Origin of the sequence: Martinezella rhizogenes, assembly GCF_007002745.1 — a bacterium.
Taxonomy (GTDB): Bacteria; Pseudomonadota; Alphaproteobacteria; order Rhizobiales; family Rhizobiaceae; genus Agrobacterium; species Agrobacterium cucumeris.
In genome coordinates this window covers 173,014-287,775 of the sequence record NZ_SGNY01000008.1, presented here as the reverse complement: position 1 = coordinate 287,775, position 114,762 = coordinate 173,014, and the positions used below count along the sequence as shown (strand labels likewise).

Below are 114,762 nucleotides of genomic sequence, written 5' to 3'. Positions count from 1 at the left end.
GAACCTCATCACCGGCGACTTTGCCCGCAGCAAGGGCGCCACCACCGCCGGCGTGCGGCCGGAGCATCTGCTGCTGTCGAAGGAAAGCGGGCTGTGGCAGGGCAAGGTCACGGTTGCCGAACATCTCGGATCGGATACCTTCCTGCATCTCGAGGTGTCAGGCATCGGCCCGATCACCGCAAGGACCGATGGTGAGTTCGAATGCAAACATGGCGATACCGTCTTCATCACCCCCGACGAGACCAAGATACACAGGTTTGATGAGAAGGGTGTGGCGATCTAGGTGCTGGCTTTCACAAGGCTTTTCATTCACAGCGGACCCGCAGGCGCGTGGAGCTTACCCCCTCTGCCCTGCCGGGCATCTCCCCCTCAAGGGGGAGATCGGCAAGAGGCTCTTTCATCGCTTCACTCGCAAGCTTAGAGATGTGCGAGACTTTGCCGCAGATCGATCTCCCCCCCTTGAGGGGGAGATGCCCGGCAGGGCAGAGGGGGGTAAGCCTCACGCCTCCCCGATCCTCACACCATTCCGATCAAAGACATGCAGCCTTTCCTGCGGGAAACCGACCCGCAGGGACTTGCCCGGCTGCAACAATGCCCGGTCTGATGAAAACAGCTTGAAGGGCAATCCATGCACGGTGAGGTGCAGGATGACGCCGAGGCCGGTTGGCTCGACCAGATCGACGGTTGCCTCCACACCGCCTTCAGCCGGCGCTACGGTGACATGTTCCGGGCGGATGCCGAGCGTGACCGGCTCGCCATCGGCGAGGTCCACTTCCCGGCCAAGTGCAAGGCGCGTGCCGTCACCCAGCACGACGAAACCGCCGCCATTCTCCTGCACGAGCCGTCCTTCGAGGAAATTCATGCCGGGCGAACCGATGAAACCAGCGACGAAGAGATTGGCGGGACGATCGTAAAGATCGAGCGGCGCGCCGATCTGCTGCACATGGCCGGCATTCATGGCGACGATACGTGAGGCAAGCGTCATCGCCTCGATCTGGTCATGGGTGACGTAAACCGAGGTTGCGCCAAGATCGGCATGCATGCGTTTGATCTCGGCCCGCATCTGCTCGCGCAGCCGGGCATCGAGGTTGGACAGCGGCTCGTCAAACAGGAAGGCCTTTGGCTGGCGCACGATGGCGCGGCCCATGGCGACGCGCTGACGCTGGCCACCGGAGAGCGCCTTCGGGCGGCGGGCGAGATAGGGATCGAGGCCAAGTTTCGCGGAAGCACCGGCCACCGCCGCCGCGATGGTTTCCTTCGGGCTGCGGCGCAGGCGCAGGCTATAGCTCATATTGTCGGCAACGCTCATATGCGGATAGAGCGCATAGGACTGGAACACCATGGCGATATCGCGATCCTTCGGCCGGCGATCATTGACGCGTTCGCCATCGATGGACAGGTCGCCGGATGTTATCTCTTCAAGGCCGGCGATCATGCGCAGCAGCGTCGATTTTCCGCAGCCGGAGGGACCGACGAGGACGATGAACTCGCCATCCCTGATATCAAGATCGACGCCATGCAGCACGGCGAGGTCGCCATAGGTCTTGCCGACATTCTTCAGCTCGATGGAAGCCATGGGATTATCCTTTCACCGCGCCGGCCGTCAGGCCCTGCACGAGATAACGTTGAATGAGCAGGAAGAAGAGGCAGGCCGGAATGAGCGCCAGAACGCCCGCCGCCATCATCTGCCCGAAATCGACAGAGAATTTCGAAACGAAGGTCAGAAGGCCAACCGGAAAAGTGGCGCTCTGGTTGCCGGAAATCAGCATCAGCGCAAACAGAAGCTCGCTCCACGCGGCGGTGAAGACGAAACCGAGCGTCGCGGCAATACCCGGCAGCGTCAGCGGCAGAATGATCTGGCGGAAGGCCGTAAACCGGCTCGCCCCGTCGATCATCGCCGCCTCTTCCAGATCCTTCGGAATGCCATCGAAGAACGACTGCATCAGGAAGGTGGCGAAAGGCACGTTGAAGGCGGTATAGACGATGACCAGACCCGTCAGGCTGTTGGTGAGGCCGAGGGGCGACAGCATCTTGAAGATCGGCGCGACCAGCATGACCAGCGGGAACATCTGGGTGATCAGCATCAGGGCGACGATCCAGTATTTGCCCTTGAAACGGAAGCGTGACAGCGCGTAACCCGAGAGCGAAGAAAGTATCGTTACGGCAATTGCCGTGGAGCCCGCGACGATGACGCTGTTCTTAAAAAACGTCGGGAAGGCACTGTTTTCTATGACGAAACGATAATGATCCCAGGTCGCCCGCGATGGCCACATCCTCACACCTTCGCTATAGAGCAGATCATTCGGCGTCACGGACACCTTGAGCAGCCAGAACAGTGGGAACAGTGCAAAGGCGATATAGGCAAGGATCGCCAGGCGATGGGCAAGGGTGAGAAATATCCTTGAGGTCATCGGTCAGTCCTTCTCGATCAGGCGCTGGCGCAGCAGCACGATCAGCATGGAATAGGCAAGCAGCAGCACCAGCAACACCAGCGCGATGGCCGAGGCATAACCGAAATCGAGACGCCGGAAGGCCTGCGTGAAGATGTAGCTGGCGACGATCTGCGTGCGGTCGGCCGGTCCGCCATTGGTCATGACGATGATGAGATCGGCGAAATTGGCGATCCAGACGGTGCGCAGCAGGATGGTGATGGCGATGGTGGGCGCCAGAAACGGCAGGGTGATGGAGATGAAACGCTGCAGCGGGTTGGCCCCGTCAATTTCCGCCGCCTCATAAAGATCGCGCGGGATGGCCTGAAGTGCGGCAAGCAAGGTGATGGCGAAGAAGGGAATGCCCCACCAGACATTGGCGATGATCGGCCCCCACATGGCAAGCTGCGGATCGGCGAGGATATTGTTGGGTGCGGATAACAGCCCGAGCGAGACCATCCAGTGCGGCAGCGGCCCGATGACCGGGTTGAACAGCCATGCCCAGTTGAGACCGGCAAGGAAGGTCGGCACGGCCCATGGCAGGAACACCAGCGCCTGCGCCAGCCCCCTGCCCGCAAAGGGTTTATCGAGCAGCAGCGCCAGAATGAGGCCGAAGAAGAATTGCAGGAAAACCGAAGCGCCCGTCCACCACAGCGTGTTTTTCAGCGCCCTGTAAAAGGCCGCATCCTGCGACAGCGCCTCCAGATGTTTGAGGCCAACAAAACCGCCGGAAAACGGATTGAGCAGCTGCACATCGCGAAAGGCATAAGACAGGCCAAGCACCAGCGGCACCAGCATGACGGCGACGATGAGCACCAGCACGGGCGCGCTGTAGAGCCAGGGTTCGACCCAATCGGCAAACCGCCGCATCGCGGGCTTGCCAGCTGGTTTGCGCGCGGCCATGGGCCCGGCGCCATGGGCATAGGACATGATTGATCGCTCCTGATCGGACGGCGGGGCAGACAGGTTTTTTTTAAGGCCTCTGGCCAGCCGGTCCGCACGTTTTTCAAATCGGCCTGTCCTTTTCGGCAGCCCGGAAGAACGGCCACGCGGGTTTCGCCCGCGCGGCCAGCCCGTGTCGTTACTTCGAGGCCAGGAACTTCTGCTGCGCCTTGGTCATGTAATCAGCCCATTGCTTGGCAAGGTCTTCCGGCGTGATGTCGCCGAGCAGCGCTTCCTGCGATGTCTTGATCACAAGCGAATCCTTGAAGAAGGCGAATTCCTCAAGATAGGTCGGCATCGTCGTCGGCACGGCGTTCTTGTCGGCCAGTTCGTCGAACCAGCCCTTGAACTGCTCGCTGGCATAGAAGGGGTCCTTCTCCGCCGACTTGTGCACCGGCAGCGCACCGGTCTTCTTGTTCCACTCGATATTGCCTTCCGGCCCTTCAAGCGTCTCGATCAGCTTCCAGGAAAGGTCCTTGTTTTCGGATTTCGACATCATCGACCAGCCGGCGAAACCAATCGTCGGGAAGGTCTTGCCGTCGGGGCCCTTGGGCATGGTCATGACGCCGAAATCTTCCGGCTTCATGCGCTGGGCAATGGCGATCAGCGCATCCGGGTCCTGATCGAGGAAAGCGCAGGTGCCGGAATAAAAGCCGGCGACGATCTCGTTGAAGCCCCAGTTGACGCTGTCCTTCGGCGCATAACCGTTCTTGTAGAGATCGATCACATAGGTCAGGCCCTTCACCCAGCCGGGGCTGTCGAAGGTGGAGGTGCCGTCCTTGGTGAAGAACTCGTTCGAACCGGCCATGGATGCGCCGAACATGACCCAGCCGTTGAGGCCGCCCGGGCCGCCGCGCAGGCAGTAGCCGGATTTGCCGGGAAGGGCTGCGACCTTCTTGGAGGCATCGGCAAATTCCTCGAGGGTCTTCGGCGGCTCCTTCACGCCGGCTTCGGCCAGCAGTTTCTTGTTGTAGAACATGGCGCGCAGGTAGAAACCATAGGGCAGCATATAGGCCGTGTCCTTGACATCGCGGCCGAGTTCGAGCGTGCGCTCGCTCAGGCCCGCGGTGTGCTCCCACTTGGCAAGATAGGGCTCAAGGCTCTCCAGCATGCCGTTATTGGCATAAAGCGACAGCCATGTGTCGGGCATTTCCATCACGTCAGGCACATCGCCGGCCGAGACCATGGTGGCGAATTTCTGGAAGGCTTCGCTCCACGGCAGGGAGATGATTTCCACCTTGGTGCCGGGATTGGCGGCCTCGAATTTCGAGACGATGCCTTTCAGCGTTTCCGTCCGCTCGGGACTTGTGATGACCTCGACCAGTTTCAAGGTCGTGTCCGCCAGCGCCGTTCCGGTCATCAGGGCGGTGAAGATTGCTGCTGTTACCAGTTTTTTCATGTCGTTCTCCCCTTTTTTGTCGTCAGTTTAAAAACGCGTCAGGCGGCGGAGGCCGCTTTGATCGCCGGTTCGAGATCGTTCCAGAGGGCTTCCGTGCCCTCCAGCCCGACATGCAGGCGCACCGAACGCGCGCTGATGCCGAAGGTGTGGGCAGAGTTTGGCTGCGCCTTCTGTTCGAGCACCACTTCGCCGGGGACGATCAGGCTTTCATGCCCGCCCCAGGAAACACCCAGTTTGAAAAGCGTGAGGCGGTCGGCAAAAGCGCGCACATCCACGCCTTCCCTAAAGATGAAGGAAAACAGGCCTGACGTGCCGTGAAGGCCGGGCGGCAGGCGGTTCGCCAGCCCCGGATGGCAGACCTTCTCCACCACATCCAACGCCTGCAGGCGGGTTGCGATATCAAGCGCCGAGGCCTGATGCGCCTTCATGCGCAACGGCAGCGTGCGAAGCCCGCGAATGAGCAGCCAGGCATCGAAGGGCGACATCTTGCCGCCGAGATAGGGATAGGTTTCCGCCCGGATGCGGTCGATCATCGCCTTCGAACCGGCCACCACGCCGGAGACCACATCGCTATGGCCGCCGAGATATTTCGAGGCCGAATGCACGACGAGATCAACGCCGAGCGAGATCGGCTGCTGGAAGACCGGGCTTGCCCAGGAATTGTCGATGACGGTGACGGCGCCATGCCGCTTGCCGATGGCGGCAAGCGCGCCGACATCATGGGCTTCCATCACCCAGCTCGTCGGGCTTTCCATGTAAAACAGCTTTGCACCCGGCATCGCCTTTTCAACCGCCGCCTCATCGCGACCATCCACATAGACGACCTCGATATTCATGCGCTGCATGAAGGTGCCGAACAGGCGGAATGCATCGGGATAGACATGGCGCACGGCGACGATCCGGTCGCCCGGCGAAACGAAGGACAGCACGGTGGAGGAAATGGCCGACATGCCGCTTGCAAAACCGAGCGCATCTTCGGCCCCTTCCAGCTTCGCCAGCATCTCTTCAAACAGCCGCACGGTGGGGTTCAGCCCGCGCGTATAGACCGGCCGCACCTTTTCGCCGCGATAGGTGGAAACCATTTCGTCATAGCTGGAAAAGGTGAAAAGCGAGGTCTGCACGATGGGCGGCACCACGGCTTCGAAGGCGTGGGCCTCGTCATGCGCAACGATAAATGAGGCGGGATCGAAGAGATCGTTGCCATGGTTCATTTCGACATGTCCTTGATATCCTCCTCGACGACGGCGAGGATTTTCAGTGTTTCTTCACGGGCGGTCTCGGCATCACCGGCGGCGATGGCGTTGAACAGCGTGCGGTGAAAGGGAAAGGAGCGACCGGCGAAATCCGGGCGGTCGAACGGCTTCGACCAGAAGCGTTCGAAGCCTTCGCGCATCTGCTCCAGAAGCTGCTTGAACAGCGTATTATGGGTGGCATCGTAGATTGACAGATGGAAGGCAAGGTCGGCCTTGCCGGAGGTTCCCTCGGCCAGATGCACCCGCTCCATCTCGTCAAGCCGCGCTTCCATCGTGGCGATATCGTCTGCCGTGCGGCGGCGCGCAGCGGCCATGGAGGCTTCCACCTCGATGCCGCGCCGCACTTCCAGCGTCATCAGCAGCGCATCGCGCAGGCTTTCGGCATCGATGGAAATCGGCATATGCACGGTGGCGGCGGAAATTGGCTTCAGCAGGTAATTGCCGCTGCCCTTGCGGCTGTCGATGACACCGAGCGCCTGAAATTTACGGATGACTTCGCGGATGGTGGAGCGCCCGACACCCAGCGCCACCATCAGTTCGCGTTCAGCGGGAAGCCGGTCTCCGGCCTTCAGCCCTGCCCTCTCGACATAATCGGAAAGCGCTGCCTCGACCTGGCGCACGCGGTCGCTCGGCGGAATCGGCTGCATGAGTTCCCGGCTGGACCTGTCCAAGACGCACCCTCTAAATTGGTCTGACATCTTACCATTTCAAAGGGCGGATCGATTGTCAACGGGCAAGCGCGGAACACACACAAGACAAGATTCGCGGCGACAGACAAAAAAATAGGGAGGGTGACACAGGCCACCCTCCCCAGGCTCATAGCGAAATGACGGAGCTTACTGGCTGAGCACCGCCGCCTTGATGGTCTGGATATTGTGGTTGATCATGTCGATATAGGTCGCGGCCGGGCCATCGGCGGTGGAAAGCGCGTCGGAATAGAGCGTGCCGCCAACCTTCAGGCCGGTTTCGCTGGCGATCTGGTCGATCAGCCGCTTGTCGGTGATGTTTTCGACGAAGATCGCCGAAGCCTTGTCGTGTTTGACCTGATCCACGAGCTTGGCGACATCAGCGGCCGAAGCTTCGGATTCCGTCGAGATGCCCTCGGGCGCCAGGAAGTTCAGTCCATAAGCGTGCTCGAAATAACCGAAGGCGTCATGCGAGGTGATGATGACGCGCTTTTCCGGCGGGATGGCGGCGATTTCGGTCTTCACCTTCTCGTTCAGAGCGGCAAGCTTGGCGATATAGGCATCGGAATTGGCGGTGTATGTGGCGCAACCGGCCTTGTCGACCTCGCAAAATGCGCCGGCAATGTTCTTCACATAGATTTCCGCGTTCTTGATCGACTGCCAGGCATGCGGGTCGAATTCACCGTGATGGTGGTGTCCCTCATGACCGTGGTCGTGGCCGGCTTCTTCAGCCTTGTGGTCGTGGCCTTCCTCTTCTTCCGCTTCCGGATGGGCATGGCCGGCCGGCTCTTCGGAAAGTTTCAGCGGCTCGACACCCTTGGTCAGTTCAACGACCGGCGCCTTGGTGCCGCTGGTATCAATCAGCCGCTTCAGGAATCCTTCAAATTCCAGGCCATTGACCAGCACGACGCCAGCCTTGCTGACGGCAACCGCATCGGCCGGACGCGGCTCATAGACATGCGCATCGCCATCCGGACCCACGAGCGTGGTGATCTCGACGCGGTCGCCGCCGACATTTTTGGCGAAATCGGCGATGATCGAGAAGCTGGCCACGACTTTGATTTCGGCAGCCGAAGCCTGCGCAATCAGGACCGGGGAAAGGGTAAGAAGGCTTGCGCAGGTGGCAAGACGGAGGGTTCTGAACATGAAGGTTCTCCTTTTTTCGAACGCTGTTTTCAGGCCGTTCTGTGGCGGCCGGAACCGAGAAGATCGCCGAGCAAGCCGCGCGTGCCGACGAGAATGGAGAGCGCGTAGATAACGCCCGCCGAAAGGATGATCGCCGGGCCCGAGGGCAGCGACGCGTGATAGGACAGGATGAGGCCGGCAAAGCAGGAAACCATGCCGATGCCGATCGAGATGAAGCACATGGGTGCCACGCGGTTGGACCAGAACCGGCTGGCGGCGGCGGGCAACATCATCAGGCCGACCGAAAGCAGCGTTCCGAGCGCCTGAAAACCACCAACCAGATTGAGCACGACGATGGCGAGGAAGAGGAAATGCACCGGGCTGCCCCAGTTGCTGACCGAGCGTAGAAACAGGGGATCGAGGCATTCCGCCAAAAGCGCCCGCCAGAAGGTGATCATCACCACCAGCGTCACGATGCAGATGCCGCTGATGAGGCTGAGCGCCTCGTTGTTCAGCGCCAGCACGGTGCCGAACAGCACATGCATGAGATCGACGCTGGAGCCGCGCCACGAAACGAGCAAAACGCCGAGCGCCAGTGAAATCAGATAAAAGGCGGCAAGCGAGGCGTCCTCCTTCTGGACAGTGAAACGCGACACCGCACCGGCCCCCAGCGCCACCACGAGGCCGACCACCAGCCCGCCAATCGTCATCGGCAGGATTTCCAGCCCGTAAAACAGAAAGCCGACGGCCGCCCCCGGCAGGATGGCGTGCGACATGGCATCGCCCGTAAGGCTCATGCGCCGCAGCATCAGGAACACCCCGACCGGCCCGCAGCTGATGGCAAGGATCAAGGCGCCGGCAAGCGCCCGCTGCATGAAGACATATTGAACAAAGGGTTCGATGAAGAAATCAGCCATGGGCATTCGAATTTGCGTGGGAGTGGATGTGGGAATGGGATGATGCCGCTCGCGGCCCGGCATCGAGCGCATCGATCGCCGGTGCATTGGTCACTGGCGCATTGTTCCTTGGCGCATCACCCGGCGCGCACCACGGTGCATTTTCCTCCCATGCCTCGTGGAAATGCCGCGCCTGGCGCATGTTTTCCGGCTTAAGGACATCGGCTGTCGGGCCAAGGCCGACGAGACGCCGCGCGAGAAACAGGGTCTGGGGGAAATGCTGCCGCACCAGCTGATGGTCATGCAGGACGGCGAGCACCGTGCGGCCTTCCGCAACCCATGCCTTGATCAGCACCAGAAGATCGGTGACGGTGCGCTCATCAACGGCATTGAAGGGCTCATCCAGCAGGATCAACTGCGCGTCCTGCAACATGGCGCGGGCAAACAGGGCACGCTGCATCTGGCCACCGGAGAGCGAATCTATATTGCGCTTTTCAAAGCCGGAAAGCCCGACCGCTTCCATCACCCGGCCCATCGCCGCTTTGTCCTCAGAACGGTGGCGGCCAAGCAGGCCGCGCCTGGGCCAGAGACCCAGCGCAACGAGATCGCGCACCTGAGCCGGGAACGACCTGTCGAGTTCCGATTGCTGCGGCAGATAGGCGACGGAAATGCCTGCGCTGATCCGGCACTCACCGCCGAGCGGTTTCAAGATGCCGGCGATACCCTTCATCAGCGTCGATTTGCCCGAGCCATTGGCGCCGACAACCGCGGTGAGCGATCCCTTGGTGATATCGCCATCCAGATGATGCACGGCCGCACGGCCGGCATATCCAAGCGTCAGATTTGTGAAGGTGAGGCACGGATCGCTCATCGATCCCTCCTGGGCGGGGTTTCATTCGGACCCTTGATATGTAATGTTATTACATTCGTCAAACGAATACGTAATGAAATAACATTAACTATTGGAAAGTCAGAGCGGCACGCTGGTGGGCAGAGACCTCACGCTTCCGCAGATGCTTTTTTTCCAAAGCCCGTTGACATGTCGCGTATATGTAATGTTATTACGTTACACAACTGGAACCGGCACTCCAAAAATCCTCCGTTTCCAGATCGCCTGCCGTGGTCGTCATAACGCCCACGCGACTGTTGCCACAGAACGAGGTCCCCATGAAAAAACTCCCCGTCACCGTCCTCTCCGGCTTTTTAGGCGCTGGCAAAACCACCCTCCTCAACCACATCCTCGCCAATCGTGATGGCCTGCGCGTGGCGTTGATCGTCAACGATATGAGTGAAATCAATATCGATGCGGCGCTGGTGCGGGATGGCGGCGCCAATCTCTCGCGCACCGAGGAACAGTTGGTGGAAATGACCAATGGCTGCATCTGTTGCACGCTGCGCGACGACCTCTTGACCGAGGTGCGTGCGCTCGCCGAACAGGGCCGCTTCGATTATCTGCTGATTGAATCCACCGGCATCGCCGAGCCGCTTCCCGTGGCCGCCACCTTCGATTTCCGTGACGAGAACGGCCGCAGCCTGTCTGATGTCGCGCAGCTGGATACGATGGTAACGGTGGTGGATGCCGCCAATCTTCTCAATGATTATGGTTCATCCGATTTTCTGGCCGACCGGGGCGAAACGGCGGGTGATGGCGACAACCGCACCATCGTCGACCTTCTGGTCGAGCAGATTGAATTTGCCGATGTGGTCGTCCTCAACAAGATCGGCACCGCCACGCCCGAGGAGCGGGATGCGGCCCGCAAGATCATCGTCGGGCTGAACCCGGATGCGAAACTCATCGAGGCGGATTTCGGCAGGGTGGAACTGAAGGAGGTACTCGGCACCGGTCGCTTCGATTTCGCCAGGGCCGAAGAACATCCCCTGTGGTTCAAGGAACTGCACGGCTTCAAGGACCACATTCCCGAAACCGAGGAATATGGCATCCGCTCCTTCGTTTACCGCGCCAAAAAACCGTTCGACCCCGTACTGTTCCAGCGCTTTATCGATCGTGCCTGGCCGGGGGTGGTGCGCGCCAAGGGCTTTTTCTGGCTGGCGACACGGCCACGTTATGTCGGCGAGATCAGCCAGGCGGGCGCATTGGTGCGCACCGGCAAGATGGGCCTGTGGTGGTCCGCCGTGCCCAAGGAGCAATGGCCGCGTGAAAAACAGTTTATCGACATGATGAAGCCCTATCTAGATCCGGTCTTCGGCGACCGGCGACAGGAGATCGTCTTCATCGGCTCCGACCCGATGAGCGAGGCCCGCATCCGCGCCCAGCTCGATGCCTGCCTGATCGACACCGAAGCCTTCACGCCCGACGCATGGCGACACCTGCCGGACCCCTTCGCCAACTGGGACAGACAAGCCGCCTGACAGGACCGGGGCGGTGTGCTGTACATCCAGCGTTCCCCTGCCCGTCACCTACAAAAAAGAGCCGCGTTACGCGGCTCCTATCCGGAGGCCCGCTCGAAAGCGGGCCTTTTATTTTAGCCGGGTTCTTATCCCTGCGATGCCTCTACCTGCGGCACCACACCCCGGCGCGACGCCATGAGCGATGCGCCGAGAAGGGCAGAAATTGCCACGAAGACGAAGACCATCGTTGCCCCCTGCAGATCGATCAGCAGGCCGCCGAGAACCGCGCCGCTGGAAATGGCGATCTGGAAGGTGGTGAGCAGCAGCGCGCCGGCACTTTCCGCCTCATCCGAAGCTACGCGGGTGATGAAGCTCTGCACACTGACCGGAAGCGCGCCGAAGGCAAAACCCCAGGAAGCGATGGCGACACCCGCAACGACGGGAGATGCGCCGGCAATCACCAGAATGGAGGCCGAAGCGGCAATCAGCGTCGCGGCGAAGGTCACGGCCCATGCCGTGTTCTTCTCGGCAAGGAAACCGCCGAAGAGATTGCCGAAGAAACCACCGATGCCATAAACCAGAAGAACGAGGGAAATCGCTTCGACGCCGAGCTGCGGCACGTCCTCCAGGAACGGGCGAACATAGGTGAAGCCGGCGAAGTGACCCGCAACGATGAACAGCGTTGTCAGAAGGCCGATCCGGACCTGCGGCCGCTGCAGCAGCCGGAACATGGTGGAAAGACCGGGTGCGCCGGCCGGCGGCAGAGACGGAATGGTGAGCAGCTGCACGGCAAGTGCGATAACACCGAGCACACCCGCAACCACGAAGGCCGCGCGCCAGCCGAGCGTCGCGCCGATCCATGCGCCCACCGGTGCGGCACAGACGGTGGCGACTGAAACCCCTGTCAGGATGATGGCCATGGCACGCGGCATCTTGTCGAGCGGCACGAGCCGCAGCGCCAGCGCCGCCGACATGGCCCAGAAACCACCAAGGCCGATGCCGAGCAGGACGCGCGATGCAAACAGCATGAAAAGCCCGTTGGCAAAGGCGGCAAGCGTGCTGGAAATGATCAGCAGCGTGGTGAGCCCGAGAAGTGTCCAGCGGCGGTCAATGCCGCGTGTGCCGATGACGACGCCGGGGCCGGCAACCGCCGCAACCAGTGCGGTGACGGTGATGGATTGCCCGGCAATGCCGGAGCTGATGGCAAGATCTTCCGATAGCGGCGTCAGAAGGCTGACCGGCAGAAATTCCGCCGTCACCAGCCCGAAGACACCGAGCGAAAGCGAAACCACGGCGGCCCACTTCGCATCCGGCTCTTTTCTCCGCGGCACATATTCGAGTTCGTTTATGGTCCGGTTATTCATGAAAATCTCCTGATGCGCATTGCCAGAATGCGCCCTGAAATGGAAGGGCAAGACGATGAAACCGCTGGGAGGCCGGTTCAGCGCCCGCAAATCGATGGTCATAAGCTATGCGTGACACCCCGGCGTTTCCATGCTAGAAAATCCGTATTCCTTAACCAATCGTCCGAATTTGCGAGATGTCATGAATGATGCCCTGACGGAAATGCTGCGAGGTCTGAGGCTTGACGGCGTGGAATATGGCCGCTGCCGCATGGCCACCCCCTGGGCCACCGCCTTTCCCGAACAGGAAGCGGCGCGGTTTCATTTTATCGGCGTCGGCCAGGCGAAGCTGCGAAAGCCTTCCGGCGAATGGCTGATGCTTAAATGCGGCGATGCCGTGCTTCTGCCGCGCGGGCACGCCCATGTGCTTGCCAGCGGCGAGAATGTGACGCCCTCGCCCTTTGACCGTTTCGGCAAAAAGGAAGTCTGCCAGGGCATTTTCGACATGCAATGCGCCAGCGCCGGCGGCGATACCGTGGCCTTTACCGCTTCCATGCGTTTCAACATGGATAATCTGCACCCGCTGCTGCAGCTGATGCCGGATGTGATGCTGACCAGCGACCTGGCCAAAAGCGACCCGGCCATTCCCCACCTGCTGGAAGCCATGGCGCGCGAAGTGGAGCTGAACCGCGTCGGCGCCGGTGGCATTCTGGCAAGGCTTGCCGATGTGCTGACCGCGACCCTGATCCGCACCTGGGTGGAACATGGCTGCGGCGATTCCAGCGGCTGGCTGGCCGCCGTGCGCAATCCCGAACTCGGGCGGGTGCTGGCCGCCATCCACCTCACCCCGGAAAAGGACTGGAGTGTGGAAGAGCTTGCCTCGCTGATGGGCGCATCCCGCTCCAGTTTCGCGGAACGTTTCACCCGCGTGGTGGGTGAAAGCCCGGCGCGGTATGTGGTGCGCGTGCGCATGCATCAGGCACGGTTATGGCTGCGCGAAGGCATGCGCGTGACGCTCGCTGCGGAAAAGCTCGGTTACGATTCCGAAGCCTCCTTCAGCCGCGCCTTCAAACGGGTGCTCGGCGCGCCACCCAGCCAGTTCCGCCGCAAGGATACGGCCGGGCTGGAGGATGCGGCTTAAAAGCTTCGGACAAACCGGGTAAGGATAGTGTGTGAGAACAGATCCGCCTGAAGCGGAAGGGCACCATCCGGGGAGCATCCACCATGAGCATGGCCGACGACGCCCGTTTCTGGAACCGGTCAGCACGGAAATATGCGAAAGGCAGAATTTCAGACGAGGCCGGATATGCGCGCACGCTGGAGCGGACCCGCGCCCTGCTGAAACCCGACGACAACATACTGGAACTGGGCTGCGGCACCGGGACGACGGCGATCCGGCTGGCGGCTAGTGTCAAAGACTACCTCGCGACGGATATTTCCGCCGACATGATCGCAATTGCCAAAGAGAGACAACAAGCCGCCGGTTCTCTCCACAACCTCACCTTCAGCACAACGACTGCGGAAGCGCTTGTGCCGGGCGACAGGCAGTTCAACGCGGTACTGGGTTTCAACTATCTTCATCTGGTCCGCGACCTGCCCGGCACGCTGCGGCACATTCATGCCCTGCTTGCCCCGCACGGCCTGCTCATTACCAAGACCCCCTGTGTCGGCGATATGAACCCGCTTATCCGCCTTGTCCTGCCCGCGATGCGGGCAATCGGCAAGGCGCCCTATGCCGGCGTGTTCAACGCGGCCGAACTTGGCCGGCATATAAACGCCGGTGGTTTCGACATTCTGGCGACGGAAATTCATGCAACGAAGGGCAATGACAACCGCCCTTACATCGTGGCGCGCAAGAGGTGAGCTGAGCCGCCTTCTCAGTGAAAATTGCGGGAAATGACCTTTATCCGCTCGACCGCATCGTCATCATGGTCGGCGGGCGGCGGGCGTTTCCTGATAACGCGGTGATCATCCGGCGGCATGCCGTGATGAAACTCGTCACCACGCCCATGCGGCAGGGGAAAGGCGTGGTTGCGCTCGCCCACGCTTGCCAGGGCCTGCGACAGATCGGTCAGCCGGTGGGCGACCAGATGCACCACCTCACCTTCCCGCTGGATCTTGCCGTAAATGCCGACCATGCCGGCGGACAACACCACGCGGCGGTATTTTTCGAAGGTTTTGACCCACAGCACCGCATTGGCAATGCCCGTCTCGTCCTCCAGCGTCATGAAGATCACGCCCTTTGCCGAACCGGGGCGCTGGCGCACCAGCACCAGACCGGCCGTTTCCAGCCATGTGCCATCCCGAACGCGCACCGCCTCCGCACAGGTGACAATGCGGCGGCGGGAAAGATCATGCCGCAGGAAGGTCATGGGGTGTTCGCGCAGCGTCAGCCCCACATGGCCATAATCCTGCACCACCTCGCCACCATCAGTCATGGGCCGGAGCGCAACGGAGGGTTCCTGAAGCTCTTCGATAACGGCATTTTCCCTGATGGCAGCGGCGGCGAAAAGCGGCAGCGGCTCATCCCGCAGGGCCTTGATGGCCCAGAGCGCCTCGCGCCTGGCAAGCGAAAGCGCCGGCAAAAAGGCATCGGCCTCCGCCAGACAGACAAGGGCGGCGGCCGGAACACCCGCCCTTCGCCACAGATCATCGACGGAGGCAAAGGGCCGATCCTGCCGGGCGGCGACGATTTTTGCAGCATGGTCATTGGAAAGCCCCTTCACCATGCGCAGGCCAAGCCGCACGGCAAAGCGCTCCTCACCCTTGCCATTCTTCTTGCCCGTAGGCTCAAGCGTACAATCAAAGCGGCTGTTATTAACGCAGACCGGACGCACCTCGACACCATGATCACGCGCATCGCGCACGATCTGCGCCGGGGCGTAAAAACCCATGGGCTGCGAGTTGAGAAGCGCCGTACAGAAAATATCGGGATGATGGCATTTCAGCCATGAGGAGGCGTAAGCAATCAGCGCGAAGGAAGCCGCGTGGCTTTCGGGGAAACCATAGCTGCCGAAACCTTCCAGCTGCTTGAAGATGCGTTCGGCGAATTCCTGCTCATAACCGCGCTCTACCATGCCCGTGACCAGTTTCTCCCTGAATTTGGAAATGGTGCCGACATTCTTGAAAGTCGCCATGGCCCGGCGCAGCTGGTCCGCTTCATCCGCGGTGAAACCGGCGCAATCCATGGCGATCCGCATCGCCTGCTCCTGAAACAGCGGAACACCCATCGTCTTTCCCAGGACGCTTTCAAGTTCTTTTTTCGGAAAAAGGACCGGCTCCTTTCCCTGCCGGCGGCGTAGATAGGGATGCACCATATCCCCCTGAATGGGGCCGGGGCGAACGATGGCAACCTGAATGACGAGGTCGTAAAACTCCTTCGGCCTCAGGCGCGGCAGCATCGACATCTGCGCCCGGCTTTCAATCTGGAACGTGCCGAGCGTATCGGCCTTCTGGATCATGGCATAGGTAGGCCCGTCATCCGGCGGCATGGCGGCGAGATCATATTTCTCGCCCGTGCGTGCCTCCAGCATGTCGAAGCCGCGCTTCATGCAGGAGAGCATGCCAAGCGCCAGGCAATCCATCTTCATGAACTTCACGACATCGATATCGTCCTTGTCCCATTCGATGATCTGGCGATCATCCATGGCGGCGGGTTCGATCGGCACCAGTTCGTCCAGCCGGTCATGGGTCAGAACAAAGCCGCCCGGATGCTGGCTGTGATGGCGCGGTGTGCCCACAAGCTGGTTGGCCAGTTCGAAGGCAAGCTTCAGGCGGCGATCCTCCATATTGAGGTTCAGTTCCTTTACCTGCTTTTCACCCACCCCTTCGCTCCAGCGCCAGACCTGCGAAGACAGAAGCTTGGTCAGGTCTTCCGGCAGGCCCAGAACCTTGCCGACATCGCGCAGCGCCCCACGCCCGCGATAACGGGTAACGACGGAGCAGAGTGCGGCCTTGTCACGGCCATAGGTGTCATAGACCCACTGAATGACCTCTTCACGCCGCTGGTGTTCAAAATCTACGTCGATATCCGGCGGTTCTCCCCGGTTCTCGGAAACGAACCGTTCAAAGACGAGATTGCTGAAAAGAGCGGGATCGATGGCGGTGATGCCAAGCACAAAACAGATAACCGAATTGGCCGCCGAACCACGCCCCTGACATAGAATATCTTTTGAACGCGCATAACGGACAATGGCATTCACCGTCAGGAAATAGGAGGCATATTGCAGCCTGCCGACAACCGCCAGCTCATGATGCAACGCCTTTTCCACCTTCTCAGGCAAACCCTTCGGATACCGCCCCGGCACCGCTTCCCATACCATCTTCTCCAGCGCCTGCTGCGCCGTCAGCCCCGGCAGGCTGCGCTCCTCGGGATATTGATAGACCAGTTCCTTCAGCGAAAATTTGCAGCGTTTCGCAATTTCAAGGCTGCGAGAGAGCGCTTCAGGGTAACGGGCAAACAGCCGGTGCATCTCTTCCGGCGGCTTCATATAGCGGTCGGCGTGGCGTTCGCGGCGGAAACCGGCCTCATCGATGGTGCAATTATGACGGATGCAGGTGACGACATCCTGCAGCATGCGCCGTTCCGGCACATGAAAGAGCACGTCATTAGTCACCACGGTCGGCACACCTGCGACCTGCGCCATCTCCGATAGCTCGAAAAGCCGCATCTGGTCGTTGGGGCGTCTTCTGAGGCTGAGTGCCATATAGGCCCGGTCGGCAAAGGCGGCTTTGAGCCGCCGCAGGCGAAGCGCGCAGAGATCATCCGCGAGGTCAGCGAGCAACACGACGATCAGGCCTTCGCCATAGGCAACAAGATCGTCCCAAGCCAGCCGGCATTTGCCCTTGCCGCCTCTTTTCTTGCCGGTGGAAAGCAGCCGGCAAAGCCGCCCGTAAGCCGCACGATCCATGGGATAGGCGAGCACGGAAAGATCATCGTCCAGATCGAGCCGGCAGCCGATGATGAGGCGGATGCCATGATTATTGGCGGCTTCATAAGCGCGGGGAATGCCGGCAAGACTGTTGCGGTCGACAATACCCAGCGCCTCGATGCCGAGGCTTTTGGCCTGTTCGAAAAGCTCTTCGCAGGAGCTTGCCCCGCGCAGGAAGGAAAAATGCGTGGTCACCTGCAGTTCGGCATAACGGGGCGCATTCATGCGAAGACCCCATGGATGAACCAGCCCTGCGAACCCGTTTCGGCATGTTCGCCATCACCGGAGCGGAAAATCCAGAAGCGCTCGCCACCTTCGTTTTCCACCATGAAATAATCGCGTACGGCGGCCTTTTCCCGGTCGCGTTTCCACCATTCGCCGAACACCCGTTCCGGCCCGTCGGCGCGCCTGACATTATGGCGCACGCCTTTCCAGAGGAAATAACGCGGCGGATGGTCGGGCAGCAGCGCCAGCGTCTCGATGGGTTCAGGCCTTGCAAAAAGCCTGACCGGACGCGGCCAGTGGCCGGGCCAACCGAGCGTATCCTCCGCCGCCAGCGCCGCAACTGAAGTAAGGGAACGTTCCGGCACATCGCTTGCCACCGCCGCATAACGATAGACCCGGTGGCCGCGATTGAGGATGACATCGACCGTATCGGCGATTTCCGCACGGACTTCCTCCAGAAGCGAAGAACGGGCCTGCGCGGCGATAAGCGGCTCGGCATGGGTGGCGGTCAGCACCATCATCTCGATGCCGAAGCCGGGATCGATAGTGTCGATGCGGTCAGTCAAAAGCCGGACAAGCTGTTTGACATCGCGCACCGGTCTGGACGTGCCGGCCCGTATGGCCTGCAGGCCGCTATCCACCCGGTGCAGCACCAGATCGACCCGGCGCGCGCCGAGGCCGCGTTTTTCCAGCGCGACGCAAAGTTCGGCAACCAGCTTTTGGCTATAACGGGCAATCGTTTCCGCCGCTGCGATGGGTTCGGGAAAGGCGCGCCGCACCTCCACCAGTTCGGCCACGCGCACCGGTTCGATGGGTTCGCCGATCTCGCCGAGCGCCTGGGAAAGACGGCGAACGATCTCGGGGCCGAAACGCAGGGTCAGCGGCGCGCGCGGGGCTTCGGCAAGCTCGCCGATGCTGCGGAAACCGAGCACCTTCAGCCCGGAAACGATACGCTCCTCCAGCCTGAGCGCAGCAAGCGGCAAGCCGCTGATCGCCGCCCGCTGCCCGCCCGACGGCACGATGCTGATCGCGTCACGGCTAAAACGCGCCAGCGCATGGGCCGCACCCCAGCTATCGGCAATGGCGGCACGGGCAGAGAAACCGGCGGCATGCAGGCGGTTGACCATGCCGCTCAGCATCAGCGTCTCATTGCCGTGCAGATGATCCGCACCCGCCGTGTCCAGCACCAGCCCGTCGGGTGGGTCGGCGGCGACGATCGGGGCATAGATGCGCAGGAAATGAAAGGCCAGCTGCTGCAGGGCGCGGGCATCACCAGCCGCATCCAGATCTTCAACGAGAAGACCCGGCACCAGCGCCTGCGCCTTGCTGACCGGTGTGCCGGGGCGGATGCCCGCCGCCTTTGCCGCCTTGTCGAGCGCCAGCACCAGCCGGCGGCTGCCCTGACGACCAATCATGACCAGCGGCTTTTCAGCCGGCGGCGCGTTCTTGCCCGAAAGACGCCGGAAACGATCCGTCGGCCATGTCGGCAGGTAGAGCGAGACGACCCTTTGCATCACAGGCTTCCACTTCAAATTCGGCACTTTCGCCGCCGCGACATCGCAAAAGTTCGAGAAACCAGCGCGGCCTGCCCACCCCCGGCACCGGCAGGGGGGATGAAGGCCGCACGGAAATGCGCCAGCGGGTCACCGCCGACGTCGGCTCCCCGAACAGCGCCGCATCGGCTTGACGCCGGAAGCGGCGGATGGCGATGCCGGTAACCCCAGAGGTTTCCGCCGCCAGCTGCAGCCGCCGAGAGGCGGTCATCGGCAGTTTCGCCACTTCACCCATCACCGCGCCGAAACCATTGCAGCGCAAGCCCTCCTCGAAACAGTCGAGCACGCCTTTCTCATCGCGGCATTCAACGATGATGAGCCGGTTCTGCGACAGGCCGGCCTGCGTCAGGCCCGGCATGAACAGATCCCGCCGGGTGACACACCATAAAACCTTGCCGGAAAGCCGTGCCGCCACACCGGCAGCAAACAGCGCTGCCGCTGCCCCATCGGCAGCGCCATTGCCGCCGCCACTCAGCTCATGCAGGCAACCGAGCTTCAGCCCGCCTCCCGGCAGGTGATGGTCGATGGCATCCACGCCGAAAGGCAGGGTCTCGTGCAGCCGTTCAGGGCCGTTACCGATCCTTTCCAGCCTTTCACGCAGCTCTTCGACAACGAGCAACTGGTCCGCGCGCTTTTGCATGGCATGACGGTTTTCAATTCCGGATTTTCAATCTTGCTGTTCTTGTTTTGTTCCTATTTCAGCAAAGAGTCAAGCAACAGGCTGTCGCTCATCAACAGTTTGCACGGGAAGAGAGGATTAAGCCCTTGCAGCGCTTCGTCCCGCCGTTAAAACGGAATTGTCCGTTCGCTGCCGTTCTTCTCAAGAGAACCGATGCACCACGGACATCAGGGTTTTGGAGGAAACCGCCGATGATCGCCAGCATTCTGATTGCCGTGGTTGCGGCCATCCACATTTACATCGTCATTCTGGAAATGCTGCTGTGGGAAAAGCCGGCCGGCCGCAAGGCCTTTGGTCTCTCGGCGGATTTCGCCCGGCAGACGAAGGTGCTGGCCGCCAATCAGGGGCTTTATAACGGGTTTCTGGCAGCCGGGCTGATCTATGGGCTCATGCAGGGCGATACCGGGCTGAGCTTCAAGGTCTTCTTCCTTACCTGCGTTCTGGTGGCCGGTATTTTCGGTGCCGTTACCGCCAATACCATGAAGATCCTGTTCATTCAGGCGCTGCCCGCCCTTTTGGCGCTTGGCGCGCTCTGGATTGGAGTGTGAACCGATGACCGCATGGAATGACAGCCGCGCCAAAGACGCCCTCAACCGGATTTTCATGGCGGCAGTCGCAAGCGCCGATCCGGCGAAGGTGCTGCAACACCACCTTCCCTCCCCGCCCAAAGGCCGCTGCGTGGTGGTGGGGGCGGGCAAGGCCTCGGCCGCCATGGCCGCAGCACTCGACAAGGCCTGGGCGGATGTCGATCTCTCCGGTGTGGTGGTGACCCGTTATGGCCATGCCGTCCCAACCTCCCGTATCGAGATTATCGAGGCTTCCCATCCCGTACCTGATGACAAAAGTGCTGAGGCGGCCAAACGCATTCTCGCCGCCGTTGAAGGCCTGACCGCCGAGGACATGGTGATCGCGCTGATTTCCGGCGGCGGTTCGGCGCTGATGGTCGCCCCCGCCGAAGGCATGACGCTTGCCGACAAGATGGCCGTCAATCGTGCCCTCTTGGCCAGCGGCGCGACGATTTCGGAAATGAACGCCGTGCGCAAGCACCTCTCCCGCATCAAGGGCGGACGGCTGGCGCTGGCCGCCAAGCCGGCCAAGGTTGTTTCACTGCTGATTTCCGACGTGCCCGGAGACGACCCCTCCGAAATCGCCTCCGGCCCGACGGTTGCCGATCCAAGCGATATTGAAACCGTGCGGGAAATCGTCTCGCGTTATGAGCTCGATCTTCCCGAAACCGTGCGCAGGGTGCTGGAAAAGGGCGAAGAAACACCGAAGGCCGGCGATATCGACGAGGATGTCAGGATGATCGCGGCCCCCTCGCTTGCCCTGCAGGCGGCGGCGGATGAGGCGGTGAAGCTTGGCCTTACGCCGCTTATCCTCGGCGATTCCCTCGAAGGTGAATCCAGGGATGTCGGCGCGGTCATGGCCGGCATTGCTCTCTCCGCCAGCCGCAAGGGCCTGCCGGTCAAAGGCCCGGCCGTTTTGCTTTCGGGCGGCGAAACCACGGTCACGCTGAACAGGGGAGTTGGCGGCAAGGGACCGGCCGGCAAAGGCGGCCGCAACACGGAGTTTCTGCTGAGCCTTGCACTGACGCTGAAGGGTGCTGACGGCATCTGGGCGATTGCCGGCGACAGCGACGGCATAGACGGCGTGGAGGATGCGGCAGGGGCGGTGGTGACACCGGATACGCTTGCCCGCATGCGCGCTGCCGGTGTCGATCCGCGCCAGTCGCTCGTAAACCACGACAGCTATACCGCTTTCAAAGGGGTCGGTGATCTCGTGGTGACGGGGCCGACGCTGACCAATGTGAATGATATCAGGGCGATCTTGATCGGCTGAAATCGGGAGGGGTGGAGCGGGCCACGGCCATCAGCTGCGCCCACCCGCAGGCACGGCCATTTTGACTATATTCTCGGAGAGGTATAATCTGGGGCATGTCCTTTGGAGCCTCAGCCATGCGTTCTGGAGTGCTCATAGCCGGGCTGATCATGGCCCTCATACCCACCTTGGCGGATGCTCACAATTGCAAATGCCGAAATCGCGGCACCATGTTCGAACTCGGCCAGACATCCTGCCTGAAGGTGGATGGCGGCTCCTATCTGGCGCGTTGCGAGATGAAGCTCAACGTCTCGTCCTGGACCAAGGTTCAGGACGGTTGCCCCGTGACACAACGGCTGCCGCAACAGTCAACACGCATCAATTGATGTCGTTTACGCCCCTGCCCGAAGTGCAAAGAGCGGCGCGTTCTGCGCTTCCACCATGATGGTGATGTCTTCGGCGGCCACCGGTTTCGAAAACAGGTAACCCTGCAACTCGTCGCAGCCGCACAGATGCAGGATGGCGGCCTGTTCTTCGGTCTCGATGCCTTCCGCCGTCACCGGAATATCGAGCGATTTCGCCAGCGCCACGGTGGCCTGCAGCATTTCCAGAGAGCGCCCGCCATGTTCCAGCGCCACGACCAGTGACCGGTCGATCTTCATCCGGTCGAAACCGAAGCGGCGCAGATATCCGACGCTTGCAAATCCGGCACCGAAATCATCAAGCGCAATATGCAGGCCAAGCTGTTTCAGCTTGTCGATCGCAGCACCAGCCCGCTCCGGATGCTGGATGAAATAGCCTTCCGTCATTTCCAGCCGCAACCGTTCGGATGGCGTCTGCGTCGCCGCGAGAATATCCGCCACATGACCGGAAAAGGCGGGATTTCGGAACTGCACGGGTGAAATGTTGACGGATAGCTTGATGGACGGCCATTGCCGCGCCGTCTCGCAGGCCTTGTGCAGAACCATAAGGCCAAGCCGGTCGATGAGGCCACTGGTTTCGGCAGCCGCGATGAAGATATCCGGTGGCACGAAGCCATGCCCCGGCCTTTGCCAGCGCGCCAGCGCTTCCACCCCGGTAATGCAGCGCGTCGCAGCGTTGACGACCGGCTGATAGACCACGGTAATCTCGTCGTTGAGGATGGCGCAGCGAAGATCAGCCTCGAGCTGCAGCTTTTCCTCACGCAGCGCATCCATCTTCAGCTCATAGGAAACGTAACGCCCGCGCCCGTTCTCCTTGGCCTGATACATGGCCATATCGGCCCGGCGCAGCAGTTCCTCGCCATTGATATCACCGGCACGGGAAACCGAGGTGCCTATACTGCAGCCGATGCTCGCCACCCTTTCACCGATGCTGAAGGGTTCGGTGAAAAGTTCGAGCAGCGCCAGACACAGCTTGCGGCCTTCCGACCAGACATCGTTGCCCTGAATGGCGATGGCGAATTCATCGCCGCCGAGCCGCGCCAGCACCGCGCCTTCCGGCACCAGCACCCGAAGTGCTGCCGCCACGCCCTTGATCAGCCGGTCACCGGCGGCATGGCCGTAGGAATCGTTGATTTCCTTGAAACCGTCGAGATCGAGGTAGAGCAGCTTGATATCGGTTCTGTCGTGACGGGCCTTGCCCACCATGCGGTTCAGCTTGGCAAACAGACCGGCGCGGTTGCTGAGCCCGCTCAGGCGGTCGCGCAGCGCCTCTTCCCTTGCTGCCGCCTCATCCGCCTTCAGCCGGTCAAGCGTGGCCGAGCCGATGATGAGCAGTACCAGAAAGAACGTGCCGGCAATACCGAGCGCGGTGAAGACCACCGGCCGCGCCTCGTGGAAACTGACATCGCCCGGCAAATGCGAACGCCAGACGAGCCGCGCCAGCACATCGCCGAGCGGATTGACGATATCCACATGGTTGGCCGAAGGCGCGTCGCCATATTGCAGTTCCAAACCATCGATGACGTAGTTGCGGGCAAGCTTGTCCACCATCGCCTGTTTGAGATGGCGGGCGAAAATCAGATAACGCCGCTCCGCACCAACGGGCGGCAGAGCACCAGACTTCAGCCGCACCAGCGCAACGCCCGTGGCAGCAACGCCATCGTCGGTTTTGACAAAACCGGTGACCTGGGAAGTGATGCCCGGACGCATGGCCTGCACGCGTTCGATCATCTCCTCCAGACCTGCAGCGAAATAGGCGTCAGGCGCCCATGTGACGGGCTTGCCGTTCTGGTAGGCCATGCGAACCCCACCAGCCTCGTCGAGAACGACAGCGGTATCGAAGAGATCGTTGTTGACCGTCATGTCGCCGTAATTGCTGGCTATCCAGTCGAACCTGTCTGGCGCATAGACATATTCGGCGGCATCGTCCCAGGCGGCGTAGTCGTTAAGCGTGGCGCCAAGCTGCTCGCGGAAGGTGACCAGAGCACCCGCCGTGGTCTCGCGGGAGCGGGCATTGTCAAGCAGGTTCGCCTTTTCCCGGACCTGGCTGAGGGCGGACAGCACCAGCGCGGTGACGATGAGAAGCACCAGCGCAAAAGTGGACAATACGATGCCGACGGCGGTTCTGCGCCCGACCGGCAAATATTCCCCAATGTTTCGCGGCGCAATCCGCATAAATTCCCCTTCGAAAGCATCATCTTGCGAAGGAAACATTCAAAAGCCGTTAAACGGCATTGTGACGACGCCCCAAAAAGATACGGGTATAAAACGACAGTCTGGCTGCGAACCTGAAAAATCCTTCCATGAAATGCCGGGGGTTTTTCATAAAAAATGGATTTAAACGCGCGCCACAAAGAAAAAACCTCCCCCGCGAACGGGAGAGGCCGAAACGTCCGCCAGGGCGAACAGGGATTACCAGGACGGGATGACCGTGCCGTTATACTTTTCCAGAATGAAGGCCTTCACTTCCGGGCTGTGGTAGGATTCCACCAGCGTCTTCACCCAGGGCTTGTCCTTGTCCTGCGCACGGACGGCGATGATGTTGGCGTAAGGGGACTTTTCGCTTTCGATCGCGATGGCGTCCTTCTTCGGGTTCAGGCCCGCTGCCGTGGCATAGTTGGTGTTGATGACCGAAGCGTCGGTGTCGTCAAGCGAACGGGGCAGCTGGGCAGCATCAAGTTCGACGATCTGGATGTTCTTCGGGTTTTCGGTGATGTCGGCAGGCGTTACCTTCAGGCCGGCTTCTTCCTTGACCTTGAGAACGCCCTTGGAAGCGAGAACCAGAAGCGCACGGCCGCCATTGGTCGGGTCGTTCGGAATGCCGATGGTCGCGCCGTCCTTCAGCTCGTCAAGGTTCTTCACCTTCTTGGAATAAACGCCCATCGGGGTGGTGATGGTGGTGCCGACGCTGACGAGATCGAACTTGCGGTCAGCGATCTGGTTGTCGAGGTAAGGCTGGTGCTGGAAGGAATTGGCCTGCAGCTCGCCATCGTTCAGCGCCTGGTTCGGCACGACATAATCGGAGAATTCGATGATATCGATATCGAGGCCCTTGGCGGCCGCAATCTTCTTCACCTGCTCCATGATCTGCGCGTGCTCGGCGGGGGTAACGCCGATCTTGATGGTCTCGGCCAGCGCCTGACCGGCGGTGAAGAGAGCGGCGAGCGAAGCCGCGAGGATGAGTTTTTTCATGGGTGTCTCCTTGGGTTGTTATTATAAACGCAGTTAATTCTTGCGGGTCCGCTTGTCGAAGCTGCGCGCCAGCCGGTCGCCGGCGCTCTGCACCAGTTGCACCAGCACGATGAGCACCAGAACCACGGCCAGCATCACGTCAGGCATGAAGCGCTGGTAGCCATAGCGGATGCCGAGATCGCCCAGCCCGCCGCCGCCAACAGCACCGACCATGGCCGAATAACCGATGAGGCTGACCAGCGTAAGCGTGAGCGCCAGCGTGATGCCGGGCTTTGCTTCGGCAAGCAGCACCTTGGTGACGATCTGCAGCGGTGTCGCACCCATGGCGCGGGCGGCTTCGATCAGACCCTTGTCCACCTCGCGGATTGCCGCCTCCACCAGCCTTGCAATGAAGGGAACGGTCGCGACCGTCAGCGGCACGATGGCCGCACTGGTGCCGATCGATGTGCCCGCCACCAGCCGGGTGAAGGGAATGATGGCCACGACAAGAATGATGAAGGGTGTTGAGCGCGCCGCGTTGACGATGAGGCCGAGAATACGGTTGGTCATCGGTGCTGGAAACAGTTCGCCCTTGCCGCTGGTGGCGAGGAAAACGCCCATCGGCACGCCGATGATGGAGCCGACGATGCCGGCGACCGCGACCATATGCAGGGTTTGCAGCAGGCCCTTCAAGAGAAGGTTGAAGATCATATCAGGCGACATAACCGAGCACCTCCGTGTGAAGACCGGTTTCCGCATAAAAGCGGCCGGCGCGGGCCGTGACTTCCGCCGAGGCCGGATAGGAGACCACCAGCGAGCCGAAGGGTTCGCCGGAAATTTCCTCGATGGTGCCGGCAAGAATGTTCACGTCAGGGCCGATTTCAGCGACCAGGCGGGCCGTCAGCGGCTGAAACGCCGTTTCGCCGAAGAAGACCAGACGTACCAGAACGCGGTCGCCTTCCGCCGCCTGAGGCTTCAGACCCGAAGTGACCCAGTGCGGCAGCTTCACGCCGACCGAGGACGACAGCAGGCTGCGGGTCGTCTCGTGTTTCGGCGCGGTGAAAATGTCGAAGGTCGTACCTTCCTCGACGATCAGGCCCCTGTCGATGACAGCCACCTGCGAGGCGATGGTCTTCACCACCTCCATCTCGTGGGTGATGAGCAGCACGGTGAGACCAAGCTCGGCATTGATGCGCTTCAGAAGCTCGAGAATGGATTGCGTCGTTTCCGGATCGAGCGCCGAGGTCGCTTCGTCGGACAGGAGCAGCTTCGGCTGGGTGGCAAGCGCGCGGGCAATGCCGACACGCTGCTTCTGGCCACCGGAGAGTTCCGCCGGATAACGCTTCGCCTTGTCGGAGAGCCCGACGAGATCAAGCAGCGGTCCAACGCGGGTCTCGATTTCCCTTTTGCCCATGCCCGATATTTCGAGCGGCAAAGCCACATTGTCGAAAGCGGTGCGCGAGGAGAGAAGATTGAAGTGCTGGAAGATCATGCCGACGGAACGGCGTAGCGTGCGCAGGTTCTTTTCATCCAGCGCCGCGACATCGACACCATCGACGACCACACGGCCGGACGAGGGTTTTTCAAGGCCGTTGGCGAGGCGGATAAGCGTCGACTTGCCAGCGCCGGAGCGGCCGATGATGCCGGTGATGGAGCCTTTCGGCACGACGTAATCGATACCGGCCAGAGCAGCAAAGCCGGGCTTGCCGCTCGTACCGCCGAATGTCTTGGTCACGCCTTCAAACGTGACCATCGGGTCGTTGACCGCCCGCTCCGGGGCCGCCTGTGGCCGGGTCGCGGGCGGTGCCGCGGATGATGGAAAATTCATTGTAAACTCTGGGAAAACGCGTGACGGATCGGGTCTCAAAAAATCCTGCTGCGGCACGAAACCGCTCTCTTCATGCAGCCTAGGGGCACATTCGATGACAGCTGATTTTCCGGGTCATTTCGTCAGGCTTTCACTCAGAAATGCCGGGGATCGGCAATTCGATGGCGCATACTTGCCCGCAGGCGCCACCTTTTAACAGGGATGTTTTTTCAATTATCTGAAAAGAGAGAAAAAATCTACCGCAAAGCCGCCTTGGCGACCCTGCGGTAGTCAAGATTTCGCGACGATATGAAAATCACACGCGGCTGGTGAATTCCTCGAGCGGGCGGCGCACCTTTTTCAGGTTCACCAGCCAGTCGCCATCGGGCTGGCGATAACCCAGCGGCAGGATGGTAACGGAGCGCAGACCCTTTTCACGAAGGCCCAAAATTTCATCGAGCTTGGCCGGATCAAAACCTTCCATCGGGGTGGAATCAACGCCCTCGAAAGCGGCCTGCGCCACCGCCATGCCGAAACCGATATAGGCCTGACGGGCGGCATGTTCGAAATTCACCTGCTGGTCGCGCTGCGGATAGGAGGTGAGCAGCATCTGACGATAGGCTTCCCAGCCTTCATTCTTGATGCCGCGTTCTTCATTGACCAGATCGAACATATGGTTGATCCGCTCTTCGGTGTAGTTGTCCCACGCCGCAAATACCAGCAGATGCGAGCCATCGGTGACCTGCGCCTGGTTCCAGGCGATCTCGCGGATCTTGGCGCGCACGTCAGGATCGGTGACAACGATCACCTCGAAAGGCTGAAGACCGCTGGAGGTGGGCGCGAGCCGCGCCGCCTCGACGATGCGCTCGACCTTGTCTTCGGACACCGGCTTGGAAGGGTCCATTTTCTTGGTGGCATAACGCCAGTTGAGTTTTTCGATAAGCATGTTCGTTTTCCCTTGGGAGGACCAGCCCGCCCTACCCCTTGGGTGACAGAACGGGCGCTACGCTTCGTAGCCTGTCTGACATAGGCGACGGGCTGGCGGGCACAAGCAGGCACCGCCAGGTAACCGATAAAAAAGTTTGGGAAACTGATAATAAGGGGACGGAACTTTCGAAGTTGCTCTCCGTCATCCTCGGGCTTGACCCCGGGGATCCATCAAGACGACCCGAGCGTGGATCCTCGGGTCAAGCCCGAGGATGACGAACGAGAGGTCGGTGCTTTGACGCAATCACGCCATGGGTGGGCTTACCCCTTCACCACACCATGGTTGCCCTTCGGAAACCCCGAAGCCAGCGCGCTGTACCATTTGCCGCTGTTCTTCAGCGTGCGTACCTGCGTGTCATAATCCACATGCACGAGGCCGAAGCGCATGCGATAGCCTTCGGCCCATTCGAAATTATCCATCAGGCTCCAGGCGAAATAACCGCGCATCGGGTAACCATCGCGGATGAGATCGGCGACGATGCCGAGGTGTTCGGCATAATAATCGAGCCGCGGCTGGTCATCCACCTCACCGTTTTCGATGCCCATATTATAGCAGGCGCCGTTTTCGGTGATGTAGCATTCCGGCAGGTCGTAACGCTTGTAGAGCGTCTCGACCAGCGACTGCAGCGCCGGCGCATAAACCTCCCAGCCGATATCGGTCTTCACATCGCTGACGGCGGGAGCCGGTTTGGTGGCGGGGAACTCCGCACCCGGCGTCGCATCGTCGGCAACCCGCATCGGTGTGTAATAATTCAGGCCCCACCAGTCGAGCTTCTGGCTGATGATGGCGAGGTCTTCCGCCTCCACGACGGGCATGCGGCTGCCCAGCGCTTCCATCATCTGCGCCGGATATTCACCCTTGAAGACCGGATCGAAAAACGCGCCATTGTGGAACTGGAAGGCCCGTTCGGCCGCTTGCAGATCAGCTTCGCTGTCGGAAGCGGGAATGACGGAATGGGCGTTCAGCACCAGTCCCACTGGCACCTTCGGCGCGACATGGCGCGATGCCTCGACGCCAAAACCATGGGCAAGATTAATGTGGTGCATGGCGGCAAGGGCCGCCTCCATATTGCGCTCGCCCGGCGCGTGAATACCGTAGAGATGGCTGAGCCACACCGCGCACCACGGCTCGTTGAAGGTCGCCACCGCATCCAGTCGGTCGCCGAGGCGGGCCATGACGGTCTTGGCGTAACGCTGGAAGGCATGGGCGGTGGAGCGCGAGGCCCAGCCGCCGTCGCCCATCAGCGTCAGCGGCAGGTCCCAATGGTAAAGCGTCGCATAGGTCTTGATGCCGCGCGCCTTGCAGCCATCAACGAGCCGGTCGTAAAAATCGAGCCCCTTCTCGTTGATCGGCCCGAAACCGTCAGGAATGATGCGCGGCCAGGCGATGGAGAAACGATAGGCCTCGACGCCCATCTCCTTGATGAGATCGAGGTCTTCTTCCCAGCGATTATAATGGTCGCAGGCGATATCGCCATTGTGCCGCCCGAAAACATGGCCCGGCATGTTGCAGAAGGCATCCCAGATGGAGGGTTTGCGGCCATCGGCCTTGGTGGCACCTTCGATCTGGAACGAGGCGGTTGCGACGCCGAACAGGAAATCGCCGGGAAAACGGGCTGCAAGCGCTTTGGGATCGGTCATCGGAGAGGCCTTCTCATATCCATCGAGCGTGAAAAGATGAACAGCGGTTTAGACCATGTCGGCCAGCAGGTACAGCCGGAGCCGTTGAAATCTACAACGTTTCAGAATGGGAGGTTAACAAGTCCAAAGCGCTTTGTGCACGGAAATTCACCGCGGCGGCAAGGCAGCGGGGCGGGCCATCGGTCCGGCAAATGCGGATGGAATGGAAGTGTGGTGGTGAAAGTCGTGCATTTGCCGGACCGTATCTTTTAAACCGTGATACCGGCCCGCTTTGGTCAGGGTATTGTCACGGCACCTATCGGATCGGTCCCTCCCCGCTTCTGGCATTGCGGGGCGCCTTTCCGAAACATGGTCTGCCAGAACCATGCTTGTCGATGCCGGCCTCCGGTTCGCGAAGGGCGCCGCGCGTATCACCCTTCCTTACCGGTTGCGGGAACAATGATGCGGCCGAACGGGGCAACGGGGAAAAGCGGGGAGCAATTTTGCGGCAAGTGATTGGGCGAAAAGAGGCGGCGGCGGAAAATCATCCGCCGCCGCCCGCATTGTCCGACCCATGGGCAGCGGTCACGCTGCCTGCGGCGCAAGGGTGGCGGAGCCCGGCTTTCTGAGCAGCAGCACCGAGACGGCGGCAATCATGCACATCAGACCGGCAATCTGCAGCGCGGGCATATAGGTATCAAAGTCGCTCTTGAAGAAACCTGCGCCGAAGGCGGCGGTGGCGGCACCCAGCTGATGGCCGGCAAAGACCCAGCCGAACACCAGCCCCGCCTTCTCGCGGCCGAAATTCTCGGCGGCGAGCTTCACGGTCGGCGGCACGGTCGCCACCCAGTCCAGCCCGTAAAAGACGGCAAAGACCGAAAGCTCCACGAAGCTGAACCCGGAAAAGGAGAGATAAAGCAGCGACAGGCCACGCAGACCGTAAAACCAGAACAGCAGGAAACGATTGTCGAAACGGTCGGAAAGCCAGCCGGCGAAGATGGTGCCGAAGAAATCGAAAATACCGATAACCGCCAGCGTACCCGCCGCCGTGACGGCGGCCATGCCGAAATCACCGCAGATCGAAATCCAGTGGGTCTGGATGAGGCCGTTGGTGGAAAGGCCGCAGACGAAGAAAGTACCGAACAGCACCCAGAAGACCGGGTTGCCGGAGACGCTTTTCAGCGTCAGTATCGGCGAGATCAGCGTTGCGAGGAACCTGTGATCCTGCCTGGGCGGGTGCGCCACGACAGTCTCGCCATAGGCCGGCAGGCCGAGATCGGCAGGGTGGTCGCGCATCAGAAGCAGCACGAGGATCATGGCGACCGCAATCACCACGACGGAAAGTGTCAGGGCTGTCCGCCAGCCATAGGCTTCCGTCAGCGCCGCCAGAAGCGGCAGAAAAACCAGCTGGCCGGTGGCGTTGCTGGCCGTCATCAGGCCGATCACCAGCCCGCGGCGTTTGGAAAACCAGCGCGTGGCAACCGTGGCGCCCAGCACCAGCGCCGTCATGCCGGTGCCGACACCAATCACCACGCCCCACAGCAGCAGCAATTGCCAGACCTCTGTCATGAAAAACGAGGCGACGATGCCGCCCATGATCAGCGCAAGCGCCGTCGACACCACCTGGCGGATGCCGAAATGGTTCATGAAGGCGGCGGCAAAAGGCCCGAGCAGGCCGAAAAGCACCAGCCGGACAGCCATGGCGGAAGAAATATCGGCGATATCCCAGCCGAATTCCTGATGCAGCGGCTGGATCATCACCCCCGCAGAGCCCATGGCCCCGGCGGTGGCCAGCATGGTCAGAAAGGTGGTGGCGGCGACCAGCCAGCCATAATGCAGGTTTCTGCCGGCCATCCAGCTGGCAAGGCGTGTGGAGAGCATGTTCAAGGTCCCTTTCCCGTGGCCTTTGGCCGAGTCTTGCGGGTATATACCCGATTTTACGGGCAGATACCCGCTTCATGATCAAAAAATTACAGGCCGGCGAGCAGTTCCTGCAATTGCGCGGTCTTTTCCGGCCCCAGCCGGGCCTCGATCTCGTCCTGAACGCTGTCCCAGAGCGGTGCGCCCGTCTTCAGGATCGCCTGCCCCTCCTCCGTCACGGTCAGCATCGCCTCCCGCTGGTCCTCGCCGTGGCCGATCGCCACCAGCCCCATGCGCGCCAGCACCCTGGCATTGCGGCCGACGGTGGAGCGATCCAGCTCTACCCGCGCGGCAAGATCGGTGAGCGAGACCGGCGCAGTGCGATTGATGTTCCGCAACAGGCTGAACTGGCCAATATTGACGCCAAGCGGTGCCAGCGCCTCGTCATAATAGGACGAGACCTTGCGGGATGCTTTGCGCAACAGAATGCAGTGGCAGCTATCGTTTGGCATTTGTCTCGGGTATATACCCGCAAAATCGCAAGGGCAAGAGGCGTGCGGGAAAATTATCGGCGGGGAAGGTTTGGCCGCATGGACCATGGGGTGGAAACGACAAAGACTGGTTTCTTGACGGAGCGACCGTTGGCAAAGCCGTGGCAGTCCTCCTGCGACATGCCGAACTTGTCACATTGCTGTCCGGTTCAAATTTCTGGACGAGGCACAAGACTGTTATTCGAATAGGCTTTCAGGATTTTCGCCTTAACCGGACACGAAAGAAGAGCGGCGTCGTCCGATGAGAAGGAAGTCATGCCAATTGCGCCGACGTCATCCTCGGGCCTGCCCCGAGGATCTTCCGACGTATTGATTTTATTCGACGGGGTTAGATCCTCGCCACAAGGCCGCGGATGACGTCAAAGTTGGCTGCCAGCCTGGTCAGCAGACCAAACCCCGGCCTTTCAGCCGGGGAATGGTATCAACGGATATCGCTCAGGCCGAAAGCCGGCGGCCATTTGCCACCAGAAGACCGGCAGCGCCTTCCAGCCAGCCGGCTTTCAGTTCCAGCGCCAGGAAACGGCTGCGCTCGAACGGGCCGGGCATGATCAGGTGCTGCGCCTTGTTGGCGAAAAAGCCGAAGCGCTCGTAATAGGGCGCATCGCCGACCAGAAGGATGGCGCCATGGCCGCGTCTGGTAGCCTCGGCGATCGCTGCGCGCATCAGTGCAGAGCCGATGCCCTTGCCCTCATGGGCGGCATCGACGGCCAGCGGGCCGAGCAGCAGCGCTTCAACCGCGCGGCCTTCGCGCGAAATGCCGGCTTCGACATTCCACAGGCGCACCGTGGCGATGACATGGCCGTCCTCATCACGGGCGACCAGCGCCAGGCCTTCGGCCGGAACGCGGCCGGCACGCAGCTTCTCGGAAGACTTGCGGCGGCGGCCGGCGCCCATGGCGCGGTCCAGCAGGTTCTCACGGGCAACGACATCGCCCGGATTTTCCTGATCGACATGAAATGTCTGCGGTGTGAAAAATGCCCGTACCGAATTCAAAAGAGCGGCCATCCTTGGCCTCCCGTCACACAACCGCCCACACGCGGCCCTTGATGAAAAATGGTGGAGCCGTTCCGGCCCGCCGACACGCTTTCCTCGGCTGGAAGAGGAGCAGCAAGCAGGGATTTGCGCAACAGCACAATCGGCAAAGCCGGAACGGAAGCTTGGTCGAGACGCCGCCCTTTTCAGCGGACGGCGTTCGGACTTTCAATCAGCATCGGATTTCCCGAAAGCGCGTACACTTTTCGGTCGGATGCCTTAGATGACGTAGGCCTTCAGCGGCTCGAAGCCATTAAAGGCAACTGCCGAATAGGTCGTCGTATAAGCGCCGGTACCTTCGATCAGAACTTCGTCGCCGATAGTCAGCGAGACCGGCAGCGGGTACATGTTCTTTTCATACAGCACGTCGGCGCTGTCGCAGGTCGGGCCGGCCAGAATGCAGGGCTGCATCTCGTCCTGGTCACGCTCGGTGCGGATCGGGTAACGGATAGCCTCATCCATCGTCTCGGCGAGACCGCCAAACTTGCCGATGTCGAGGAACACCCAGCGGTGGTTGTCATTGTCGGACTTCTTCGAGACGAGAACAACTTCCGCCTTGATGACGCCCGCATTGCCAACCATGCCGCGGCCCGGCTCGATGATCGTCTTCGGGATCTGGTTGCCGAAGTGCTTGCGCAGTGCCGTGTCGATTGCCTGGCCGTATTCTTCGGCGGCAGGAACGTCGCGCAGGTACTTGGTCGGGAAACCACCGCCCATATTGACCATCTGCAGGTGGATGCCCTGCTTGGACAGTGAAGCGAAGACCCGCTTTGCATCGGCAAGTGCGGCATCCCATGCGTCGAGATTCATCATCTGCGAACCGACATGGAAAGACACGCCGTAGGATTCCAGACCCATCTGATGCGCATAGACCAGAACATCGACGGCCATCTGCGGCACGCAGCCGAACTTGCGCGACAGCGGCCATTCAGCGCCTTCGCCATCCGTCAGCACGCGGCAGAATACGCGCGCGCCAGGGGCGGCACGGGCAACCTTTTCGACTTCCTCATGGCTATCAACGGCGAAGAGATCGATGCCGAGCGCGTAAGCGCGGGCGACATCGCGTTCCTTCTTGATGGTGTTGCCGAAGGAGATACGGTCGGCCGTCGCACCGGCATCGAGCGCCATCTGGATTTCAGCCACGGAGGCGCAATCGAAGCTGGAGCCGAGCGAAGCGAGCAGCTTCAGGATTTCCGGAGCCGGGTTTGCCTTGACGGCATAATAGATCGCGCTGTTCGGCAGGGAATGCCGGAACGCGTTGAAATTGTCGCGCACGACGTCGAGATCAACCACAAGGCAAGGGCCTTCGGGACGTCGGGTCTTGATGAAGTCGAGAATGCGTGCAGTCGTCATCGATATATTCCCTATAAAAACCGACTCCGGAAAAATCCGGAGGACAAAGGACGCTCGAGATATGCATTCGAATCAGCCGGTGGAGGCGCAGAATCGATAGCATACGCTCAAGGCGTGAATATGAACGATGCCCTGCCAGAGCATCATTCGGCTTTGTCTGCCATCGATTGGAGGGATTGACCCGACCGCACTTCAGGCAATGATGGTGTGCCTCTTCAGTACCCCGGCTGATGGAAAGCCGGCAGAGAACCAGAAAGGCCCGCACCGTCGTTGCTTCATATGTCCTCGCATTTCCCGGTTGGCCGGAATAGCGACTGGAGGGGTTAGTTCCAGGTACCTTACCGAAATCCTCACCACATCGAGGAATCGGCGGACACACATGGGCACGTGCGACTTTGGGCAGCACGGGAGATAAGAATATTCGCAGTCATAATCAAGAGGTTTTTTTCACCATTTAGCGGATTTTTTCAGCAATGAATTTAGGGTTGAACAGTCGCCCTTCAGCGTTCAATTATATGGAACGAACCGGAGGATTTCCATGGACACGCTGACCCGCATCCGCGCCTTTATCGATGTTGTCGAGGCGGAGGGCTTTTCCGCCGCCGCGCGCAAGACGGGACGCTCCAAGGCGCTTTTGTCCAAGTACGTCCGGGAACTGGAAGACGATCTCGGCGCGCTGCTCCTTAACCGCACAACAAGGCAGTTTTCGCTGACCGAGGCCGGGCACACCTATTACCGTACCGCCTCCGACATACTGAAGGAGATCGACAACCTCGCCGATCTCGTGCGCGAGAAGAATGCTGACCTCAAAGGCAAGCTCCGGATTTCGGTGCCGCGGACCTTCATCGATGCCGATGTCGGCCAGAGCCTGATCGATTTCGCCAAGGAAAATCCGGAACTGTCGCTGGAAATCGTCGCCGAGGACCGGTTTGTCGATCTGATCGAGGAAGGTTTCGACCTCGCGGTCCGGATAACCCGGCTGGAAGATTCGGGCCTCATCGCCCGCAAGCTTTCCGATTTCCGCGTCTATGCGGTGGCGACGGCGGATTTCGTGGCGCAGCACGGGCCGCTCGACGGGCCGCAGGATTTCGCCCGTATTCCCTTCATCATCGACACCAATACCCGCTTTCATAATACCGTGCGGTACCTGGAGCCGGATGGCGGCTCGAATTCGGTGACCATCAGCGGGCCGATCGAGGTCAACAGCCCCCAGGCGACCCTGCGCGCCGCCCGTGCCGGGCTCGGCATCGCCATGGTGCCTGACTTCATCGCCCGGCCCTATATCCAGTCCGGCGAACTGGTGACGCTGTTTGACGATTATATTTCCAAGGACCGCGGCATTTATGCGGTCTATCCGCATCGCCGCTACCTGCCGGCCAAGGTGCGCAGCTTCGTGGATTATCTTTCGGCGTGGTTCAGGAAGAACGGGTGAAGAGACGGACGGTTAAGTTGTCACACCGCCCTCGCCTCCGTCATCCTCGGGCTTGACCCGAGGATCCATGTTTCAGCGGTTGATGGATCCTCGGGTCAAGCCCGAGGATGACGCCGCGTGTGACGAAATGTTTGCCGCGCCCCTCTTCCCGCGCTGCGACAGACATTTATCCCTAATGCTGACGCCCGCCTTGCGGCGGGCGTCAGCATTAGCTGGAAATCAGATCAGAACGGCGAATCCGGGAAGTAGAACTGCTCGGCATTCTCCTTGGTGATCAATGTCGCGTCGAGAATATAATTCCCGGCCACCGGCACCTGATCATAGAAATGTCCGGCCGTCAGCTGCATGGCGGTCGCCACCATTGCCGGCGGATAGAGCACGTCGACCGGCACCAGCTTGTCGCCGTCCATGACCTTCTTGATCATGTCCTTGGAGCCGGCACCCGCAACGATATATTGGATATCGGTGCGTTTCGCCTGCTGGATTGCTTCCAGCACGCCGATCGCCATGTCGTCATCCTGGCACCAGACCACGTCGATCTTCTTGTATTTGGTCAGATAGTCCTGCATCACGCGGAAGGCGTCGTCGCGGTTCCAGTTGCCATACTGACGGTCGAGAACCTTGACGTTCGAGCCGGCGATGCCCTTGTCGAACCCATCCTGACGCTGCTGGTCGATCGGGATCGGCAGGCCGCGAATGACCACCACTTCCGCATCCGGCGTGGTTTTCTTGATGTATTCACCCGCCACCTGGCCAAGCGCCGGGTTGTTGCCGGCAACATAGAGATCGCGGATGGAATTGTCGTTGACGCTCGGCGCGCGGTCCACCAGCGCAACGAAGGTGCCCTTGTCCTTGATCTCCTTGATGGCGTTGACGAGCGGATCGGGATCGGACGGCAGGACCACAAGCGCGTCCAGCCCCTGCACGGCAAGATCCTGCAGCGCGTTGGCCTGATTGGCGGCATCCGGCGATGTCTTGACGATCACGTTAAGCCCCGGATGCTCCTGCATGAGCAGCTTCGCCACGCGCTCGGCATGATAAACGACGCCCGCCGTCCAGCCGTGATCGGCCGCCGGAATGGACACGCCGATGGTGACCTTCTTGTCCTGCGCATGCGCTGAGCCCGCCAGCACCGCAGCCAGCGCGGCAAAGGCCACGCCGATGAATTTTCTACGCATAGTCTCTTTCCTCCCAAGACCGGGGCGTTCCTCCTTCAACCGCACCTGCCCCAGATGGCGCGGCGTGATACGTCACCTGCGGCTGAGCGAGCGCTGCACCAGCATGGCGATGATGATGATGGCCCCCTGAATGGCGCCGATCAGATATTCGCTGACGAAGTTCGACAGGATCATGATGTTGCCGACGATCTCCAGAATGAAGGCGCCGCAGATCGTCCCCCAGATGCGCCCTACCCCGCCTCTCAGAGCCGTGCCGCCGACGACGACGGCGGTGATGGCCTGCAACTCCCACAACATGCCTGTGGTGGCCGAAGTGGAAGCGAGGCGCGGCACGTAAAGCAGCACCGCAACGGCGACACACAGCCCCTGCACCACATAAGCGATGGTGCGCACCCGCGCGACCGAAATGCCGGAATAACGCGCCACATCCTCGCTCGACCCTACCGCGGTCAGATGCCGCCCGTAACGGGTGCGGTAAAGCACGAAGGCGGCTATCGCAGCGGTGACGAAGATGACGATGACCGGCACCGGCACGCCAAAGACATTGCCGAAATAGACCGGACGATAAAGCGTCTGGATTTCCGGGTTGCGCAGCGTGATCGCCCCGCCCTGCGACAGCCATGTGGTCAAGCCGCGATAGATGCCCATGGTGCCGAGCGTGGCGATGAAGGGTTCGATGCGGCCGATTGTGGTGATGAGGCCGTTCGTCAGCCCGCAGGCAGCCCCGATGGCGAGCGCCAGCGCCATGGCGGTGAGCAGCATCAAAAGCGGACTGGCGATGACGCCGCTATTCATGAACAGGATCATCAGGCTGGCGACGAAAGCCACCATCGCGCCAACCGAAAGATCGAGCCCGCCCGAGGTGATGACGTAGGTCGCGCCAAGAGCGATGATGGCGATGAATGCGCTGCGGGTGACGACATTCAGGAGATTGTCGATGCCGATGAAATTGGGATTGGCGATGGTGCCGAGAACCAGCAGCAGGGCCAGCGCCACAAACGGCGCCACGGCGCGCAGATCCCAGTCCTTCGAGGTCTTCGGCGTCTTGCCGGTGTCAGTTGCGGCCTCGGTCATGTTTCCCCTCAATTGTCTTTTCTTCAGGCCATATCTTTCGAAACCCGCAGCCTCAGGCGGGTTCCTGCGTGTGAACACCGGTCGCCAGCGCCACGATGTCGTTTTCTGTCATGCGATCCCCCGTCACTTCACCGACGATCCGGCCGGAACGCATCACCAGAATGCGGTCGCAGATGCCGATCAGCTCAGGCATTTCCGAGGAAACGACGATGATCGAGCGCCCCTCCTCCGCAAGTCCGGCGATGAAGCGGTAAATCTGCTCCTTGGTGCCGATGTCGATGCCGCGCGTCGGCTCGTCGATGATGACGATGGAGGGATCGAGTAACATCATTTTGGCGAGCAGCAGCTTCTGCTGGTTGCCGCCGGAGAGCTGACCCGCCAGCAGATCCTTGCGGCCGGTGCGGATGTCGAAATCGCGCACCGCATCATCAAGCGCCGCCGTCTCGCGGCGGGTATCGATCTGGAACAGCCGGCTGAACTTCTTCAGCGAAGCAAGCGTCAGATTGATGCGCAGATCCTTGGTAAGCAGCAGTCCCTTGCCCTTGCGATCCTCGCTCAAGTAAACGATGCCCGCCTTCAGGCTGTCTTCGGGCTTGGCGAAAGTGACCGCGCGCCCAAGATGGCGAACCGTTCCCCGCCCGGCCCGCAGGCCCAGCACGCCCTCCATCAGCTCCGTCCGCCCCGCTCCGACGAGACCGGCGAAGCCGAGGATTTCGCCTTTGCGCAGGCGGAAACCGGCATCCTGCGCATAACCGGGAACGTTAAAATGCTCCACCTCAAGAACCGGCTCACGCTCACCGCCGGCATTGCGGTCAGGATAAAGCTTGGCGACATCCCGCCCCACCATCAGCCGCGCCATATCGGCCGGCTCCAGCTCTGAGGCCGGATGCGAGGCGACCAGCCTGCCGTCGCGCAGGACTGTCACCCGGTCGGCAATCTCCTTCACTTCCGGCAGGCGGTGCGAAATATAAAGCACGGCCACGCCTTTCGCCCTGATATCGCGGATGACATTCAGGAGTGCGTCGGTCTCGATCGGCGTCAGGCTCGCGGTCGGCTCGTCGAAAATCACCACGCGATGCGGCACCAGCAGAACGCGGGCAATCTGCACCAGCTGCCGCTGGGCAATCGACAGGCTGCCGACGATGGCGTCGGGATCGATCGTGCCGCCGAGATCGCCAACGGCCCTGCGCGCACCATCGCGCATGGCGCGATCGTCCACAACAGGACCTTTATGCAATTCGCGGCCGAGATAGATGTTCTGCGCCACCGTCAGATCGGGTGCCAGCAATATTTCCTGATGGACGAGAACGATGCCGCGATGTTCGGCATCCACCGGCCCGCCAAGCGTAACGGCTGTACCATCAATGCGGATTTCACCGCCCGACGGCTTCTCATTGCCGGCCAGCAGCTTCATCAGCGTCGATTTACCGGCGCCGTTTTCGCCGATGATGGCGTGCACTTCGCCGGCGTGCACCGCGATCTCGATATCTTTCAGAACCTGAACCGGCCCGAAGGATTTCGACAGCCCAACCGTCCGGACAAGGGCCGGGGCTGAAGTTTCGTCAGCAGAAGCCATGCGCCGTCACCGACAGCCGGTGAGAACGAACGGTTTTTGCCCCTCGATTTTTGCTGATTTGACCATAGGCGAACTCCTCCCAAAGCTCAGGGAAGAAGCTAACGTCCGTTTTGAGGTACGTAAAGCAAATTTCGCTCGTCTTTTAGAATACACTGAAATTTGACCGGCCGGGCAGGACGATACGGCGCTTGATCATGGCGCCGGGGGACGCTGGAAGCCCTTCATGAGACGATGCATGGCTTCTGCGCCTTCCTTCACCAGATCGAAACGTTTGCCGAACAGCAGCCAGTCGTAAACTATGCCTTTGATCAGCCAGTAGAGCGCACCGAGTGCTGATTCCGCCGTCCAGTTGTCGTTGAAGACGCCCTCGGCCTGCGCACGCTGAAAAGCCGCCTCCAGCCGCTCCTTGTGGTAACGGTCCAGCTCTTCCTGCGCATGCAGCACCGGGGCGAATTCGTCCGAATAGCTGGTGCGCAGGCTGATGGTCATGATGCGCTGGCGTTGTTCGTCCTGCGCCAGAAGCGCCAGCCACTTGCAGGCCCCTTCCTCGATCTTGGAAAGCAGGGTCAACCCCTTGAGATCAGGATCACCGAAATCAAGCAGATCGGATTCCGGCAGCGCCACCGATTTATAGAGGCCGATGAAAAGGTCGGTCTTGCTGGAAAAATGCCAGTATATCGCCCCGCGCGTGACCCCGGCTGCGGCCGCCACCTCGTCCAGCGAGGCGTTGGCCACGCCCTTTTTGAAGAACACACGCTCGGCAGCGGCAAGGATCGCCTGACGCGTCTCTTCTGCCTCGGCCTTGGTACGGCGCATGCTGATGTCTCCTTCCAGTCGTGACACGGCGCTTTCGCACCGTGCCTTTTCTTGTCGTGCCGGGCTGTCATTCACATGAATGTGGCCCGGCCTTCACATCCGTTTTATTCCGCCGGCGACACGGCGTCAGCAGCAATCTTGTCGTCCTTCTTCCGATCCCCGAAAAACTTCATGACAAATACGAAGAAGACGGGAACGAAGAAGATCGCAAGGATCGTCGCCGAGATCATGCCGCCCAGAACGCCGGTGCCGATGGCGTTCTGGCTCGCCGCACTGGCACCCGATGCAATTGCCATCGGCAACACGCCGAGCGAGAAGGCAAGCGAGGTCATCAGGATTGGCCGGAAACGCAGGTGGGCCGCCTCCACCGTCGCATCATAGGTGGATTTGCCCTCCGCCCGCAGATCCTTGGCAAATTCGATGATCAGGATCGCATTCTTGGCCGAAAGCCCGATGATGGCGACAAGGCCAACCAGGAAGTAGACGTCGTTCGGCATGCCGCGCAGCATCACCGCCGCCACCGAACCGATGACGCCAAGCGGCACCACCAGCATGACGGAGAGCGGGATGGACCAGCTTTCATAAAGCGCCGCCAGAAGCAGGAAGACGAACAGCACGCTGAGGCCGATAAGCGCCGGCGCCTGCGAACCCGACTGGATTTCCTGCAGCGACTGGCCGGTCCATTCGAAACCGAAGCCGCTTGGCAATTCGCCCGCCAGACGCTCCATTTCGGCAATCGCATCACCCGAGGAGTAACCGGGTGCCGACTGGCCGCCGATACGGATCGCCGGATAGCCGTTGTAACCCACCACCTGCGACGGGCCGCGCACCCATTCCACCGTGGCGAAGGAGCTTACCGGCACCATGCCGCCATTGGCGTTGCGGACATTGAGGTTCAAAAGATCCTCGGTCTTCATGCGCTGGCCCTGCTCTGCCTGCACCGTCACGCGCTGCATGCGGCCGGCATTGGGGAAGTCGTTGACGTAGGACGAGCCCATATTGGCCGAGATGGTGGCGTTGATGTCGCTGAAGGTCACACCGAAGGTGTTGGCCTTTTCACGGTCGATGATGAGGTTGACCTGCGGAGAGTCCGGCATGCCTTCCACGCGCAGGCCGGCCAAAATGGGGCTTTTCTGCGCGGCCGCCATCAGCTGTGCACCGGCGGCGCTCAGCGCCGTCTGTCCGGCACCCCCGCGATCCTGCAGGCGGAAGGTGAAGCCGCTGGAATTGCCGAGACCCTGAATGGGCGGTGGCGATAGCGTGAAGGACATCGAACCCGGCAGGCCCCAAAGCTTGCCGTTGATGCGTTGAGCTATGGCGGATGCGGAATCCTCCGGCCCACGCTCGCTCCAGTCCTTCAGCGTCGCGAAGGCGAGACCGGCATTCTGGCCGGAACCGGAGAAGGAGAAGCCCGAAACCGCAATCACGCGATCGACCGCCGGCTCCGCCAGGAAGATCTTTTCGATTTCCTGGATGGATTGCAGGGTGCGTTCGCTGCTGGCTTCCGCCGGCGCCTGAATGTCGACGATCAGGTAACCCTGGTCCTCGTTGGGCAGGAAGGAGCTGGGCAATTGCATATAGGCCCAGCCGAGACCGACGAGCAGCGCCGCATAGATGACCATGAAGCGGCCGGAACGCTTGATGATGCTGCCGACCGACGAGGAGTATTTGTGCGAGGCCTTGTCGAAGCCACGGTTGAACCAGCCGAAGAAGCCCTTCTTTTCATGGTGCCCGGCCTTGATCGGCTTCAGGAACGACGCGCAAAGCGCCGGCGTCAGCGACAGCGCAAGGAAGCCCGAAAACAGGATGGAAACCACCATGGTCAGGCTGAACTGCTGGTAGATGATGCCGACGGCGCCGGGGAAGAAGGCCATGGGCACGAACACCGCCGTCAGAACCAGCGTGATGCCGATGATGGCGCCGGAAATCTGGCCCATCGCCTTGCGGGTCGCCTCCTTCGGCGACAGATGCTCTTCCGCCATGATGCGTTCGACATTTTCCACCACGACGATCGCGTCATCGACGAGAATGCCGATGGCGAGAACCATGGCGAACATGGTGAGCACGTTGATGGAGAAACCCGAGACATACATGATGGCGCAGGTGCCGAGCAGCGCCACGGGCACCACCAGTGTTGGAATGATGGTGTAGCGGATGTTCTGCAGGAAGACGAACATCACCACGAAGACGAGGATGATCGCCTCCACCAGTGTGTTGATCACCTTCTGGATCGAGATCTTCACGAAGGGGCTGGTGTCGTAGGGAATTTCATATTCGATACCCGCCGGGAAATAACGCGACAGCTCCTCCATCGTGGCGCGCACGCCATCGGAAGTCTGCAACGCATTTCCCGTCGGCGAAAGCTGTACACCGATGGCCGCACTGGGCTTGCCGTTCAGGCGGCTGGAGAAGGTGTAGCTTTCCCCGCCCACCTCGACGCGCGCGACATCGCGCAGCCGGACGGAGGAACCATCCGGATTGGCGCGCAGCACGATGGAGCCGAATTCTTCCGGCGAGGTCAGCTGGCCCTGCACGTTGACGGTGGCGGAAATCTGCTGGCCAACCGGGTTTGGCGATGCGCCGATGCGGCCAGCCGCGACCTGCGAGTTCTGCGCCTGGATTGCGTTGATGACATCACTCGAAGTCAGGCTGAGACCCAGCATCTTGTCCGGGTCCATCCAGATGCGCATGGAGCGCTGGGTGGCGAAGAGCTGCGCGCTGCCGACGCCGGGAACGCGACGCAACTCACCGACCACGTTGCGGCTGAGATAGTCGCCAAGGCCGATGGCGTCCGTATTGCCGTCGACGGAGGTCAGCGCCACCATCATCAGAAACGAGGTACCCGCCTGCTCAACGCGCAGGCCCTGCTGCGTCACCGCCCGCGGCAGTCGGGGCTCAACACGGGCGATACGGTTCTGAACCTCGACCTGCGCCTCGCCGATATTGGTGCCGGGTTCAAAGGTGACGTTGATCGAGATACGGCCGGAGGATTCCGACGTCGATTCGAAATAGATCAGACCCGGGACGCCATTCAGCTCTTCCTCGATGGGCCGCGTGACGCTCTGATAGATATCTTCCGGCGATGCGCCCGGATAGGTCGTGCCGACGGAAATCTGTGGCGGCGCCACATTTGGATATTGCGCAATCGGCAGCATGGGAATGGCGAGCAGGCCCGCCAGCATGATGAAGATGGCGACGACCCAGGCAAAAATGGGCCGATCGATGAAAAAACGTGCCATGGAAATCGGTCCTTATTGCTTCGCGGCCGGGGGCTCAGACGAGGTCTCGGACGAAGCCGCGTTCTCACTGCCGGCAGAGGCAGTGGCGGCGGGCTCCGCAGACCATGGTTCAGGCTTCACCTTGGCGCCCGGCGCGGTTTTCTGGAAACCTTCGGCAACGACGCGGTCGCCATCCTTCAGGCCCTCCGAAATCACCCAGCGGTCGCCAATGGAGCGGCCGACGCTGACGCGCCGCTGCTCGACCGTGTCTTCCGCGTTCACGACCAGCACGCTCGCCTGGCCGCCCGCATCACGCTGCACCGCCTGCTGCGGCACGGCAAAGGCCGCCTTCTGGATGCCCTGCTGGATCTGGACGCGGACATACATGCCCGGCAAAAGGTCACCGTTCGGGTTGGGGAATTCGCCGCGCAGCGTCACCTGCCCGGTGGTTTCATCCACCGCCGCTTCGGAAAACAGCAGGCGGCCCGAAATCGGATAACGGGTGCCGTCATCAAACAGCAGATTGACTTCCGCCTCGTTCGTGCCGGTCATCAGCTGGCCATCCTGCAGGGCCTTGCGCAGGCGAATGAGGTCGGCGGCGGGCTGGGTAAAGTCGGCATAGATCGGATCGAGCTGCTGGATCGTTGCCAGGTTCTCGGAACCCGTGGCGCTGACGAGTGCGCCTTCGGTGATGCGCGCCCGGCCGATCATGCCGCTGATGGGTGCGGTGACATTGGCATATTGCAGATTGAGCCTGGCTTCCGCGACGCCGGCCTCGGCAACGGCCACTTCGGCATCCGCCTGCGCCAGCTGGGCGATGGCATTGTCGAATTCCTGCTGCGAGCCGACATTCGAACGGCGCAACTGCTGCTGCCGGTCAGCCGTCTGCCGTGCCTGCAACTGCGCGGCCTGCGCCCGGCGCAACGTGCCTTCGGCGCTATCGACGCGCACCTGGAACGGCGCGGGGTCGATCCGGTAGAGCACATCGCCTTCCTTCACCAGGGAGCCCTGCTCGAACACCCGCTCGACGATAATGCCGGAGACGCGCGGGCGCACCTCGGCAAGCCGCGTCGGTGCGATGCGTCCCGGCAATTCATTGGTGATGGGCAGCTCTTCCGGGCTCACGGTCACGACCTTGACCGCACCGGGCGGCGGCGCACCGGGCACAGATGCCTGCTCATCGCTACATCCGACCAGAACGATGCCCGTCAACAACACCGCTACGATCTGCCCCAATTTCTTCGCCATACTGCGCTCCGAATCCACAAAAAAGGTCATATTTACATACATACTAAGACGTATGTAAAATTCGGACAACGGAATTGTTGCAGCGCAACAGCTGTCTCACGCGCTTGTGAAGTTGCGTACGGCGCTGGCAAAACACCAAGGACGAGTGGAACGTGAAATGGGAGGGAGAGTCGGGCCAGTTGCGCCGACTTCATCCTCGGGCCTGTCCCGAGGAAATGCCACCGTCTTGATTCTTATTCGACGTGGTTAGATCCTCGGCACAAGGCCGAGGCGGAAGACAAGAACGCCCGCGCCTTTTCTCAGAACAGGCGCTTCAGCGGGGTGGCTTCCGGCTGCGGGCTGCTCTTCGGCGTCTCGCTATTATCGGCAGATCTGCTGCGCAGGGCCGCATAATAGGCGTTCTTATGTTCGTACATATTCATATCCGCGCGGCGCACCAGCGATTCCATCGTCTCGCCGGCTTCGCTGGTCGCCACCCCCAGCGACAGGCTGAGCGGCGCGCTTGAATAAAACTGGTTGTTGATCTTCAGCAGCTCATAGACTGTTTCGACCATGGCGGCTGCAATCTGCCTGTCGGCGCCGGGAAGAAGGATGGCGAATTCGTCACCGCCGATGCGCGCTGCATGGTTGGGCGCGGTCACCACGCCATTCAGCACCTCGCCCACCCGCCGCAGCAGGGCGTCGCCGGCATCATGGCCGAGCTTGTCATTGGCCTCCTTCAGGCCGTTGAGATCGATGACGATGGCGGAAACGGGCCTGAGCGCGTTGCGCTCCAGCCGGTTCAACTCGTCCGAATAAAAGGCGCGGTTGTGCAGCTTGGTCAGCACATCGTGCTTGCCGAGATATTCGAGATAGGCTTCCGCCTTCTTGCGCGCGGTAATGTCCGTCAGCGCCACCTGCACCAGCGACCAGTCATGCTCATGGCCGGGGAAAACCGAAAAATGCAGGAGAACATGCCGCTCCGAACCATCAAGCGCATAATTCACCACCTCGCGATGGTGGTTGAGATTGCCGTTCCAAAGCTCCATCAGCTGCTCGCGGAACGGCTTTTCCATCTCACCACGGAAAATATCGCCTAGCCGCTGCAGCAGAACCTGCCGGTCCGGCGCACAGAACAGGTCGAGTGTGGCTCGGTTGACGTCGATGACACGGATTTCGCTCATGCATTGCCGCACGAATTCCGGATGCACATCCGTGAACACCCGGAAATCGACGATGCCGCGATCCCTGACCTCTTCGATCAGCCGGCGGACGCGGCTGAAATCTTCCACCCAGAGCGAAACCGGCGAATGTTTGAACATGCCCTCGGCATAACGGCGATTGAGAAGCTCCTTGCGGCGGGCTTCTTCCCGTTCAGTCACATCCTCGGTGGTCAAAAGCAGCCGGCTGAGCGTGTTTTCGTGGCCGGGTATGACCGCGCCGCGCAGCTGAATATCAAGCCGCCTGCCGCCGATCGAATAATTCACCGCATTGCTGGTAAATTCCGTCCGCCCCGCCCAGAGTTCGGAAAGCTCGTTCACATGGCTTTCCAGCATGTCGTCGCGAAAAATCCGATGCAGATTGTCGACGAGATGCGTCTGATCGCGCGCTTCAAACAGTTCCAGCGTCTTGGCATTGACCTGGATGACGCGGATTTTCTGCGAACACGCCGCCACACGCGATAAATCTTCCAGAAGAAACGCCCTGATATCCTCAACGCCCTCAGCCCGCCAGATATCGAACTGGCTTTTCACGGCGCTGAAATCCTCGATCCACATCGCGACCGGCGCGAGATTGAAGATATTGGTATCGATCGTTTCACTCATACGGGCAGTCTTCTCAAGGGGAGATGCAGGCGGATGCCAAATGGTGCGGCACGGCGACGACCGTCCGCATATGTGGATTTATTAGGGATATTCGATTTAACGCAAGCATTTATCGCGCAACCCGCCGGATTGCGCGATAATTCACGGATTTCGCCGCCGGGATGCCCTTTACCAGAGCTTCACGTGACGGTTCACATCCTTGTAGAGCAGGTAACGGAACCGGCCCGGGCCGCCCGCATAACAGGCCTGTGGGCAATAGGCGCGCAGCCACATGAAGTCACCCGCCTCAACTTCCACCCAGTCTTCGTTCAGCCGATAGACCGCCTTGCCCTCCAGCACGTAAAGACCATGTTCCATCACATGGGTTTCCATGAAGGGAATGGTCGCACCCGGCTGGAAGGTGACGATGTTGAGGTGCATGTCGTAACGTACGTCTTCGGGATCGATGAAGCGCGTCGTCGCCCATTTGCCCTCGGTATCGGGCATGGCCGACATGGCGATCTCGTCTTCATGCGAAAAGATCGCCGGCGGGGCCTCCAGCCCGTCAACCGCCTGAAACACCTTGCGGACCCAATGGAACTTGACGGGCGCCTTGCCCGAGTTTGTGATCTGCCAGCGCGCACCGGCCGGCAGGTAGGCGAACGAGCCCTCCCGCAACGCATGCTGCGCGCCCTCGAAGGTCACGGTCATTTCGCCATCGACGACGAAGATCGCCGCCTGCGCCCGCTCGTCCGGCTCCGGCCGCTCACTGCCGCCACCGGGCTGCACTTCGACGATATATTGCGCGAAAGTCTCGGAAAAACCCGTCATCGGCCGGGCGATGATCCAGGCCCGCGTGCCGGTCCAGTGCGGCAGCACGCTTGTCACGATATCAGACATCACGGTCTTGGGGATGACCGCATAGGCGGTCTTGAAAACAGCCTTGCTCGACAGCAGTTCCGTCTGCCCCGACAGACCGCCCATATCCGAATAATATCTCTTCATTTCAGCCATTCCATTCTGCAACGCATCAGGCGCGGATTCTTAAGGCCGCGATATGGTTTAATCAAATGGTTATTGGTGAGGGGCGAGTGACGAAATGGGGCACGACGTCGCCGCGCATTTCTTCTCCCCGCCGGGGAGAAGGTGGCCCGAAGGGTCGGATGAGGGGGCAACGTCAGCGATAGATCGCACCCTTGCCCCCCTCATCCCGCTGCCGTGGACTTCTCCCCGGCGGGGAGAAGAAACAGGCGGCACGCGCTCGCTTCCCATGAGGGAATAACGAGCGGCTTTCTATCTCACGCCTTCTTACGCATCGTCGCATAGACGATATTGTGGTTCTCGCCGAAGAACACCTCCGCCTCGATATTTGCAGGATCGGCGCTGGCATTGATGATCCGCCACATATCCGCCTTCGAGCGCAGCAGCAGTGCCCAGTTCATGAAGGTCTCCATATAGCCGTCGACGACGATATCTTCGGAGAAGTTGGCGAAGAGGAACATGCCGCCGGGCTTCAGCATCTCCATGCAGCGCCGTGTCAGCTTGATCGCCACGCGGTCGTTCAGATAATCATAAAGGCCGGCCGCATAGATCAGATCGAAGCTGCCGAGCTCCTGCGTGCGCAGCACGATATCGCGCACCGAACCGTCAATTGCCTCCACACCGCGGCCGCCGAAATCACGGGCGACGGAGCCAACGCTCAAGGGATCCTGATCCAGCGCCACCCAGCGCTTGATCCTGCCCTCTTTCAGCGCCACAGAAGCATCGGCCTCGCGCAGGTGGCCGGAGGCAATGGTGAGGATTTCCGTCTCCTCGCCATGGCGGGCGGCGGCCTCATCCACGAACCGCGTCAGCAGGTCCCGCCGCTCGCGCACGGCAACCGAGGAGCTGGCATCCTTCGTATAATCGTAAAGGGCGGCCCCCAGCGGGGAGGCGTTTTTCACCTGTTCGGCAACGCTGTCGTGACCGTAGATGAAATCGAGCAACTGGGCGTCGCCCGAATAGCCCCTCGGCTTTTCAAACGACCACCGGGTGAAGGGATCTTCGAGAAAATGCTCCGACACGGCGTGATTCTGTACCAGCGGGATCAGTTCCGCCCACACGCTGGAGTGGAGTTTATCGCGCAATCCATGCAGCGCGCCTGCCGTCCGATGTATTATCTCACGTGCTAAAACACCATTGTCGAATTGCTGCTGTGCCAATTCGAGAATGATGGCAATCTCTGCTTTCGCAACTGCGAACTGCTCATCGAATGTTTCGGTTCTGCGTGCAAAAATCTCTTTTGCGACAGTATCAGGGGTGATCAGACTTGCCCCGTCCAGATTTTTCTTCTTTACCCGCACCACTTCAGCCTCCAGTATTAACACATTGTTAACTATACGTTTCTGGAAGACGGAACGCCACTCGCTTTCAAATTTTGAGCGGTGTAGGGATAGATTTCTACATTAGCGTATTTTTTTGGTCACACTCGTGGGCGGAGGAGAAAACGGATACGCAATTTAGTGAAACTTAATGTTGCGGCCGTATGATGCGTTCTTCCTTTCCCGGTTCTGCACACATATCGAAAGAGATGGAAAGGAACCCGCACCGTGTGCATGAGCACACGGAAAAGTGGAATAAGCAGTTACTTAAAAAGTATACGCAACACTATGGGAAAGTGCATGAGGCACAGGTTGGGAGAGGTGAGTGGACAGCAAGACTATCGGCGGCCGGACTCCCGGTTTTCTGATGAACTTCTTGCCCTTTACCAGCAGGAAGGTGAGCGTAGCCGCCGTGGTTCGATCAGACAGGGCCTGTGGACGGCCGTTTTCATCTATCTGCTATTTGCCGTCACCGACATTATTCTAATCCCCGACGTCGCGTTTTACGCCATCATCGCCCGCCTGCTGGTGGTCATCTCATCACTGCTGACGCTGGAGATCCAGCTGCGCCGGGGCGCCAGCACCGCAGCGCTCGACCTCACCTGCGCCACTGCGCTCGTCATGGGCTATATTGGCTGGCTGCTGCCTTCGCTTTTGACCGACAACCTCGAAAACATGTCCTATTACATGGTTTTCGGGGCGATCTTCATGATGGGCGCCAACCTGTTCTTCACCTTCCGCTTCCATCTGTCGCTCGTGTCGTCAGGCATCATCCTCGTCACCTATTTTCTGGCGGTGACGCAGTTTCCCGAAGATGTGTTCTACAAGGTGGCTTTCGGTACGTTCTACATTTCCTGCTTCGTCTTCACCTCCTATGTGAACTGGAACCTGAACCGGGAGCGCTATCACGTCTTTCTCAACGCGCTGGAGGCCAAGGCCCAGCAGAAGGCGGCAGATGAACGCGGCCAGGCGCTGCTGCGGCTTTCCAATACGGATTCGCTCACGGGCCTGCAGAACCGTCGCGCCATCGACCATCAGTTGCGCCTGCTGTGGGACAATTGGAGCAAGAAGGAGGAGGGCTTTGCCGTTCTCCTCATCGATGTCGACTTCTTCAAGAAATACAATGACCGCTATGGCCACCAGGAAGGCGACAAGTGCCTGGTGACAGTCGGCAATGCGCTGCAGGATGCGATCGCCGGACATGGCGCTTCCATCGGCCGTTATGGCGGTGAGGAATTCATCGTTCTCGTGCCGTTCAAATCCAAGCAGCAGGTGGGCGAGCTGGCCGAAACGATCCGCCACACCGTCGAGGACCTGGCGCTTGCCCACGACCAGCGCCGGGATGGCACCTTCGTCGTCACCGTTAGCATCGGCGCGTCCTTCACCCGCCCCAATCCGGATGGCAAGCTGGAGAAAATCATCAACGAGGCCGACCGGGCGCTCTACATCGCCAAGGGCAATGGCCGCAACTGCATGAAGCTGTTCGATCCGGACGATCCGCAAACCAGCGACGAGACGGAAAACATCGCCGCTCTCCTGAAGATCGCCATTGCGGAAAACCTCATTTCCCTCGTCTACCAGCCGATCCTCAACGTCTCGACCAATGAAACGCCAGGCGTCGAAGCGCTGATGCGGCTTCGCCTGCTCGATGGCAGTGCCGTTTCACCGGGCATCTTCATTCCGATTGCCGAGCGCACCGGTACGATCATGGAACTCGGCCTCTGGACGATCAAGACCGCCTGCAAGCAGATTCTTGCTGAGGACCCGGTGGCCGTGGTCAGCGTCAACGTATCCCCCATGCAGCTGAAAAACCCGGGCTTTGCCACTTCGGTTGCGGCAATCCTCGTCGAGGCCGGCATCGCCGGTAACAGGCTCGCCTTCGAGATCACCGAAGGTGTGGATATGGAGATGCATTCGGATGTGCTGCGCTGCCTGAACGATCTTAAAACGCTCGGCATCAACATCTGGCTCGATGATTTCGGAACCGGGTTTGCCGGCCTTTCCTGGCTGCGCATGACCGATTTCGACACCGTCAAGATCGACCGCTCCTTCCTGCATGACAGCAACACGCCGCGCGGCCGGGCGATGCTGCAGGACATGATCCGCCTCATCCGCAACCGCGGCCACAAGATCCTCATCGAAGGCGTGGAGACGGAAGAGCAGCTGCGGCTGGTGCGCCAGCTGGAGATCGATTATGCGCAGGGCTATTATCTCGGACGCCCGGTCGTCGCCGAAAGGCTGGGGGCGGCAAAAGCCCCCTACCCGCGTCCCAACATGCTGCTGCGCCCCGCCTGACGGGCTGCGGGCCCTGCCTTAATGATAGGCGGGCGGCACGATCGAGAATTTCGACGCCAGTTCGGAAAAAGCCGCGCGGGTAACGGGATCGACAGGCGCGCCTTCCCGTTCCCGTCTTGCCGCCACCGCCCATTCCCGGTCGCCCGGGGCCATGACCTTGCAGTCCTCGCGCACGGGCGAGCCGCGCAGCACTTCGAGATAACGTTTCATGCCCTCGTCGAACACTTCGCGTTCAAGGAAGGCTTCCGGCTTCAGCGCCAGAACAAAGGCTCCAAGGCCACGCGGCGTGGAAAAATCGGGCCCGCCCATGGGATCTATATCGAAACTGAGCTTCATGCCGCTGAGAACGGCGCTGAAAATCTCCACCATGCCCGCCAAGGCCGCGCCCTTGAAGCCGAATGCGCTGCCGAGCGGTGCCAGCATTTCAACGGCATGGGGGTTCTGCGTGTCGACGCCATCACCGTCAGACGCGACACCGTCAGGCAATTGCTGTTCGAGGCTGCGGTAAAGCAGAACGCGATTATAGGGCACGGCACTGGTGGCCATGTCCAGCAGCCAGGGCATGTCATCCGCCGCCGGCACACCGACGGCAATCGGATTGGTGCCGTGGAAACGCATCGCGCCATCATGCAGGCGCACGAAACTGTCGGAATTGCAGAAGGCAAGGCCGATGTAACCCTGCCGCGCCGCTTCCAGCGCATAGGCGCCGGCGGGGCCGAAATGCGAGGAGTTGCGGATTGCCACCGCGCCGATGCCGAATTTTTCAGCCAGCGCCATGGCATTGTCCATCGCCGCATAGGTGGCGCGGGCGCCATGGGCATGGTCGGCATCGATGGTCTCCACCGCACCGAAGCCGGAGACGCGGCGGATCTGCGGCCGCCGATTGAGACGTCCGCCTTCAAGGGCGGTGATGTAATGGGCAAGCAGGCGCACGCCGTGGCTGTCGACGCCGAGCCTTGTGCCATGCATCATGGCGCGGGTTGCGGCATCGGCCGTCTCGTCATCCGTGCCGGCTGCGAGGAAGGTGCTGCGGCAGAACCGCTCCAGCTCATCCAGCCTTGCGAGAACGGCGACGTTTTCATTGCTGTGCGACATGCGGGGAACCCTCCCGATTCCAGAATCCATGCCGCACAGGCTATTCACGGAGCGCGTTTTTGCAATCGAATATCGCGTCCCGAATAATCAATCAGTCGTCCGCGCCCATGGCATCATAGGGATCGCGCTCACCGGCGATAATCGCGCGCTTGCCGACATGGTTTGCAGGGCCGACAATGCCTTCCTGCTCCATGCGCTCCACCAGCGAGGCAGCGCGGTTATAACCCACAGACAGGCGGCGCTGGATATAGGAAGTCGAGCACTTCTTGTCGCGCATCACCACCTTGACGGCCTTTTCATAGAGATCGTCGCTGTCGTCGTCGCCCATCGACGTCTTGTCGAAGACTGCCACGTCCTCTTCCGCCTCTTCATCGGCCTCCTCGGCGTCTTCGGTGACGGTGCCGAGATATTCCGGACGGCCCTGGGTCTTCAGATGCGCCACGACCTTTTCCACTTCCTCGTCCGAAACGAACGGGCCGTGGACACGGGCGATGCGGCCGCCGCCCATCATGTGCAGCATGTCGCCCTGGCCGAGCAGATGCTCTGCGCCCTGTTCGCCAAGGATGGTGCGGCTGTCGATTTTCGAGGTTACCTGGAAGGAGATGCGGGTCGGGAAGTTCGCCTTGATCGTGCCGGTGATGACATCGACCGACGGGCGCTGCGTGGCCATGATGAGGTGGATGCCGGCGGCACGCGCCATCTGCGCCAGGCGCTGGATCGCCCCTTCGATCTCCTTGCCCGCAACCATCATCAGGTCGGCCATCTCGTCAACGATGACGACGATGTAAGGCATGGCCGTAAGGTCCATTTCCTCCTGCTCGTAAACCGCCTCGCCGGTGGCGCGGTCGAAGCCGGTCTGCACGTTGCAGAACACCGTTTCGCCCTTGGCGCGGGCAGCCGCCGCCCTTGCATTGTAACCGTCGATATTGCGCACGCCGAGACGCGACATCTTGCGATAACGGTCTTCCATTTCGCGCACGGCCCATTTCAGCGCCATGACCGCCTTTTTCGGATCGGTAACAACCGGCGTCAACAGATGCGGAATGCCGTCATAAACCGACAGTTCAAGCATTTTCGGATCGACCATGATCAGGCGGCATTCTTCCGGCTTCAGACGGTAGAGCAGCGACAGGATCATGGTGTTGATGGCGACCGACTTGCCCGAACCGGTGGTGCCGGCGACGAGCAGATGCGGCATCTTCGCCAGCTCGGCAATGACAGGCTCGCCGCCGATGGTCTTGCCAAGGCAGAGCGCGAGCTTCTGGCGGGTTTCGGCATAGTCGTTCGCTTCGATCAATTCACGCAGATAGACCGTTTCGCGGACCGGGTTCGGCAGCTCGATGCCGATGACATTGCGGCCGGGCACAACGGCGACACGGGCCGAGAGCGCCGACATGGAGCGTGCGATATCATCGGACAGGCCGATGACGCGCGAGGATTTGACGCCGGGGGCGGGTTCAAACTCGTAAAGCGTCACGACCGGGCCGGGGCGGACATCGATGATCTCGCCCTTGATGCCGAAATCCTCAAGCACGCTTTCCAGAAGCCCGGCGCTCTGTTCCAGCGCTTCGGGCGTCATGGTCGTGGTCTGCTGGACGCGGGCTTCCTGCAGGAGATCGATGGAGGGATATTGATATTCTCCCTCGGCAAAGACCGGCGCTTCGCGGAACATCGGCTGCGAAGCCTGTATGGGTGCGCGTGGCGTGAAGCGCGGCTCTGCCGCTACTCTTGCTACCGGCTGGCTTTCAATCGGCTGGGCCTGCTCGATCGGCCGCTGCGGCTCGATGAAGACGGGTTCCTCCGCCACTGGCTGCGGTGCGATTTCCTGTTCTGCGGCCGGCGTGGCGACCGGAACGACAGCCTGACGCACGCCGATTTCCCGGTAAAGCCGGATCGCGGAGCCGCCCGGCACGGTGACGACCGGCGGCTCGGCTGAAAGCACGACGGCAGCGGCCGACGACACGGCAACGGCAGGGATGGACGCCGTCGGCGCCGGGCTCGTCAAAGCAGGATTTGCCAGCGTCGGATTTGCAAGAGCCGGATTTGCAAAATTGGCGCGCAGATAGGCGGGAACGGTCTCGACCGCTGCACCCGGCAGATCAAGCGTCATGACTTCCCAAAACAGCTCATCCGGCAGGTGGGCGGCAAAGGCCGGAACGGACGCAGCCGGCATGGCGGCCTGCGCCACAGCAACTGGCTGGACGGCAGGCTGCGGCTGAACGGCGGCAAATACCGTCTGTACCGGCGTTTCCACCATCGGCACAGATTGCGCGGCCTCCGTTGGCGCCTGTGCGGCGGCCGCGGCTTCTTCCGCCTGCTTGCGCGCAAGCTCGAGACGCAATTTGTAGGTCAGCGCCCTGGCACCGCGCGCATCGGGCGGCTGCGGCAGGAACGGCATGCGCTGCGGCGGCACGCGCTGCTCCGCCGGCTTTACGACCTGATGCGACAGGGCAGTAGCATCCTCATATGCAACAGCCTGCTGCACCGTCACTTCCGGCTCCACCGTGTCCGGCGCAGCGACAGCCACGGCTTCCTCTTCGAGACTATGGAGTTCTTCCGGAATATTCGGGGTTTCGACCGGCATGCGCCGGCTAAAGACGCTTTCCGGCGTGCGGGTAAAGCGCACATTGGGGCCAAGCACAAAAGCATTCTGCCAGCCGGGCATTTCGGCACGGCCTTCAATGGCGTCTGCTGCGCTGACATCGGCATTGGGCCGGGGCGCGGCACTCGCCTTCATCGCCGTCTGCTGCCCGGCAACCGCCTTGCCGCCGGCATGACGGGCGTTTTCGCTCCCCTCCCCTGCGTTATTGGACGAATTCTGGAATCTGGATCGGGAGAAGCTCATGGCAGCGTGCACACTCATCATAAACGTACATATTTCGGTCTCCCTGAAATAGAAAATAAAGGTTAATTACCCCTTTCCAAACGGCGCCCCGGCGGCAGATTTCACCTCACCCTCAAGCCCGCCGTGGTAGGCGCTGACAGCAAAAACAACGATCAACACTCTGTTTTTATTTTATTAAATCGGTTTTTCCGCAAGCTGGGGATATTCCGCAGCAACGGGGGAAAACCAGATTGGCGTGGGTGAGGCATATTGTTTCTTCAAACTCATCAGCAACGTAAAATCATTGCTGTAAAGGCCGCGAATTAACGTGGACACTGCCGAGGTTGCAGTCTTAAGATCGGCGTGCCGCGGGCCAAGCGGAAAAGCCCGTCTCGCCCTCATTTCCGGAGTGAAATTCATGTCGCCTGTCCAGCTTTCCCGCCGCTCGCTTCTCAAGACCTCACTTGCTCTTGCCGCAACCACGGGACTGGCGGGAATTGCCGCAGCGCAGGAAAAATCCGGCGGGCGGCTGATCGTCGCGGCCGATTCGGAGCCGAAAAACCTCAACCCGGCCATCGTCGCCTCCAATGGCGTGTTTTATATCGCCAGCAAGATCGTCGAGCCGCTGGCGGAAGCCTCCTTTAATGGCAAGGACGGGCTGGAGCCGCGGCTTGCGACCGAATGGCAGGGATCGGATGATGGCTTGAGCGCCACCTTCAAGCTGCGCGAAGGCGTGACCTGGCATGACGGCAAGCCGTTCACCTCGGCGGATGTGGCCTTTTCGGCGCTTTCGGTGTGGAAACCATTGCAAAACCTCGGCCGGCTGGTTTTCGCCAATCTGGACAAGGTGGAAACGCCTGACGACCACACGGCCGTCTTCCGTTTTTCCAAGCCCACACCGTTCCAGCTCATCCGCAATGCTTTGCCTGTCGTCACCAGCGTCGTGCCGAAACATCTCTATGAAGGCACCGATATCGCCACCAATCCGGCCAATACCAAACCGGTCGGCACCGGTCCCTTCGTTTTTGCCGAATACAAACCCGGCGAATATTACCGCCTGACCCGCAACCCGAATTACTGGGGCAAAGACCAGCCGCAGCTCGAAGAAATCATCTATCGCGTCTTGCCCGACCGTGCGGGGGCAGCCTCGGCGCTGGAAGCCGAAGAAATCCAGCTGGCCGCCTTCTCCGCCGTGCCGCTCGCCGATCTTGCCCGCATCGCCAAAGAGCCGGGCATCAAGGTAATCGCTGACGGTTATGAGGCGCTGACCTATCAGCTGGTGGTGGAAATCAACCACCGCCGCAAGGAACTGGCTGACCTCAAGGTCAGAAAGGCCATTGCCCACGCCATCGACAAAAAATTCGTCATCGACAAGGTGTTCCTCGGTTATGCCACGGCATCGACAGGCCCCGTGCCGAAAAACGCCCCTGAATTTTATACCGGCGATGTGGAGACCTATGATTTCGACGTCGCCAAGGCCAATGCCCTCTTGGATGAGGCCGGTTATGCGCGCGGACCCGACGGAAAACGTTTCGCGCTGAAGCTTCTGCCCGCGCCCTATTTCAACGAAACCAGACAATTCGGCTCTTATCTTCGACAGGCGCTTCAGGAAATCGGCATTGATGCCGAGCTGGTCAATAATGATGCCGCAGCACACCAGAAGGCGGTCTATACCGACCATGCCTTCGATCTGGCCGTTGCTCCCCCGGTGTTCCGTGGCGATCCGGCAATCTCCACCACGATTCTCGTGCGCTCCGGCATTCCCGCCGGCGTCGGTTTCTCCAATCAGGGCGGATATGAGAACAAGGCGCTCGATACGCTGATCGACAAGGCGGCGGAAACCGTGGATACGGCCGCGCGGACAGCACTTTACAAGGATTTCCAGCAACAGGTTACAGCTGATCTGCCGCTCATCAACGTCGCTGAATGGGGTTTCATCACGGTGGCGCGCGATACGGTCAAACATGTCGCCAGCAATCCGCGCTGGGCGGTTTCCAACTGGGCGGACACCGCGGTCGATAGTTGAGGCCGCGCCGTGAAACGTGCGACGTCTTTGCTGCGGCGAAGGGCGATCAGCGCCATTCCGGTGCTGCTGATCGTTCTCATCTTCACCTTCGCCCTGCTCGAAAATGCCTCCGGCGATGCGGTGGATGCCTATCTCGTTTCCATCGGCGGCGGCGATGCCGGGCTGCGGGACACGCTGCGCGAGCAATATGGCCTCAACGGCTCGATGCTTGCCCGCTTCTGGCTTTATGCCAGTTCGGTGCTGCGGCTCGATCTCGGCTGGTCGCTTACTTTTGACCGGCCTGTGCTGGGGTTGATCCTCGAGCGGCTGCCGAACACGCTACTCCTTATGGGCAGCGCCACCGCTCTTGCCTTCATCGTCGGCACCGCGCTCGGTATCGTCGCCGGCGCGCGCCCCGGCGGGGTGACCGACCGGGTGCTCTCCGCCTTGTCGCTCGCGCTTTACGCCACGCCCGGTTTCTGGCTCGGCCTCGTTCTCGCCATCGTCTTTGCCGTGCAGCTTCGCTGGCTGCCCACGTCAGGCATAGAAACCATCGCATCGGGCAAACAGGGCTTTGCACGGGCGCTGGATATTGCCCGCCATCTCGTGCTGCCGGTCGCCAGCCTTGGCCTCATCTATCTGGCGCTGTTCCTGCGCGTCATGCGCACCGCCATGGCGGCGGTCTGGCCGCTGGATTTCGTGCTGTTTGCGCAGTCCAAGGGGCTTTCCAGACGGCGCATCGTGCTGCGCCATGTTGCCCGCAACGCGGCGCTGCCGCTCATCACTGTGCTTGGCCTGCAGGCCGCAACCATGCTGGGCGGCAGCGTGGTGATTGAAAGCGTCTTTGCCATTCCGGGTTTCGGCCGGCTGGCGCAGGAGGCCGTCAGCGGTCGCGATACGCCGCTTCTGATGGGCATCATCCTCACCAGCGCCGTCTTCGTCATCCTCGTCAATCTCGCCGTCGACATTTTCTATTCCATTCTCGATCCGCGCATCGGCAGCGGGGAGAGTGCGGCATGAGTTTCGTTCTCCGGCTCCTGCGCAATTTCGAAGGGGTGACGGGCACCGTCATCCTGACATTGCTGGCGGTAATTGCGCTCTCCGCTCCCCTCCTGTTCCCCGGCGATCCGCTGGCGATCGTCGGCGAGCCGCTGATTGCGCCCTTTACAGATGCGGCCCTGCCGCTTGGCACCGACCGGCTGGGCCGCAATGTGCTGGCCGAACTTGCCCATGGCGCGCAGGCCTCCCTGCTCGTCGGCATGGGTGCGGCCGCCGCAGCGCTTGTTTTCGGCACCGTCATCGGCACGATTGCCGGTTTTGCCGGCGGCCTTGTGGATGAGGCGCTGATGCGCGTCACCGATGCCTTCCAGATCGTGCCGAATTTCCTGCTGGCGCTTGCCTTCGTCAGCACCATCGGCCCCTCGATGCCAACAGTCATTCTGGCCATTGCGCTCGGCGCGTGGGCGGATCCGGCACGGTTGATTCGGGCGCAGGTGCTGAGCATCCGCGAGCGTGACTATGTGCAATCCGCCCGCGCCATCGGCATGCATCCACTGGAAATCGCCTTCCGGCAGATATTGCCCAATGCCCTGCCGCCGGTTCTGGCGCTCGCCGCCATCATCGTTGCCGCCGCCATCCTCACCGAGGCGGCGCTCTCCTTCCTCGGGCTTGGCGATCCCAATATCGTCACCTGGGGCTCGATGATCGCGGAAGGGCGCAACGTGCTCCGCTCGGCGGCGTTCCTGTCCGTTATCCCCGGCATCGGCCTGCTGGTGACCGTGCTCGGTGTCTATCTTTTCGGAGAAGGCATCAACCGGGCAATGGCGACGAGGAGGCAGGCGCCATGAGCGGCAACGCCCTTTGCCGGATCGACGATCTCAGCGTCCGCTACGCCGCGGCCGATGCACCGGCGCTGCGCAAGGTTTCCCTGACGATACGGCAGGGGCAGCGACTGGCGATCATCGGCGAAAGCGGCTCGGGCAAATCCACGCTCGGCAAGGCAATCGCCGGGCTTCTGCCGCAGGCCGCACGGGTCTCGGGCGATATTTCCTGGAGCCGTGACAGCGGCCTTTTCACCGGCAGGCCGATGCCGGGGCGCGATATCGGCACGATCTTTCAGGATACCGGCGCGACGCTGAACCCGGTTCTGACCATTGGCGAACAGGTGGCGGAAGGCGCTGTGCGGCATCTCGGCCTCTCATGGAAAGCGGCGCGCGATCTTGCCCGCGATCTTCTGGAAAAAGTGCGGCTGCCGCATCCCTCCCATCTGCTCTCCGCCTATCCGCACCAGCTTTCCGGCGGGCAGAGGCAACGTGTGGCGATTGCCGCCGCCATTGCGGCGCGCCCTTCGATCCTGATTGCCGACGAGGCAACGAGCGCGCTCGACACGGTGACCCAGGCAGCCATCGCCACCCTTCTCGATGATCTCGTGCGCGAGGAAGAAAGAACGCTTGTCTTCATCACCCATGATATCGGCCTTGCCTCCAGCCTTGCCGACGACATCGCTGTTTTAAGCGCCGGCGAGCTGGTGGAACACGGCCCAGCCCGCCGGGTGCTTTCCGCGCCCGCGCATGCCTATACCCGGGCGCTGCTTGCCGATTACCTCGATCTTTCGACCCCGCCGCTCGTCAGCGAGGCCGTGCCATGAATGAAACCCTTCTGAGCGTGGACGGCCTTTCCAAGACCTACCGCACCGGCGCAAGAACGGTGACGGCGCTCTCCGATATCTCGTTTTCGCTCAAGCGCGGCGAGACGCTGGGCCTTGCCGGCTCCTCCGGCTGCGGGAAATCGACACTGGCGCGCATCCTGATGCGGCTGATCCCCGCCGACGAAGGCACGGTCCGTTTCGAAAACCGCAACTGGCTCGCGCTTGGCGGCAGTGCATTGCGCACCGCCCGGCAGCAGATGCAGATGGTGTTTCAGGATACGCATGGCGCCTTCAACCCACGCGCCACCGTCGAGGACGCCATAGGCGAGCCGCTGCGCATTCACCGCATCGTTCAGAGGCGCGACCGCCCGGCGGAGATACGCCGCCTTCTCGAGCGTGTCGGCCTGCCCGCCGCCTATGCCGGTCGCTCCGTCTTCGAACTTTCGGGCGGGCAGAGACAGCGTGTGGCGATCGCCCGCGCCATTGCCCTCAAGCCGTCGCTTCTCATTATGGACGAAGCGGTCTCGGCGCTCGATGTTTCGGTTCGCCGGCAGATTCTTGAACTGCTGGTGGAAATCCAGCGGGAAACGGCAATTTCCTGTATTTTCGTTTCCCACGATCTCGCCGTCATCCGCGCCGTCTGCCACCGTGTCGCGATCATGGAGGCGGGTCGGATCGTTGAAATCGGCGGGACCGGAGCGATCATTTCCGCGCCGCAATCCTCGACCGCCAGAAGCCTGATTGACGCCGCGCCGCGACTCATCACCACCATGCAAGGATAAGACATGCCCGCCCCGGATTATGCATTGCTTCTCGACCCGCCCGCTTTCCCCGCCGAGCGTTACGCCGTGCTGGCCGACCGGCTTGCGGCCCTGATGGGCACAAAAAACGACGTGCTGCTGATACAGGCGGAAGCCGTGCTGGCGCTGGAGGCGGCGGCGACAAGCCTTGCGCGGCCGGGGCTGAGAGCGCTCAACATCGTCACCAGCCCCTATGGCGCATGGTTCGGCGGCTGGCTGGAACGCGGCGGCGCAACGGTGCGCAACCTGACGGCCAGCCCGGCAAAGCCGGTGACGCTGGCCGAGGTTGAGAGCGCGCTGGATGACGGGCCGGGTTTCGATCTTCTCGCCATCGTGCATGCGGAATCGGCAAGCGGCATTCTCAACCCCCTGCCCGCCATTGCCGCGCTGGCGCAAGAAAGAGGCGTTATCACCCTGGTAGATGCCGTCGCCTCGATTGGCGGCCATGCCTTCGAGGTCGACAGACTGGGCGTCGATATCGCCGTCATCGGCCCGCAAAAGGCGCTGGCCGGCCCGGCAGGCATATCGGCCATTTCGGTCAGCCCAAAAGCATGGGAACTTCTTTCGCACGACAAAGCACCCAGCAACTCCATGCTCTCGCTTCTCGACCAGAAACAGCTCTGGCTGGATGCCGGCCGTGGCGCGTTGCCCGGAACACCGGCGCCGCTGGAATTTTACGCGTTGGAAGCCGCACTCGACAGGATCGAGGCGGAGGGTCTGCCAGCCGCCAATGTGCGGCACGATCGGGCGGCGGCGGCCACCCGTCATGGCATCAGGGCACTCGGCATCGCCAACTGGGTGGAAGACGCGCATTCCTCAGCCCTCGTTTCCACGGCGATCCTGCCGGATACTATCGAAGCCGGAGCGTTTCTCGCCGCTGTATCCAGAGAGCATGGCGCGGATATTTCCGCCGGCGTTGGCCCCGGCGCGGAACGGCTGATAAGGCTCAGCCACACCGGCCGGCGCGCGCATCCGCAGGCGGTGAAAGCCAATATCGCAGCCGTCTCAGGTGCCCTGAAAAACCTCGGCCATGCCACCGATACCGATTCCGCGCTGGAAGCGGCCGAAAAGAGCTATTCCGAGGCCGCTGCGAAAGAGGTTTGAGGGCACCCACAAACATTCATTGCGTGAAATCCGGCACCGGTGAAACGCCAATCACGACATTGTTGTTAAAAATAGTAGACAAATTCCGTGGCCAATCTTGACGAAATCATGGCAACGCGCGAAACTTAACACACCGTTAACTCGCGTGAAGAAGGGAACTGGCCATGGTAGCAGGGTTCAACATGCTCTCCTTTGACCTCTTTGGCATCGGCCGAAGAATGCCCGTCGTCAATGAGCGGGTGGAGACCGAGTTTCAGGACAAGACGCCGCGCAGACCGGACGACGAACAGCATGATGACGACCGTGACCAGGAATATGAACTGTTCTTCTGGTCGCTTTATCCGGTGATCTAGATCATCCGCAACGGCTCGCCGGCATGAACCTTGCCAAGGACGGCAGGTTCATTCAATGATTGCCACATGCCGTCTGGAAATGAAAAGAACTCTGCAAACAGAGACTTGTTGCTCCTGCGCCGCCTGTTGCGCGCCAGGGATCATATGGACGCGGCACCGCATGAGGCATGGCCCGTCTCACGCCTTGCAAAAGTCAGCGGCGCCTCGCAGGCGCATTTTGCAAGATCGTTTCGCGATGCCTTCGGCATACCCCCTCACCGCTATCTGCTGACCCGCCGGGTGGAGCGCGCCGTGGCGCTTTTGCGCGACACCGACCTTCCAGTCATCGACATCGCCTTGCAGACCGGCTGGAACAGCATCGGCACATTTGGCCGCGTCTTCCGCGATGTAACCGGGGAGAACCCGAGCGAAGTGCGGCGACAGATGCGGCTTTCCCCTGCCGATCTCGAGCAGGTTCCCCATTGCTTCGTCAGCGCCGCCCACCGCCCCCATCTCACAATCGCAGTTTCGGAGAAGCGCCGACAGGCGAAAGGCGGTAGGCACGGTGAGTGAAAGGGAGATAGCTCATGAAAAATGGTGTTCAAGTCGTCGGGCTTTACGTTCATGACCAGGACGAGGCGCTGCAATTTTATGTCGAAAAACTTGGATTTCGTGTGCATACGGACGCACGCAACGGCGATTATCGCTGGTTGACCGTGCAGCATCCGGACCAGCCGGATTTCCAGCTCGGCCTGTTTCGGCCACAGGCCCCGACCGTTAACGAGGCGACAGCGCAGGATCTGAACGAAGCCGTGGCCAAGGGCGCCATGCCGCCTTTGGTTCTGGTGGTCGAAGATTGTCAGAAGGCCTTTGACGCCATGCACAAACGCGGCGTCGAATTTACCCAGGAACCGATTTCCCGCTATGGATCAGTGGATGCGAGTTTCCGCGACCCTTCCGGCAATGGCTGGAAGCTCGTTCAGGCCCGTTGAGGCAACCGTGTGTCACATTCCATCATGGATGCTTTTTCTCGGGGGCGACTTTGATCTTGCGAAAATGGATAAGGCAGAGCCATCGGTGGCTGGGCATTCTGCTGACCGTCACCATTCTGGCGAACTTCGCTTCGATGGCTTTCGGCCCGACACCACCGGTGATCGTTTATGCCCCGCTTCTTCCGCTGACCTTGCTTGTCTTCAGCGGGCTGTACATGTTCTTCCTGCCTTATCTGGGAAAACCGCTCTCCCATTCGAAGGAATAGGCAGGCAGGCGACGAGGCGCTGTACACGCCACATGCCCGGAAGATAGCGGCGGTTTTGAAGAGCGACACTTATCGAATGTCCGAAAATATTTCAGCCCCGGGGCGGCACCCCGGGGCTGATTTTTAGCTGATTTTTAAAAGCGGCCGGCCGAAATGGCCTTGCCTTTAGTGGTTGTCGCGCGGCAGGCCCTTGGTCTGGGCGATGCGCTGATACTTGACCGCCGGTTCCAGAACCGCGCCGGTTTCCATCTGGCTGACGATGCCGCGCTGGATTTCCTGCCATGGCGTCTGGTGGTCCGGGAACTTGTAACCGCCTTCGGCTGACAGCGCCTCGTAACGCTTGGCCAGTTCTTCACCTGAAATCAGGATATCCGCCTTGCCGCGACCCACATCGATGCGGACGCGGTCGCCGGTCTGCAGAATGGCAAGACCGCCGCCGGCCGCCGCTTCCGGGGAAGCGTTGAGGATGGACGGGCTGCCCGACGTGCCGGACTGACGGCCGTCGCCGATGCAGGGCAGCGAACTGACGCCTTGCTTCAGAAGATAATCCGGTGCGCGCATGTTCACCACTTCCGCTGCACCCGGATAACCGATCGGGCCTGCACCGCGCATGAAGAGCACGGTGCTGGCGTCGATGCCGAGCGACGGATCGTCGATGCGGTGATGGTAATCTTCCGGACCATCGAACACCACGGCGCGGCCTTCGAAGGCTTCCGGATCATCAGGGTTGGACAGATAACGATTGCGGAATTCTTCCGAGATCACGCTGGTCTTCATGATGGCGGAGGAGAACAGGTTACCGCGCAGAACGCGGAAGCCGGCGCGCTCCTTGAGCGGCTGCTCATAGGGGCGGATGACTTTCTCGTCTTCAATGATCGCGCCACGGCAATTGTCGCCGATGGTCTTGCCGTTGACGGTCATGGCGTCTTCCATGATCAGTCCCTGGGTCATCAGCTGGTTGACGACTGCTGGCACGCCGCCGGCATGATAATAATCCTCGCCGAGATATTCACCGGCCGGCTGCAGGTTGACGAGCAGCGGCACGTCTTCACCATAGGTCTGCCAGTCATCCACCGTCAGCTCGACGCCGACATGGCGGGCAAGGCCGTTGAGGTGGATCGGCGCGTTGGTGGAGCCGCCGATGGCGGAATTGACGCGGATGGCGTTGATGAAGGCATCCTTGGTCATGATGTCTGATGGCTTCAGGTCTTCCTTGACCATTTCAACGATGCGCAGGCCGGTGAGGTAGGAAACTTCCTGACGGTCACGGTAAGGGGCCGGGATGGCGGCGGAGCCGGGAAGCTGCATGCCGAGCGCTTCGGCAAGCGAGTTCATGGTCGTTGCCGTGCCCATGGTGTTGCAATAACCGGTGGACGGCGCCGACGAGGCGACGAGCTTGACGAAGCCCTGATAGTCGATCTCACCCTTGGCCAGCAATTCGCGTGCCTTCCAGACGATGGTGCCGGAGCCGGTGCGTTCACCACGGAACCAGCCGTTCAGCATGGGGCCGACGGAAAGGGCGATGGCCGGAATGTTGACGGTGGCCGCCGCCATAAGACAGGCAGGCGTGGTCTTGTCACAGCCGATGGTTAGCACAACGCCATCAAGCGGATAGCCATAAAGCACTTCCACGAGGCCGAGGTAAGCCAGGTTGCGGTCGAGGCCGGCCGTCGGGCGTTTGCCGGTTTCCTGGATCGGATGAACCGGAAATTCGATCGCGATGCCGCCGGCTTCGCGGATGCCTTCACGCAGGCGGTTTGCCAGTTCCAGATGGTGACGGTTGCAGGGCGAAAGATCCGAGCCAGTCTGGGCAATGCCGATGATCGGGCGATCGGACTGAAGCTCGGCCTGGCTCAGACCGAAGTTCATGTAACGCTCGAGATAAAGTGCCGTCATATCCGCATTGGCGGGGTTGTCGAACCACGCGCGCGAACGAAGCTTGCCTTGGGTTGCAGGCAGATTGTCGGATTTGGTCATGATGCAGGTCTCCAGCCGGAAGTGGCCAACGGTAAAATATTACGAAATGCGACAAGCTTATGTTGTGCGCAAGGAAAATGGAATCAGCTTTCGGAGTTCACGCATAACCGACAGAGCCGGTCCAGACGAGTGGATCGGCACCGTTCTTCGGCTTTAGCCGAACATTTTTCGGTGCTTACGATGATACCGGCTATCTGCAACGGTCTCTCCCTCCCTGCCCTGTCGGATGGCGGCTAGTCTCTCGCGCCGCACTCCGCATCAAGCCAATCTACTTATTTGTATTACTATTAGATGTCATCTTAGCCTGTCAAGCCGCATCGAAGCCCGTTTCCGGTATGTTTTCACAGAGAAAAAAGACACGAGAAATATCTACAAGTCATTGATTCATTGGATTTTAAGGTAAAATTCCGATCGAACTGACATCGCGCAATTTGCAGAAGGTCTAAAAAACCGCTTTTCAAGAGTATTACTATATGCTCATAGTGTGCCCGTCACGCTGTCATCATCTCTGGGAGGATAAGATGAGAAAAGCTTTTGCGGCATTCACTGTCGCCGTTTCCGCATGCCTTGCATCCAGTGTTTCCGCACAATCGCTTACCGTCGGCTTCTCGCAGATCGGCTCGGAATCCGGGTGGCGCGCGGCTGAAACCACCGTCACCAAACAGCAGGCCGAAAAGCGCGGCGTCACGCTGAAATTCGCCGACGCACAGCAGAAGCAGGAAAACCAGATCAAGGCCGTCCGTGGCTTCATCGCGCAGGGTGTCGACGCGATCCTGATCGCGCCTGTGGTCGCCACCGGCTGGGACGCGGTGCTGAAGGAAGCCAAGGAAGAAAAAATCCCCGTCATCCTGCTCGACCGCCAGATCGAGGCGCCGGATGATCTTTACCTGACCGCCGTAACCTCCGATCAGGTGCACGAGGGCAAGGTGGCTGGCGACTGGCTGGTCAAGGATGTCGGCTCCAAGGATTGCAAGGTGGTGGAACTGCAGGGCACGACCGGCTCTTCGCCCGCCATCAACCGCAAGAAGGGTTTCGAGCAGGCCATCGAATCCCATAAGAACATCAAGATCGTGCGCTCGCAGACGGGTGACTTCACCCGCACCAAGGGCAAGGAAGTGATGGAAAGCTTCATCAAGGCCGAAGGCGGCGGCAAGGATATCTGTGCCGTCTACGCCCACAATGACGACATGGCCGTCGGCGCGATCCAGGCGATCAAGGAAGCCGGCCTGAAGCCCGGAACCGACATCAAGATCGTCTCCATCGACGCCGTGCCCGACATCTTCAAGGCCATGGCGGATGGCGAGGCCAATGCGACGGTGGAACTGACACCCGACATGGCAGGCCCCGCTTTTGACGCGCTCGAAGCCTATCTGAAGGACAAGAAGGAACCGCCGAAGTGGATCCAGACGGAATCCAAGCTTTATACGGCATCCGATGATCCTATGAAGGTCTACGAGGCGAAGAAGGGCCTGGGGTACTGAGCCCTGTCTTGTGAGGGACGGCAGCAGGAGCTGCGCCGTTTCTTTCGGCCGTTAAAGCCCGATACTGAATGATTTTATGGAGCGAGCGGGTGCGGCCTGCTTCTTCTCCCCGCCGGGGAGAAGGTCGCGGCAGCGGGATGAGGGGGCAACGGTAGCGATAGACCGAGAGCTAGCCCCCTCATCCGACCCTTCGGGCCACCTTCTCCCCGGCGGGGAGAAGAAACAAGCGGCACCCGCTCGCTTCATGCGATCACTCTGTGCCCTTATGGCGAGACCCATTTTCGATACGGAACTGCTCAATGTCCGAAACGGCACCACTTCTGGAAGCACACGCCATCGGCAAATCCTTTCTCGGGATCACGGCGCTTGATGGCGTCGATTTTTCGCTCGGGCGCGGTGAAATCCACGCATTGCTCGGCGAAAACGGCGCGGGCAAATCGACGCTGATCAAGATCTTGACCGGCGTTTATCACCGCGACAGCGGTTCGATCTTTCTGGAAGGTAGCGAAATCTCGCCCACCGATGTCGGCGAGGCGCAGGCGCTGGGCATCGGCACTGTCTATCAGGAAGTGAACCTTCTCGAAAACCTGACGGTTGCCGAAAACCTGTTTCTCGGCCGCCAGCCGCGCCGCTTCGGGCTGATCGACCGCAGCACGATGCAGAAGAATTCGCAGGCGCTGCTTGCCCAGTACGGGCTGTCCATCGACGTCAACGCGCTGCTTTCCAGCTATTCCGTCGCCATCCGCCAGATCATCGCCATTGCCCGCGCCGTCGATCTTTCCGGCAAGGTGCTGGTGCTGGACGAACCAACCGCCAGCCTTGATGCCCATGAAGTCGAGATGCTGTTCGGCGTCTTGAGAAACCTGCGCGCACGCGGCATCGGCATCGTCATCATCACCCACTTCCTCAATCAGGTCTATGACATAGCCGACCGGGTGACGGTGCTGCGCAACGGCCGCCTCGTCGGCACCCGCGATATCGGCAGCCTGCCCCGTTCCGAACTGATCTCGATGATGCTCGGCCGCGAGCTTCAGCACATCACCCATGAACATCAGGTGACCGAAGATACGGTTGCCGAGGGCGAGCCGCCGATCCGTTTCGAAGGTTACGGCAAACGCGGCAGCATCGCCCCCTTCGATCTCGGCATCCGCCCCGGCGAAATCGTCGGTGTCGCCGGGCTGCTCGGTTCTGGCCGGACGGAAACAGCCTTCCTGCTGTTCGGCATCGACCGGCCGGATACCGGAAAGGCTGTCATCGACGGCCAGACGGTGGCGATTTCTTCGCCGGAAGCCGCCATCACCGCCGGTTTCGGCTTCTGTCCGGAAGAGCGCAAGACCGATGGCATCATCGGCGACTTTTCCGTCACCGACAATATCGCGCTGGCGCTTCAGGCACGACAGGGTTGGGCCCGGCCACTGTCGCGCCGGCAGAAAGCGGAACTGGCCGAAAGCTTCATCAAGTCGCTCGATATCCGCCCGGCCGATCCCAACCGGCCGATCAAATTCCTGTCCGGCGGCAACCAGCAGAAGGCCATTCTGGCGCGCTGGCTCGCCACCCACCCCCGTCTGCTGATCCTCGACGAACCGACACGCGGCATCGATATCGGCGCGCATGCGGAAATCCTGAAAATGATCGAAAAACTCTGCAGCGAAGGCATGTCGCTCGTCGTCATCTCTTCGGAACTGGAAGAACTCACCGCCGTCGCACACCGTGTCGTCGTGCTTTCAGACCGCCGTCATGTCAGCGAGTTGAAGGGCGGTGACGTGACCGCCGACAACATCATGCGGGCGATTGCCGATGCGGCAAAAACGGAGGCGGCATGATGGCAGCAGTGACACGACGCCTGAAAAGGCTTGCGCCGCAGCTTGCCGCGCTCTTCATCATTCTGGCAGCGATAACAATCCTTTCGCCGGGTTTCCTGCATGTCTCGTTCCAGAACGGCAGGCTCTATGGCAGTCTGGTGGATATTCTCGTGCGTGCCGCACCGGTCGCGCTTTTGACCATTGGCATGACGCTGGTCATCGCCACCAAGGGCATCGACCTTTCAATTGGCGCCGTCATCGCCATCTGCGGCGCGGTCGCGGCCACGCTCATCAGCAATGGCCATTCCATTCCCTCGGTCATCGTCATCTCGCTTGCCGTGGGCATTGCCTGCGGGTTGTGGAACGGCGTGCTGGTCGCCCTTCTCGACATACAGCCGATCATCGCCACGCTGATCCTGATGGTGGCGGGTCGCGGCATCGCCCAGCTTATTACCGAAGGCGTCATTCTCACCTTCAACAATGACAGCTTTTCCGCCATCGGTTCCGGCTCGTTCGCAGGCATTCCGCTGCCCGTCATCATCTGGGTCGCGGCGGCGCTCACGATCGGCCTTCTGGTGCGCAAGAGCGCGCTCGGTTTCCTGATCGAGGCGACCGGCATCAATCGCCGCGCCGCAGCGCTGGCCGGGGTGCGGGCCCGCTTCCTGCTGTTCTTCGTTTATGCGGTTTCCGGCCTCTGCGCGGCCATCGCCGGCATGATCGTCACCGCCGATATTCGCGGCGCGGATGCTAACAACGCCGGGCTGTGGCTGGAGCTCGACGCGATCCTTGCGGTGGTCATCGGCGGCACCTCGCTGAATGGCGGGCGCTTTTCCATCACCGCCTCGCTGATCGGCGCGCTGATCATCCAGACCATCAATACCGGCATTCTCGTCTCGGGCTTCCCGCCGGAATTCAACCTCATCATCAAGGCTGGCATCATCATGGTGGTGCTGACGCTGCAATCGCCGGCGATCATGGCCGTCCTCGGTTTCGTGAAAGCGCCGAAGCCCCACGTCAAACCGGCGGCCACCAATGGCATGACCAAGGAAGGAACCGCGCGATGATCCACAGCCGCAACCTGCCCTTCCTCACCACGCTGACGATCTTCGTGATCGCCTATCTTCTCTGCGTGCTGCAATATCCGGCGATCCTGTCGACACGGGTGATCGGCAACCTTCTGACCGACAATGCCTTCCTCGGCATCGCGGCCGTCGGCATGACCTTCGTCATCCTGTCGGGCGGCATCGATCTTTCCATCGGTTCGGTCATCGCCTTCACCAGCGTCTTCGTCGCCGTCATGGTCGGCACCTATAATATCCATCCGCTGCTGGCCTTCGCCATCGTGCTGGTGGTCTCGACGCTGTTCGGCTGCCTGATGGGGGCGATGATCCGTTTCCTGTCCATCCCGCCCTTCGTGGTGACGCTGGCCGGCATGTTTTTGGCGCGCGGGGCTGCCTATTTGATCTCGACGCAGTCAGTGCCGATCTCGCATCCGTTCATCGATGCGATACAGGGCTTTTATTACCGCTTCCCCGGCGGCGGCAGGCTGACGGCGCTCGCCATGCTGATGCTTCTTGTCTTTGCCGCCGGCATGCTGATCGCCAGCCGCACCCGCTTCGGCGCGAATATCTATGCGCTCGGCGGCAATCCGCAATCGGCGGAGCTGATGGGCGTGCCTATCGGCGCGACGACCATCGGCATCTATGCGCTGTCCGGCTTTCTCTCCGGCCTCGCCGGCATCGTCTATACGCTCTACACCTCGTCGGGCTATTCGCTGGCGACGGTGGGCGTTGAACTCGACGCCATCGCCGCGGTCGTCATCGGCGGCACGCTTCTGACCGGCGGCACGGGGCTGGTGGCGGGCACCTTCATCGGCCTGCTGATCCAGGGTCTGATCCAGACCTACATCGTTTTTGACGGGACGCTGTCCTCCTGGTGGACGAAAATCGTCATCGGTGTGCTGCTTTTCGTCTTCATCGTGTTGCAGCGCGCAATCATCTGGTATTCAAACAGGAGACTGGCCGGGCCACATCCGGCATAACCACCAAGGGAGGCTTGCTTGGGGCTGCTCGAAACGACGATAAGCGGGCGAAAACGCCGGAACAGCCACGCCCATGTGGTCTCCGAACTCGGCAGCGCCATCGTCTCGGGCAGAATTGCCGAAGGCTCCCTGCTGCCCAATGACGCCGAACTTTCCATGCGCTTCGGCGTCTCGCGCACCGTGCTGCGCGAAACCATGAAGACGCTGGCGGCGAAGCGGCTGGTGGAACCGAAAGCAAAGGTCGGCACCCGCGTTCTCGACCGCTCAAGCTGGAATTTCTTCGATCCCGACGTGCTCGGCTGGCGCTGCGAAGCAGGCATAGACGAGGAGTTCGTTACGCATCTGGCAGAAATCCGTCTGGCGCTGGAGCCGGCAGCGGCAGCAGCAGCGGCCCTGCAGGCCTCCAATGACGATATTGTTTCGCTTTACGTCATCGCTGCAAAGTTCGACAATCCAAAACATACGCCGGAAAGTATCGCCAAGGTCGATCTCGAATTCCACCTTGCCGTGGCGCATATGTCCGGCAACCCCTTCATGCGCTCGGCAAGCGGGCTGATTGAAGCGGCACTCGCCATTTCCTTCCAGCTTTCGTCACCTGCCGCCTCACCCGGCACCATCGCCGAAATTGCGTCGAACCATCTGCGCATCGTCCACGCCATTGCCGCACGTGATGCGGATGCCGCCGTCAAAGCCATGCGCCACGTGATCGAGGTGGGCAAGGACCGGACGCAGAAGGCGATCAAGGCGCCCTGAAGAGGCTGCCCTCCCCTGTCTTCTGAAACGAAGAACGGGCCGCAACATCCTGAAGACAATCAGAGAAAATTCAGCGTCACCAGCGCCAGCAAGAGGTAGCGCCCGACCTTGGCGATCGTGACCAGCAGCAAAAAGACCGGCAGTGGCTCTTTCATGATGCCGGCCGCAACCGTCAGCGGATCGCCGATCAGCGGCGCCCAGCTTAACAGCAGCGACCACCGGCCATAACGCCGATACCAGTTCTGGGAACGTTGCAGCGCGGCCTCGCCAACGGGAAACCAGCGCTTATGCCGGAAGCCTTCAATGCCACGGCCAAGCAGCCAGTTGACGAAGGAGCCGGCGACATTGCCGGCACTGGCGACGACCACCAGCAGCCAGACAGGCTGCGACTTCATGAGGATGAGACCGGCCAGCGCCGCCTCCGACTGCATGGGCAGAATGGTCGCCGCCACAAAGGCCGTCAGAAACAAACCCGCATATATCGCCAGATCGGCCATTTTCCGCCCTTCATCACCAGCGAATCCCGCCGTGGCCCCTGAAGTGCCGGATGATGGCGCGCACCGTCAAGCTCGCCCTGACATCACCGATCCAATATCAGGCCGAATTCTCCGCAATTGCGCGCACAATATCGTCATGATCCACCTCCAGCAGCGCCTTGTGGATGGACAATTGCCTGATATCACCGGATGCGGACAGGATGACGATCACCGTTTCGCGTGGCGGGCAATCCGGCAGGGCGCAGGACAGCTCGCTGACGGTGACGATGTCATCGGCATGCAGATTTAACAGGTTGCGCGCCCATTGTTTCAGAATCCGGGCCTGCGAGACGATCGCGGAACCGCTGCGCGCAAGCGGATTGTTCATGAAGCACCCTTTCGCCTCGCCTGCGAGGCCAATGTATCGAAAAGATCGCGGATTGGCTGTTGCGGCATATCCATGCCGATCAGCACGAGCCGGGTTGCACGGTTGCCATCCGGCCAGCTTTCGAGCCTTGCCAGCGGGTAAAGCCGGTGCTGCACGGCGTGGGCAACCACTGGCCGATCCGGGTCGTCCGTCGCCTGGAAAATACCTTTCAGTCGCAGCAGGCCGGAATGCACGTTGCTGGTGACGAGTTCGAGAAAGGTAACGATCATCTGTGGCTCAAGAGCCCCGTCGAAAGTGAGGTCAAAGGCCTCGACGCCGGCACCATGGCGGTTGATATCATGGGCATGGTCGGCATGCAGGCTCAGCCTGTCGGCCGCCAGCCATCCCGGCACATCCTCCGGCTTGCCGCGCAGCGAGTAGTTCTTCGTTGCAAAAAGCGACATGAGATCGAAGCCGGCAGCATTGCGGTCATGCAACAGGGCGGCGGGGTTGAGGTCTGCAAGGCCTTCACGGTCCATCGCTGTCGTATTGGCAAGGTCGGTTTTCGTCAGGACGATGTGGTCGGCAAAGGCAAGCTGTTTCCAGCCTTCGATGAAGCTGTCGAGCATCGCTCGGCCGGACGTGACATCAAAGACAGTCACCACGCCCGAAAGATGAAAGTGCCGGGCGACGATGTGGTCGCGCAACCCAAGCGCCGGTGTGCCGCCGGCAATCAGGCTGTTAATGATCGGCGCGGGATCGGCAAGTCCCGTCGTTTCGATAACGACACGCGATATTTCCGGCATCACCCCTTCCAGAAAGGCCTGATGCAATTCGTAAAGCGAGGTGCGGATATCGCTGGTGGCGTTGCAACAGATGCAACCCGTCGTGGTTCTGAAATACCGTTCCGAACCGCTGCGCACCAGATCGTGATCGATGGGCACGGATCCGAATTCATTGACGATGACGGCGGCGTCATGCATGGCCGGTTCGTTCAGAAGCTCGTTCAGCAGGGTAGTCTTTCCCGCACCCAGAAAGCCGGTAAGCAGGGTGACCGGCACCGTCCTGACGGGCTGGGAGACAGCCGTGTCATCTCCTCGCGCAACCGCTTTCTTCCGCGTCATTCCAAACACATCCGCACCTTTGAACCGCATAAAATCAGCGGCAGCTTAATATGTAATGTAATAACATATCAATATTATTCTGAAAGCGTCCGGCCATCATTGTTACCCGGCTGCGAAAAATCATGCCGCCTGGGGCGCCAGCATAAAGACGCATGAAAAAACCATGCGCAGCGAAAATGGAATAATAAAATCGTTTCTTTCACTTTCGTTTTATTCGTTCCACGCTCTATTGCATTTTCGTTCAAGTTCGTTTTTAATTCCAAATGCAAATACAGAAAAGATCGCCCACAGCTGGATCGAGGAGGAAGGCTGTAATAAGGGACTGTATCTTTTACTGTTTTCACAATGGGAGGAATCGCCTTGAAAAAACTCAGCTACCGCCTTGCTGCGGCATCCGCGCTTTCGTTTTTTGTCACATCGAATGCTTTCGCTGCGACGGAGATCCAGTGGTGGCACGCCATGACCGGCGCCAATAACGAAGTCGTGGACGCGCTTGCGAAAGAGTTCAACGAAAGCCAGAAAGACTACAAGATCACGCCCGTGTTCAAGGGCACCTATCCGGAAACGCTGAATGCCGGCATCGCCGCATTCCGCGCCAAGCAGCCGCCGGCTATCATTCAGGTCTTCGACGCCGGCTCCGGCGTGATGATGGGTGCCGCCGGTGCCATCAAGCCAGTGGCGGATGTGCTGAAGGAAGGTGGCTACACCTTCAACAAGGATGAATATCTGGCCGGCATCGTCGCTTATTATTCCAAGCCCGACGGCACCATGCTGTCCTTCCCTTACAATTCATCCTCGCCGATCCTCTATTACAACAAGGACACCTTCCAGAAGGCAGGCCTTGACCCGGCCAACCCGCCGAAGACCTGGCCGGAAGTTTTCGAAGCCGCCAAGAAGATCAAGACCAGCGGTGCCGCGCAGTGCGGTTTCACCTCCACCTGGCTTACCTGGATCCAGACCGAAAACTTCGCCGCCTGGAACAACGTGTCCTATGGCAGCAATGAAAACGGGCTTGGTGGTACGGATGTGAAGCTTGCGGTCAATGCGCCGCTGTTCGTCGAGCATTTCCAGGCGATCGCCGATCTCGCCAAGGACGGCACCTTCCGTTATGGCGGACGCACCTCCGAAGCCAAGCAGCTGTTCATGTCCGGCGAATGCGGCATCCTGACCGAATCCTCCGGCGGCCTTGGCGATATCGTCAAGACCGGCATGAATTACGGAATTGGCCAGCTGCCCTATTACGAAGGCCATGGTCCGCAGAACACCATTCCCGGCGGCGCCAGCCTCTGGGTCTTCGGTGGCAAGAGCGACGCTGAATATAAGGGCGTTGCCGAATTCTTCCATTTCCTCTCGCAGACCAAGATCCAGTCTCGCCTGCATCAGGTCTCCGGCTACATGCCGGTAACGATCGCGGCCTATGAGGAAACCAAGAAATCCGGCTTCTACGACAAGAACCCTGCCCGCGAAACGCCGCTGCTGCAGATGATGGGCAAGCCGCCGACAGAAAACTCCAAGGGCGTGCGCCTCGTGAACCTGCCGCAGGTGCGCGACATCATGAACGAAGAGTTCGAGGCGATGCTGGCCGGCAAGCAGGACGCGAAAGCCGCCCTCGACAAGATCGTCGAGCGTGGTGACGCAGCCATCAAGCAGGCCGCCGGCAACTAAACGATCCCTGCCACCGCCCGCATTCTCAAAAGGGTGCGGGCGGCGTTTCCATCTCATCAGGAGATCGCCGTGCAAAGCGTCGTATTCCCCAACAAGATCCTGCCTTATCTGCTGGTCGCACCGCAGATCATCCTGACGGTGGTCTTTTTCTTCTGGCCCGCAAGCCAGGCGCTCTACCAGTCGACCATGCGCGAGGACGCCTTCGGGCTGAACAGCAATTTCGTCGGGCTGGCCAATTTTTCCGCCGTGCTGTCAGATGAGAGCTATCTCAACTCCCTGCACGTCACCGTCATCTTCAGCGTGCTGACCGCGCTCGTCTCCATGGGACTTGCGCTGCTTCTGGCAACAGCGGCTGACCGGGTGGTGCGCGGCAAGGGCTTTTACCGCACCATGATGATCATGCCCTATGCCGTGGCGCCTGCCGTCGCCGGCATGTTGTGGCTGTTCATGTTCAACCCCGCCATGGGCACCTTCTCTTATATCCTGCGCCGCAACGGCATCATGTGGGACCCGCTGCTTGACGGTAATCAGGCCATGCTGCTGGTGGTGGCCGCCGCTGCGTGGAAGCAGATCAGCTATAATTTCCTGTTCTTTGTCGCAGGCTTGCAGGCAATTCCGAAATCATTGCTGGAAGCCGCCTCCATTGACGGCGCGCGCGGTTCCCGGCGCTTCTGGACCATCGTTTTCCCGCTGCTGGCGCCGACAACCTTCTTCCTTCTGGTCGTCAACACGGTTTACGCCTTCTTCGATACCTTCGGCATCATCCATGCCGTCACCGGCGGCGGCCCCGCCAAGGCGACGGAAACGCTGGTCTACAAGGTCTATAATGATGGCTTCGTGAACCTGAACCTCGGCTCTTCCGCCGCGCAATCGGTCATCCTGATGGTGATCGTCATTGCGCTCACCGCCTTCCAGTTCCGCTTCGTCGAGAAGCGCGTGCATTACGGCTGAGGATTTCACAATGATTGAAAATCGCCCGGTCGCGCGCATGGTCGCCCATCTGATGCTCATTCTCGGCATCATCGTTGTGGCCTTCCCGATCTATTACACCTTCGTCGCTTCTTCCATGACGTCGACGGATATCATCCGCCCGCCCATGTCGCTTTTGCCCGGCGATCATCTGGGCGCCAATTACACCGACGCCATGGCCGGCGGCGTCGAAAGAGTGGTTGGCGTCAGCCTCGAGCGGCTGCTGTTCAACAGCTTCGTCGTGGCGCTCGCCATCGCCATCGGCAAGATCGTCATCTCGTTCCTGTCGGCCTTCGCCATCGTCTTCTTCCGCTTCCCCTTCCGCATGGGCTTTTTCTGGATGATCTTCATCACGCTCATGCTGCCGGTGGAAGTGCGTATCCTGCCCACCTACAAGGTCATCGTCGATCTTGGGTTGATCGATACCTATGCGGGACTGACGCTGCCGCTGATGGCATCTGCGACGGCGACGTTCCTGTTCCGGCAGTTCTTCCTGACCATTCCCGGTGAACTGGTCGAGGCGGCGCGTATCGACAATGCCGGTCCGTTCCGCTTCATGCGCGATATTCTGCTGCCGCTGTCGAGAACCAATATCGCCGCCCTATTCGTGATCCTGTTCATCTATGGCTGGACCCAGTATCTCTGGCCGCTGCTCGTGACCAACGACGCCAAGATGAACACGATCATCATCGGCCTCAAGCGCATGGTGGATTTCACCGACGCTTCGACGCCCTGGAATTATGTGATGGTGACGGCGATCCTCGCCATCATCCCCCCGATTATGGTTGTGGTGCTGATGCAGCGCTGGTTCGTCAAAGGTTTGGTGGAGACCGAAAAATAATGGCAAAAATTGCGCTGAAAGACGTCCGCAAGGTTTATGGCGGCAATGTCGATGCTATCAAGGGCGTATCGATGGACATCGCCGATGGCGAAATGATCGTGCTGGTCGGCCCCTCCGGCTGCGGAAAATCCACGCTGCTGCGCATGATCGCCGGGCTGGAAAGCATATCGGGCGGCGAGATCGTCATCGGCGACCGCGTCGTCAACGATCTCGAACCCTCCGACCGCGACATCGCCATGGTGTTCCAGAACTATGCGCTTTATCCGCATATGACGGTGCGCCAGAACCTTGCCTATGGACTGAAGAACCGCAACACGCCGAAGGAGGAGATCGAGCGGCGCATCACCGAGGCGGCCAAGGCGCTGGAGATCGAGCAGTTCCTGGAGCGCAAGCCGCGCCAGCTTTCCGGCGGCCAGCGCCAGCGCGTGGCCATGGGCCGCGCCATCGTGCGCAAGCCGGCCGCCTTCCTGTTCGACGAGCCGCTCTCCAACCTCGATGCCAAGCTGCGCGTGCAGATGCGGGTGGAGATACGCCGCCTGCAACGCTCGCTCGCCACGACAAGCGTTTATGTCACCCATGACCAGATGGAGGCCATGACGCTCGCCGATCGGCTGGTGGTGCTGAATGCCGGCCGCATCGAGCAGATGGGCACGCCGATCGAGCTTTATGAGAAGCCGGCGACCACCTTCGTCGCCACCTTCATCGGTTCGCCCTCCATGAACCTTCTGGCGCACGGCACGGCTTCGTCCAATAGCTCTACCGGCTGGTCGGTGAACGGTGTTACAGCACTACCGCAGACCGTCGCCACACTCGGCATTCGCCCGGAAGACATCACGCTTGCCACCGAAGCCCCGGCCGACGCCGCCTTCACCGGCACCGTGCAGGTGGATGCCGTGGAACTGGTGGGGGCGGAAAGCTATGTACACGGCTCCTTCGCCGATGGCACCACCATCGTCTTCCGAGTTCCCGGTCGCTCCCAGCTGGGCATTGGCGAGACACTGAAGATCGCCGCACAGGCAAAGAATTTCCATCTGTTCGATACGACGGGCAAGCGGATCTAAACTTATCGACGAAAATCGAACACCCGCCCTTCGGCGGGTGTTCTTGTATCGCTAGATACCTCCGGCAGCTCCCTACCACACCAGCTCCACCTGCGGCCGGCCGTTGGAGGTTTTCTCCACGGTGCGGCCGGATGTGTCGATATTGCAGTGGACGCGTTGCCGGAAGGCGGAGAAGCTTTCGAAGGTCACGACGTCGACGGGATCATCCAGATGCAGGGTGAGCCGATAGCGTTCCGGGTCACCGCCGAGCGCCTGGACACCCAGCACGGAGGCGACGAAAGGCTGGCCTAGATAAAGGCCTTCCACTCTCGAACCCAGAAGATATGGATTGAAGGCGGGGCGGTTGCCGGCTGCTGCGTGCAGAGTGTTCCAGTCGCGGAAGCCATATTGCGCGGCGATGAGTTCCAGCGCCTTTGAGTGGGTGATTGCCTGCCCCTGTTCCTCAAGGGCGGCACGCAGGCGTTTTGCCTGCTCTTTCAGCCCCTCAAGGGCGGGAAGCGGTTTGGACACGTTCATAACGGTTCTCCAACATTGACATGCCGAATTTTCCGAAGGGGGTCCGCGTTGCCATCGACGACATGCAAAACATGGGGATGACCGTTTTCAAGGATGAGAGCTTCACCAGGGGCATAAATGCCTGCGGACGGCCGGGGCTCTCTGCCCGTGGCCGTCCGTATAACTCAGAACGGGCCGCCCGTCAAAGGCGGCGCTGAAGCGCGTCCCGGAATCAGAAGCGATAGGTGATACCGGCACCGATCAGCCAGGGGTCGAGCCTGGCCTTGCCGCTGATCGGCGTGCCGCCCAGTTCGGCGGTCCAGTCGGTCTTCAGGAAGATTTTTTTCACGTCGAAGTTCACGCCCCAATGTTCGTCCAGCATATAGTCGAAACCGACCTGCACGGCAGCACCGAGCTTGTTCTTGACATCAAGATTGCTGAAACCGGGCTGTTCGGACTGGTTGTAGAACAGCGAATAGTTCACGCCCGCACCGACATAGGGCTTGAAGGCGCCGAAATCGGTGAAGTGATATTGCAGTGTCAGCGTCGGCGGCAGCAGCCATGTCTTGCCAACCGGCGTGCCGGCCAGCACACCCTCGCCGTTAATCTTGGCATAGGTGGTGCCGAGAATGAGTTCGGCGGCAAAATTCGGCGTGAAGAAATAGGTGATGTCGAGTTCCGGGATCACCGTATCGGAATAGGAAAGGCCGGCACCGGGCACGCCGTCGACGCTGCCGCTGTCATTGGTGATGACGCCGAGACCGCGCACGCGCAGCATCCACGGGCTTGCCGCCGCAATCGCCTCTTCGGCGGTGGGCGCCGGGGCGGCCGGGGCCAGATCGGCGGCCATGGCATTGGCCGATACCAGCATCGCCGCAGCGCTAACCGCGACGCTGGCAAGCAAGGCGGTTCTTTTGTTCCTGTTCGTCATTCCATCTCTCCTTTAGCGCAGCCTGCATCCGTTCGGACATTCCCCAGGGCGCGTCTCACCTTCTCGAAGCGGCGCATCGGAACTTGCCGATGCCGCAGCCGTCACCGGGCAACCCAGAAACCGGCTGATGACGGCTGGCTGCGAATCCTCGGTGCCACGACCGTCGCGGCCACTATGGCGAAGGGCGGGAGACACCAATTGAGATGGATCAAACCGTTGCGGCATTGACCAATGCCGAGGACGTACGGCTGGAGATTGTGACAATTGCGCAACAACAGGAGGCGAGAGACCGGCGCAAGATCGCCATGGACAGCGCATGAAAAAGGCGGGAGATGATCCCCCGCCCCGCTTTTTCAACAATGGACTTGCGCGTCAGACGTAACGATTGACGACGTTCTCCAGATATTCCTGACGACCGGATTTCGGCTCGGGATTGATATCCTCCCGCTCCACCAGCGCGGTAATCTCGTCGAGCTTCAGTTCGCCGCGCAGCATCTTCTGGGCCTCCGGCGAATCCCACTTGGCATAACGCTCCGCAAGTGGCTTCGACAGCGCGCCGTCCTCGACCATCTTCGCCGCCGCCTTCAGGCCACGGGCGCAGCAATCCATACCGCCGATATGACCGATCAGCAGGTCCTGCGGATCGAGCGACTGGCGACGCAGTTTGGAATCGAAATTGGTGCCGCCATTCTTGAAGCCGCCACCGGCAAGCACGTGGTAATAGGCGAGCGCCATTTCCGGCACGTTGTTGGGGAACTGGTCGGTATCCCAGCCGGACTGGTAATCGTTGCGGTTCATGTCGATGGAGCCGAAAATGCCGAAGGCATTGGCCATGGCCAGCTCATGTTCGAAGGAATGGCCGGCAAGGATGGCATGGCCCTGCTCGATATTGACCTTCACTTCCTTTTCCAGGCCGTTCTTCTGCAGGAAGGCGTAAACGGTGGCGACGTCATAGTCGTACTGGTGCTTGGTCGGCTCCTGCGGTTTTGGCTCGATCAGGATCGTGCCCTCAAAGCCGATCTTGTATTTATATTCCACCACCAGATTGAGGAAACGGCCCAGCTGGTCGAGTTCACGCGACAGATCGGTGTTGAGCAGGGTCTCGTAACCTTCGCGGCCACCCCACAGAACGTAGTTCGCGCCGCCGAGCTTCTTGGTGGCGTCCATGCAGGTCTTCACCGTGGCGGCGGAGAATGCAAAGACATCCGGGTCTGGATTGGTTGCCGCACCGGACATGAAACGCCGGTTGGAGAAAAGGTTCGCCGTGCCCCACAGCAGTTTCACGCCGGTCTGCGCCTGCTTTTCGGCAAAATAATCAACGATTTCGTTGAGGTTCTTCGTGTTCTCAGCAAAGTTTTTGCCTTCCGGACGCACATCGGCGTCATGGAAGCAATAAAACGGAGAACCAAGCAGAGAGAAGAATTCGAAAGCGACATCGGCCTTCAGCTTCGCAGCCTGCATGGTGTCCTCGAACCACGGGCGCTCAAACGTCTGGCCGCCGAAGGGGTCACCGCCCGGCCAGGTGAAGGTGTGCCAGTAGGCCACCGCGAAACGCAGGTGGTCTTCCATACGCTTGCCGGCAACGATTTCATCGGGGTTATAGTGGCGGAAGGCCAGCGGGTTGGTGCTGTCGGGGCCTTCATATTTGATCTTGGCGATGTCGCCGAAAAAACCTGTGCTCATGGTGGGTCCTCCTATGGTGGGTCTAGATGAAATGCCGGAGGGTTCGGTTACCCCCCTCTGTCCTGCCGGACATCTCCCCCACAAGGGGGGAGATCAGATGCCGTACTCGCTCGTTCCATGGGCGAGGTGTCCGCCGCTTGTCGATCTCCCCCCTTGTGGGGGAGATGTCCGGCAGGACAGAGGGGGGTAGCCACACCCCCAATACCTCAATGCGAAAGCGCCCGAATAGCCGGATAAAGCGCGTGATACCGCCGATAAGCCTCCTCATAGGCCCCAGCCAGATCAGACACCGGCTCAATCGTCCGCGCCGTCTCCGGCTGCGAGCAAACCGCCACCGGATCAGCCCCTGTCGCGGCAATCAGACCAAGACGGGCCGCACCGAAGGCCGCGCCGAAATCGCCCTCTGCCGGAATATCCACCGGCACGCCGAGCGAGGTGGCGATCGAGGCCAGCCAATAGGCCGAACGCGAACCACCGCCGATGGCGGTGACGCGCGAAATTGAGGTGCCGGCAGATTTCAGCGCTTCGAGATTGTCGCGGATGGCAAAGGTGACACCTTCCAGCACCGCCTGTGTCAGCGCCTTGCGGTCGCTTTCATGCGAAAGACCGATGAAGGAGCCGCGAATGGCCGCGTCATTATGCGGTGTGCGCTCGCCGGAAAGATAGGGCGCGAAGGTAACGCCGGTTGGCGCAAGCAGCGTCTCTCCCAGCTCGCCGGTCAGATCGGCGGCGGATTGGCCGGTGAGGCGCGAATACCAGTTCAGCGCATCGGTGGCGGAGAGGATGACGCCCATCTGGTGCCAGGTGTTGGGCAGCGCATGGCAGAAGGCGTGCACGGCGCTTTCCGGCTTCGGCAGATAAGACGCGTTGGCGGCAAACAGCACGCCTGATGTGCCAAGCGACACGAAGGCGTGGCCTTCCTTCACCGTGCCCATGCCGCAGGCGGAAGCGGCATTGTCACCCGCGCCGCCGGCCACCACGGTGCGGCCGGAAATGCCCCATTCGGACGCGAGTTCGGCGCGGAGCACGCCCGCCTCATCCGTGCCTTCCACCAGCGACGGCATGTGTTTTTCATCGAGGCCGGTGGCGGCGAGAAGTTCGGACGACCATTTGCGCGCCCCGGTATCGAGCCATGAGGTGCCGGCGGAGTCGGACATTTCCGAGATATATTCGCCCGTCAGCCACAGACGAAGATAATCCTTCGGCAGCAGTACCTTCGCCACTTTCGCAAAGATTTCAGGTTCGTTCTTCGCCACCCAGGCAAGCTTCGGCGCGGTGAAACCGGGGAAGACGATATTGCCGGTGATCTTGCGGAAACGCGGATCGGCATCGAGCGCAGCCGCCTCGGCATGGGAACGCGTGTCGTTCCACAGGATGCAGGGGCGCAACACCTTACCATCAGCATCAACAAGCGTCGCGCCGTGCATCTGGCCGGAGAGGCCAATGCCCTTTACGGCGGAAAGCTCTTTCGGGAACTTCTGCTTCAGGCCAGCAACGGCGGTTTTCGTGGCGACGATCCAGTCCGCCGGGTTCTGTTCCGACCAGCCATGATGCGGACGCGAAACCTCAAGCGAGCCATTGGCCGAGCCGACGATCTTCTGATCGCCATCCATCAGCAGGGCTTTGATGCCTGAAGTGCCAAGGTCGAGACCGAGATACATGTATTTCTCCATTCCGGCGCTCCATGCGCCACTTTCAGCGTTTTTTAAAAGTCACCGCATTTCCGGATGGAAAACCGGCGGCCACTTTTCCTGGAAAAGCTTGTCAGGGCAGATTGTCCCTGAGGAATATGTCGATACGGATACGTTCCTGCGCCGCGATGACAGACTGGCCGTCCGCACGTGCCTTCAACACGCGGATGGCGCTGCGCACCTCGTGGCCGGCATCCTGATTGAGCACGGCGTCAAGCACGCCTTCCCGCAGCGCATTGGCGGTGTTTTCCGTCAGTTCGTGGGCAATGACAGACAACGGCCTTTCACCGCCGGCGGCTCTCAGCGCCCGGATGAGGCCGCGATTACCGGCGCCGAGGCTGTAGATGCCTGACAGCGCGACATTGCCGAGCGCTCCGGCAACCAGCGCCTCGACGGTTGCCGGGTCATCCTTGCCCTCCAGTACCGGCAGAAGCCGCAATTGCGGAAATTCAGCCTCGATGACGGCGCGAAAACCTTCCAGACGTTCGCGATGGTCACGCACCAGCATGGAACCGGCGACAACGGCGATATCGCCGCCACGGCTGGAGAGGAAACGTCCCATCAGGCTCGCCGCCGTGCGCCCCGCCGCGGCATTGTCCACACCGGCATAATGGTCACGGCGTGAGCCGGAAAGATCGGAAACCAGCGTCACCGTGGCGATGCCGTCTTCCGCCAGCCGGTCTGCCGCTTCCGCCACATCTTGCGAATCGGTGGCGACGAAAGCCACGCCGGAGGGTTTTTCCCGCCGCGCCACTTCCAGTGCCTCGGTCAGCGCCGCGGCATTAAAGGGCGGCACCTCGATGATGCGGATCGCCGTGCGCTCCAGATGGGAGCGGGAGGCGGCAGCCCGCACCTCGGCCCTGAGTGTGGCCATGAAGGAATTGTCGTTGCCCGGCAGGATGAAGACCAGCGAATAATTGCGGCCCTTGGCCAGATTGGCGGCGGCGATATCGCGGACATAACCAAGCTCGGCAATCGCCGCCTCCACCCGGGCGCGGGTGGCGGCGTGGACGCCCGGACGCATGTTCAGCACTCGGTCGATGGTGGCGAGGCTGACGCCTGCGCGCTCGGCAATATCATGAACTGTCGGCTTCATGGCTCCTCCCCTCGCCCTTGAATATCCAGCTTTGGGGCCGAGGTAAACCGAAAAATGATGTACGTACCTCATATTTCTTGGAAAGGCAGTGTGGAGGTCAGCGGCTCTTCGCAAAACGGTGCCGCTTGTTTCTTCTCCCCGCCGGGGAGAAGGTGGCCCGAAGGGTCGGATGAGGGGGCGACGTTAGCGATTGACCGAGAGCTTGCCCCCTCATCCCGCCGCCGCGACCTTCTCCCCCACGGGGAGAAGAAATATGCCGCACCCGCTCGCCCCGTATCCACTGCGGCAACAGGCAGACAAAAAAAGGGGCCGTCATTTTCGACGGCCCCAGCTCTGCGGTGGATGGGAGGGGATTTTTTTAGTGCGCCGCGTCTGGCGGCGGCGCTGCCTTGGGTTTCTGGATCAGGATCGTCATGAAGATCAGGCTGCCGAACAAAAGCGTCAGCGCGAAGAACACATCCGCGAAGGCCAAGATCCATGCCTGCTGCGAGACCATGCCGACCAGTTTCTTGATCGCGACGGACGCGCCGTCCAGCCCGTAGGAATCATAGTTCGCGCCGACATTGTTCAGCCATTCCAGCGCCTGCGGATTGGAGTAGCTGATATGTTCTGCCAGCCGCACATAGTGATCGTCGGTGCGCTGCGACAGCATGGTGTTGATGACCGCAAGGCCGACCGCGCCGCCAAGGTTACGGGTGAGGTTGAACAGGCCCGACGCATTGCGGATGCGGGCGGGCGGCAGCGTGCCGAGCGCGATGTTGTTGATCGGCACCATGCACATCATCAGGCCAAAACCGCGCAGGATCTGCGGGATCAGCAGTTCATAGAAGTCCCAGTCGGTCGTCACATAGGTCATGATCCACGTGCCGCAACCGAAGCTGATGAAGCCGATGGCCATCATCGCCCGCGGGTCGAGCTTGGTGGAGACCTTGCCGGCGATCGGCGCGGTGAAGAACATGGCAAGGCCGGAAACGAACATGGTCTCGCCGATCATCAGGGCATCGTAACCCCTGACGCGGCCGAGATAGAGCGGGTAGAGATAGGTCAGGCCATAAAGCCCGATGCCCATGACGAAGGAAAACAGCGAGCCGATGGAGAAGTTTCTATCGGCGAAGGCGCGGATATCCACGACCGGGAATTCCACCTTGAAGGCGCGCCAGAAGAACACCACCGCACCGATGACCATGGCGATGGACCCGATCACGATACGTTCGTCGTTGAACCAGTCCTTGTTGTTGCCTTCTTCCAGCACATATTCCAGCGATCCGAGGAAGACCCCCATGGAGATGAGGCCCCACCAGTCGAATTTCTTCCAGAGCGACCGTTCCGGCTTGTCGAAATCGATCAGGCTCCAGGTCAGGATGGTGACGATGATGCCCGGAATGATGTTGACGAGGAACAGCCAGTGCCAGGAAAAGGCATTGGAGAGATAACCGCCGACCGTCGGGCCGATGGTGGGCGCAAGCGTGGCGACCAGACCGATGATCGGCGAGACGACGGAGCGCTTCGACGGCGGGAAGATGGTAAAGGCCGCCGCGAAGACGGAGGGGATCATGCCGCCGCCGATAAAGCCCTGGATCGCCCGGTAGACGATCATCTGGTCGATATTGGTGGCGGTGGCGCAGAGCGCGCTCGAAAGCGTGAAGCCGGCAGCACAGGTGGCAAACAGCACGCGCGTGGACAGGATGCGCGCCAGCGTACCTGACAGCGGAATCATGATCACTTCGGCGATCAGATAGGAGGTCTGCACCCAGGCGATCTCATCCGACCCCGCACCGAGGCCGGCCTGGATTTCCGCCAGCGAGGCGGAAACGATCTGAATATCGAGAATGGACATGAACATGCCGAAGACCATCGCAAAGAACGCGATGAGCCTGCGCCTGTCCATCGGAGGATCGGCGGGGATCGAGGCCCCGCCCGTACCGACAACCGTAGCCGCCATGATCTTGCCCTCAACGAAGCCTTACTTGGCCTGCGGGTTAACTTGCGCCGTTTTCGTGGTTTCCGGCGCCGTGCGGGTATCGACATCAACCACCACGCTCAAGCCCGCGCGCAGATTGTGCTTTGCAAGGTCTTCCTTGGAGAAGACGATACGAACAGGCACGCGCTGGATGACCTTGGTAAAGTTGCCCGTGGCGTTTTCCGGCGGCAGCATCGAGAAGACCGAGCCGGAGCCGGGCGAGATCGACTGCACCGTGCCTTCAATGGTCGCATCATTGAATGCATCCACATGCACGCGCACCTTCGAGCCGGGCACCACGCTGGCCAGCTGCGTTTCCTTGAAATTGGCGTCGATATAAAGCTCATTCATCGGCACCAGCGAAGCCAGACGCTTGCCAACCGAGACGAGATCACCCGTCTGCACCGCCAGATTGCCGATGACGCCGTCATATGGCGCTTTCAGCACGGTGAAGGACAGGTCACGAGCGGCCTTGTCGCGGGAAAGCTGCAGCGAGCGGATGGTGCTCTCGGCTTCCTCGCGCTGGGCGCGCAGCAGCTCGACATTGGCTTTTGCCGAGGAGATCGCCGCATCGCCGGCCACGACATTCGCCCTGGCCTGATCGAGCGCGACCTGGGCGCTGTCGGAAGCGGCAACGGTGCCAACATCCTTCGCCTGCAATTCGCTGGCGCGCTTCTGGGTGATTTCGGCACCACGAAGGGCGGCATCCAGCGCGCCTTTCTGGGCGACGGCCTGTTCCTGCGACGCCTCGCCGCCGACGATCTGCGCATCGATACGCTTCAGCGACAGTTCCTCGGTGCGGATCTGGGCCTCAGCCTGATCGAGCGCGATGCGATAGTCGCCATCGTCGAGCGTCACGAGCGGATCACCCGCCTTGACTTCCTGGTTTTCAACCACATTCACCTTGGCAACGTAACCCGACACCTTGGGTGCGATGACGGCGATGTCACCTTCTATATAGGCATCATCGGTCGAGACCATGAAGCGGCCATCGATCCACCAGTTGTAACCGTACCAGCCGGCACCGGCCAGAAGGGCGACGGCGATGACCGGCAGAAGCTTCGAACGCTTCTTCTGCTTCGGAGCAGCGGTTGTCTGGGGCGGCTGTTGCGGCGGGGCATCTGCCGGCTTTGCCGGAGAGGTCTCGGCCTTGGCGGAGATATCCGCCTCTTCCGCATCGTTGACGGCGCGAACCGCGCTATTCTTCTGGGCCGACATGAGAGTATACCGTGATAGATTGAAGAAAGTTTTTCGAACTGAACCGTTCGGTTCGATTGACATAATCTCTTTCCTGACACATATCAAGTGTTATCGAACCGATTGGTTCGACGTCTGGTTAATTTTTTTTACGCCATTGTGGTGCTAGGAGGCGATAACGATGGCAGGGGAAAACATGGATATGGAAGCGGACATGGAAACGGGCTGTCCCGGAAACCCCGCCGGGCGTTTTGCGGCGGGTGAGGACCCGGCTAAGCGCGAGCAGATTCTCGCCGGTGCCTGGCGCGTTTTCAAGCGCAAGGGCTTCGACGCCGCCAGCATGAACGACATCACCCGGGAAGCAGGCGTTTCCAAGGGCACGATCTATGTCTATTTCTCCAATAAGGAAGATCTGTTCGCCGCCCTCGTCGATCAGCACCGGCAGGAGTTCGCCACCTCCATGCGCAACATTCTGGCCGGCACCGAAGAGGTGCGCGAAGGCCTGAAGCAGTTCGGCAAGGCCTTCGCCAACAAGATGATCTGTTCAGACATGGTCCCCGCCATGCGCTCGGTCATCGGCGTCATCGACCGCATGCCGAAGCTGGCGCAGCGTTTTTTCATCGCAGCACCCAACAATGTGCGCACCGTGCTTCAGGATTTCATCGAGCATCACGTCGCGCTCGGACACCTGAAAGTCGACGACGTCGAGCTTGCCGCCCGGCAATATATAGAGCTTTCCACCGGCACCTTCTTCAAGCTGCGCCTGTTCGGCGAAATCGATGGCCCGGTTCCCGAAGAGGAACTCGACCGGGTGATCAACAGCGCCATCACGGTATTCATGGCGGCTTACGGAACCAACAGGGCCTGACTTCATTCAGCAACGGCACCAGCGCCGACACCCGGCCTGCGCGAAATTTCGATGAAATCTTGCGTGGTGGGGGCCTCATGCGCTTGTTTCTCGCGTATTGCGCTATAAATTCCACCCACCGAATGTTTCGGCTGGCCTTGTTGCTGAAAGGAAATTTCCCCTGATGGAGTCCATTCTCCCTCTTCTGTCCGATCCCGCCGCCTGGGTGGCGCTCGTCACGCTGATCGTCATGGAGGTCGTGCTCGGCATCGACAACCTGATCTTCATCTCGATCCTGACCAACAAGCTGCCGCCTGAACAGCGCGAAAAAGCCCGCAAGATCGGCATCGGCCTTGCCCTCGTCATGCGTCTCGGTCTGCTCGGCACCGTTGCCTGGATCGTGCAGCTCACCACACCGGTGTTTGAAGTCTTCGGCCACGCCTTCTCGTGGAAGGACATGATCCTGATCGCCGGCGGTCTCTTCCTCGTCTGGAAGGCCACCAAGGAAATTCACCACAATGTCGATCCTGAAGATCACAAGGAAGACATGGTGGGCGGCCCGGTGGCGATGAACTTCGGCGCGGCCATCGGCCAGATCCTGCTGCTCGACCTCGTCTTTTCGGTCGACAGCATCATCACCGCCGTCGGCATGACACCGCACCTGCCGATCATGATCGTCGCCGTCGTCGTTGCCGTTGCCGTGATGCTGCTTGCCGCAACACCGCTCGCCAACTTCATCGAGCGCAACCCGACCATCGTCATGCTAGCGCTCGCCTTCCTGATGATGATCGGCACCACGCTGATCGCCGAAGGCATGGGCTTCCATGTGCCGAAGGGTTACGTCTATGCCGCCATGGCGTTTTCGGCGCTAGTGGAGGTGCTCAACATGTTTGCGCGCAATGCGCGGCAGCGCAAGAAGGCGCAGGCTTCGGGCGACACCCGGCATTAACACCCCGGTGTTAACGCCCCGGTATCAACGCGATTGTCTCCGTCATGCCGGATCAAATCCGGCATGACGGAGAGATATGAAGCTCCGGCCCGGAACCGCATGACCCCGCCTTGCGTTCTTCGGCACCATCACCGATAGAGCCCTCTACCGGCGCCTCTCCTTCGAAAGCACAGGCAAGCATGACGACCGACCAGATCCTCGCCTTCACCGTGATCGCCGGCATGATGGCAGCATTCATCTGGGACAGGTTCCGTTACGACGTCATCGCCTGCAGTGCATTGCTGGTGGCGGTGGCGCTTGGTGTCGTGCCGTTCAACAAGGCTTTCTCCGGTTTTTCCGATGATATCGTCATCATCGTCGCAAGCGCGCTGATCGTCAGTTCGGCCGTGGCCCGTTCTGGTGTCGTCGATATGACGATCAAGAAATATTTCCCGGAAATGCACTCCAAGGGCCTGCAACTGGCCTTTCTGATGATCGTTGTCGCCATCATGTCGGCCTTCATCAAGAATATCGGCGCACTTGCCATCATGATGCCGGTCGCTTTCCAGTTTGCCCGCAAATCCGGCAGCCCCGTTTCCTATTATCTGATGCCGATGGCCTTTGCCGCGCTGCTTGGCGGGCTGATGACGCAGATCGGCACCTCGCCCAACATCGTTGTTTCCCGGTTGCGCGAAGAAATGACCGGCCAGAGCTTTTCGATGTTCGACTTCACCCCCGTCGGTGCGGGGTTGACCGTGATCGGCATCATCTTCCTGACCTTCGGTTACCGGCTTTTGCCGGTGCGCAACCGCCAGCAGGCATCGGTGGAGGATGCCCTCGATCAGGCGGCATACACGGCGGAGGCAACGCTGCCGGCCGACAGCACCTTTGCCGACAGGCCGCTGCGCGAACTCTTGAAACAGGCCGATGGCGACGTGATCGCCAGCACCATCCTGCGCGGACCGCGGCGCATCTCCCCCTTCCCCGACGTCAAGCTGAAGGCCGGAGACACGGTTCTGCTGGAGGGCAGCCCCGAAGGGCTGGACCGCATCGTTTCGCAGGCGAAATTGCTGCTCTCCGGCAAACCGCTGACCGAAAACGGCCAGAAAACCGGCGATCTCATCTCCATGGAAGCGGTGATCAGCAATGAATCGGTGCTGAGTGGCATTTCCGCCCGCGAGCTTTCGCTGTCCTATACGCGCGGCGTCAATCTGATCGCCGTCAGCCGCCGCGGCCAGCGCGTCAGCCAGCGGCTCTCTGAGCTGACCCTGCAGGCGGGCGATGTCATTCTGTTGCAGGGCAGCCGCAAGAACCTGCCGCAGGTGCTGCAGGAATTTTCCCTTCTGCCGCTGGCCCAGCGTGAAATCCTGCTCGGCGTGCAGCGCCGCGCGCTTTTGCCCGTCATCGTGCTGGCCGCCGCCATGCTTGCCGCCGGCAGCGGGCTGGTGCCGGTCTCGGTCGCCTTTTTCGCCGCCGCCTTCCTGATGATTGTCGTCGGCGCAATCCCGCTTGCCGAAGTCTATAAATCCATCGACGGGCCGATCCTCGTCATGCTCGCCGCCCTTATTCCCGTCAGCGACAGTCTGCGCACCAGCGGGGCCAGTGAATTGATCGCCGCCTGGCTCGGGCAGGCAGCGCAGGGGCTGCCGCCTTTCGCGGCGCTCGGCATGATCCTGCTTACCGCCATGGCGGTGACACCCTTCCTCAACAATGCGGCCACCGTGCTGGTCATGGCCCCCATCGCCGCCGGTTTTGCCACCACGCTCGGTTTCCGGCCGGAAGCTTTCCTGATGGCGGTGGCGATCGGTGCCGGCTGCGATTTCCTCACCCCCATCGGCCACCAGTGCAATACGCTGGTCATGGGTCCGGGCGGTTACCGTTTCAGCGATTATCCGCGACTTGGCCTGCCGCTGTCGATCATGATCGTCATTGCCAGCATTCCGATGCTGCTTTACGTCTGGCCAGTCAACTAGGCGCGGCTCGCCCCGGGGAAGACGGCGCAAGCTCCTTATTTCCTTGACGCCTGCGGCATAATATGGCCTAAGCCGATGCCGAACGGGAATGTGCAAAAGGTGCTTTATTTGTGCCTTTCGACATGATTTCCTGCCGCATCCAAACGAAAACTTCGTGATATACGGGTGAAACCACCCATATTTCAGCCACGTCCACGACGAGTGAATTTCATGACCACTTCCGGCGTTCGCGTCCGCATTGCACCTTCCCCCACCGGCGAGCCGCATGTCGGCACCGCCTATATCGCGCTGTTCAACTATCTCTTCGCCCAGAAACACGGCGGCGAGTTCATCCTGCGCATCGAGGATACCGACGCCACCCGCTCGACCCTTGAATATGAGCAGAAGGTGCTGGAAGCCCTGCGCTGGACCGGCCTCACCTGGTCGGAAGGCCCCGATGTCGGCGGCCCTTACGGCCCTTACCGCCAGTCGGAACGCAAGGCCATGTACTGGCCCTATGCCGAAGAGCTGCTGGAAAAAGGCCATGCCTTCCGCTGTTTCTGCACGCCCGAGCGGCTGGAAGAAATGCGCGAAGCCCAGCGCGCCGCCGGCAAGCCGCCGAAATATGATGGCCACTGCCTCAACCTCAAGGCCGAGGAAGTTACCGCCCGCGTCGCCGCCGGCGAAGCCAATGTCGTGCGCATGAAAATCCCGACCGAAGGTTCGTGTGATTTCCATGACGGCGTTTATGGCGATGTCTCGATCCCGTGGGATTCGGTCGACATGCAGGTGCTGATCAAGGCCGACGGCATGCCCACCTATCATATGGCCAACGTCATCGACGACCATCTGATGAAGATCACCCATGTGGCGCGCGGCGAAGAATGGCTGGCCTCCGTGCCCAAGCACATCCTGCTTTACCGTTATTTCGGCTGGGAGCAGCCGGTGTTCATGCATCTTTCGCTGATGCGCAACGCCGACAAGTCGAAGCTTTCCAAGCGCAAGAACCCTACCTCGATCTCCTATTATTCCGCGCTGGGTTACCTGCCGGAAGCGCTGATGAACTTCCTTGGCCTGTTCTTCATCCAGATCGCCGAAGGCGAAGAGCTCCTGACCATGGAAGAGCTGGCGGCGAAGTTCGATCCGGAAGCGCTTTCCAAGGCCGGCGCCATCTTCGATATCCAGAAGCTGGACTGGCTGAACGGCCGCTGGCTGCGCGAGAAGCTGTCCCCGGAAGAGTTCATTGCCCGCACGCTGGAATGGGCGATGGAAAATGCCCGCCTGACCGAAGGTCTGAAGCTTGCCCAGAGCCGCATTTCGAGACTCGGCGAGTTGCCGAACCTTGCAGGCTTCCTGCTGGCGAGCGATGTCGGCCTGACGCCGGCTTCCTTTGCCGGGCTGAAGAGCAAACCGGAGGAAATCCACGAGATCCTCACCACGGTTGCCGCCGACCTGGAAAAGATGCCGGACTGGAACGTGGAAGCGATCGAGGCCGAGCTGCGCGATGTGGCCGAACGCACCGGCAAGAAGCTGCGCGTCGTGACGCCGCCGCTTTTCGTCGCCGTCTCCGGTTCCTCCCGCTCGCTGCCGCTGTTTGACTCGATGGCGCTGCTCGGCCGCTCCGTTGTGCGCCAGCGGTTGAAGATGGCGATTGCCGTTGTGGCCACGATGGTTGGCAGCGGAAGCTGATAGTTATGTGCTGGCGGTGACGGCAGCATTTTAGAATACGCCTTCTGCCTGGGGCTTACCCCCCTCTGCCCTGCCGGGCATCTCCCCCTCAAGGGGGGAGATCGACAAGCGGCTGACACCTTGCCCATGGAACGGGTGGGCGCGGCATCTGATCTCCCCCCTTGAGGGGGAGATGCCCGGCAGGGCAGAGGGGGGTAAGCCCAACGCACAAAGGCCACCCGCAACGAACAAGCCCGTTAAAGGCCAACACCATGAACGACAAGACGACCGAAACCACCGCCCTCTCCTCCGACGCGACAGAAGTGCGCCGCCAGAAACTTGCGCTGCTGCGCGAGCAGATCGGCGACGTCTATCCGGCGCATTTCCACCGCACCATGAGCAATGCGGAGCTTTCGGAAAAATACGCCGATATCGAAGCCGACGTCGAAACCGGCGATACGGTGACGGTGGCCGGTCGCGTTTATTCCTCGCGCAATTCCGGCATGTTCATGGATATCCATGATGCATCCGGCAAGGTGCAGATATTCTCCCACAAGGATACGACGCCGGAAGCGGCGCGGAACCTTTTGCCGATGATCGATATCGGCGACATCATTGGCGTCACCGGCAAGGTGCGCCGCACCAAGCGCGGCGAGCTGACGATCAATGCCGAAGAAATCACCATGCTGACGAAGTCACTGCTGCCGATGCCCGAGAAGTGGCACGGCGTCTCCGACATCGAGCTGCGTTACCGCAAGCGTCATCTGGACATTCTCTCCAACGAGGAATCCAAGTTGCGCTTCCTGCAGCGCTCGAAGATCCTCTCCGGCATCCGCCGCTTCATGGAGGCCGAAGGCTTCCTCGAGGTGGAAACGCCGATGCTGCAGACCATCTATGGCGGCGCGACGGCTGATCCGTTCAAGACCTTCCACAACACGCTGAAGATGGACATGTATCTGCGCATCGCGCCGGAACTGTTCCTGAAGCGCACGCTGGTTTCGGGCCTGACCGACAAGGTCTTCGAAATCAACCGCAACTTCCGCAACGAAGGCGTTTCCACAAGGCACAATCCTGAATTCACCATGATGGAGTGCTACTGGGCCTATGCCGATTACGAGGACATCATGGGTCTCGTGGAGCGTCTGTTCGAGACGCTGGCGATTACCCTGCACGGCACGACCGAAGTTGAATTCCAGGGCCAGACGATTTCCTTCAAGGGCCCGTTCAAGCGCGTGCCGATGCCTGACGCGGTGAAGGAAGCAACCGGTATCGACTTCCTTGCCATCAAGACCGACGAAGAAGCCCGCGCTGCGGCCAAGGCCGCCGGTTTTCCCGTCGAAAAGGACTGGACCTGGGGCGAATGCCTTGCCTTTATCTTTGAAGAAAAGGTCGAAGGCACGCTGATCCAGCCGAGCCATGTGACGCATTTCCCGAAGGACATTTCGCCCTTCGCCAAGGAAGTGCCGGGCGAACCGCGCCTCGTCGAGCGTTTCGAAAGCTATTGCAACGCCTGGGAAGTGGGCAACGCCTTCTCCGAACTCAACGATCCGGAAGAGCAGCGCCGCCGCATGGTGGAACAGCTGGAACAGGCCCATGCCCGCGGCGAAAAGGACAAGCAGCTGGACGAGGAATTCCTCGACGCCATTGACCAGGGCATGCCGCCCGCCGGTGGTCTCGGCATCGGCGTCGATCGCCTGATCATGCTGCTCACCAACGCCCCGTCGATCCGCGACGTCATCCTCTTCCCGGCCCGCCGCAACAAGGCGGATTGATCGAACGAAAACGAAGGCGGCCGCATGGCCGCCTTCGCTCTTCAAGCTCGGGACCGGCCCACTTCCGCACAACCGTTAATGCCCGGCCTTACCCGCAGCCGGCTGCTCAGCCGGCGCAGTCTCAGTCGCCGGTTTTTCCTCCGCCGCCTGCGCGGTCGTTGAGCCTTTTCCGAAAATCAGCGATTTCAGATAGGTCAGGCTGAAGATGCTGCCGTCATCGGCTTCCGGTGTCGAAGTCAGCAATTCATCGGAACCGGGTTCACCCCGTGCTTCGGGAGACGGCTGCTCTCCATGCGCTTCCGCACCGGCCCCGCCTTCATCCGCCTCCGCGGGTGCTGCGCCATGGCCGCCGCCCTCATCCTTGGCTTCGCCATGTCCGGCCGCGCCTTTCGCAGCCTTGCCTTCATGGCCTTCCGAACCGGCATCCGAAGCTGGCGTCGCGCAATCGGCGGTATCGCTCAGGCTCGCGGCCATGGTTTCGGCGTCCTCAAGCGGCAGATCAATACGCAGCCCATAAAACTGGCCGCTGCCATTGGCCGCGCCATCATAATAAAAAGCGGAATAACGCTGGGCATCGGCGCCCTGCGGAATCTTGGTAGGATCAGGAATGAAGACGACCTGTGCGGCAATGGCCCGGCCGCGCATTTCCGAGCGCAATTGCGGGCCATTCCTGTCGAGCACCGAAACCTGCACCAGATCGGGCTTCTGTTTGTCGTAAACCGCTTTGGCGACGCGGAGCGCGGTCTTCAACCGCTCCGTGCCATCGCCGCCTGCGGTGCGGATGAATTTGCGCACCCATAAGGAACCGTTCTTGCGGATATTGACCGTCTGGACTGCGTCGCAGGAAAGCCCGTTGGTGGAAGCGTAGGATGGGCCAAGCAGCCGATCGCTGCCGATGAACACGGCAGCAGAACCGGTCGCACCCGCCAAAAGCAGGATCCCGCCTACGATCACAACGAGTTTGCGCGAAAACCGCATTCGTCCGAATACAGCTTTCACCCACAACATCCTGACATCAAGTACCCCGCCTTATCGCCCTCACCCCGAAACGTGGCTCTGATGATGAGGAACACACGCGGGATAAGCTCGCAACCTCGCTGTCCGAGCCTTACGATACTGCCGCTTTCTCATTGAAAAAAGTTTAACCACCCCGGCGCAACTCCGGCAAAAACGCACCATTTTCAGACATTTTCAAATGCCGCTAAATTGCGAATGATTTGCAATAGCGTTGACAAGCGTGATTTTATAACAGATGGTATTGCGAATTAATCGCAACAAACATTCGGTGACAGACGTGAACTTCCAGAAAATCCGGCATGCTCTTTTTGCTTTTTCACTTTTTCTCCCCGCAGCCGCGGTGGCGCAGGAAAAACCGAAGGTCGTGACGACCTTCACCATCATCGCCGACATGGCCCGCAACGTGGCGGGGGATGCCGCCGAAGTGGAAAGCATTACCAAGCCGGGCGCTGAAATTCACAACTACCAGCCAACCCCGCGCGACATCCTCAAAGCCCGCAAGGCCGATCTGGTGCTGCGCAATGGCCTCAATCTGGAATTGTGGTTTGAAAAATTCCTGGCCAACCTCTCCGGCGTGCCGAGCGTGACGGTGAGCGAGGGTGTGGAACCCATGGCGATCAGCGGCGGCGCGTATCAGGGAAAACCCAATCCACACGCCTGGATGTCCCCCGATAACGCATTGATCTATGTGGAAAATATCCGCAAGGGCCTTGCCGAGATCGACCCTGCCCATGCCGATGTCTATGCCGCCAATGCCAAGGCCTATTCGGACAAGATCAAGGCCACCGTCCAGCCCATTCGTGATACGCTTTCCGTTCTGCCGGAAAACAAGCGCTGGTTGGTAACGAGTGAAGGTGCCTTCTCCTATCTCGCCCGCGATTTCGGGCTGAAGGAACTGTTCCTGTGGCCGGTCAATGCCGACAGCCAGGGCACACCGCAGCAGGTCCGCGGCGTAATCGACGCCATGCGCGAGCACAATATCCAGGTCATCTTCAGCGAAAGCACGGTTTCCGCCGATCCAGCCGAACAGGTGGCCAAGGAAACCGGCGCAACCTATGGCGGCATACTCTACGTGGATTCGCTGAGCGAAGCGGACGGCCCGGTTCCGACCTATCTCGATCTGCTGCGGGTGACGAGCGAGACCATCGCAAAAGGCCTGTCATCATGAGGATGGGCGGTAAAAAAATAGCCGGCGGCCTTACGGTTCAAAATGCGACAGTGACCTATCGCAATGGCCACACCGCATTAAGAAATGCCAGCTTTTCCATCCCCCGCGGAACGATAACTGCACTTGTCGGCGTCAATGGCGCCGGCAAGTCCACGATTTTCAAGGCGATCATGGGTTTCGTGCCGCTGGCCGCCGGTTCCGTCTCGATCTTCGACCTGCCGGTGAAGGAAGCGCTCCGGAAAAACCTCGTTGCCTATGTGCCGCAGGCCGAGGAGGTGGACTGGAGCTTTCCGGTGCTGGTGGAGGATGTGGTGATGATGGGCCGTTATGGCCACATGAACTTCCTGCGCATCCCGTCCAAACGCGATCACCAGATGGTGGAAGAAGCGCTGAAACGCGTCAACATGCTCGATTATCGCAAAAGGCAGATCGGCGAGCTCTCCGGCGGGCAGAAGAAGCGGGTGTTTCTGGCCCGCGCACTGGCGCAGGAAGGCCAGGTCATCCTGCTCGACGAACCTTTTACCGGCGTCGACGTGACGACGGAAGAACAGATCGTCGCACTTCTGAAAGCGCTGCGCGACGAAGGCCGCGTCATGCTGGTCTCCACCCACAATCTCGGCAGCGTGCCGGAATTCTGTGATCGCGCCGTCTTCGTCAAGGGCACGGTTCTGGCGTCAGGCAGGACAGAGGATACCTTTACCGAGGAGAACCTGCAAAAAGCCTTCGGCGGCAGCCTGCGCCACTTCATCCTTGGCGGGGCCGACCTGCATGACGATGCCGATCCACGCCGGGTAAAGGTCATCACCGATGACGAACGGCCCTTCGTGATTTACGGCAAGAATGGCCAGAACGGACACGATCCCGTGGCTCCGAAAGAAAAAGTCGATGATAAACAGCCTTCTTGAGCCCTTCACCTATGGCTACATGCTGAACGCCATCTGGGTCAGCGCGCTGGTCGGCGGCGTCTGCGGTTTTCTCTCTGCCTATCTGATGCTGAAGGGCTGGTCGCTGATCGGCGATGCTCTCTCCCATGCCATCGTTCCGGGCGTTGCCGGCGCCTATATGCTTGGCCTGCCCTTTTCCCTCGGGGCCTTTCTCTCCGGTGGGCTTGCCGCCGGCTCCATGCTGTTCCTGAACCAGAAGACCAGGCTCAAGGAAGACGCGATCATCGGGCTGATCTTCACCTCGTTTTTCGGGCTGGGGCTGTTCATGGTCTCGCTGTCGCCGACCTCGATCAATATCCAGACCATCGTGCTTGGCAATATCCTGGCAATCACCACCGAAGACACCATCCAGCTGGCGCTGATCGGCGGCATCAGCCTTTTGGTTCTGGCATTAAAATGGCGCGACTTCATGGTGGTGTTTTTCGATGAGAACCATGCCCGCACCGTGGGGCTGAAACCGGAAGTGCTGAAGGTGATCTTCTTCACCCTGCTCGCCGCCTCCACGGTGGCCGCACTGCAGACGGTTGGGGCTTTTCTTGTTGTCGCCATGGTGGTGACGCCCGGCGCCACCGCCTATCTCCTGACCGACCGTTTCGAGCGGCTGATCCTGATGAGCCTCATCATCGGCGCTGCCACCAGCTTCGTCGGCGCCTATCTCAGCTATTTCCTCGATGGCGCCACCGGCGGCGTCATCGTTGTGCTGCAAACCGCGATCTTCCTGACCGCCTTTATATTTGCGCCCAAACATGGCCTGCTCGCCTCCAGAGCCAAGGCCCGCAAGGCACTGGGGGAAACGCCATGAGCGAATATCTCGAACTCGCCATCCTGCCGTTTCAACTGCCCTTCATGCAATATGCCTTCGTGATCACCCTGATGATCGCGGTGCCGATGGCGATGCTCTCCTGTCTTTTGGTGCTGAAGGGCTGGTCGCTGATGGGGGATGCGGTTTCCCACGCCGTGCTGCCGGGCGTGGTGATCGCCTATATCGTCAGCATTCCGCTTTCGATCGGCGCCTTCATCGCCGGCATGATCTGCGCGCTCGGCACCGGTTTCATCAAGGAAAACAGCCGCATCAAGGAAGATACGGTGCTCGGCATCGTCTTTTCCGGCATGTTCGGGCTGGGGCTGGTGCTTTACGTGAAGGTGCAGAGCGATATGCACCTCGATCACATCCTCTTCGGCGACATGCTGGGCATTGCCCCGTCAGACATGCTGGAGACCGGTCTGATCGCGCTTTTCGCCACGTTGTTCCTCGGGCTGCTGCGCAAGGATCTGCTGGTGAATGCTTTCGATCCGCAACATGCCAAGGCAATCGGTCTGCCGGTGCGTATTCTGCACTACGGTCTGCTGATGGTTCTGTCGCTCACCGTGGTCGGCGCGCTGAAAGCCGTGGGCATCATCCTCTCGGTCGCCATGCTGGTCACGCCGGGCGCAATCGCCTTCCTGCTGACACGGCGCTTTTCCGCCATGCTTGTCGTCGCCATCATGGTGGCGGTCATCTCGTCACTGTCAGGCATATGGCTGAGCTTCCTGATCGACAGTGCGCCGGCCCCTACCATAGTGCTGTTCATGAGCATCGCCTTCGTCGCAACCTTCATCCGCACCACCTGGAAAGCCCGCCGAATTGACGCAGCGGCTGAAAAAGGGATTTAAAACAACGATTTTTGCGGGCGCATGGAACATTTTCGCCTTTTGCGCGTCATTTTCGAGAGTCCGCCGCGAGGCGGCAGACTCTTGAAAATTAAGCGAAAGGGGAAGCTCCATGCTGAAATGGGCTCTTATTTTCTTTGTTATCTCTTTGATCGCGGGCGTATTCGGCTTTACCGGCATTTCGGCAGCGGCGGCGGGCGTGGCCCGAATTCTGTTCTTCATCGCCGTGGTGATCTTCCTGGTCTTCCTCGTGCTTGCACTGATGGCCGGAAGCGCCGTCGTCTGAATGAAAAAAGGCGACCGGCTTTTACGCCGGTCGCCTCTTCTCTTTTCTTTTAAAAAGCTCAGCCCGTCCAGCCGCCGTCGATCACATGGATCTGGCCGGTGGTGAAGCCTGCCTCATCCGAAGCAAGGTAAGTGACGAGCGCGGCGATTTCTTCCGGCGTCGCGATGCGACCCATTGGCTGGCGGGCAATGAAATCCGCGAGTGCCTGTTCGTAATTGCCAGTGGCGCGCAGGCGGTCATGCAAGGACGGGCTGTCGACCGTGCCGGGGCAGATGGCGTTGCAGCGGATACCCTTGGTGACAAAATCGGCGGCGATGGCCTTCGTCAGACCCACGACGGCCGCTTTGGATGCGGTATAAGCGAAGCGGTTCGGCACGCCCTTCACGCTTGATGCAACCGAGGACATGTTGACGATCGCGCCCTTGCCCTTTTCCAGCATGCCGGGCAGGAAGGCGCGGCAGGTGCGATACATGGCCTTGGCATTGAGATCAAAGGAGAAATCCCAGTCCTTTTCCTCGCAATCGAGAATGGTGCCGGAATGCACGAAACCGGCGCAGTTGAACAGCACGTCGGCATGGCCGATCTCGGCGGCGAAATCCTTGACGCCTTCGCCATCCAGCACGTTCAGAACCCGCGTTTCCGCACCCTTCAGGGTGGAAAGCGCCTGTTCGTTGATATCGGTGGCGATGACGCGCGCGCCAAGCGAGATGAACCGCTCCGCCGTCGCCCGGCCGATACCCTGGCCGGCGGCGGTGATCACCACTGTCCGGCCGTTAAAATCCTGCACCATGAATAGCCTCCCGCTATAGCGCGCCCGCCCACCGGGTTCAGGCCGCTGAATTTCAGTGATCTCAAATATGGATCGACAATTCATATGTAAACGCGGTATTCATATGGCGTCAAGCAAACTTGCGCCGCAACCGCGCAAAACGCATCGAGGCCAGATGACAGAAGACGACAGCGAAAGATACCGCGCCCCCGCCCTCGACAAGGGCCTGGACATTCTCGAGCTTCTGGCCCGCACCGATGGCGGGCTGACGCAGATCGAGATCGCCAAGGCTGTCGGCAAGAGCCCGAACGAGCTTTACCGCATGCTGGACCGGCTGGTGCGCCGGGGTTACGTGCAGCGGCTTGAGGGCGACCGTTTTTCGCTGACGCTGAAAATGTTCGGGCTGGCGCATTTCCACGCGCCAATCCGCCGGCTCGTCTCGTTCGCTGCGCCGGTGATGCGTGATTTTTCCGCCAGCGCCGAACAGGCCTGCCATCTGGCCGTTTATGACCGCGGCAGCGTGGTCGTCATCGCCCAGCAGGAATCCTCCACCTATTGGGCCATGTCCATGCGGGTGGGCGCGCAGATGAGCCTGTTCCACACCGGCTCCGGCCATGTGCTGCTCGCCTTCCAGACCGAAGCGCAGCGCGAGATCATGATCACCGAACAGGTGCGCGGCAGTGGCGAGACCGTGCCCCCCGATCTCACGGAGCGGTTACGGCAGGTGCGCAGCAACGGTTTCGAATCCATGGACAGCCTGCAGACCGCCGGCGTGCGCAATATTTCCGCCCCCGTGCTGACGTTGGACGGCACGGCGCTTGCCGTCATCACCTGCCCCTATATCACGCCGCTTGGTGGCAAGGCGCCCACGCGTGAGGCTTGCGAAGGGCTGATCCGCGATGCGGCAAAGCGCATTTCCGAGGTGGCGACTGGAAAAGGAACCGACTAAGGCGAACAAAAAAACGCGACCGGCAGGGGCCCGATCGCGTTTTGAGTGACTGGAGATTTATGCTGTGTAAACGCAAGGGGAACGTGGATTGTTCCCCTTTTTTTTATCAGGCCGCAGCCAGCGTCAGTTCCTTGCGGACCATTTCGCGCAGCGTCACCAGATCCTTGGCGAACAGGCGGATGCCTTCCGAGAGCTTCTCGGTTGCCATTGCGTCTTCGTTCATTGCCCAGCGGAATGCCTTTTCATCGAGCGACTTCAGCGGCTCTGGCTTGGCATTGTCCGGCGAGAGCTTGCGCTCCAGCTTGCCGCTGTCCTTGTCCAGCTCTTCCAGGAGCGCCGGGCTGATCGTCAGGCGATCGCAACCGGCAAGCGCTTCGATTTCGCCGACGTTGCGGAACGACGCGCCCATGACGACGGTGCTGATGCCATTGGCCTTGTAGTAGTTGTAGATGCTGCGCACCGAAACAACGCCCGGATCGGTCTCGGCGGTGTAGTTCTCACCGGTCGACTTCTTGTACCAGTCGAGGATACGGCCGACGAAGGGCGAAATGAGGAAGACCTCGGCTTCGGCGCAGGCAATTGCCTGAGCCTGCGAGAACAGCAGCGTCAGGTTGCAATCGATGCCTTCGGACTGGAGAACCTCGGCTGCCTTGATGCCTTCCCAGGTGGAGGCAAGCTTGATGAGGATGCGCTCACGCTCGATGCCGCGCTCCTTATAGGCCGCGATGATCTGGTGCGCCTTGGCAATGGAAGCCTGCGTATCGAAAGAGAGGTCGGCATCCACTTCGGTGGACACGCGGCCGGGAACGAGACCCGCAAGCGCGGCGCCAACGGAAATGGCAAGACGGTCTGCAACGGCGGCAACAACGGCGTCGGACTGGCCGCCCTGCGTCTTGCCCCATGCGACGGCTTCCTTCACCGCATCCGCAAAGGCCGGCGTGCCGAGTGCCTTCAGAACGATGGTGGGGTTGGTGGTGCAATCCACCGGCTTCAGGCGCGCAACCGCCTCGATATCGCCGGTGTCGGCAACAACCGTGGTGATGGCGCGAAGTTGTTCGAGTTTGGACGTCATATCGAATGATCCTTCATGATCTCTTGAAAACTTGCTCACCCGTCTTTTCGTTCCCGCACCATGGGTGCGCCCAAGGCCGAAATCGCGGTTTGTCCGGCTCCGACTATCGCAAGCGGCATGGTCGAAAGTCAAGACATTTGCGCATCGCAATTGACATAAGTTTCACGCCTGCGATACTCCGTACCATAAAGAGAATGGCGGAAACCGTGGCGAAACTGAGAAGAGAAACCCATACGGCCTATTCGGAAGCGGCTTCGCTGAGGCTGCGCGCCGCATGGCTCTATTATAACCAGGGCATGACGCAGAAAGACGTCGCCGAAAAACTGGGGATCAGCCGCTCCACCGTCATCCGCCTGCTCGACGAGGCGATGAAACGCTCGGAAGTGCAGATCTGGATCAATGAGGGCATCGAGGATTTCGTGGCGCTGGCCGGCCAGCTGGAAGCGGCCTACGGGCTGGATGAGGCCGTCATCATCCCCTGTCCCGAGAAGGCAAGCGCCGAGAGCACCGCCAAGGCGGTCGGTCTGGCGCTTGGGCAATTCCTCTCCGAGGTGGTGCCGAACGGCGCCACCATCGGTGTCGGCTGGGGCCGCACCATGACCGCCTCGCTTTCCAGCTTCCGCCCGCCGCGACGGGAAAACTGCAAGGTCGTCTCGCTGCTCGGCGGTATCGTCGCCGTGCACCAGACCAACCCGCTCGACTACACCTGGCGACTGGCAAGCGCGCTTGGGGCGGAATGTTACATGTTTCTGGCACCGCTGCTGGTGGATTCCGTCGAGACCAAACGGGCGTTGATCGAAAAATGCGGGCTCGCCACACTTTACGATCTGGCCGAGACGCTGGACCTTGCCATTGTCTCCTGCGGCGATATCGGCCCGCATTCCACATCGCTGTCGGAAGGTTTCATTTCGAAGGAGACGCTGCGCGAGCTCATCGATGCCGGCTGCGTCTGCGATACGATGTTTAACTTCATCGATGCGGAAGGTCGCTCCGTCGACCACCCGATCAACGAGCGCGCCATGGCGATCGATCTCGATACGCTGCGCAAGGCCAAACACATCGTTCTCGCCTCCGGCGGCGCCCACCGCGCCATAGCCATCCGCGCCACCATCAAACGCACTGGCTGCAATACGCTGATCACGGATGAGGCGGCGGCGCGGGCGTTGATGGAACTGGTTTAGGCTACATCAGGTCATTTACGGGCGGCAGGCCATTCGCGGGACACTCTCGCCACCCCCAACGCCAGCCTCGTCCCTCCACCGTCATCCTCGCCCTTGAGGCGAGGATCTACAAGCGGTGGGCATGGGTCCTCGGGTCAAGCCCGAGGATGACGTCGCGCATGAAAAACCCTATCAATATAAACCAGGACCAAAGGGATCAGGCCGGGCGTAATAAAGACAATCCAGGTCTCTCTCACACCTTACCCGTCTCCCAACCAAGCATCGCCCGCTTGCGGGTCAGCCCCCAGTGATAACCCGTCAGCGCCCCGCTTTTGCCGACGGCACGGTGGCAGGGGACAACGAAGGAGACCGGGTTGGCGCCGACCGCGGCACCCACGGCGCGTGATGCTGTGGGTTGGCCGATATCACAGGCGATGTGGGAATAGGTGACGGCGCGGCCCATCGGGATTTTCAGCAGGCTTTCCCACACCCGCACCTGAAAATCCGTGCCGAGCAGAACGACACGCAGCGGCCTGTCCGACTGCCATAAAGACGGCTCGAAAATGCGGGCGGCGTAAGATGCGGTCGCCTCACGATCTTCGACATAATCGGCATTCGGCCAGCGGCCGGCCATATCCTCGAAGCAGGCCCTTTCTTCGCCCGGATCGGCAAATGCGCAGCCGGCAAGGCCGCGATCCGTCACCATGACCAATGCAAGACCGAAGGGCGAGGCGTGGAAACCGTAGCGGATCGTCAGCCCGCCGCCCTTGGCCTTCCATTCGCCGGGCGACATGGCCTCATGGGTGACGAACAGATCGTGCAGGCGGCCTGGCCCCGACATGCCAACCTCGATCGAGGTTTCGAGCAGCGGCAGATCTTCCTCGCGCAGCAACCTCTTGGCATGATCGAGCGTCACGGCCTGCAGGAATGCCTTGGGCGACAGACCGGCCCAGCGGGTAAAGGTCTTCTGCAATTGCGTCGGCGACTGGCCGAGCCTTGCAGCAATGGCTTCGAGGGAGGGCTGCTCGCGATAATCCAGCGTCAAAAGCTCGATAACCCCGCGTACCGTCTCGTAATCGGTGCCGATGGGGGTGATGTCTTCATTCAGCATGATGTTGGCGTTCATTGCATTTCTCCTAACGCCTCACAGAAAACCACTAAAGCGCGTTCGTCTCCACCCGTTTCTTGCGTCCAACATTCTTCGATCTGGAGCAACGTAATTTTTCCACTCACGGTCCGATTGACAGCACCGCATAAATGTTCCCTAATAAAATTGGTAAGACAATCTTACCGCTTGCGCGAAGGGGGGAGACTTTCGCGCTGGGAGGATATCATGTTTGTGGCTCTGGAGCCGCGCCGCCTTTACCGGCTGGTCGCGGAACAAATACGCTTGCTCATCGAGAGCGGGGAACTGACGGATGGTCAGCGCCTGCCGGCGGAACGCGACCTTGCCGAACGCTTCGGCGTATCCCGCCCGACAGTGCGGGAGGCGCTGATCGTTCTGGAAGTGGAAGGTCATATCCACATCCGCATGGGTTCGGGCGTTTATGTAAACGCATCGCGCAAACCGGACGCGCAAAAGCCGCCAATGCCGGATGCGCATGGGCCATTCGAAATCCTGCAGGCGCGCTGCATCATCGAAAGTGCGATTGCGGAAGAGGCCGCACGGCTTGCCACACCGGAGTGCATCGCCAAGCTCGATGATATCATCGAACGCATGGCCGGCGCGCTCGACAGCTCACCACAGGCGCTCAATTTCGACCGGGCCTTCCACACCGCGATTGCCGATATCATCGGCAATTCGGCGCTCAATCGCTTTACCGGCCTGATCTATGACGAGCGCAGCCTGTCACCCTTTTTCGAAAAGCTCGCCAGCTATTTCGAGGGACCGCACACATGGAACCTCGCCGTGCAGGAGCACCGCGCAATCCGCGACGCCATTGCCGCGAACGATCCGGAAGGTGCCCGCGAGGCGATGCGGCAGCATCTGACGCTGTCGCAGAAGAGATTTTCCGAGAGTTTCGGGGAGGAAACGATCGGGGAAGAGTGACCGTCGCCGCAACCGGCAACGGAAAAAACAGCACATCTGGCTTTAATTCGGGAGGAGTTAAGAATGAAAATCAGATTGTCGACTTTGATGGGCGCAACAGCCGCCATCCTGCTTTCCGCCCTGGCGGCGCAGGCGCAGACCACACTGAAATGGGCGCATGTCTACGAGACCTCCGAACCGTTCCACACCGATTCGGTCTGGGCGGCGGAAGAGATCGCCAAGCGTACCGATGGCCGTTACAAGGTGGATGTTTTCCCCGCCTCGCAGCTTGGCAAGGAAGCCGATATCAACCAGGGCCTGAAGATCGGCACCGTTGACATCATCATTTCAGGTTCGAGCTTTGCCGCACGTGATTTCAAGCCGATCGGCGTCACCTATTTCCCTTACATCTTCCGCGATCCGAGCCATTTGATCGCCTATACCAAGAGCGATATCTTCAAGCGCCTCGCCAAGGGTTATGAAGACAAGACCGGCAACCACATCGCCGCCGTCAGCTATTACGGCACGCGCCACACCACATCCAACAAGCCGATTGCCGCGTGCGCCGACATGGCGGGCCTGAAGATGCGCGTTCCCGACGTTCCGGCCTATCTGGCCATGCCGCGCGCCTGCGGCGCCAACACCACGCCGATTGCCTTTGCGGAAGTGTATCTGGCGCTGCAGAACGGCACCGTCGATGCGCAGGAAAATCCGCTGACCACCATTGAGGCGAAGAAGTTCTTCGAAGTGCAGAAGAACATCGTCCTGACCGGCCACATCGTTGACCACCTCAACACGGTGATCTCGAAGAACCTGTGGTCGCAGCTCTCGGATGACGACAAGAAAATCTTCACCGAAGTCATGCAGGAAGCCGCCGAGCGGACCACCAAGACCATCGATGAACGCGAGAAAAGCCTCGTCGAAGACTTCAAGAAGCGCGGCCTGACCGTTGCCGAAGTCGACAAGGCCGACTTCGAAAAGAACGTCATCGAAAAAGTGAAGTTCGAGGACTTCGGTTACGACAAGGCCGACTGGGAAGCCATTCGCGCCGTCAAGTGAGCCAAGATCCGGTGCGGCTTCTTTGCCGCACCGCCCTTTCTCTCCAGACGGGATATCTCAATGTCGCAGGAAATCCATACTCAGGTCACGCCTGAGGAACTCGCCCATACGTTCGATGAGGCGCCGCCCGAGGTCGATCTCAAGGTCTATTCATTCGAGGACTGGGTCACGCTCGGCCTTTTCTGGCTGATGACGGGCTGCGTGTTCCTTCAGTTCTTCACCCGCTACGTGCTCAACAACAGTTACGCCTGGACGGAAGAAATCGCCGTCAACTGCCTGATCGGCGTCGTGTTTTTGGGGTCGGTCATGTGCGTGCGCATGTCGCGCCACATTCAGGTGGATGTGCTTTATCACTACGTGCCACCGCAGGTGGCCCGCGCCATGTCGATCCTCGTCGATGTGCTGCGCATCCTGTTCTTCGCCTACACATCCTGGCTGATGTGGCGTTATCTGGAAATTGTCGCGGATGAGGAGATGGTCACCGTGGCGCTGCCGCGCAACATCGTTTTCTACACGGTTCTGGCGGCATTTGTCTTGATGTTCTTCCGGTCCGTGCAGGTGTTCATCGCCAATATGCAGCGCGGCTATTCCGTTCTGGAACGGCCCGAAGAATTCCAGAGCGCGGGGGATTGATCAGATGCTGCTTCTTATCGGCTCATTTCTTCTGCTGATGGTAATCGGCCTGCCGGTCGCCATTTCCATGGCCTCGGCGTCGCTGCTCTATATCGTGTTCTACAACGTCGCGCCTGATATCATCGCGGCGCAGCGCCTGATCGCCGGTGTGGAAAGCTTCCCGCTTCTGGCCGTTCCCTTCTTCATCCTTGCCGGCAATCTCATGAACACGGCAGGGGTGACCGGACGCATCTATTCCTTCGCCGTCGCACTGGTCGGCTGGATGAAGGGTGGTCTCGCACAGGTCAACATCATCGGCTCGGTGATCTTTTCCGGCATGTCCGGCACCGCACTTGCCGATGCCGCCGGCATCGGCACCATCGAAATCAAGGCCATGAAGGACCATGGTTATCCGGTCGAAGCGGCCGTCGGCGTTACCGCCGCCTCCGCGACGCTCGGACCGATCTTCCCGCCATCGCTGCCCTTCGTCATCTACGGCATGATGGCGAATGTCTCGATCGGCGCGTTGTTCATGGCCGGTATCGTTCCGGGCGTCGTCATGACGCTGTTGATGATGATCACGGTTGCGGTCTTCGCCTATATCAAGGGCTGGGGCTCCGACACGCCGTTCAGCCTCAGAACCATCTTTGGCGCGTCGATAGAAGTCTTCGTGGTGATGATGGTGCCGCTCGGCATCTATATCCTCACGGCATTCGGCCTGTCGCTCAACCTGTCGATCCTGATCGTGCTGGTCATCCTGCTCGCCTGCGACTGGTATTTCGACTTCTCCGCCGTGATGGCGCTGATGACGCCTGTCATCCTGATCGGCGGCATGACCATGGGCTGGTTCACGCCGACGGAAGCCGCCGTTGCCGCTGTTCTGTGGTCGCTGTTCCTCGGGCTCGTCCGTTACCGGACGATGACCTTCAAGACGCTGGCAAAATCGACCTTCGACACCATCGAAACGACCGCTTCGGTGCTGTTCATCGTCGCGGCGGCCTCCGTCTTCGCATGGCTGCTGACCGTCAGTCAGGCCGCACAGCTTCTGTCGGCGGCGATCCTGACGATCACCGACAGCAAGTGGATTTTCCTCGTGCTGGTCAATCTCCTGATGCTGTTCGTCGGCTGTTTCCTCGATACGATCGCGGCGATCACCATCCTCGTGCCGATCCTGTTGCCGCTGGTGCTGCAATTCAATATCGACCCGGTGCATTTCGGCCTGATCATCACGCTCAACCTGATGATAGGGCTGCTGCATCCGCCGCTCGGCATGGTGCTGTTCGTGCTCTCGCGCGTGGCGAAACTCTCCGTCGAGCGCACCACCATCGCCATCCTGCCGTGGCTGGTGCCGCTGTTCGTGGCGCTGCTGCTGATCACCTTCATTCCGGCAATCACCTTGTGGCTGCCGACCGAAATGGGCCTGATCCGCTGACGCAAACATCATTGCCCGCGCGGTTCGCCGCGCGGGTTCATCCATAAAACACCCATAAATGAGGGCATCGTCATGCAGACACGCGTGGCACGTCTACACGGCGTTAAGGACATCCGCGTCGAAACCCAGGAGCTTGTGGCTCCCGGCCCCGGCGAAGTGCTGCTCACCATGGCGGCAGGCGGCATCTGCGGCTCCGATCTGCATTATTATCAGGATGGCGGTTTCGGCCCGGTGCGGGTGCGCGAGCCGATCATCTGCGGTCACGAGGCATCCGGCCATATCGCAGCTTTGGGCGCTGGCGCCAGCGGGCTCGCCATCGGCCAGCTCGTCGCTGTCAATCCGTCGCAGCCCTGCGGCCATTGCCAGTTCTGCCTGAAGGGCCAGCCGATCCATTGCCTCGAGATGCGCTTCATGGGCAGTGCCATGCGCCTGCCACATGAGCAGGGCATGTTCCGCGACCGGCTGGTGGTTCCGGCAAAACAATGCGCAACATTTTCAGACGCGACCTCGCCCGCCGAGGCCGCCTGCACCGAACCGCTCGCCGTCTGCCTGCATGCAGTTGCCCAGGCCGGCGATCTGACAGGTGCGAAGGTGCTGGTCACCGGCGCCGGTCCCATCGGCCTTCTGACCATTGCCGCCGCCCGCCATGCCGGCGCCGGCACCATCGTCGCCACCGATCTCACCGATGCCGCGCTGGAACGCGCACCCGCGATGGGTGCCGACCGCACCATCAATGTCGCGAAGGACGCGGAGGCGCTTTTGCCCTATCAGGACAACAAAGGTTATTTCGACGTCATTTTCGATTGCTCCGCCGCCGGCCCCGCCCTTCGAACCGCCTTTGCCTGCGTGCGCCCGCGCGGCACCATCGTACAGGTGGGCGTCACCGGCGACATCACCATTCCGCTCAATGCATTGGTGGGCAAGGAAATCCTCTGGCGCGGCTCGCAGCGTTTCCATGATGAATTCGCCATCGCCGCCGGGCTTATCTCCACGCACGGGATCGATGTGCGGCCGATCATTTCCCACAGCTTCCCGCTTGGCGAGGCGAAAGCGGCCTTTGAACAGGCCGGAGACCGCTCCGCCGCCTGCAAGGTGCAACTGACATTTTCAGCAGACTGATATTTGAGGATTTAAGATGAGACATACATGGCGCTGGTTCGGCCCGGTCGACAAGGTCACGGTTCAGGATGCGGCTCAGGCGGGTGCGGAAGGCATCGTCAGCGCGTTGCACCACATCGCCACCGGCGATGTCTGGCCGGTGGACGAAATCACCAAACGGCATGAGGCGATCAAGGCCGGCGGGCTTTATTGGGACGTGGTGGAAAGCGTGCCCGTCTCCGAAGACATCAAGACCCAGACCGGGGATTGGAAAAATCACATCGCCAACTGGCAGGAAACCCTGCGCCGCCTCTCCGCCTCCGGCATCCGCACCGTCTGCTATAATTTCATGCCGGTGCTGGACTGGACCCGCACCGACCTGCGCTGGGAAACCAGACACGGCGCAAAGGCGATGCGCTTCGATCTTCCCGATTTCGCCGCCTTCGACATTCATATTCTGAAACGCCCGGACGCCGGGGCCGACTATCCGGACTGGCTGCTGGAGGAAGCGGCAAAACGCTTCGCCGACATGCCGGATACAAAAATCACCGCGCTCGGGCGCAATATCGGCGCTGGCCTGCCCGGCTCGGCGGATGGTTATACGCTCGCCCAGCTGCTCGAAAAACTGCGCTCCTATCACGGCGTCAACCGTGAAAGGCTGCAGCAGAACCTGATCGATTTTCTCGCCGAGGTGACACCGGTTGCCGAGGAAGTGGGCATCAACATCTGCGCCCATGGTGATGATCCGCCATGGCCGCTGCTCGGTCTGCCGCGTATTCTCTCAACGGAGGCGGACTATGCCCACATGCTCTCAAAGGTCGACAGCCGCGCCAATGGCGTGACGCTCTGCACCGGCTCGCTCGGCGCACGGGCGGATAACGACCTGCCCTTCATCGCCAGCCGTTTTGCCGATCGCATCCATTTCGTGCATCTGCGCAATGTGACGCGTGACACCGATACCGTGCCCTGCTCCTTCTTCGAGGACGAACATCTGGAAGGCGGCACCGACATGGTCGCCGTCATCGCCGCACTTCTGTCGGAGGAAACCCGCCGTCGCGCCGAAGGCCGTGAAGACCACACCATTCCGATGCGGCCCGATCACGGGCAGGAAATCCTCGACGATCTGACGCGCGGGGCGCAGCCCGGTTATCCCGCCATCGGCCGGCTGAAAGGGCTGGCGGAGCTGCGCGGTATCGAGCGCACCTTGTCACATGCTCGTTTCGGGCTGGGAACGAGCGCCGAATGAGTTCTTTAGTCCGCCATCACCTTGAGTCGGAATGACTGATGAGAGAAGCTGCGGTCAATCGTGCCCTGAACTGGAGATAGGAAAGAGCAGCCAGCCCGCCGGCTATGGCGCCGGCGGCTTTCACCGCGGCGTCCATCAAATGCGGATGCCGTGTGGGCGACAGAAACTGCAGCGCCTCGATACCAAAAGCCGCAGTGACGCCCGCAACGATGACGGCGAGCCAGTGGCGCGGATAGGCAAACACGAAAGCCGCCGAGCAGAAAGCGAAGGCGGCGGCACGGTCTATCCCCACCGTCGTCAGCGTGTGAGGCCGAAAGCCGATCGGGCAGATTGTAACGATCACGATCAGCAGAAAAACCGACCAGGCGATGTATTTCGGAAGTCTATTTGTCATCATGACGTCATATAAAACGCCGTGCGCGTAAACGGAAGCGGGTGTTTTTCACGTCTCGCCCAATTAATCACACTTTTTGGTCAAATAGTTGAGAAACCGCCTTTCGCTCAGGCCCCGCACGGGCTAAGGCAGAAGGCAACCGGGCGAGGACCGCGGCTGATGGCGTTTGTGCTGTCGCCTTTCGGTCGATGCCACGGTGTCGGGTGGATTTTCCACGCAGGATCAGATTTTCAGGGAAGAGCACAATGAGTTTCAAGCCGCACGGCAAACATCTGGTTGCAGGAGAATGGGTCGCAACGGAAGCAAAATTCCGCAGCGAGCCTGCACATGGCGAGGCTTTCGATTTTTCGGTCGGCACGGTCGATCTGGTGAACAAGGCTGCGGAAGCTGCTGAAGAAGCCTTCTGGAGCTACGGCTACACCACCCGCGAAGAGCGCGCCGCATTCCTCGACACCATCGCCGATGAGATCGAAGCCCGCGCCGACGCCATAACCGAAATCGGCTCGTCCGAGACCGGCCTGCCCGCAGGACGCCTGCAGGGCGAACGTGGCCGCACCGTTGGCCAGCTCCGCCTTTTCGCCTCGCATATCCGCAAAGGTGACTATCTCGACCGCCGCCACGACGAAGCGCTGCCGGATCGCCAGCCGCTGCCGCGCCCGGATATCCGCCTGATGCAGCGCCCGATCGGCCCCGTCGCCGTCTTCGGCGCGTCGAACTTCCCGCTCGCCTTCTCCACGGCCGGTGGTGACACCGCTGCTGCTCTGGCCGCCGGCTGCCCCGTCGTCGTCAAGGGCCATTCCGCCCATCCCGGCACCGGTGAAATCGTTGCCGAAGCGGTTCTTGCCGCCGTCAAGAAGCACAATCTGCATCCCGGCGTCTTCTCGTTGATCCAGGGCGGCCGCCGCGATGTCGGTTCCGCGCTCGTGCAGCATCCGCGCATCAAGGCGGTCGGTTTCACCGGTTCGCTTGCCGGCGGTCGCGCGCTGTTCGATCTCTGCGCCCAGCGCCCCGAGCCGATCCCCTTCTTCGGCGAACTCGGCTCCGTGAACCCGATGTTCCTGCTGCCGGAGGCCGTTTCCGCTCGTGGCGAGGCCATCGCCAAGGGCTGGGCCGGTTCGCTGACCATGGGTGCGGGCCAGTTCTGCACCAATCCCGGCATCGCCGTCATTCTCTCCGAGCAGGCGGATGCGGTTGCTGAAACCGCACGTGCCGCGCTTTCCGAAGTCGGCCCGCAGGTCATGCTGACGGATGGTATCGCTTCTGCCTATCGTGACGGCCGCGACCGTATCGCCGCCGGCAACGGCGTGCGCGACGTGCTGACCACCACCTGCAACCTGCGCAATGCAACGCCTTATCTGTACCGGGTGTCCGGCAAGGACTGGGTTGCCAACCACGCACTTGCCGAAGAAGTCTTCGGACCGCTCGGCCTCATCGTGACGGTCGATAGCCCGGAAGAAATGCTGGAAGTCGCAAAGAGCTTCGAAGGCCAGCTGACGGCCACCCTGCATCTGGATGGCGGCGACGCCGAACTCGGCCGCAAGCTGCTGCCGATCCTGGAGCGCAAGGCCGGCCGCGTTCTCGCCAACGGTTTCCCGACCGGCGTGGAAGTCTCCGAAGCCATGGTTCATGGCGGTCCTTACCCGGCATCGACGAACTTCGGCGCAACCTCTGTTGGCACCATGTCGATCCGCCGCTTCATGCGTCCGGTTTCCTACCAGAACATCCCTTCGGATGTTCTGCCTGACGATATCCGCTAAAACTGACGGAGGCAGGCGCAGCGATGCGCCTGCCCTTTTTATTCGGCTTTACCGCCCTTCGGTAAATACGGCCTGACGCTGAAGCGTCGCCCGCCTCCCCTTCTCCCGCCTCACGGTCCCCATCCAGATTTTTCCGTACCAAGACGTCGGCATCGGTTGACATCGCCCCCGCACGTAATGCTAATAAGCAATCTCGTAACGTAATAACATTACAATCATCCATCAGAACCGATACCGGTTCGTATCCGCACGGGGATGATAACGTCTGGAAGGAACACCATGAGATTTTCCCTTCAACAGCACCTTGGCATGAGCGCGCTTGCCACGTGCCTTGCCCTCACCCTGCCGCTCGCCTCTGGCGTGGCGCAGGCGGAAGAAAGCGGCGACACCGTCAAGGAATGGCGTCTCTTCATCGCCGATCACACCCAGCCGGTGGTGCGCGCGATCAATTTCGAAACCGGCAAGGAACTCGGACGCTACGACCTCAAGGGCTATGCGGCGCTGACCGCCAGCGCCTCCGGCAAGACTGTTTTCGCCACACAGTCAGATTCGGATATCGTGCATGTGATCAAGACCGGCATCGTCTTTTCCGACCACGGTGAACACCGCGATCTGGATGTGGAAGATGCAGCACTGCTGCCCGTTACCTTCGAAGGCAAACGCCCGTTCCACGTCGTGCCGCATGATGACCATGCCATCCTGTTCTACGACCGTGGCGGCAAGGCTGAGATCATCGATGAGGCTGCCCTGCTGGACGGCAAGGCAAAGGTCCGCACTGTCGATACGACCGCCCCGCATCACGGCGTGGCGGTGACGATGGGCCGTTACGTTCTGGTGTCCGTACCCAATACGCAGATCGAAACCAAACCCGACACGCTGCCACCCCGCATCGGGTTGCGGGTTCTTGACAGGGAAGGCAAGCAGGTTGGTGAACAGGCAACATGCACCGATCTGCACGGCGAGGCGACATCCGCACGGCTTGCGGCTTTTGGCTGCAAGGAAGGCATTCTCGTTGCCCGGCCGGGCGGCACGGATGGCCCGAAGCTCGAAATGCTGGCCTATCCGGAAGATTTCCCGAAAGCCTATACCGGCACGCTGCTCGGCGGCAAATCCATGCAGTTTTTCCTTGGAAACTACGGTGAAGACAAGGTCGTCCTGATCGATCCTGACAGCAAGGACGCCTTCCGTCTGGTGGAGTTGCCGACCCGACGCGTCGATTTCATCCTCGACCCCGCCAATCCGCGCAATGCCTATATCCTGACGGAAGATGGCGACCTGCACGTGCTTGACGTGCTGGAAGGCGCCATCACCCGCAAGGCGAAGGTGACCGAACCCTACAGCAAGGATGGCCATTGGCGCGATCCGCGTCCGCGTCTCGCCGTTGCCGACGGGCAGGTCGCAATTTCCGATCCGCGCCATTCGCTGGTGCGCGTGGTGGATGCGGAAAGCCTGAAGGAAACCCGTACGCTTGCGGTGGAAGGCCAGCCTTACTCCATCGTTGCCGTTGGCGGCTCCGGCGCTTCGCACTGATACCGAACAAAAGAAACCCCGTGCGCCCGAAGGACGCACGGGGTTTCCTGATTTTGATGGGCCGTATTATCAGGCCGACTGCACAGCCTGTATCTTCTCGATGCCGCCAACAATGCCGGAGAAATCCTGCCAGACGCCCTGCGCGCCCTTGCGCCATTCGTCCAGCGCTTCCGGCTGCAGCACCTTGCCGCCCTTGGAGAGCGCAAGCTCGACGGACTTTACCTCGTCCTCGACGATCAGCTGGTTGAAATACTGCGCGCCTTCGCTCGATGCTTCCAGGAGAACCTTCTTCTCTTCGTCATCCAGCTGGTTCCAGAAGGTCGCACCGTAATAGAC

The 114,762-nt window shown here is 60.7% G+C and carries 101 protein-coding genes (1 of these 101 only partly in view); 49 read left to right on the top strand and 52 right to left on the bottom strand.

Going from position 1 to position 114,762, the window contains the following annotated elements:
* Positions 1-283 (top strand): TOBE domain-containing protein (locus tag EXN68_RS21780; RefSeq protein WP_142842811.1); only part of this gene is annotated, 283 nt, incomplete at its 5' end.
* A 216-nt stretch (positions 284-499) separates the two neighbouring features.
* On the opposite strand, the gene EXN68_RS21770 is transcribed toward EXN68_RS21780, so the two are convergent.
* The 9 genes from EXN68_RS21770 to aztA all read right to left on the bottom strand — a co-directional run bounded on the left by EXN68_RS21770 (position 500) and on the right by aztA (position 9,601).
* Entirely contained in the window at positions 500-1,576 is a 1,077-nt protein-coding gene (locus EXN68_RS21770; RefSeq protein ID WP_142842810.1) for an ABC transporter ATP-binding protein, read from the bottom strand.
* Positions 1,577-1,580: 4 nt separating this feature from the next.
* Entirely contained in the window at positions 1,581-2,411 is an 831-nt protein-coding gene (locus EXN68_RS21765; protein ID WP_035228147.1) for a carbohydrate ABC transporter permease, read from the bottom strand.
* A 3-nt stretch (positions 2,412-2,414) separates the two neighbouring features.
* The gene (locus tag EXN68_RS21760) at positions 2,415-3,359 is read right to left on the bottom strand and encodes a carbohydrate ABC transporter permease (protein ID WP_142842809.1); all 945 of its coding nucleotides are present in this window, start codon (positions 3,357-3,359) and stop codon (positions 2,415-2,417) included.
* 151 nt (positions 3,360-3,510) lie between these two features.
* Positions 3,511-4,770 (bottom strand): ABC transporter substrate-binding protein, encoded by a 1,260-nt coding sequence (locus EXN68_RS21755; protein ID WP_127758036.1) that lies wholly within the window; start codon positions 4,768-4,770, stop codon positions 3,511-3,513.
* 38 nt (positions 4,771-4,808) lie between these two features.
* Entirely contained in the window at positions 4,809-5,981 is a 1,173-nt protein-coding gene (locus EXN68_RS21750) for a PLP-dependent transferase (RefSeq protein ID WP_142842808.1), read from the bottom strand.
* On the bottom strand, positions 5,978-6,670 hold the full coding sequence (locus tag EXN68_RS21745) for a FadR/GntR family transcriptional regulator (protein ID WP_161991439.1): 693 nt from the start codon (positions 6,668-6,670) through the stop codon (positions 5,978-5,980). The genes EXN68_RS21750 and EXN68_RS21745 overlap by 4 nt, the downstream gene beginning before the upstream one ends.
* A gap of 189 nt (positions 6,671-6,859) precedes the next feature.
* Positions 6,860-7,855 carry a zinc ABC transporter substrate-binding protein AztC gene (aztC, locus tag EXN68_RS21740; RefSeq protein ID WP_142842807.1) on the bottom strand — a complete coding sequence of 332 codons (996 nt, stop codon included), beginning with the start codon at positions 7,853-7,855 and terminating at the stop codon, positions 6,860-6,862.
* A gap of 29 nt (positions 7,856-7,884) precedes the next feature.
* On the bottom strand, positions 7,885-8,751 hold the full coding sequence (gene aztB / locus EXN68_RS21735) for a zinc ABC transporter permease AztB (protein ID WP_077768092.1): 867 nt from the start codon (positions 8,749-8,751) through the stop codon (positions 7,885-7,887).
* On the bottom strand, positions 8,744-9,601 hold the full coding sequence (aztA, locus tag EXN68_RS21730; protein WP_142842806.1) for a zinc ABC transporter ATP-binding protein AztA: 858 nt from the start codon (positions 9,599-9,601) through the stop codon (positions 8,744-8,746). Before aztA ends, aztB begins: the two co-directional genes overlap by 8 nt.
* 296 nt (positions 9,602-9,897) lie before the next feature.
* Between aztA and zigA the strand changes: the two genes are divergently transcribed.
* Complete coding sequence (zigA, locus tag EXN68_RS21725) at positions 9,898-11,100, top strand: zinc metallochaperone GTPase ZigA (RefSeq protein WP_142842805.1); 1,203 nt, start codon at positions 9,898-9,900, stop codon at positions 11,098-11,100.
* Between the two features lie 125 nt (positions 11,101-11,225).
* Here zigA and EXN68_RS21720 read toward each other — a convergent pair whose 3' ends face one another.
* Complete coding sequence (locus EXN68_RS21720; protein ID WP_065117703.1) at positions 11,226-12,443, bottom strand: MFS transporter; 1,218 nt, start codon at positions 12,441-12,443, stop codon at positions 11,226-11,228.
* 181 nt (positions 12,444-12,624) lie between these two features.
* Here EXN68_RS21720 and EXN68_RS21715 point away from each other — a divergent pair, with 181 nt between their 5' ends.
* Together EXN68_RS21715 and EXN68_RS21710 are read left to right on the top strand one after the other, a co-directional pair.
* Positions 12,625-13,563: an AraC family transcriptional regulator gene (locus EXN68_RS21715; RefSeq protein WP_065117686.1), complete on the top strand. Its 939-nt coding sequence runs from the start codon at positions 12,625-12,627 to the stop codon at positions 13,561-13,563.
* Between the two features lie 83 nt (positions 13,564-13,646).
* Complete coding sequence (locus EXN68_RS21710; RefSeq protein ID WP_142842804.1) at positions 13,647-14,285, top strand: class I SAM-dependent methyltransferase; 639 nt, start codon at positions 13,647-13,649, stop codon at positions 14,283-14,285.
* 14 nt (positions 14,286-14,299) lie between these two features.
* Here the strand turns inward: EXN68_RS21710 and EXN68_RS21705 are convergent, their stop codons facing one another.
* The 3 genes from EXN68_RS21705 to EXN68_RS21695 are packed head-to-tail and all read right to left on the bottom strand — an operon-like array spanning position 14,300 to position 19,771.
* Positions 14,300-17,578: an error-prone DNA polymerase gene (locus tag EXN68_RS21705; protein WP_142842803.1), complete on the bottom strand. Its 3,279-nt coding sequence runs from the start codon at positions 17,576-17,578 to the stop codon at positions 14,300-14,302.
* Positions 17,575-19,092, bottom strand: a complete 1,518-nt coding sequence (locus EXN68_RS21700) for a Y-family DNA polymerase (RefSeq protein WP_193559541.1) — start codon at positions 19,090-19,092, stop codon at positions 17,575-17,577. The genes EXN68_RS21705 and EXN68_RS21700 overlap by 4 nt, the downstream gene beginning before the upstream one ends.
* Positions 19,007-19,771, bottom strand: coding sequence for an ImuA family protein (locus EXN68_RS21695; RefSeq protein WP_142842802.1), 765 nt, complete (start codon positions 19,769-19,771; stop codon positions 19,007-19,009). The genes EXN68_RS21700 and EXN68_RS21695 overlap by 86 nt, the downstream gene beginning before the upstream one ends.
* Positions 19,772-20,001: 230 nt before the next feature.
* Between EXN68_RS21695 and EXN68_RS21690 the strand changes: the two genes are divergently transcribed.
* The 3 genes from EXN68_RS21690 (at position 20,002) to EXN68_RS21680 (ending at position 22,014) form a co-directional block, all read left to right on the top strand.
* Positions 20,002-20,358 (top strand): DUF1304 domain-containing protein, encoded by a 357-nt coding sequence (locus EXN68_RS21690; RefSeq protein WP_080820661.1) that lies wholly within the window; start codon positions 20,002-20,004, stop codon positions 20,356-20,358.
* A 4-nt stretch (positions 20,359-20,362) separates the two neighbouring features.
* The gene (locus tag EXN68_RS21685) at positions 20,363-21,649 is read left to right on the top strand and encodes a glycerate kinase type-2 family protein (protein ID WP_142842801.1); all 1,287 of its coding nucleotides are present in this window, start codon (positions 20,363-20,365) and stop codon (positions 21,647-21,649) included.
* A gap of 116 nt (positions 21,650-21,765) precedes the next feature.
* Complete coding sequence (locus EXN68_RS21680) at positions 21,766-22,014, top strand: hypothetical protein (protein WP_161991438.1); 249 nt, start codon at positions 21,766-21,768, stop codon at positions 22,012-22,014.
* Positions 22,015-22,020: 6 nt separating this feature from the next.
* Here the strand turns inward: EXN68_RS21680 and EXN68_RS21675 are convergent, their stop codons facing one another.
* A complete protein-coding gene (locus EXN68_RS21675; protein ID WP_161991437.1) occupies positions 22,021-24,264 on the bottom strand; it encodes a bifunctional diguanylate cyclase/phosphodiesterase in 2,244 nt (747 codons plus the stop codon).
* Between EXN68_RS21675 and EXN68_RS27695 the strand changes: the two genes are divergently transcribed.
* A complete protein-coding gene (locus EXN68_RS27695; protein WP_193559544.1) occupies positions 24,161-24,391 on the top strand; it encodes a hypothetical protein in 231 nt (76 codons plus the stop codon). The genes EXN68_RS21675 and EXN68_RS27695 overlap by 104 nt on opposite strands.
* Before the next feature lie 71 nt (positions 24,392-24,462).
* Here the strand turns inward: EXN68_RS27695 and EXN68_RS21670 are convergent, their stop codons facing one another.
* The 9 genes from EXN68_RS21670 to odc2 all read right to left on the bottom strand — a co-directional run bounded on the left by EXN68_RS21670 (position 24,463) and on the right by odc2 (position 34,431).
* Complete coding sequence (locus tag EXN68_RS21670) at positions 24,463-25,242, bottom strand: MetQ/NlpA family ABC transporter substrate-binding protein (RefSeq protein ID WP_110759951.1); 780 nt, start codon at positions 25,240-25,242, stop codon at positions 24,463-24,465.
* A gap of 33 nt (positions 25,243-25,275) precedes the next feature.
* The gene (locus EXN68_RS21665; RefSeq protein ID WP_142842798.1) at positions 25,276-25,944 is read right to left on the bottom strand and encodes a methionine ABC transporter permease; all 669 of its coding nucleotides are present in this window, start codon (positions 25,942-25,944) and stop codon (positions 25,276-25,278) included.
* A complete protein-coding gene (locus tag EXN68_RS21660) occupies positions 25,934-26,974 on the bottom strand; it encodes a methionine ABC transporter ATP-binding protein (protein WP_110760018.1) in 1,041 nt (346 codons plus the stop codon). The genes EXN68_RS21665 and EXN68_RS21660 overlap by 11 nt, the downstream gene beginning before the upstream one ends.
* 370 nt (positions 26,975-27,344) lie before the next feature.
* Entirely contained in the window at positions 27,345-27,974 is a 630-nt protein-coding gene (locus EXN68_RS21655; protein WP_142842797.1) for an NAD(P)H-dependent oxidoreductase, read from the bottom strand.
* Positions 27,975-28,276: 302 nt separating this feature from the next.
* Positions 28,277-29,656 carry a GH1 family beta-glucosidase gene (locus tag EXN68_RS21650; protein ID WP_142842796.1) on the bottom strand — a complete coding sequence of 460 codons (1,380 nt, stop codon included), beginning with the start codon at positions 29,654-29,656 and terminating at the stop codon, positions 28,277-28,279.
* 564 nt (positions 29,657-30,220) lie between these two features.
* Positions 30,221-31,516: an MFS transporter gene (locus EXN68_RS21645; RefSeq protein WP_142842825.1), complete on the bottom strand. Its 1,296-nt coding sequence runs from the start codon at positions 31,514-31,516 to the stop codon at positions 30,221-30,223.
* Positions 31,517-31,605: 89 nt separating this feature from the next.
* On the bottom strand, positions 31,606-32,007 hold the full coding sequence (locus EXN68_RS21640; RefSeq protein ID WP_142842795.1) for a MarR family winged helix-turn-helix transcriptional regulator: 402 nt from the start codon (positions 32,005-32,007) through the stop codon (positions 31,606-31,608).
* Positions 32,008-32,481: 474 nt separating this feature from the next.
* Positions 32,482-33,051 (bottom strand): GNAT family N-acetyltransferase, encoded by a 570-nt coding sequence (locus EXN68_RS21630; protein WP_142842794.1) that lies wholly within the window; start codon positions 33,049-33,051, stop codon positions 32,482-32,484.
* Positions 33,052-33,297: 246 nt separating this feature from the next.
* The gene (gene odc2, locus EXN68_RS21625) at positions 33,298-34,431 is read right to left on the bottom strand and encodes an ornithine/lysine decarboxylase (RefSeq protein WP_046800865.1); all 1,134 of its coding nucleotides are present in this window, start codon (positions 34,429-34,431) and stop codon (positions 33,298-33,300) included.
* Between the two features lie 538 nt (positions 34,432-34,969).
* Here odc2 and EXN68_RS21620 point away from each other — a divergent pair.
* Positions 34,970-35,863, top strand: a complete 894-nt coding sequence (locus EXN68_RS21620; RefSeq protein ID WP_142842793.1) for a LysR family transcriptional regulator — start codon at positions 34,970-34,972, stop codon at positions 35,861-35,863.
* Between the two features lie 224 nt (positions 35,864-36,087).
* Here EXN68_RS21620 and EXN68_RS21615 read toward each other — a convergent pair whose 3' ends face one another.
* The 9 genes from EXN68_RS21615 to EXN68_RS21575 all read right to left on the bottom strand — a co-directional run bounded on the left by EXN68_RS21615 (position 36,088) and on the right by EXN68_RS21575 (position 49,102).
* Entirely contained in the window at positions 36,088-37,041 is a 954-nt protein-coding gene (locus EXN68_RS21615; RefSeq protein WP_046800863.1) for a substrate-binding domain-containing protein, read from the bottom strand.
* 72 nt (positions 37,042-37,113) lie between these two features.
* Positions 37,114-38,115 carry an ABC transporter permease gene (locus EXN68_RS21610; RefSeq protein WP_142842792.1) on the bottom strand — a complete coding sequence of 334 codons (1,002 nt, stop codon included), beginning with the start codon at positions 38,113-38,115 and terminating at the stop codon, positions 37,114-37,116.
* A gap of 52 nt (positions 38,116-38,167) precedes the next feature.
* Positions 38,168-39,691: a sugar ABC transporter ATP-binding protein gene (locus EXN68_RS21605; RefSeq protein WP_142842791.1), complete on the bottom strand. Its 1,524-nt coding sequence runs from the start codon at positions 39,689-39,691 to the stop codon at positions 38,168-38,170.
* Between the two features lie 192 nt (positions 39,692-39,883).
* A complete protein-coding gene (locus tag EXN68_RS21600; protein WP_142842790.1) occupies positions 39,884-40,507 on the bottom strand; it encodes a TetR family transcriptional regulator in 624 nt (207 codons plus the stop codon).
* A 104-nt stretch (positions 40,508-40,611) separates the two neighbouring features.
* Complete coding sequence (locus EXN68_RS21595; protein ID WP_142842789.1) at positions 40,612-43,746, bottom strand: efflux RND transporter permease subunit; 3,135 nt, start codon at positions 43,744-43,746, stop codon at positions 40,612-40,614.
* A gap of 12 nt (positions 43,747-43,758) precedes the next feature.
* On the bottom strand, positions 43,759-44,973 hold the full coding sequence (locus EXN68_RS21590; protein WP_142842788.1) for an efflux RND transporter periplasmic adaptor subunit: 1,215 nt from the start codon (positions 44,971-44,973) through the stop codon (positions 43,759-43,761).
* A 299-nt stretch (positions 44,974-45,272) separates the two neighbouring features.
* Positions 45,273-46,778: a sensor domain-containing diguanylate cyclase gene (locus tag EXN68_RS21585; protein WP_142842787.1), complete on the bottom strand. Its 1,506-nt coding sequence runs from the start codon at positions 46,776-46,778 to the stop codon at positions 45,273-45,275.
* A 168-nt stretch (positions 46,779-46,946) separates the two neighbouring features.
* Positions 46,947-47,771, bottom strand: a complete 825-nt coding sequence (locus EXN68_RS21580; protein WP_142842786.1) for a bifunctional allantoicase/(S)-ureidoglycine aminohydrolase — start codon at positions 47,769-47,771, stop codon at positions 46,947-46,949.
* A 284-nt stretch (positions 47,772-48,055) separates the two neighbouring features.
* Positions 48,056-49,102 (bottom strand): class I SAM-dependent methyltransferase, encoded by a 1,047-nt coding sequence (locus tag EXN68_RS21575; protein WP_161991435.1) that lies wholly within the window; start codon positions 49,100-49,102, stop codon positions 48,056-48,058.
* Between the two features lie 315 nt (positions 49,103-49,417).
* On the opposite strand from EXN68_RS21575, the gene EXN68_RS21570 reads away from it, so the two are divergent.
* Complete coding sequence (locus EXN68_RS21570; RefSeq protein WP_142842785.1) at positions 49,418-51,412, top strand: putative bifunctional diguanylate cyclase/phosphodiesterase; 1,995 nt, start codon at positions 49,418-49,420, stop codon at positions 51,410-51,412.
* Positions 51,413-51,430: 18 nt separating this feature from the next.
* Here EXN68_RS21570 and EXN68_RS21565 read toward each other — a convergent pair whose 3' ends face one another.
* From EXN68_RS21565 to EXN68_RS27485, 3 genes are all read right to left on the bottom strand, one after another.
* Positions 51,431-52,507: an Ldh family oxidoreductase gene (locus EXN68_RS21565; RefSeq protein WP_142842784.1), complete on the bottom strand. Its 1,077-nt coding sequence runs from the start codon at positions 52,505-52,507 to the stop codon at positions 51,431-51,433.
* Between the two features lie 91 nt (positions 52,508-52,598).
* Positions 52,599-55,373, bottom strand: coding sequence for a DNA translocase FtsK (locus EXN68_RS21560; RefSeq protein WP_142842783.1), 2,775 nt, complete (start codon positions 55,371-55,373; stop codon positions 52,599-52,601).
* 153 nt (positions 55,374-55,526) lie between these two features.
* Positions 55,527-55,751 carry a hypothetical protein gene (locus EXN68_RS27485; RefSeq protein WP_161991434.1) on the bottom strand — a complete coding sequence of 75 codons (225 nt, stop codon included), beginning with the start codon at positions 55,749-55,751 and terminating at the stop codon, positions 55,527-55,529.
* On the opposite strand from EXN68_RS27485, the gene EXN68_RS21555 reads away from it, so the two are divergent.
* The 10 genes from EXN68_RS21555 to EXN68_RS21510 all read left to right on the top strand — a co-directional run bounded on the left by EXN68_RS21555 (position 55,750) and on the right by EXN68_RS21510 (position 63,477).
* Positions 55,750-57,357: an ABC transporter substrate-binding protein gene (locus EXN68_RS21555; protein ID WP_161991433.1), complete on the top strand. Its 1,608-nt coding sequence runs from the start codon at positions 55,750-55,752 to the stop codon at positions 57,355-57,357. The genes EXN68_RS27485 and EXN68_RS21555 overlap by 2 nt on opposite strands.
* Before the next feature lie 9 nt (positions 57,358-57,366).
* On the top strand, positions 57,367-58,356 hold the full coding sequence (locus tag EXN68_RS21550; protein ID WP_142842781.1) for an ABC transporter permease: 990 nt from the start codon (positions 57,367-57,369) through the stop codon (positions 58,354-58,356).
* On the top strand, positions 58,353-59,183 hold the full coding sequence (locus EXN68_RS21545; protein WP_142842780.1) for an ABC transporter permease: 831 nt from the start codon (positions 58,353-58,355) through the stop codon (positions 59,181-59,183). The genes EXN68_RS21550 and EXN68_RS21545 overlap by 4 nt, the downstream gene beginning before the upstream one ends.
* Positions 59,180-59,983: an ABC transporter ATP-binding protein gene (locus EXN68_RS21540; protein ID WP_142842779.1), complete on the top strand. Its 804-nt coding sequence runs from the start codon at positions 59,180-59,182 to the stop codon at positions 59,981-59,983. Before EXN68_RS21545 ends, EXN68_RS21540 begins: the two co-directional genes overlap by 4 nt.
* Positions 59,980-60,765: an ABC transporter ATP-binding protein gene (locus EXN68_RS21535; RefSeq protein ID WP_142842778.1), complete on the top strand. Its 786-nt coding sequence runs from the start codon at positions 59,980-59,982 to the stop codon at positions 60,763-60,765. The genes EXN68_RS21540 and EXN68_RS21535 overlap by 4 nt, the downstream gene beginning before the upstream one ends.
* 3 nt (positions 60,766-60,768) lie before the next feature.
* Positions 60,769-61,887, top strand: coding sequence for a pyridoxal-phosphate-dependent aminotransferase family protein (locus tag EXN68_RS21530; protein WP_142842777.1), 1,119 nt, complete (start codon positions 60,769-60,771; stop codon positions 61,885-61,887).
* A 164-nt stretch (positions 61,888-62,051) separates the two neighbouring features.
* Positions 62,052-62,240, top strand: coding sequence for a hypothetical protein (locus EXN68_RS27480; RefSeq protein ID WP_046800845.1), 189 nt, complete (start codon positions 62,052-62,054; stop codon positions 62,238-62,240).
* 66 nt (positions 62,241-62,306) lie between these two features.
* On the top strand, positions 62,307-62,792 hold the full coding sequence (locus EXN68_RS21520) for a helix-turn-helix domain-containing protein (RefSeq protein ID WP_110759922.1): 486 nt from the start codon (positions 62,307-62,309) through the stop codon (positions 62,790-62,792).
* Positions 62,793-62,806: 14 nt separating this feature from the next.
* Entirely contained in the window at positions 62,807-63,211 is a 405-nt protein-coding gene (locus EXN68_RS21515; RefSeq protein WP_142842776.1) for a VOC family protein, read from the top strand.
* A gap of 56 nt (positions 63,212-63,267) precedes the next feature.
* Positions 63,268-63,477, top strand: coding sequence for a hypothetical protein (locus EXN68_RS21510; RefSeq protein ID WP_404944528.1), 210 nt, complete (start codon positions 63,268-63,270; stop codon positions 63,475-63,477).
* A gap of 165 nt (positions 63,478-63,642) precedes the next feature.
* Here EXN68_RS21510 and EXN68_RS21505 read toward each other — a convergent pair whose 3' ends face one another.
* A complete protein-coding gene (locus EXN68_RS21505; protein ID WP_142842774.1) occupies positions 63,643-65,454 on the bottom strand; it encodes an IlvD/Edd family dehydratase in 1,812 nt (603 codons plus the stop codon).
* A gap of 521 nt (positions 65,455-65,975) precedes the next feature.
* Here EXN68_RS21505 and ytfQ point away from each other — a divergent pair.
* The 5 genes from ytfQ to EXN68_RS21480 all read left to right on the top strand — a co-directional run bounded on the left by ytfQ (position 65,976) and on the right by EXN68_RS21480 (position 71,531).
* On the top strand, positions 65,976-66,935 hold the full coding sequence (ytfQ, locus tag EXN68_RS21500) for a galactofuranose ABC transporter, galactofuranose-binding protein YtfQ (RefSeq protein WP_142842773.1): 960 nt from the start codon (positions 65,976-65,978) through the stop codon (positions 66,933-66,935).
* 299 nt (positions 66,936-67,234) lie between these two features.
* On the top strand, positions 67,235-68,758 hold the full coding sequence (locus EXN68_RS21495) for a sugar ABC transporter ATP-binding protein (protein ID WP_142842772.1): 1,524 nt from the start codon (positions 67,235-67,237) through the stop codon (positions 68,756-68,758).
* Entirely contained in the window at positions 68,758-69,801 is a 1,044-nt protein-coding gene (locus EXN68_RS21490) for an ABC transporter permease (protein WP_161991441.1), read from the top strand. Before EXN68_RS21495 ends, EXN68_RS21490 begins: the two co-directional genes overlap by 1 nt.
* Positions 69,798-70,778 (top strand): galactofuranose ABC transporter, permease protein YjfF, encoded by a 981-nt coding sequence (gene yjfF, locus EXN68_RS21485; RefSeq protein ID WP_077767892.1) that lies wholly within the window; start codon positions 69,798-69,800, stop codon positions 70,776-70,778. Before EXN68_RS21490 ends, yjfF begins: the two co-directional genes overlap by 4 nt.
* Before the next feature lie 18 nt (positions 70,779-70,796).
* A complete protein-coding gene (locus EXN68_RS21480; RefSeq protein WP_065117054.1) occupies positions 70,797-71,531 on the top strand; it encodes a FadR/GntR family transcriptional regulator in 735 nt (244 codons plus the stop codon).
* A 59-nt stretch (positions 71,532-71,590) separates the two neighbouring features.
* Here the strand turns inward: EXN68_RS21480 and EXN68_RS21475 are convergent, their stop codons facing one another.
* The 3 genes from EXN68_RS21475 to EXN68_RS21465 all read right to left on the bottom strand — a co-directional run bounded on the left by EXN68_RS21475 (position 71,591) and on the right by EXN68_RS21465 (position 73,498).
* On the bottom strand, positions 71,591-72,028 hold the full coding sequence (locus EXN68_RS21475) for a YqaA family protein (RefSeq protein ID WP_142842771.1): 438 nt from the start codon (positions 72,026-72,028) through the stop codon (positions 71,591-71,593).
* A 97-nt stretch (positions 72,029-72,125) separates the two neighbouring features.
* Positions 72,126-72,395 carry a hypothetical protein gene (locus tag EXN68_RS21470; RefSeq protein WP_142842770.1) on the bottom strand — a complete coding sequence of 90 codons (270 nt, stop codon included), beginning with the start codon at positions 72,393-72,395 and terminating at the stop codon, positions 72,126-72,128.
* On the bottom strand, positions 72,392-73,498 hold the full coding sequence (locus EXN68_RS21465; RefSeq protein ID WP_237681442.1) for a CobW family GTP-binding protein: 1,107 nt from the start codon (positions 73,496-73,498) through the stop codon (positions 72,392-72,394). The genes EXN68_RS21470 and EXN68_RS21465 overlap by 4 nt, the downstream gene beginning before the upstream one ends.
* A gap of 354 nt (positions 73,499-73,852) precedes the next feature.
* On the opposite strand from EXN68_RS21465, the gene ugpB reads away from it, so the two are divergent.
* From ugpB to EXN68_RS21445, 4 genes are all read left to right on the top strand, one after another.
* A complete protein-coding gene (ugpB, locus tag EXN68_RS21460; RefSeq protein WP_193559543.1) occupies positions 73,853-75,163 on the top strand; it encodes a sn-glycerol-3-phosphate ABC transporter substrate-binding protein UgpB in 1,311 nt (436 codons plus the stop codon).
* Positions 75,164-75,232: 69 nt separating this feature from the next.
* A complete protein-coding gene (gene ugpA / locus EXN68_RS21455; protein WP_142842768.1) occupies positions 75,233-76,114 on the top strand; it encodes a sn-glycerol-3-phosphate ABC transporter permease UgpA in 882 nt (293 codons plus the stop codon).
* A gap of 10 nt (positions 76,115-76,124) precedes the next feature.
* Positions 76,125-76,973, top strand: a complete 849-nt coding sequence (gene ugpE, locus EXN68_RS21450) for a sn-glycerol-3-phosphate ABC transporter permease UgpE (protein ID WP_142842767.1) — start codon at positions 76,125-76,127, stop codon at positions 76,971-76,973.
* On the top strand, positions 76,973-78,034 hold the full coding sequence (locus tag EXN68_RS21445) for a sn-glycerol-3-phosphate import ATP-binding protein UgpC (RefSeq protein ID WP_142842766.1): 1,062 nt from the start codon (positions 76,973-76,975) through the stop codon (positions 78,032-78,034). The genes ugpE and EXN68_RS21445 overlap by 1 nt, the downstream gene beginning before the upstream one ends.
* A 72-nt stretch (positions 78,035-78,106) precedes the next feature.
* Here the strand turns inward: EXN68_RS21445 and EXN68_RS21440 are convergent, their stop codons facing one another.
* The 7 genes from EXN68_RS21440 to EXN68_RS21410 all read right to left on the bottom strand — a co-directional run bounded on the left by EXN68_RS21440 (position 78,107) and on the right by EXN68_RS21410 (position 87,108).
* Positions 78,107-78,550: a glyoxalase superfamily protein gene (locus EXN68_RS21440; RefSeq protein WP_142842765.1), complete on the bottom strand. Its 444-nt coding sequence runs from the start codon at positions 78,548-78,550 to the stop codon at positions 78,107-78,109.
* A 211-nt stretch (positions 78,551-78,761) separates the two neighbouring features.
* Positions 78,762-79,460, bottom strand: coding sequence for an OmpW/AlkL family protein (locus EXN68_RS21435; protein WP_142842764.1), 699 nt, complete (start codon positions 79,458-79,460; stop codon positions 78,762-78,764).
* A 372-nt stretch (positions 79,461-79,832) separates the two neighbouring features.
* A complete protein-coding gene (gene xylA, locus EXN68_RS21430) occupies positions 79,833-81,143 on the bottom strand; it encodes a xylose isomerase (protein WP_142842763.1) in 1,311 nt (436 codons plus the stop codon).
* A gap of 206 nt (positions 81,144-81,349) precedes the next feature.
* On the bottom strand, positions 81,350-82,804 hold the full coding sequence (xylB, locus tag EXN68_RS21425; protein WP_142842821.1) for a xylulokinase: 1,455 nt from the start codon (positions 82,802-82,804) through the stop codon (positions 81,350-81,352).
* A 103-nt stretch (positions 82,805-82,907) separates the two neighbouring features.
* A complete protein-coding gene (locus EXN68_RS21420) occupies positions 82,908-83,930 on the bottom strand; it encodes a LacI family DNA-binding transcriptional regulator (RefSeq protein WP_142842762.1) in 1,023 nt (340 codons plus the stop codon).
* A 358-nt stretch (positions 83,931-84,288) separates the two neighbouring features.
* Positions 84,289-85,872 carry a DHA2 family efflux MFS transporter permease subunit gene (locus EXN68_RS21415; RefSeq protein WP_142842761.1) on the bottom strand — a complete coding sequence of 528 codons (1,584 nt, stop codon included), beginning with the start codon at positions 85,870-85,872 and terminating at the stop codon, positions 84,289-84,291.
* A gap of 21 nt (positions 85,873-85,893) precedes the next feature.
* Positions 85,894-87,108 carry an HlyD family secretion protein gene (locus EXN68_RS21410; RefSeq protein WP_142842760.1) on the bottom strand — a complete coding sequence of 405 codons (1,215 nt, stop codon included), beginning with the start codon at positions 87,106-87,108 and terminating at the stop codon, positions 85,894-85,896.
* A gap of 160 nt (positions 87,109-87,268) precedes the next feature.
* On the opposite strand from EXN68_RS21410, the gene EXN68_RS21405 reads away from it, so the two are divergent.
* From EXN68_RS21405 to lysS, 5 genes are all read left to right on the top strand, one after another.
* Positions 87,269-87,955, top strand: coding sequence for a TetR/AcrR family transcriptional regulator (locus tag EXN68_RS21405; protein WP_142842759.1), 687 nt, complete (start codon positions 87,269-87,271; stop codon positions 87,953-87,955).
* 163 nt (positions 87,956-88,118) lie between these two features.
* Positions 88,119-88,883, top strand: a complete 765-nt coding sequence (locus EXN68_RS21400) for a TerC family protein (protein WP_142842758.1) — start codon at positions 88,119-88,121, stop codon at positions 88,881-88,883.
* A 179-nt stretch (positions 88,884-89,062) separates the two neighbouring features.
* Positions 89,063-90,835: an SLC13 family permease gene (locus EXN68_RS21395; RefSeq protein ID WP_142842757.1), complete on the top strand. Its 1,773-nt coding sequence runs from the start codon at positions 89,063-89,065 to the stop codon at positions 90,833-90,835.
* Positions 90,836-91,045: 210 nt separating this feature from the next.
* On the top strand, positions 91,046-92,503 hold the full coding sequence (gene gltX / locus EXN68_RS21390; RefSeq protein WP_142842756.1) for a glutamate--tRNA ligase: 1,458 nt from the start codon (positions 91,046-91,048) through the stop codon (positions 92,501-92,503).
* A gap of 251 nt (positions 92,504-92,754) precedes the next feature.
* Complete coding sequence (gene lysS, locus EXN68_RS21385) at positions 92,755-94,254, top strand: lysine--tRNA ligase (RefSeq protein ID WP_142842755.1); 1,500 nt, start codon at positions 92,755-92,757, stop codon at positions 94,252-94,254.
* Positions 94,255-94,329: 75 nt separating this feature from the next.
* On the opposite strand, the gene EXN68_RS21380 is transcribed toward lysS, so the two are convergent.
* Positions 94,330-95,262 carry an ICP22 family protein gene (locus tag EXN68_RS21380; RefSeq protein WP_237681441.1) on the bottom strand — a complete coding sequence of 311 codons (933 nt, stop codon included), beginning with the start codon at positions 95,260-95,262 and terminating at the stop codon, positions 94,330-94,332.
* A 286-nt stretch (positions 95,263-95,548) separates the two neighbouring features.
* Here EXN68_RS21380 and EXN68_RS21375 point away from each other — a divergent pair, with 286 nt between their 5' ends.
* From EXN68_RS21375 to EXN68_RS21355, 5 genes are all read left to right on the top strand, one after another.
* Positions 95,549-96,439, top strand: coding sequence for a metal ABC transporter substrate-binding protein (locus EXN68_RS21375; protein WP_161991431.1), 891 nt, complete (start codon positions 95,549-95,551; stop codon positions 96,437-96,439).
* Positions 96,436-97,344: a manganese/iron ABC transporter ATP-binding protein gene (locus EXN68_RS21370; RefSeq protein ID WP_161991430.1), complete on the top strand. Its 909-nt coding sequence runs from the start codon at positions 96,436-96,438 to the stop codon at positions 97,342-97,344. Before EXN68_RS21375 ends, EXN68_RS21370 begins: the two co-directional genes overlap by 4 nt.
* Complete coding sequence (locus EXN68_RS21365; protein ID WP_142842752.1) at positions 97,325-98,185, top strand: metal ABC transporter permease; 861 nt, start codon at positions 97,325-97,327, stop codon at positions 98,183-98,185. The genes EXN68_RS21370 and EXN68_RS21365 overlap by 20 nt, the downstream gene beginning before the upstream one ends.
* On the top strand, positions 98,182-99,036 hold the full coding sequence (locus EXN68_RS21360; RefSeq protein ID WP_142842751.1) for a metal ABC transporter permease: 855 nt from the start codon (positions 98,182-98,184) through the stop codon (positions 99,034-99,036). Before EXN68_RS21365 ends, EXN68_RS21360 begins: the two co-directional genes overlap by 4 nt.
* Before the next feature lie 109 nt (positions 99,037-99,145).
* Entirely contained in the window at positions 99,146-99,319 is a 174-nt protein-coding gene (locus tag EXN68_RS21355) for a DUF1328 domain-containing protein (RefSeq protein WP_003499086.1), read from the top strand.
* Between the two features lie 58 nt (positions 99,320-99,377).
* Here the strand turns inward: EXN68_RS21355 and EXN68_RS21350 are convergent, their stop codons facing one another.
* A complete protein-coding gene (locus EXN68_RS21350; RefSeq protein ID WP_142842750.1) occupies positions 99,378-100,109 on the bottom strand; it encodes an SDR family oxidoreductase in 732 nt (243 codons plus the stop codon).
* Between the two features lie 154 nt (positions 100,110-100,263).
* Between EXN68_RS21350 and EXN68_RS21345 the strand changes: the two genes are divergently transcribed.
* On the top strand, positions 100,264-101,037 hold the full coding sequence (locus EXN68_RS21345; RefSeq protein ID WP_142842749.1) for an IclR family transcriptional regulator: 774 nt from the start codon (positions 100,264-100,266) through the stop codon (positions 101,035-101,037).
* A gap of 106 nt (positions 101,038-101,143) precedes the next feature.
* Here the strand turns inward: EXN68_RS21345 and tal are convergent, their stop codons facing one another.
* On the bottom strand, positions 101,144-102,109 hold the full coding sequence (gene tal / locus EXN68_RS21340; protein WP_142842748.1) for a transaldolase: 966 nt from the start codon (positions 102,107-102,109) through the stop codon (positions 101,144-101,146).
* Between the two features lie 194 nt (positions 102,110-102,303).
* On the opposite strand from tal, the gene EXN68_RS21335 reads away from it, so the two are divergent.
* Complete coding sequence (locus tag EXN68_RS21335; protein WP_142842747.1) at positions 102,304-103,290, top strand: sugar-binding transcriptional regulator; 987 nt, start codon at positions 102,304-102,306, stop codon at positions 103,288-103,290.
* A gap of 232 nt (positions 103,291-103,522) precedes the next feature.
* On the opposite strand, the gene EXN68_RS21330 is transcribed toward EXN68_RS21335, so the two are convergent.
* Positions 103,523-104,395 (bottom strand): methylated-DNA--[protein]-cysteine S-methyltransferase, encoded by an 873-nt coding sequence (locus EXN68_RS21330; RefSeq protein ID WP_142842746.1) that lies wholly within the window; start codon positions 104,393-104,395, stop codon positions 103,523-103,525.
* 207 nt (positions 104,396-104,602) lie between these two features.
* Between EXN68_RS21330 and EXN68_RS21325 the strand changes: the two genes are divergently transcribed.
* The 6 genes from EXN68_RS21325 (at position 104,603) to uxuA (ending at position 110,745) form a co-directional block, all read left to right on the top strand.
* Entirely contained in the window at positions 104,603-105,319 is a 717-nt protein-coding gene (locus EXN68_RS21325; RefSeq protein ID WP_142842745.1) for a FadR/GntR family transcriptional regulator, read from the top strand.
* A gap of 63 nt (positions 105,320-105,382) precedes the next feature.
* Entirely contained in the window at positions 105,383-106,357 is a 975-nt protein-coding gene (locus tag EXN68_RS21320) for a sialic acid TRAP transporter substrate-binding protein SiaP (RefSeq protein WP_110760313.1), read from the top strand.
* A 60-nt stretch (positions 106,358-106,417) separates the two neighbouring features.
* Entirely contained in the window at positions 106,418-106,990 is a 573-nt protein-coding gene (locus tag EXN68_RS21315; RefSeq protein WP_020809476.1) for a TRAP transporter small permease, read from the top strand.
* Between the two features lie 4 nt (positions 106,991-106,994).
* On the top strand, positions 106,995-108,401 hold the full coding sequence (locus EXN68_RS21310) for a TRAP transporter large permease (RefSeq protein WP_142842744.1): 1,407 nt from the start codon (positions 106,995-106,997) through the stop codon (positions 108,399-108,401).
* A 72-nt stretch (positions 108,402-108,473) separates the two neighbouring features.
* A complete protein-coding gene (locus tag EXN68_RS21305) occupies positions 108,474-109,520 on the top strand; it encodes an L-idonate 5-dehydrogenase (RefSeq protein ID WP_142842743.1) in 1,047 nt (348 codons plus the stop codon).
* Positions 109,521-109,536: 16 nt separating this feature from the next.
* The gene (gene uxuA / locus EXN68_RS21300) at positions 109,537-110,745 is read left to right on the top strand and encodes a mannonate dehydratase (RefSeq protein ID WP_142842742.1); all 1,209 of its coding nucleotides are present in this window, start codon (positions 109,537-109,539) and stop codon (positions 110,743-110,745) included.
* 16 nt (positions 110,746-110,761) lie between these two features.
* On the opposite strand, the gene EXN68_RS21295 is transcribed toward uxuA, so the two are convergent.
* Entirely contained in the window at positions 110,762-111,139 is a 378-nt protein-coding gene (locus EXN68_RS21295; protein ID WP_237681440.1) for an antibiotic resistance protein VanZ, read from the bottom strand.
* Positions 111,140-111,384: 245 nt separating this feature from the next.
* Between EXN68_RS21295 and EXN68_RS21290 the strand changes: the two genes are divergently transcribed.
* On the top strand, positions 111,385-112,896 hold the full coding sequence (locus tag EXN68_RS21290; protein ID WP_142842740.1) for an aldehyde dehydrogenase (NADP(+)): 1,512 nt from the start codon (positions 111,385-111,387) through the stop codon (positions 112,894-112,896).
* A 279-nt stretch (positions 112,897-113,175) separates the two neighbouring features.
* Positions 113,176-114,426 (top strand): zinc metallochaperone AztD, encoded by a 1,251-nt coding sequence (gene aztD, locus EXN68_RS21285; protein ID WP_110760307.1) that lies wholly within the window; start codon positions 113,176-113,178, stop codon positions 114,424-114,426.
* A gap of 69 nt (positions 114,427-114,495) precedes the next feature.
* Here the strand turns inward: aztD and EXN68_RS21280 are convergent, their stop codons facing one another.
* Positions 114,496-114,762, bottom strand: the 3' portion of a protein-coding gene (locus EXN68_RS21280) for a TRAP transporter substrate-binding protein (protein ID WP_065117656.1). It continues 732 nt past the right edge of the window; the window shows 267 of its 999 coding nt (coding positions 733-999); its start codon lies off the right edge, out of view; the stop codon is at positions 114,496-114,498.

What these genes read in the sequence shown, in the direction of transcription:
- EXN68_RS21440 (WP_142842765.1), bottom strand. Translation starts at nt 78,550, where the DNA reads ATGAACGTGTCCAAACCGCTTCCCGCCCTTGAGGGGCTGAAAGAGCAG.
- ytfQ (WP_142842773.1), top strand. Translation starts at nt 65,976, where the DNA reads ATGAGAAAAGCTTTTGCGGCATTCACTGTCGCCGTTTCCGCATGCCTT.
- EXN68_RS21585 (WP_142842787.1), bottom strand. Translation starts at nt 46,778, where the DNA reads ATGAGTGAAACGATCGATACCAATATCTTCAATCTCGCGCCGGTCGCG.
- EXN68_RS21685 (WP_142842801.1), top strand. Translation starts at nt 20,363, where the DNA reads ATGACCGCATGGAATGACAGCCGCGCCAAAGACGCCCTCAACCGGATT.
- EXN68_RS21695 (WP_142842802.1), bottom strand. Translation starts at nt 19,771, where the DNA reads ATGCAAAAGCGCGCGGACCAGTTGCTCGTTGTCGAAGAGCTGCGTGAA.
- aztB (WP_077768092.1), bottom strand. Translation starts at nt 8,751, where the DNA reads ATGGCTGATTTCTTCATCGAACCCTTTGTTCAATATGTCTTCATGCAG.
- EXN68_RS21755 (WP_127758036.1), bottom strand. Translation starts at nt 4,770, where the DNA reads ATGAAAAAACTGGTAACAGCAGCAATCTTCACCGCCCTGATGACCGGA.
- EXN68_RS21675 (WP_161991437.1), bottom strand. Translation starts at nt 24,264, where the DNA reads ATGTTTCCTTCGCAAGATGATGCTTTCGAAGGGGAATTTATGCGGATT.
- EXN68_RS21315 (WP_020809476.1), top strand. Translation starts at nt 106,418, where the DNA reads ATGTCGCAGGAAATCCATACTCAGGTCACGCCTGAGGAACTCGCCCAT.
- tal (WP_142842748.1), bottom strand. Translation starts at nt 102,109, where the DNA reads ATGACGTCCAAACTCGAACAACTTCGCGCCATCACCACGGTTGTTGCC.
- EXN68_RS21530 (WP_142842777.1), top strand. Translation starts at nt 60,769, where the DNA reads ATGCCCGCCCCGGATTATGCATTGCTTCTCGACCCGCCCGCTTTCCCC.
- EXN68_RS21355 (WP_003499086.1), top strand. Translation starts at nt 99,146, where the DNA reads ATGCTGAAATGGGCTCTTATTTTCTTTGTTATCTCTTTGATCGCGGGC.
- EXN68_RS21445 (WP_142842766.1), top strand. Translation starts at nt 76,973, where the DNA reads ATGGCAAAAATTGCGCTGAAAGACGTCCGCAAGGTTTATGGCGGCAAT.
- EXN68_RS21720 (WP_065117703.1), bottom strand. Translation starts at nt 12,443, where the DNA reads ATGAATAACCGGACCATAAACGAACTCGAATATGTGCCGCGGAGAAAA.
- EXN68_RS21580 (WP_142842786.1), bottom strand. Translation starts at nt 47,771, where the DNA reads ATGGCTGAAATGAAGAGATATTATTCGGATATGGGCGGTCTGTCGGGG.
- EXN68_RS21535 (WP_142842778.1), top strand. Translation starts at nt 59,980, where the DNA reads ATGAATGAAACCCTTCTGAGCGTGGACGGCCTTTCCAAGACCTACCGC.
- EXN68_RS27695 (WP_193559544.1), top strand. Translation starts at nt 24,161, where the DNA reads ATGCCGACGGCGGTTCTGCGCCCGACCGGCAAATATTCCCCAATGTTT.
- EXN68_RS21545 (WP_142842780.1), top strand. Translation starts at nt 58,353, where the DNA reads ATGAGTTTCGTTCTCCGGCTCCTGCGCAATTTCGAAGGGGTGACGGGC.
- EXN68_RS21400 (WP_142842758.1), top strand. Translation starts at nt 88,119, where the DNA reads ATGGAGTCCATTCTCCCTCTTCTGTCCGATCCCGCCGCCTGGGTGGCG.
- EXN68_RS21320 (WP_110760313.1), top strand. Translation starts at nt 105,383, where the DNA reads ATGAAAATCAGATTGTCGACTTTGATGGGCGCAACAGCCGCCATCCTG.
- EXN68_RS21770 (WP_142842810.1), bottom strand. Translation starts at nt 1,576, where the DNA reads ATGGCTTCCATCGAGCTGAAGAATGTCGGCAAGACCTATGGCGACCTC.
- xylB (WP_142842821.1), bottom strand. Translation starts at nt 82,804, where the DNA reads ATGTATCTCGGTCTCGACCTTGGCACTTCAGGCATCAAAGCCCTGCTG.
- EXN68_RS27480 (WP_046800845.1), top strand. Translation starts at nt 62,052, where the DNA reads ATGGTAGCAGGGTTCAACATGCTCTCCTTTGACCTCTTTGGCATCGGC.
- EXN68_RS21650 (WP_142842796.1), bottom strand. Translation starts at nt 29,656, where the DNA reads ATGACCGATCCCAAAGCGCTTGCAGCCCGTTTTCCCGGCGATTTCCTG.
- EXN68_RS21615 (WP_046800863.1), bottom strand. Translation starts at nt 37,041, where the DNA reads ATGCGTAGAAAATTCATCGGCGTGGCCTTTGCCGCGCTGGCTGCGGTG.
- EXN68_RS21370 (WP_161991430.1), top strand. Translation starts at nt 96,436, where the DNA reads ATGAGGATGGGCGGTAAAAAAATAGCCGGCGGCCTTACGGTTCAAAAT.
- xylA (WP_142842763.1), bottom strand. Translation starts at nt 81,143, where the DNA reads ATGAGCACAGGTTTTTTCGGCGACATCGCCAAGATCAAATATGAAGGC.
- EXN68_RS21505 (WP_142842774.1), bottom strand. Translation starts at nt 65,454, where the DNA reads ATGACCAAATCCGACAATCTGCCTGCAACCCAAGGCAAGCTTCGTTCG.
- EXN68_RS21380 (WP_237681441.1), bottom strand. Translation starts at nt 95,262, where the DNA reads ATGTTGTGGGTGAAAGCTGTATTCGGACGAATGCGGTTTTCGCGCAAA.
- EXN68_RS21350 (WP_142842750.1), bottom strand. Translation starts at nt 100,109, where the DNA reads ATGGTGCAGGATTTTAACGGCCGGACAGTGGTGATCACCGCCGCCGGC.
- EXN68_RS21620 (WP_142842793.1), top strand. Translation starts at nt 34,970, where the DNA reads ATGGACACGCTGACCCGCATCCGCGCCTTTATCGATGTTGTCGAGGCG.
- EXN68_RS21700 (WP_193559541.1), bottom strand. Translation starts at nt 19,092, where the DNA reads ATGCAAAGGGTCGTCTCGCTCTACCTGCCGACATGGCCGACGGATCGT.
- EXN68_RS21645 (WP_142842825.1), bottom strand. Translation starts at nt 31,516, where the DNA reads ATGCTCTCCACACGCCTTGCCAGCTGGATGGCCGGCAGAAACCTGCAT.
- EXN68_RS21465 (WP_237681442.1), bottom strand. Translation starts at nt 73,498, where the DNA reads ATGACGCGGAAGAAAGCGGTTGCGCGAGGAGATGACACGGCTGTCTCC.
- EXN68_RS21640 (WP_142842795.1), bottom strand. Translation starts at nt 32,007, where the DNA reads ATGCCAAACGATAGCTGCCACTGCATTCTGTTGCGCAAAGCATCCCGC.
- EXN68_RS21410 (WP_142842760.1), bottom strand. Translation starts at nt 87,108, where the DNA reads ATGTCGGCCCAGAAGAATAGCGCGGTTCGCGCCGTCAACGATGCGGAA.
- EXN68_RS21405 (WP_142842759.1), top strand. Translation starts at nt 87,269, where the DNA reads ATGGCAGGGGAAAACATGGATATGGAAGCGGACATGGAAACGGGCTGT.
- EXN68_RS21330 (WP_142842746.1), bottom strand. Translation starts at nt 104,395, where the DNA reads ATGAACGCCAACATCATGCTGAATGAAGACATCACCCCCATCGGCACC.
- lysS (WP_142842755.1), top strand. Translation starts at nt 92,755, where the DNA reads ATGAACGACAAGACGACCGAAACCACCGCCCTCTCCTCCGACGCGACA.
- EXN68_RS21670 (WP_110759951.1), bottom strand. Translation starts at nt 25,242, where the DNA reads ATGAAAAAACTCATCCTCGCGGCTTCGCTCGCCGCTCTCTTCACCGCC.
- EXN68_RS21490 (WP_161991441.1), top strand. Translation starts at nt 68,758, where the DNA reads ATGGCAGCAGTGACACGACGCCTGAAAAGGCTTGCGCCGCAGCTTGCC.
- EXN68_RS21595 (WP_142842789.1), bottom strand. Translation starts at nt 43,746, where the DNA reads ATGGCACGTTTTTTCATCGATCGGCCCATTTTTGCCTGGGTCGTCGCC.
- EXN68_RS21760 (WP_142842809.1), bottom strand. Translation starts at nt 3,359, where the DNA reads ATGTCCTATGCCCATGGCGCCGGGCCCATGGCCGCGCGCAAACCAGCT.
- EXN68_RS21715 (WP_065117686.1), top strand. Translation starts at nt 12,625, where the DNA reads ATGAATGATGCCCTGACGGAAATGCTGCGAGGTCTGAGGCTTGACGGC.
- EXN68_RS21495 (WP_142842772.1), top strand. Translation starts at nt 67,235, where the DNA reads ATGTCCGAAACGGCACCACTTCTGGAAGCACACGCCATCGGCAAATCC.
- EXN68_RS21750 (WP_142842808.1), bottom strand. Translation starts at nt 5,981, where the DNA reads ATGAACCATGGCAACGATCTCTTCGATCCCGCCTCATTTATCGTTGCG.
- aztC (WP_142842807.1), bottom strand. Translation starts at nt 7,855, where the DNA reads ATGTTCAGAACCCTCCGTCTTGCCACCTGCGCAAGCCTTCTTACCCTT.
- EXN68_RS21710 (WP_142842804.1), top strand. Translation starts at nt 13,647, where the DNA reads ATGAGCATGGCCGACGACGCCCGTTTCTGGAACCGGTCAGCACGGAAA.
- EXN68_RS21475 (WP_142842771.1), bottom strand. Translation starts at nt 72,028, where the DNA reads ATGGCCGATCTGGCGATATATGCGGGTTTGTTTCTGACGGCCTTTGTG.
- EXN68_RS21605 (WP_142842791.1), bottom strand. Translation starts at nt 39,691, where the DNA reads ATGGCTTCTGCTGACGAAACTTCAGCCCCGGCCCTTGTCCGGACGGTT.
- EXN68_RS21690 (WP_080820661.1), top strand. Translation starts at nt 20,002, where the DNA reads ATGATCGCCAGCATTCTGATTGCCGTGGTTGCGGCCATCCACATTTAC.
- uxuA (WP_142842742.1), top strand. Translation starts at nt 109,537, where the DNA reads ATGAGACATACATGGCGCTGGTTCGGCCCGGTCGACAAGGTCACGGTT.
- EXN68_RS21365 (WP_142842752.1), top strand. Translation starts at nt 97,325, where the DNA reads ATGATAAACAGCCTTCTTGAGCCCTTCACCTATGGCTACATGCTGAAC.
- EXN68_RS21335 (WP_142842747.1), top strand. Translation starts at nt 102,304, where the DNA reads ATGGCGGAAACCGTGGCGAAACTGAGAAGAGAAACCCATACGGCCTAT.
- EXN68_RS21600 (WP_142842790.1), bottom strand. Translation starts at nt 40,507, where the DNA reads ATGCGCCGTACCAAGGCCGAGGCAGAAGAGACGCGTCAGGCGATCCTT.
- EXN68_RS21745 (WP_161991439.1), bottom strand. Translation starts at nt 6,670, where the DNA reads ATGCAGCCGATTCCGCCGAGCGACCGCGTGCGCCAGGTCGAGGCAGCG.
- EXN68_RS21660 (WP_110760018.1), bottom strand. Translation starts at nt 26,974, where the DNA reads ATGGTCACGTTTGAAGGCGTGACCAAGACATTCGGCGGTACGAGCGGC.
- EXN68_RS21560 (WP_142842783.1), bottom strand. Translation starts at nt 55,373, where the DNA reads ATGATGAGTGTGCACGCTGCCATGAGCTTCTCCCGATCCAGATTCCAG.
- EXN68_RS21325 (WP_142842745.1), top strand. Translation starts at nt 104,603, where the DNA reads ATGTTTGTGGCTCTGGAGCCGCGCCGCCTTTACCGGCTGGTCGCGGAA.
- EXN68_RS21295 (WP_237681440.1), bottom strand. Translation starts at nt 111,139, where the DNA reads ATGACAAATAGACTTCCGAAATACATCGCCTGGTCGGTTTTTCTGCTG.
- EXN68_RS21705 (WP_142842803.1), bottom strand. Translation starts at nt 17,578, where the DNA reads ATGAATGCGCCCCGTTATGCCGAACTGCAGGTGACCACGCATTTTTCC.
- EXN68_RS21305 (WP_142842743.1), top strand. Translation starts at nt 108,474, where the DNA reads ATGCAGACACGCGTGGCACGTCTACACGGCGTTAAGGACATCCGCGTC.
- odc2 (WP_046800865.1), bottom strand. Translation starts at nt 34,431, where the DNA reads ATGACGACTGCACGCATTCTCGACTTCATCAAGACCCGACGTCCCGAA.
- yjfF (WP_077767892.1), top strand. Translation starts at nt 69,798, where the DNA reads ATGATCCACAGCCGCAACCTGCCCTTCCTCACCACGCTGACGATCTTC.
- aztA (WP_142842806.1), bottom strand. Translation starts at nt 9,601, where the DNA reads ATGAGCGATCCGTGCCTCACCTTCACAAATCTGACGCTTGGATATGCC.
- EXN68_RS21310 (WP_142842744.1), top strand. Translation starts at nt 106,995, where the DNA reads ATGCTGCTTCTTATCGGCTCATTTCTTCTGCTGATGGTAATCGGCCTG.
- EXN68_RS21470 (WP_142842770.1), bottom strand. Translation starts at nt 72,395, where the DNA reads ATGAACAATCCGCTTGCGCGCAGCGGTTCCGCGATCGTCTCGCAGGCC.
- aztD (WP_110760307.1), top strand. Translation starts at nt 113,176, where the DNA reads ATGAGATTTTCCCTTCAACAGCACCTTGGCATGAGCGCGCTTGCCACG.
- EXN68_RS21665 (WP_142842798.1), bottom strand. Translation starts at nt 25,944, where the DNA reads ATGTCGCCTGATATGATCTTCAACCTTCTCTTGAAGGGCCTGCTGCAA.
- EXN68_RS27485 (WP_161991434.1), bottom strand. Translation starts at nt 55,751, where the DNA reads ATGAATTTCACTCCGGAAATGAGGGCGAGACGGGCTTTTCCGCTTGGC.
- EXN68_RS21515 (WP_142842776.1), top strand. Translation starts at nt 62,807, where the DNA reads ATGAAAAATGGTGTTCAAGTCGTCGGGCTTTACGTTCATGACCAGGAC.
- EXN68_RS21590 (WP_142842788.1), bottom strand. Translation starts at nt 44,973, where the DNA reads ATGGCGAAGAAATTGGGGCAGATCGTAGCGGTGTTGTTGACGGGCATC.
- EXN68_RS21570 (WP_142842785.1), top strand. Translation starts at nt 49,418, where the DNA reads ATGAGGCACAGGTTGGGAGAGGTGAGTGGACAGCAAGACTATCGGCGG.
- EXN68_RS21765 (WP_035228147.1), bottom strand. Translation starts at nt 2,411, where the DNA reads ATGACCTCAAGGATATTTCTCACCCTTGCCCATCGCCTGGCGATCCTT.
- EXN68_RS21435 (WP_142842764.1), bottom strand. Translation starts at nt 79,460, where the DNA reads ATGACGAACAGGAACAAAAGAACCGCCTTGCTTGCCAGCGTCGCGGTT.
- gltX (WP_142842756.1), top strand. Translation starts at nt 91,046, where the DNA reads ATGACCACTTCCGGCGTTCGCGTCCGCATTGCACCTTCCCCCACCGGC.
- EXN68_RS21680 (WP_161991438.1), top strand. Translation starts at nt 21,766, where the DNA reads ATGCGTTCTGGAGTGCTCATAGCCGGGCTGATCATGGCCCTCATACCC.
- EXN68_RS21540 (WP_142842779.1), top strand. Translation starts at nt 59,180, where the DNA reads ATGAGCGGCAACGCCCTTTGCCGGATCGACGATCTCAGCGTCCGCTAC.
- EXN68_RS21520 (WP_110759922.1), top strand. Translation starts at nt 62,307, where the DNA reads ATGCCGTCTGGAAATGAAAAGAACTCTGCAAACAGAGACTTGTTGCTC.
- EXN68_RS21360 (WP_142842751.1), top strand. Translation starts at nt 98,182, where the DNA reads ATGAGCGAATATCTCGAACTCGCCATCCTGCCGTTTCAACTGCCCTTC.
- EXN68_RS21345 (WP_142842749.1), top strand. Translation starts at nt 100,264, where the DNA reads ATGACAGAAGACGACAGCGAAAGATACCGCGCCCCCGCCCTCGACAAG.
- EXN68_RS21555 (WP_161991433.1), top strand. Translation starts at nt 55,750, where the DNA reads ATGTCGCCTGTCCAGCTTTCCCGCCGCTCGCTTCTCAAGACCTCACTT.
- EXN68_RS21290 (WP_142842740.1), top strand. Translation starts at nt 111,385, where the DNA reads ATGAGTTTCAAGCCGCACGGCAAACATCTGGTTGCAGGAGAATGGGTC.
- EXN68_RS21415 (WP_142842761.1), bottom strand. Translation starts at nt 85,872, where the DNA reads ATGGCGGCTACGGTTGTCGGTACGGGCGGGGCCTCGATCCCCGCCGAT.
- EXN68_RS21630 (WP_142842794.1), bottom strand. Translation starts at nt 33,051, where the DNA reads ATGGCCGCTCTTTTGAATTCGGTACGGGCATTTTTCACACCGCAGACA.
- EXN68_RS21565 (WP_142842784.1), bottom strand. Translation starts at nt 52,507, where the DNA reads ATGTCGCACAGCAATGAAAACGTCGCCGTTCTCGCAAGGCTGGATGAG.
- EXN68_RS21610 (WP_142842792.1), bottom strand. Translation starts at nt 38,115, where the DNA reads ATGACCGAGGCCGCAACTGACACCGGCAAGACGCCGAAGACCTCGAAG.
- ugpE (WP_142842767.1), top strand. Translation starts at nt 76,125, where the DNA reads ATGATTGAAAATCGCCCGGTCGCGCGCATGGTCGCCCATCTGATGCTC.
- EXN68_RS21395 (WP_142842757.1), top strand. Translation starts at nt 89,063, where the DNA reads ATGACGACCGACCAGATCCTCGCCTTCACCGTGATCGCCGGCATGATG.
- zigA (WP_142842805.1), top strand. Translation starts at nt 9,898, where the DNA reads ATGAAAAAACTCCCCGTCACCGTCCTCTCCGGCTTTTTAGGCGCTGGC.
- EXN68_RS21655 (WP_142842797.1), bottom strand. Translation starts at nt 27,974, where the DNA reads ATGCTTATCGAAAAACTCAACTGGCGTTATGCCACCAAGAAAATGGAC.
- EXN68_RS21420 (WP_142842762.1), bottom strand. Translation starts at nt 83,930, where the DNA reads ATGAAGCCGACAGTTCATGATATTGCCGAGCGCGCAGGCGTCAGCCTC.